Consider the following 105,934-nt stretch of genomic DNA (forward strand, 5'->3'; position numbering starts at 1 on the left):
GAAGTCGTTAAGACCGTAACTCATGAGGATGTGACTGCTGAAGAATTGGGTGGTGCAGTAACTCACTCAACAGTATCGGGTGTTTGTGATTTGGCTTTCGATAACGATGTTGACGCGATCATGATGCTGCGTCGTTTCTTTAACTACTTACCGCTCTCAAACCGTGAGAAACCACCTTTGATCAAAGGTGCGAACCGTACAGAAGAGCCTGATTTTTCACTAGATACATTAGTGCCATCCAATCCAAATCAACCTTACGATATGAAAGAGTTGATTGAAAAGATCGTTGATGATGGCGAGTTTTTTGAATTGCAACCTGATTACGCAAAAAACATCGTGATTGGCTTTGCTCGTATCGAAGGCCGTTCGATTGGTATTGTTGCCAATCAACCACTGATTCTGGCTGGTTGTTTGGATATTAAGGCATCCATCAAGGCTGCACGTTTCGTACGCTTCTGTGATGCATTCAATATTCCTGTAGTGACCTTAGTCGACGTTCCTGGATTTATGCCTGGCACTGCACAAGAATACGGCGGCATTATTAAGCATGGTGCGAAATTGCTCTATGCCTACGCAGATTGCACCGTACCTAAGGTGACCTTAATTACTCGTAAAGCCTATGGTGGCGCTTACGACGTGATGGCTTCTAAGCATTTACGAGGTGATGTGAACTTTGCATGGCCTTCAGCAGAAATTGCTGTGATGGGGCCTAAAGGTGCGGTAGAAATTATCTTCCGCGAAGAAAAGTCAGATCCACAAAAGATTGCGGCACGTGAAGCTGAATATAAGTCTAAGTTCGCCAACCCCTTTGTGGCAGGACGCCGTGGCTATATTGATGACGTTATTCTTCCGCACGAAACTCGCAAGCGTATTGCTCGTTCACTGGCAATGCTCAAAGACAAAGACTTAAAGAATCCTGCGCGTAAACACGGCAATATTCCTCTGTAAGGCGCTGATAAAAGATGACTACGAAAATGTTTAAGAAAATTCTGATTGCGAATCGCGGTGAGATTGCTTGCCGTGTAATGATGACCGCCAAGAAAATGGGCATCAAAACTGTAGCTGTTTATTCTGAGGCAGATAAAGAGGCGCGTCACGTACAACTGGCAGATGAGGCTGTTTGCATTGGACCGGCACCTTCGCGTGAATCTTACTTAGTAATGGACCGCATTATCCAAGCCTGCAAAGATACCGGCGCTGAAGCGGTGCATCCTGGCTACGGCTTCTTATCTGAGAACGAACAGTTCGCTAAACGCTGTGAGGAAGAGGGCATCGTTTTCATTGGTCCTAAGCATCAATCTATCGCAGCAATGGGAGACAAGATTGCCTCTAAGAAGCTTGCCTTAGAGGCCAAGGTCAACACCATTCCTGGTTATAACGAGGCGATTGATACCACTGAAGAAGCGGTCAAGATTGCTCAGGGTATTGGTTACCCCGTGATGATTAAGGCGTCTGCAGGCGGTGGCGGTAAAGGTTTGCGTGTTGCATTTAATGACAAAGAAGCGGCTGAAGGTTTTGCAGCTTGCAAAACTGAAGCCATGAATAGCTTTGGCGATGATCGAATCTTTATTGAGAAGTTCGTTGAAGGTCCACGTCACATTGAAATTCAGGTGTTGGGCGATTCGTATGGCAATGTGGTTTACCTAAACGAGCGTGATTGCTCGATTCAGCGCCGTCATCAAAAGGTTATTGAAGAGGCGCCATCACCATTTATCGATCCTGCAACCCGCAAAGCCATGGGCGAACAAGCGGTTGCATTAGCTAAGGCCGTGAACTACCAGTCCGCCGGTACCGTTGAGTTCGTTGTAGGAAAAGATAAGTCTTTCTACTTCCTGGAAATGAATACCCGTTTGCAGGTTGAGCATCCAGTGACCGAAAGTATTACCGGCCTTGACTTGGTCGAGCAGATGATTCGTGTTGCTGCAGGCGAGAAGTTGGAATTCAAGCAAGAAGATGTGAAGTTAGATGGATGGTCGATGGAGTGTCGAATTAATGCTGATGATCCATTCCGCAATTTCCTTCCATCAACTGGCCGCTTAGTGAAGTATCGTCCACCAGAATCTGTTAATGGAGTGCGTGTAGATACCGGTGTGTATGAGGGCGGTGAAATCCCAATGTATTACGATTCAATGATTGCTAAATTGATTGTTCACGGCAAGGATCGTACAGAAGCAATTGAAAAGATGCGCGCAGCATTAAATGATTTCGTGATTCGCGGCATTCATTCCAATATTCCATTTCAGGCGGCCTTATTGCAACACCCTCGCTTTGTAAATGGCGACTTTACAACTGGCTTTATCGCTGAAGAATATCCAGAGGGCTTTAAAAAGGATTCTGTACAGCCCGCTGATCCTAAGCGTTTGGCAGCATTAGCTGCGTTTATGCGCTATCGCTATCTTGAGCATATTAAGATGATTGATGGGCAATTAGCTGGCCATGAAATGATCATTGCAAAGAAATTCGTAGTGGTTACTGGTAAAAAAACCGGCTCCATGAATGATCCGTATGAAGTGCCTATTCGCGTTGAATTGAAAGACGGCATCTATTCTGTATACATCGATGATGCTGATGGTGTGAGCCGTTATGACATTGTGAGTGACTGGCGTCCTGGGCAGATTTGTCTGCACGCAACCATTAACGGTACACATAAGATTACTGCACAAGTAGAGCGTCGTGGCGTTAAGTATCTGTTAATTCTGGATGGCGCCCATTTCGAATGTATGGTTCTGAGCCCTTTGGGAGCAGAGTTACAACGTCGCATGCCTGTCAAGTTACCGCCAGATACTTCTAAATTAGTAATGTCTCCAATGCCAGGCCTATTAACGAAAATTGCTGTCAAGGCAGGTGAAGGGGTTACCGCAGGTCAGAAACTAGCCTCAATTGAAGCGATGAAGATGGAAAATACGCTATCCGCTATGCAAGATGGTGTGGTTGCTGAAATCTGCGCTAAAGAGGGTGATAGCTTGGCGGTGGATCAATTAATTATCCGCTTTGAGTAACCAGGTTAATGACTATGAGCACTAAGCCATTTAAGATTTTAGGTATTCAGCAAATCGCAATAGGCGGCGAAAATAAAGATCGACTCAAGAAGTTGTGGGTTGATATGCTCGGATTTGAATACAAAAGTACTTTTGTCTCTGAGCGTGAAAATGTTGATGAGGACATCTGTGCAATTGGTTCTGGTGCCCATGAGATTGAGGTTGATCTGATGCAGCCATTTGATATCGAAAAGAAACCAGCTGTACATCAGACACCCCTGAACCATATTGGTTTGTGGGTGGATGACCTCGCTAAAGCGGTTGAGTGGCTCTCAGCCAATGGCCTGCGCTTTGCTCCAGGGGGCATCCGCAAGGGTGCTGCAGGCTATGACATTACTTTTGTGCACCCCAAGGGGAATGACGAGTTCCCGATTAGCGGTGAAGGGGTGCTCATTGAGCTGGTTCAAGCGCCTCCTGAGGTGATTGCAGGATTAAGTTCATAATTTGGTTTTGTAATTAGCAAACAGGATTCAAATTGGCAAATATATTGGCCATCGACACCTCTTCAGCGTGGTGTTCGGTGGCTTTATCTTTAGGTGATAAAGCACCAGAGTTCAGGCATGAAGCTGTTTCAGCTGGTGCCAGCCAACTTCTATTGCCCTGGGTTGAGTCGCTGCTAGCTAATGCAAAACTGTCTTTAAAAGATCTTGATGCTATTGCTGTTGGTATTGGTCCCGGCGCATTCACGGGGGTTAGATTGGGTGTGGCTGCAGTTCAAGGCCTGGCAATTTCAAATAATCTTCCGGTCATATCCGTATGTAGCTTAGATGCAATAGCCGCGCAAATTACCAGCGCCGAGATTTATAAAAAGACCAAGCCTCAACACTTCATGATAGCCATTGATGCACGCATGGAAGAAATTTATTGGGCGAACTATGAGTCTCAAGCTACTCAATTACCAAAACGCGTGAGTGATATTCACCTCACAAAGCCTGAAGTGCTTAACTTTGATGGCTTGCAACTCATAGCTGGTAGCGCTTTAAATGCCTACAGCAATCGTATGCCCCTATTTGATGGTCCAAAGGATGTCGAGATCTCAATCTCTGCATTGGGTGTCTTAGAGTGCGCCAAACAATCGTTTAAAGAAGGTTTGCAGGAAGATGTTCGACTGCTTGAGCCAATGTATGTGCGAAATAAAGTGGCATCTACCACTGCAGAGCGTGAAGGGGGGATGAAATAATGTCTGATATTTCCCCGGCAGGAGGTACTGCAGAGCTCTCGTTCATGCCAATGCAAGTTGTAGACTTAGATGAAGTTCTCAAGATAGAGTCCGTCTCGCACATTCACCCTTGGACAAAAGGTAATTTTTCCGATTCTTTGGCTGCTGGACATTGGGCTTATTGCATTCGTCCGCAAGTAGACCAAATGGTGAAGGGTAGTTATTTGGATCCAGCAGTGCTTTGGGCTTACTGCATCCTTTTTCCCGCGGTAGATGAATTGCACCTTCTCAATATTACGGTCTCGCCTCATTTGCGCAAGCTTGGGCTAGGCCAAAGAATGATGGACGCGATCGAGGGTGTAGCAGCCCAACAAAAAATGCCCCGAATTATCTTAGAGGTAAGGCCAAGCAATACCGCTGCAATAACGCTCTATCAAAAATTGGGTTACGAGCAAATTGGTGTGCGTAAGAATTACTATCCAGCCAACCTGGAGACTGGATCTCGAGAAGATGCGCTCGTTATGGCCAAATCGATTAAGCTAGAGCCATGACCAATACACATTCAGCCTTCTTAAAAGAAATGGGCATCACCGAATGGACTTCCCGGGATGTTGTACAAGCGACAGCTTTAGTAACCGAGCAGACTAACGCTCAAGCCTCTCCTGAGCTTGCACAGTCAACTCCAAGAGTTTGCTATGGAATGTGGTGGTTTTTTGGTAGTGAACCACAGGGGGATGCTCAAATCTTATTTCAAAATATGATTCGTGTTTTGGGACTGGCTAAAAATGAGTGGGCTTGGAAAAATCTAGGGCATAGTCTGAGTCAGTTGAGTGCCCCTGAGATGCCTGTTATAGCAATTGCCTTCGGTGGGCCTACTGCCCAAAAAATCACTGGTGAAAGAGATCCATTGCCGCAGTTGCGTGAAACAGTTTTAGCTTTAAATACTGGCAATGAAGAAGAGATTCCAGTAATTGCTTCATTTGAACTAAATCAAGTACTTGCAAAACCAAATGATAAGGCATTGCTCTGGCAGGATATGTTGTTAGCGAGATCTGTGCTGCAAAACAGTTGATCTAATCGTATGCAAGTCTATTGCTTGTGTTCGCCGATCAGATGCATGGAGTCATACTCCGCTTGATTTCTGGCGTGGCGTTTAATCACTAGCCACATTATTAGGCTAACAATCAAACCAAATCCGATAATCACAAATTGAACTGGTATATCCAGCCAGATCAGCAGAGAATAAATTAACAACATCACCAAAACAGAGATGTTCTCGTTAAAGTTCTGTACTGCAATGGAGTGGCCTGCAGACATCAGGACGTGGCCACGATGCTGCAACAAGGCGTTCATTGGCACTACAAAGTAGCCCGCCAACCAACCTACTAGTATTAATAAAAAATAAGCAGGCAATAAGTTCAGAGATATCTGCAACTTGCCCATTGTAAGGATGCTTATATTGGGAAGCATATCTGAGTTATAGACTGCCATGATGCAGACCACTAGGCCCATAGCAATGCCATAGGGCAGTACCTTTAGGGATTTACGAAGTGGAATACGCCAAGCTGCATATACAGCGCCACCGGCAACGCCTACAGCGGAAATGGCTTGCAAAATAGCCCCCTGGGATAGGTTCATATGCAAAGCCACTTGCGCCCACTTAATGACAATAAATTGCAGAGTTGCACCAGCACCCCAAAACAAGGTTGTTACTGCTAGGGAGATTTGACCTAAGCGATCATTCCAGAGTGTCTTAAAGCAAATGGCAAAGTCTTTGACCAATTCAATGGGATTGGTTTTCTGAGAAACATAACGTGCGCCAGTATCGGGAATCTTTAGGTTAATGAGTGCGGCAACGACATAAATCATCATGATGATCAGAATTGCGGACTCAGCCGGCGTATCAATGCCAGTATCAAATGTAGGCATGTCAAGGGCTAAAAGACTTTGAGATACGGTGCTACTAATGAGAACGCCACCTAAAACGGTGCCTAAAATGATTGAGCTTACCGTTAATCCCTCGATCCAACCATTAGCAGCAACTAATTTTTCAGGTGGCAGAAGTTCGGTCAGAATCCCATATTTAGCTGGTGAGTAAGCGGCGGCACCTAGGCCAACGATGGCGTAGGCCATTAAAGGATGGCTACCGAACAACATGGTCACGCAGCCAACAAACTTAATAGTATTGGTGATGAACATGACATTGCCCTTGGGGCGGGAGTCTGCAAAGGCACCTACAAAGGCGGCCAGAAGAACGTAGGACAATACAAAGAACAATTTGAGCAGCGGCGTCATCCAGGCCGGAGCTTGAAGCTGGGCCAAGAGCGCAATAGCGGCAATTAGGAGAGCATTATCGGCAAGCGACGAAAAAAATTGCGCCGCCATAATGATGTAAAAGCTACGGTTCATTCGTACAATCTAGTCATTACTGCAATTAAAGCATGAAAGGAGGGGTGAAAATGGGTGATTCAGCTAACGGCCTGATTAATAGGCCAATTTTGGCATCTATTAATACTGCCGCCTTTCAGCATAATTTAAACCGAGTTCGGGAATTGGCACCAGAATCCAAAATTTGGTCTGTCATCAAAGCCCGCGCCTATGGCCATTGTTTTGAAGCGGCACTAAAGGGGCTGTCCTCTACGGATGGCTTTGCCTTGTTAGATATACAGGACGCTGCCTGGTTAAGGGAGCACGGCTGGCAAGGGCGCATCCTCCTTTTAGAGGGTTTATTTCATGAAAATGAGCTAAGCCGAGCGGAAGATTTAACATGCGACCTCGTGGTCCATTGTGATGCTCAAGTGGATTGGCTGGAGCGATTTAAAGGTAAAAACCACAAGCCTTTAAGTGTCTTTCTAAAGATGAATACCGGTATGAATCGCTTGGGATTTAAGCCTGCAACGTATCGAACTGTTTTCCATCGCTTGCATGCAACTGGTTATCACATGCACCACATGACCCATTTTGCCAATGCTGATCAAGTAGATCAGTTACCTTCAGTTGGCGGTCAACAAGAGTTATTTAATGAAACGATTGCTGGTTTAGAGGGTGCAACATCCCTAGCAAACTCTGCAGCTATTTTGTGGCATCGCAGTGCCTTAGGCGATTGGGTACGCCCAGGCATCATGCTCTATGGCGCATCACCAACAGGACTGCATGCTGATATTGAGCATGCCAATCTCAGGGCGGTCATGCAACTTCATAGTGAAATTATTGATATTCAAGAACTTCAAAAAGGCGATCGCATTGGTTACGGCGGTCGTTATGAGGCACCTAATGCCATGCGTATCGGCATTGTGGCTTGTGGGTATGCCGATGGGTATCCACGTCATGCTAAAGATGGCACGCCGGTTTGGGTTGGTAATGGTGATCATGGGATCATTTGCCATCTAGTTGGAAGAGTTTCCATGGACATGCTGGCAATTGATTTAAGCAAAGCACCAAATGCAGGAATTGGAAGTGTTGTGCAGCTTTGGGGTGACAAAGTTTCAGTCGATGATGTGGCACAAATGAGTGGAACCATTGGTTATGAGTTGCTTTGTGCTGTGGCGCCTAGGGTTCCCGTTGAGATCCAGTAGATAAAGAAAATGCCAAGCCAGTAAATAAAAAATCCTCCACAGCGGAGGATTTTTGTTGATATTGAAACAATCTTACTTATTCCAGAACTGCCACCATCTGCGTTCTTTTTGAACACGTTGACCGGTGATCATCATTTGACTGTCTGGGAAGTTTAATTTGAAGACGCGGGCTGAATCATTGCTGAGTTCAACCATGCCGAGCTTCTCATAAGACTTGGTGAGAATGTAGAGCGCCTCTTCAACTGCAGGTGCGCGATCGTAATCACGTATAACTAGCTGAGCGCGATTGGCTGCGGCCAGATAGGCACCACGTTGATAATAAAAGCGCGCAACAATCACATCCGCCTCAGCAAGAGAATTCACTATATAGCGCATGCGATCTAATGCATCTGGAGCGTACTTGCTGTCTGGGAAACGATCCACTACTACTTTGAACGACTCAAAAGCTTCTTTAGCAGCTTTAGGGTCTCGCTCACTGAGGTCCTGGCCAGTAAAATTGCCAAGCCATCCCAAGTCATCATTAAAGGTAATGAGTCCTTTTAAGTAATAGGCGTAATCTAGACTTTCGCTACCTTGATGTAATTTAATAAAGCGATCAATCGCAACCAGTGCTTGAGTTTGTTCTTGCGCTTTCCAGTAGCAATAAGCAGAGTTAATTTGTGCTTGTTGTGAATAGGGACCGAAAGGAAAGCGTGCCTCTAATTTTTCAAAGTACTTGCCGCACTTAGCAAAGTCAGCATCATTGAGTTTGTCAGTGGCTTCAGAATAGAGTTTTGCCTCTGACCAGATGTCTGTGTCATCTTTGCTGCCATCGCTACCTGCGCATCCACCCAAAAGCATTAATGCGAACACGAAGGCTAAAAGCAGGGCAAAAGGAGTGCCACTTATATGGAAGCTCTTTTTTTGTGAGGAAGAATTCCCAGCAAGCCTTAAACTGGCGTCTGATATTACGTCGGACATAACTGAAAGGCTCTCTAAGCGTGGCATTGCCGCAAACTCCTGAATCGAATCCCATTGATTATATCGATGATGAGGATTTCATCTCCCTAGATATCCCTTTGGAGATGGCTGGCGAGCGCTTGGACAAGGTGCTAGCAGGGTCTTTGCCTGATTATTCACGTAATCGCCTTAAAGCTTGGGTTGAGGCTGGGGCGGTTATGGTCGACGGAAAGGTTACTAAAGCCCGTTATTTGCTCCATGGCGGCGAGAGCGTTAAGGTCTTCCCACAGGAAATGCCCGAGCAGTTTGCCTTCAACCCTGAAGATATTCCCCTGGATGTGGTCTACGAGGATGAGGACATCATTGTGGTCAATAAGCCGCCTGGCCTCGTGGTGCACCCGGCAGCGGGAAATTGGTCTGGAACCCTGTTGAATGGCCTCTTATTTCATTATCCTGAGCTCAAGTCACTTCCCAGGGCGGGAATAGTGCATCGCCTGGATAAGGACACTTCAGGCCTCATGGTCGTGGCGAGAACATCTCAAGCCCAAACCTCCCTAGTACGTCAACTTCAAGAAAGAACGGTGGGACGTCGCTATTTGGCTTGGGTGTGGGGTGATGCCCCCAGTCAAGGCAAAGTCCTGGCTTCGGTTGGGCGTGATCAGCGAGATCGCCTAAAGATGTCCGCAGGCAGTCCCCAAGGAAAACCAGCAGCTACTTTATTTCGACGCTTAGCCAAGGGTTTGGTTGGAGAGGCTGCTGTCACATTGTTAGAGTGTCGCCTGGAAACAGGGCGCACGCACCAGATTCGCGTCCATCTAGAATCACTCGGTTTTCCATTGGTGGGCGACCCGGTCTACCGTAAAAAGGTTCCGGGCGCAGCTAAAAATCTTTCATTTAATCGCCAGGCTTTACATGCTTTTGCTTTAAGTCTTCAACATCCAGTGAAGCATGAATTAATGACTTGGTTCCGCTTGCCACCACAGGATTTATTGGACTTATTACCGCAAGTTGGAATGAGTGACGAAGTTCTGCCGAAAGAATCTGTCGTGTTGGCCTCTATTGAAAATGAGTCACGCTGATGAGATTGGTTGCTCCTCAATGGCCCGCCCCAAAGTCGGTGCACACACGAGTAAGCACAAGGTTGGGCGGGGTAAGTCAAGCTCCCTATGATTCCTTAAACTTGGGTGATCATGTGGGAGACCGCGTTGAAGATGTTTTGGCAAATAGAGCTATTTTTACTAAAGACATGCCGGATGAGCCTATCTGGTTAAAGCAGACTCACCAAACAACAGTAAGCACTCCGAAAAGTCGAGACTTAAACCGGGGGCTGGTAATTGAGGCTGATGCCTCCGTCACTAATGCTCTTGAAGAGGTTTTGGTCATCATGACGGCAGATTGCTTGCCAGTGTTATTTACCAACTCCAAAGGGACTGCTGTTGGTGCTGCACATGCCGGCTGGAGGGGGCTTTGCGCTGGAATTCTGGAAAATACGATTGCTGAGTTGCTCAAAATTTCTGATGGATCCACTGCGGCAGACTTCATGGCTTGGCTAGGACCAGCAATTGGACCTGAATCATTTGAGGTTGGAAAGGATGTTGTGAAGTCATTTCAAGACTCCGGCTTTCTTCTTCCAAAAAATGCATTCACAGAAATATCTCATAAACCTGGAAAGTTTCTTGCAGATATCTACCTGTTGGCACGAGCACGTTTAGAGGCTTGTGACGTAAAAATGATTTTCGGTGGCGAATACTGCACTGTTCGAGATCAGCACCAGTTTTTTTCTTACCGTCGTGATGGCAAGACTGGAAGATTTGCCTCAGCTATCTGGATTGAAAAATAGCTTGTGCACAAAAGCATGCGGGTTAGTACTAGCCCGTGCACCAAGCTAGGGTTATTGCGTATAACTCTATAGTGCTTAAGGGCGGAGAATGTCTTTAATTAATTGAAGAGACTACTATGTTTGCAGGCATGAATACCGGTGCAACACCATCTTTGGCACCGCATCATATGGCGCTCATTCCGCCAGAGCGTTTATCTGAAATCCAAAAAGAATATTTCACTGAATTAGCGCACATTGCAACCAATCCTGAAGCGATTGAGGTTAAAGATCGTCGTTTTGCAGGTAAGGCCTGGCACTCATCCTGGAGCAAAGTCATTGCTGCTACTTATTTACTTAATTCCAAGCATCTCATGGAGTTAGCAAAAGCAGTTGAGACGGACGAAAAGTCAAAGCAGAAAATATTATTTACTACTGAGCAAATGATTGATGCTTTGTCACCATCTAACTTTATTGCCACCAATCCAGAGGTATTAGAAAGCATTATTAGCTCCCAAGGACAATCAATTCAAAAAGGGATTGTAAATTTATTGGGGGATATGAAAAAAGGTAAGGTCTCTCAAACAGATGAATCTGCTTTTGAAGTGGGAAAAAATATTGCCACTACAGAGGGTCATGTGGTGTTTCGTAATGAGTTATTCGAGCTAATTCAATACACGCCATTAACAGAGCAAGTATTTGAACGCCCTTATTTAATGGTGCCACCATGCATCAATAAGTATTACATTCTCGATTTACAACCTGACAACTCCGTAGTTCGTCATATGGTGAGTCAAGGGCATACCGTGTTCTTGGTTTCCTGGAAGAACCCAGATGCTTCCATGGCTCAAGTGAGCTGGGATGATTACGTAGGTAAGGGTGTTATCAAAGCAATTGAAGTCGTAAAAGAAATTGGCGATACCAAGCAAATTAATATCTTAGGGTTCTGCGTTGGCGGGACCTTAACCAGCTCTGCATTGGCTGTGCTGGCAGCCCGAGACGAGCATCCAGCAGCAAGCTTGACACTCCTAACCACCTTATTGGATTTCACGGATACCGGAATTCTGGATGTCTTTATCGATGAAGGCATGGTGGAGATGCGCGAGAACTCTATTGGCGGTAAGGGCGGTAAGTACGGCATGATGTCAGGCCTCGATTTAGGCAATACCTTTTCATTCTTGCGTCCGAATGATTTGGTATGGAACTACGTAGTGGAGAACTACCTCAAAGGTAATTCACCCCCACCATTTGATTTGTTGTATTGGAATGGCGACTCCACTAATCTTCCTGGCGCAATGTACTGCTGGTACCTTCGACATACCTACTTGCAGAATGATTTAGTGAAGCCCGGCAAAGTAAAAATTTGCGGTGAAAAAGTAGATCTCGGAAAAATCAATTGTCCTGCGTATTTATATGCATCCCAAGAAGATCACATTGTTCCCTGGAGGTCTGCTTACGAATCGACTCATCTTCTGAAAGGTAAAAATCGTTTCGTATTAGGCGCTTCTGGACATATTGCCGGTGTGATCAATCCTCCAGCTAAAAATAAGCGTTATTACTTTGAAAATAACAAGATTGCTCCAACAGCCCAGGAGTGGCTAGAGGGGGCAAAACAAATTCCAGGAAGTTGGTGGCCTGATTACACCAAATGGCTTGCGCAATTTGGCGGTGAAATGAAACCAGCAGGTACTACTTTTGGAAATGCTAAGTACAAAAAAATGGAAGCGGCACCTGGCGTGTATGTAAAAGAAAAAGCAACGCCAGAACTCAATTAATAATTAACGAAGGTTTTAAAAAGGGGAAATTAATGTCTCAAAAAGTCGCATATGTAACTGGTGGTATGGGTGGTATTGGTACCGCTATCTGCCAACGTTTAGCTAAAGATGGCTTTAAAGTGATCGCAGGCTGTGGTCCAAATTCTCCGCGTAAAGATCGCTGGATTGGTGAGCAAAAAGCCTTGGGCTATGATTTTATTGCTTCCGAAGGTAATGTTTCCGATTGGGATAGTACGGTCGCTGCCTTTGAGAAGGTTAAGGCTGAAGTAGGTCGTGTAGACGTATTGGTAAATAATGCCGGCATTACCCGTGACAGCGTTTTCCGCAAAATGACCCCAGACGCATGGAAAGCTGTGATTGATACCAACCTGAATTCCTTGTTTAACGTTACCAAACAAGTGATTGATGGCATGGTTGAAAATAACTGGGGCCGGATTATTAATATTTCCTCTGTCAATGGTCAAAAGGGCCAGTTTGGTCAGGCGAACTATTCCACTGCAAAGGCAGGCCTGCACGGCTTTACTATGGCCCTAGCTCAAGAAGTTGCCACTAAGGGCGTTACTGTAAATACGGTGTCCCCTGGTTATATCGGCACTGATATGGTTAAAGCTATCCGCGAAGATGTCCTTGAGAAGATTGTTTCTGGCATTCCAGTCAAGCGTTTGGGCACTCCTGAAGAGATTGCCTCTATCTGCTGCTGGATAGCTTCTGAAGATGGTGGCTATGCTACTGGTGCAGACTTCTCCTTAAACGGCGGTATCCACACTGGTTAATATTGCACTGCAACAATTAATTCAGTATTTGTAGTACGTGCAGTACGCAACACAGCATATTTACCTTTTGGTCAACTTAAGGCTAAACTACGCTGATGTTGCGATGCAGTAAATAGTAAGGAAAATACATGGTTACCCGCGCTAAACGAGCTGGCGAAGATCGGCTCATTAAGAAGTATCCGAATCGTCGTCTCTACGACACCCAGACAAGTACATACGTCACGCTATCTGACATCAAAAACTTGGTTATGGCTAATGAAGTATTTAAAGTAGTTGATGCCAAAACTGAAGAAGATTTAACGCGCAATATATTGCTGCAAATTATTCTTGAGGAAGAGGCTGGTGGCGCACCAGTATTTTCATCACAAATGCTTTCGCAAATCATTCGCTTTTATGGAAACTCCATGCAGGGTTTGATGGGTAACTATCTTGAGAAGACCATGCAATCATTTGTGGACATTCACAATAAGCTTGGCGATCAAACGAAGGGTCTCGGTGCTGGCAGTACACCAGAGGCATGGTCACAAATGATGAATCTCCAAAACCCGCTGATGCAAGGCTTGATGGGTAACTACATGGAGCAAAGTAAAGATCTCTTTATCAAAATGCAAGAACAGGTGCAGGGTTCTCAAAATATTTTTGGAAACTTTCCATTTACCCCTCAGCCCAATAAAACTGAAAAAGAATAGTTGTGGCTGGGAAAATTGGATTTGTATCCTTAGGATGCCCTAAGGCACTTGTAGACTCTGAGCTTATCCTGACGCAATTGAGTGCTGAGGGATATGAGACTGCCAAGGATTATTCTGGCGCTGATCTTGTAGTTGTGAACACCTGTGGCTTTATCGACTCCGCCGTGGAAGAAAGTCTTTCTGCTATTGGCGAGGCGCTCGCTGAAAATGGCAAAGTCATTGTGACTGGTTGTCTGGGTGCGAGAAAAAATGCTGACGGTAGCGACCTCATTTCAAGCATTCACCCCAAAGTCCTCGCCGTTACAGGCCCTCATGCTACCGACGAGGTAATGCAAGCCATTCATTTGCATCTGCCTAAGCCGCATGATCCCTTCACGGATTTAGTTCCCCCGGCTGGTGTCAAGCTCACCCCTAAGCATTACGCCTATCTCAAAATTAGTGAAGGCTGTAACCATCACTGCACTTTCTGCATCATTCCCAATATGCGTGGTGATTTGGTTTCACGGCCGATTGGTGAGGTGTTGCTTGAAGCAAAAAGATTATTTGAGTCTGGCGTAAAAGAGTTGCTAGTTGTTTCTCAGGACACAAGTGCCTATGGCGTTGATATTCAATATCGCACTGGCTTTTGGGATGGCAAACCAGTCAAAACCAAAATGTTTGATTTGGTCAATTCGTTAAATCAAATTGCGCGTGAACATCAGGCCTGGGTCAGATTGCATTACGTTTATCCATATCCACATGTGGATGATGTTTTGCCTTTGATGGCGGAGTTCTCAGAGCATGGTTATGGTGTTCTTCCGTATTTAGATATTCCACTGCAGCATTCGCACCCTGACGTTCTTAAGCGTATGAAGCGTCCAGCGAGTGGCGAGAAGAATTTGGAACGCATCTTAGCGTGGCGTGAGGCCTGTCCCGATTTGGTTGTTCGAAGCACCTTCATTGCAGGCTTTCCCGGGGAAACTGAGGAGGAGTTTGAGCATCTCCTCAATTTCTTGGAAGAGGCTCAAATTGATCGGGCCGGTTGTTTTGCCTACTCTCCTGTTGATGGCGCTACTGCAAACCAATTAGATAATCCAGTTCCTGCTGAATTACGAGAAGAGCGGCGCGCTAGGTTTATGGCTAAAGCCGAAGATATTTCCATCAAACGGCTTGCTAAAAAAATAGGCAAACGCATTCAGGTCATCATTGATCGGGTAGATGAATCTGGCGGAATTGGCAGAACCATTGGCGATGCCCCAGAAATTGATGGTCTAGTGAGGGTTTTGCCCCCTAGCAAGCCTTCTAAGCGCTATCGTGCCGGTGAAATCATCAAGGCTACTGTGATTAGCTCCCAAGGGCATGACCTAATAGCCGAAACTTGACGAATGCAATAAAACTGATAGTAGGATTACTTACTTAGTACAAAGTCAGCCCAACAATTGGGCTTAGCAAAGGGGATTGATATGAGTCGTGATGTCGTTGTCTTAAGTGCAGTTCGCTCCGCAATTGGTACATTTAACGGTGCTCTGAGTAGTTTTGAGCCTTCCGAGCTCGGCGGTATCGTGATGAAAGAGGCGGTAGCACGTTCAGGTGTAGATCCGGCGCTGATTAATTACATCACCGTAGGCAATACTATTCCTACAGATAGCCGCTATGGGTATGTCGCCCGTGTTGCATCGATCCAAGCTGGCTTGCCAATGGAATCAGTAGCAATGGCATTAAATCGTTTGTGTAGCTCTGGCTTGCAAGCAATCGTTACAACCGCACAGCAAATTATGTTGGGTGATTGTGATTACGGTGTTGGTGGTGGCGTTGAAGTAATGTCCCGCGGCATGTATGGTTCCCCAGCGATGCGCAGCGGCGCACGCATGGGCGATACCAAAATGATCGACTTGATGGTTGGTATTTTGACTGACCCATTTGGTGTTGGTCATATGGGCGTTACAGCGGAAAATCTCGTTGAAAAATGGAAGTTAACACGTGATGAGCAAGATGCTCTGGCTATGGAATCCCATCGTCGTGCAGCCAATGCAATTAAAGAAGGTCGCTTTAAATCTCAGATCGTGCCAATCACTATTAAAACTCGTAAGGGTGATGAAGTGTTTGATACCGATGAGCATGTGAAGCCTGAAACTACGATGGAAACACTTGCCAAGATGAAGGCAGTGTTCAAAAAAGAGGGTGGTTCCGTAACGGCTGGTAATGCATCGGGTATTAATGATGGTGCCGCATTCTTTGTATTGGCTGATGCTGAAACAGCAAAGAAAGCTGGTCATAAGCCTATCGCTCGTTTGGTGTCTTATGCAGTAGCTGGAGTTCCAAACCACATCATGGGTGAAGGCCCAATTCCCTCAACCAAATTAGCTCTTGAGCGCGCCGGTCTGAAATTAGATCAAATGGACGTCATTGAGTCTAACGAGGCTTTTGCTGCTCAAGCGTTGGCGGTTACTAAAGGTTTGGGCTTAGATCCGGCCAAGACTAACGTCAACGGTGGTGCAATCGCTTTGGGCCACCCAATTGGCTGTTCTGGCGCAGCGATTGCTACTAAGGCAATCCATGAGTTACACCGCGTTCAAGGTAAATATGCTTTGGTAACAATGTGTATTGGTGGTGGTCAAGGTATCGCTACTATTTTTGAGCGTCTATAAACATAGAAACATAACTATTACCCCGATCTCTTGGGTACAAGCCTAAGAGATCAGTAGTAAAGCAGCATCTAAGCCGACGCGGTCAAAAGCCGCATCGGCTTTTTCTTTGACGACCGGCTTTGCTTGGTATGCAACACTGATGCCAGAGCCATTCATCATCATCAGATCGTTGGCACCATCACCCATGGTGATGGCATTCGCTTTGGTGCAGCCAAGGCGGATACAGGCTTCGTCCAGATGAGCAGCCTTAGCTACCCCATCAACAATGTCGCCAAGGACTCGACCTGTCAATTTGTTATCCACGATTTCGAGTGTATTAGCCTGCGTTTGTTTAAAGCCAAGTTCTTGACGTAATTTTTCAGTAAAGAAAGTAAACCCCCCTGAAACAAGCAGCGTGTACAAACCGCGCTGATGAGCGCCAGCTAAAAGCTCTGCTGCTCCAGGATTAGGTCGTAAGCGTTCTCGGTAAACAGATTCGAGTGCATCAGCATGTACACCTTCCAAAAGTGCAACGCGCCTAATTAGACTTTCTTTAAAGTCTTTGATTTCACCGCGCATAGTAGCTTCAGTAATTTCAGCTACTGCGGACTTCTTGCCTGTAAAGTCAGCAATCTCATCAATGCATTCAATATTAATCAACGTTGAATCCATATCCATTGCTAGTACGCAGATGTCTTGTGGCGTCAGATCTGGCTTTAGAAAGCACAGGTCGGCATTAAAGCTTGCTGCAATAGTTCGCAGATGCTCACGTTGAGTTGTATCTAGTTGGGCTCCAGATTCAAAACGCTCAGAGTAGTAGCTTCCATTACTGATTTGACCGCCATTAGAGTGCAGCGAAATGCCAAACTTTAAGGCCTGATCTTTTAATGAAAATACGAGCTTATCGGCAATCGGTTCTCTAGATAACGTCACAAGGACTTGGTGTTTGGGCATAGCTTAATAATATCGGATTGTTAGCTTACTTTTGCGGAGCTCAACACTGCGGAATCGTTGAGGCGTCGCAAGATATTGCGTATAGCGTCAAGGCGTTGTTCTAACTTCTCGAACTCACGGTCTTTCTGAGGAAGTACTTTTAACTTATCCTGACCATTTAGCTGAATGTGCTTAGAAGATTGGATGAGCTGAATGATCTTCATTGGGTCAATGGGTGGATTTGGGATGAATTGAATCTGTATAGATGCAGGCGTAGCATCAATCTTTTTAATTCCAAAACCGGTCATCTCTAAACGTAGACGGTGAGTCTCATAAAACGATTTAGCTTGATCAGGAAGGTCGCCGAAACGATCAACCAATTCTTCGCGCAATCCCATTAGCTCTGTGAAATCATTTGTACCTGCAAAACGCTTATATAAGGATAGACGCTCGTGAACGTCAGGGCAGTAGTCCTCTGGAAATAGAGCGGGAACGCCAAGATTTACATCGGTGGTTGCTTGCAATGGCGAGAGTAAATCAGGCTCCTTTCCACTACGCAGGGACTTAACAGCACGATTGAGCATCTCGGTATAAAGCTGGAAGCCAATCTCATGAATTTCACCGGATTGTTTATCACCTAGGACCTCACCAGCCCCTCGAATTTCTAGATCATGCATAGCTAAGTAGAAGCCAGAGCCAAGCTCTTCCATGGCTTGAATGGCATTAAGACGCAACTGCGCTTGCTTACTGAGTGCCTCAGGATCTGACACTAGTAAATAAGCATAAGCCTGGTGATGTGAGCGGCCTACACGGCCACGCAGTTGATGTAATTGAGCTAAACCAAACTTGTCGGCGCGGTGCATGATGATGGTATTGGCTGTGGGTACGTCAATACCGGTCTCAATAATCGTGGTGCACAGCAAAATATTGGTACGCTGGGTAACAAATTCACGCATGACCGATTCCAGCTCGCGTTCATGCATCTGTCCGTGTGCAACACTAATGCGCGCCTCTGGAATAAGTTCTTGTAAAAAGTGTTTGCGATTCTGTATCGTTTCAACTTCGTTATGCAGGAAGTAAACCTGGCCGCCACGTTTTATTTCACGAAGCACGGCCTCACGAATAACGCCATCTCCTTCGCGACGAACGAAGGTCTTAATCGCCAGACGTTTCTGTGGGGCAGTGGCAATAATAGAAAACTCACGTAAACCTTCCATAGCCATGCCCAAGGTTCTTGGGATGGGTGTAGCGGTTAGCGTCAGAATATCGACTTCGGCGCGCAATGCCTTGAGAGCATCCTTTTGGCGTACTCCAAAGCGATGTTCCTCATCCACAATCACTAGGCCAAGATTGGCAAATTGCGTCTCCTTGGAAAGTAACTTATGTGTACCAATAATGATGTCCGCATCACCTTTGGCAATGGCCTCTAGGGCTGCATTAATTTCCTTGGTTGTTTTAAAGCGTGACAATTCCACAATGCGTACCGGCCAATCGGCAAAGCGATCTTTCCAGGTGGCCACATGTTGTTCGGCTAGTAGGGTGGTTGGCGCCAAAATGGCAACTTGTTTTCCGCCCATGACTGCAACAAAGCTTGCTCGGAGCGCTACTTCGGTTTTCCCAAAACCAACATCTCCACAGACCAAGCGATCCATTGGCGTACCGCTCGTCATATCGCCAATAACGGCTGCAATAGCATTGGCTTGGTCAGGAGTTTCCTCGAAGCCAAAGCTTTCTGCAAAAGCAGCATAGTCATGAGCTGAGAATTCAAAAGCATGACCCTTGCGTATTGCTCTGGCTGCATACAGACCCAATAGCTCGGCTGCGGTATCTCTAATTTGTTGGGCAGCCTTGCGTTTGGCCTTATCCCATTGGCCCGAGCCTAATTGATGCAGTGGTGCTGAATCAGGGTCAGATCCCGCATAACGCGTAACCATTTGCAGCTGCTGAACAGGAACATACAGTGTAGCTTCACCTGAGTATTGCAAATGCAAAAACTCTTCAAAAATTGGCGCCTCTTTAGGCGGAGCTAAATTCAGAAGCACTAATCCCTGGTAACGACCAATGCCATGTTCAGCATGAACTACGGGATCGCCGATCTTTAGCTCAGACAGATCCTTAAAGAGCATGTCAGGATCAGCATTCTCATTGCTTTTACCTTTACGCCTCTGTCGTGCTGTTGTAGTAAATAACTCTGCCTCGGTAATGACCATGAGATTTTCAGTTGGCCATGAGAATCCATTAAAAAGCGGTGCAGTTACCAGTCCAAATAATGATTTACCTTTAATAAAATCAGCAATGCTGTCGAAGCTCTCTGGCTTTAGCGGGTAGAGCGATTTACCGTCCAATCCAGCAACTGAATTACTCTCATCAAAAAGTTGTCGAATTGATTCTTTTCGACCTGCACTATCACTACAAACAAGTACGCGAACCTTTTCAGATGAAACAACTTTTCTAAGAAGATTTATCGGATCAGTATCGCGGCGATGCACGGAAATATCAGGTACCGCTAGAAATTGGCTTTTCTCAACACTATCTTTTTCAAGTGTTAGTCGTGCATACGATTTTGAGATAGTGAAAAATTCATCCACATCAAGAAATAATTCTTTTGGAGGAAGAATGGGGCGATCAAGATCGTGTTTAAGAAACTCATAACGAGAAAGCGTGTCCTTCCAAAACCCTTTGATGGTTTCTTCAACACCACCAATGCTGACAAGCCATACAGGATCACCTGAGCGCGGAAAGTAATCAAAAAGGTTGGATTTCTCTTCAAAGAAGAGGGGTAAGTAGGACTCAATGCCTGCACTAGGTATGCCTAGGTTGGCATCTTTGTAAATGGAGCAGCGACTCGGATCACCCTCAAATACTTCTCTCCAACGACCTCTAAAAGCGGTTCGTGAAGCATCATCAAATGGAAATTCATGGCCAGGAAGAAGGCGGACTTCCTTGACGGGGTAAAGGCTTCGTTGCGTATCCGGATCAAACGCCCGAATCTGTTCAATTTCATCACCAAAGAGATCTAATCTGTATGGCAGATTCGATCCCATTGGAAATAAATCAAACAAACCACCCCGAATACTATATTCACCTGGACGCATTACGGCGCTCACAGGATCATAGCCAGCTTGTTGCAGTTGCAGCTTTAGTGCAGCTTCATTGAGTTTGTCACCTTGCCGAAAGAAAAAAGTATGGCCAGATAAAAAGTTCGGCGGCCCCAATCTTTGCAAAGCAGTTGTCACTGGAACCAAAACAATGTCGCAACTACCATTCAGCAATTCATACAGAGTGGCGAGTCGTTCTGAAACCAAATCTTGATGCGGTGAAAAATGGTCATAGGGAAGAATTTCCCAATCAGGCAAAAGCCTGGTTATTAGCTGCGGAGCAAAAGCGGGAATTTCTTCTAGAAGCCTCTGGGCTTCCTGGGCTTGAGCGCAAAAAATGACCATCACTGAAAACTGATCGCGGTAGCGCAGGGCGGTTTGAGCGATTAAGGCAGCATCTGCCGAGCCTACCAGGCCCGAAAAGGTAAAGCGCTGCCCAGCCCGTGGAGCGGGTATGGGGGGTGCTGGATTTAATGCATCAGACATCTGCGCTCATTATAGAATCAGGTATGCACTCCGGAAATCATTCCATTAAGAAATGCCATGCCCTTTTACCAACAGCAGGGACTGGCTCGCGCCTAGGTGGTGAGTTGCCTAAGCAGTTTCAGCAGCTAGCCGGTAAACCCATGGTCTCTTATGCGCTAGAAGCCTTTAAGGGATCTCTGCTGATCCAGTCTATTTGGATTGGTGTCAGCCCTGGCTTTATCGAGAACCCCATCTTAGGAACTATCGCCAACACTGGGGCTGATATACATGTTGTAGCAACTGGTGGACCAACTCGACAAGAAACGGTCCGAAATACTCTAACTGCAATGCTAAAGGCAGGCATTCCTGAGGATGACTGGATACTGGTTCATGATGCAGCTAGACCAGGTATCACCCCGGCATTAATTGAGAAACTCATTCACTCAGTACAGGCATCTAATAGTGGTGGCATCCTAGCTGTTCCCTTGGCTGATACCTTAAAACAGGCTGATCTAGATTCAGTGATTGCTGGAAACATCCCACACTCAGAGAGAACTATTCCACGCGAGCATCTCTGGCAAGCGCAAACGCCACAGATGTTTGGATTAAAACAATTGCATGATGCCCTTCAGGATGCTATCCGCCTTGAAGCTGACGTTACTGATGAGGCTAGCGCAATCGAGTTAACTGGAGCTAAACCTTTATTGATTGAAGGTGCCGCTCGTAACTTTAAGGTTACCCATCCAGCCGATTGGGAGTTAATGCAATTGCTGTTAAGTTCCCGCGCCAAACAATGAGAAATCCAATATGACTCAAAGCAATCCCCATATTCCGCAATTTCGCATTGGTCAGGGTTACGATGTGCATGCATTAGTAGCAGACCGAAAGTTGATTCTGGGTGGAGTCCACGTGCCTTATGAAAAGGGTTTATTGGGTCACTCCGATGCTGATGCCTTATTGCATGCATTAACTGACGCTTTATTGGGAGCTGCGGGCTTAAATGATATTGGGCAGTTATTTCCGGATACTGATCCTCAATTTAAGGATATGGATAGTCGAATCTTGCTCAGAGCGGCCTTGCAAAAGATCCAGGCAGCGGCATTTCAGATTGGCAACGTAGATGCCACGATTATTTGCCAAAAGCCGAAATTGGCGGATTTTTTGCCAGAAATGGTCCGCAATATTGCTTCAGATTTGGCTGTGACCCCTAGTCACGTCAATCTTAAGGCTAAGACAAATGAATCCCTGGGCCATTTAGGTAGAGGCGAGGGCATTGCCGTCCACGCCGTTGCTTTGCTCTACAAGGCCTAAAAGATTCTTTAAAACCCTAGGCATTGTAGAATTACGGTCTTTAGAGTGAAGTCTAGGCTTGGCAGTTTGCGGATATCGCGAGGATGGCGAAATTGGTAGACGCACCAGGTTTAGGTCCTGACGCCAGAAATGGTGTGGGGGTTCGAGTCCCCCTCCTCGCACCACAAGATTGCTACTTGGCTTGGACTTCACATTTCCAGATTTCAATTAAGAGACGAGAATGGCTGTGCAGATAGAAAATTTAGGTTCACTAGACCGCAAAATGACTTTGGAATTCGCTCGTGCCGATTTGGCAAAAGCGCGGGAAGCCCGTTTAGCTAAAGTTGGTAAGACCATGAAAATGGCCGGCTTCCGCCCAGGCAAGGTACCAAAGAATCTCGTTGAAAAACAACATGGCATGCAAGTGGACTTCGAGCTCCAGTTTGATAAAGCTGCTGAACTCTTTTATGACCAAGCCCAAAAAGAAGGTGTTGCTTTAGCTGGTCAACCACGTCTTGAGCCAAAGAGTGAAATCGATGCCGACAAGATTGTTTTTGATGCCTTCTTTGAAGTGTTGCCAGAAGTAAAAATTGGTGACTTTAGTAAGGCGGAAGTTACCAAACACACAACCGATATTGGCGAAGCAGAAATTGACCGCGCCTTAGATGTGCTGCGTAAACAACAGGTTCATTACCACCCACGCGGTGAGGCTGGTGCTCATGGCGATGGCGGCTCTAATCTTGCAGCTCAAAATGGTGACCAAGTGGTGATTGATTTTGTTGGCAAGATTGATGGAGTTGAGTTTGCCGGTGGTAAAGCAGAAAACTTTGAATACGTTCTGGGTGAAGGGCGCATGCTGCCTGAGTTTGAAGCTGCAACATTGGGACTTAAAGCAGGTGAGAGCAAATCTTTCCCATTAAGTTTCCCTGCTGATTATCACGGTAAAGACGTTGCAGGCAAAACTGCTGAGTTCACTATTACTGTGAAATCAGTAAATTGGCCGCATCTACCCGCCGTTGATGATGCATTTGCATTGTCTTTAGGTGTTACTGAAGGCGGCGTTGCGAAAATGCGTGCTGAAGTAAAAGAGAATTTAGATCGCGAAGTAAAACGTCGTATTACTTCTTTGCTCAAGAATGAAGTGATGGACAAGCTCAATAGCTTGTGCGAACTTGATGTTCCCAAGTCTTTAGTCGCCTCCGAGCAAGAGCGCTTAGTTGAAGGCGCCCGTCAAGACTTAATGCAACGCGGCGTTCCAAATGCTAAAGATGCTCCAATCCCTGCTGAGATTTTTGCGGAGCAAGCTACCAAGCGTGTTCGTCTTGGTTTGATTTTGAGTGAGCTAGTTAAGAAGCAAAATCTGGCCGCTACTGCGGATCAAATTAAAGCCGAAATTGACGAGCAAGCTGCTACATACGAAGATCCAAAAGAAGTGGTGCGTTGGTTCTACAGCAATCCAAGTCGCTTGAAGGATATCGAAAATCTCGTGCTTGAAGATAATGTGATTAAGTATTTCACATCCCAAGCCAAGGTAATTGATAAAGCGGTTACCTTCGAAGAACTCAGCAAGCTAAACTAAGTCAACTACTAAGTCATCCATTTACCCACAAGAGGTTCCGTTATGATCTACAACCATTCTCAGTCTGAAAATCTAGAACCAAAAGGCTTGGGCTTGGTTCCAATGGTGATTGAAACCTCTGGTAGAGGCGAGCGTGCTTACGATATTTACTCTAGATTATTGCGTGAACGAGTAGTTTTTTTGGTTGGGGAGGTCAACGACCAAACTGCTAATTTGGTAATCGCGCAATTGCTGTTCCTTGAGAGTGAAAATCCAGATAAAGAAATTTCTCTGTATATCAACTCTCCAGGCGGCTCAGTTTCTGCGGGATTGGCTATCTACGACACAATGCAATTCATAAAGCCTCATGTCAGCACATTGTGCATGGGAATGGCTGCAAGTATGGGCGCATTTTTATTGTGTGCCGGTGAAAAAGGTAAGCGTTATGCTTTGCCAAACTCACGTGTCATGATTCACCAGCCATTAGGTGGTGCACGTGGTCAAGCATCTGACATTGAGATTCAAGCTCGTGAGATTTTGTATTTGCGTGAGCGCTTGAACAAAATTTTGGCTGACCGCACCGGTCAATCAATCGAAACGATTGCCAAGGATACTGATCGCGACAACTTTATGTCTGCAGAGCAAGCTCGTGACTATGGCTTGATCGACAAGGTTATCGAGAAACGTCCTTAAACCTTCATAAATATATACAGAGCCCATTTTGAGCGATACCAACACTACGAATTCAGCAGACAAAGTTCTGTATTGCTCTTTTTGCGGCAAGAGTCAGCATGAAGTAAAAAAACTGATTGCTGGTCCATCTGTTTTTATTTGCGATGAGTGCATTGATCTTTGCACAGATATCATTCAAGAAGAAATTGCCAAGCTTCCTAAGGAAGAGGGCGATGATTCTTTACCAACGCCACATCAAATTCGTGAAAACTTGGACCAATACGTTATTGGTCAAGATCATGCCAAAAAAACATTAGCAGTTGCCGTATACAACCACTACAAGCGCCTACAGTATTTACCTAAGCCTAAAAAAGAGAAACTGGATAAGGACGGCAAGCCAGTAGAGGGCACAGAAAAGAAAGAATCTAAGCTCCCCGCTAAAGCAATGGTTGATGGTGTAGAGCTTGCAAAGAGCAATATTTTGTTGATTGGTCCTACTGGCTCAGGTAAAACATTATTGGCCCAGACATTGGCTCGTATGTTGGATGTTCCATTTGTGATGGCTGATGCAACTACCTTAACTGAAGCAGGTTATGTCGGTGAAGACGTTGAAAACATCATCCAAAAATTATTGCAAGCTTGCGACTACAACGTAGAAAAAGCACAGCGCGGAATTGTCTATATTGATGAGATTGATAAGATTTCACGCAAGTCAGATAACCCGTCTATTACCCGTGATGTATCGGGTGAGGGTGTGCAGCAAGCGCTGTTAAAGCTGGTTGAAGGCACGATGGCTTCTGTGCCACCTCAAGGTGGACGCAAGCATCCTAATCAAGATTTCTTGCAAGTAGATACAACGAATATTTTGTTTATTTGTGGTGGTGCATTTGATGGACTTGAAAAAGTCATTCAGCAGCGTACTGCTAAAACAGGTATTGGATTCAATGCAACTGTTCCTGGTAAAGATGACCGCGGTGTAAGTGATCTCTTGATTGAAGTTGAGCCAGAAGATCTTATTAAGTTTGGCTTGATTCCAGAGTTGATTGGACGCTTGCCCGTTGTTGCGACTTTGGCTCAATTGGATGAAGAGGCTTTAATTCAGATTCTGACTGAACCTAAAAATGCCTTAGTTAAGCAATATCAGGCGCTTTTAACTATGGAGGGCTCTGACCTCGAAGTACGTCGCGAGGCTTTATCTGCCATTGCCAAGAAGGCAATCGCCCGCAAAACTGGTGCTCGTGGCCTGAGATCCATCCTTGAAGGTTCTTTGATGGATGTCATGTATGACCTGCCATCCCTGAAGAATGTCCAAAAAGTTGTTATAGACGAAAGTAGCATTGCTGATGGCGGAAAACCACTTTTAGTCTACAAACATGATGCTGATCAGGCGGATTTAAGCAAAAAAGCATAAATTCTTAGGGTTTTTGCTATTTTTGGGGCATTTTTGCCCCGTTTTTGTCTTTTTACCCCTTGTTTTTCTCTAAAGCCTACCCATATAGGTAGTATGCTACTCATGAATAATGTCTGTATTTAGTGGCTATGTATTTAAATGCTACTGAATAAGACTTTTGAGGTTTGATTACTTTGGAGGATTTGCCCCATGCCTGGCCACTTATTACTACCCTCTGAACCCATTCAACTACCTTTACTCCCTTTAAGGGATGTAGTTGTATTTCCTCATATGGTGATTCCACTATTCGTGGGTCGCCCCAAATCGATTAAAGCCCTCGAGGCTGCCATGGAAACTGGCAAAAATGTCCTATTAGTTGCTCAAAAGACGGCTGCTAAGGATGAGCCTGTTATTGAAGACCTTTATGAAGTGGGCTGTATCGCTAACATCCTGCAGATGCTTAAGCTGCCAGATGGCACTGTCAAGGTGCTGGTTGAAGGTGTGCAGCGTGCTGAAGTGAGTCAAATCGAAGATAGCCTTGGCTACTTCAATTGTGAAGCAACTCCAACAGCGATTAATGCAATTGATGCCCATGAAACGGAAGCATTGCGTCGCGCAATCATGGCGCAGTTTGATCAATACGTAAAACTCAATAAAAAAGTGCCGCAAGAAATTCTCTCTTCACTGGGCGGCATTGATGATCCAAGTCGATTGGCTGACACCATCTGCGCGCACTTGCCTGTAAAGCTTGAGCAAAAACAACGCTTACTGGAAATGACGGATGTTGTGCAGCGTTTAGAAAGCTTGCTTGCTGATCTTGAAAGTGAGATTGATATTCTGCAAGTAGAGAAGCGCATTCGTGGACGCGTGAAACGTCAGATGGAAAAGAGTCAACGCGAATACTACTTGAATGAGCAAGTAAAGGCAATTCAGAAAGAATTGGGTGAGGGTGAGGAGGGTGCTGATCTTGAGGAGCTCGAGAAGCGCATCAAGGCTGCACGCATGCCTAAGGAAGCGCTGAAGAAGGCGGAGTCAGAGCTTAAGAAGCTTAAGTTGATGTCGCCAATGTCGGCTGAAGCTACTGTCATTCGTAACTTTATTGATACGCTTGTGAATCTTCCTTGGAAGAAAAAGACCAAGATCAATAATGACCTCACCAATGCTGAAAAAGTATTGGATGAAGATCACTACGGTTTGGATAAAGTCAAAGAACGTATTTTGGAGTACCTCGCTGTTCAGCAACGTGTTGATCGCGTGAAAGCGCCAATCCTTTGTTTGGTTGGCCCTCCCGGTGTTGGTAAGACATCGCTAGGTCAATCTATTGCGCGCGCTACGAATAGAAAATTTGTGCGTATGGCTTTAGGTGGCGTTCGTGATGAATCTGAGATTCGCGGTCATCGTCGAACTTATATCGGCTCTATGCCTGGCAAAATTTTATCTAGCCTGACTAAGGTTGGTGTGCGAAATCCATTATTCCTATTGGATGAAGTGGACAAGATGGGCATGGATTTCCGCGGAGATCCTGCAAGTGCATTGCTTGAGGTTTTAGATCCAGAACAAAACCATACTTTCCAAGATCACTATGTAGAGGTTGATTTTGACCTATCCGATGTGATGTTCGTGGCAACCTCAAATTCTTTGAATATCCCAGGCCCACTATTGGATCGTCTTGAGATCATTCGTTTGGCTGGTTACACGGAAGATGAAAAAACTAGTATTGCCGTGAATTATTTGATTCCAAAGCAAATCAAAAACAACGGCTTGAAAAAAGACGAACTCAAGATTGAAGATAGTGCTGTACGCAACATGATTCGTTACTACACCCGCGAGGCAGGTGTCCGTTCTTTAGAGCGCGAAATCAGCAAGATCTGCCGCAAAGTGGTGAAGCTGTTGCTCTTAAAGAAAGAGGCTGCGCCTGTAGTTGTTAATGCAGATAACTTAGAGAAATTCCTCTCGGTGCGTATGTATGACTTTGGTTTGGCTGGTAAAGAAAATCAAGTGGGTCAGGTTACTGGCCTCGCGTGGACTGAAGTGGGCGGTGATTTGCTCACTATTGAAGCTGCTGTTATGCCTGGCAAGGGTGTCATTACACGTACTGGTTCTATTGGCGATGTGATGAAAGAGTCTGTTGAAGCGGCCCGTACCGTGGTTCGTTCAAGAGCAAAGCGTCTTGGTATTACTGATGAGGCTTTTGAGAAGAAGGATATTCATATTCACTTCCCCGATGGCGCAACTCCAAAGGATGGTCCTTCGGCAGGCATTGCGATCACAACTGCTTTGGTTTCTGTCTTTACTGGAATTCCAATTCGGTCAGACGTTGCTATGACTGGTGAAATCACATTGCGTGGCGAGGTGTTGCCGATTGGCGGATTAAAGGAAAAGCTCCTTGCCGCACATCGAGGTGGAATTAAGCTAGCTTTGATCCCGGAAGAAAACGTTAAGGATCTCATTGATATTCCAGATAACGTAAAGAATGCGATTGAGATTATTCCAGTACGCTGGATTGATAAGGTTTTGGAATTGGCGTTAGAGCGTATGCCTCAAGCATTGCCGGATCCTACGCCTGAAGAGCTTGCTAAAAAGGCTGCTGAAGCTAGCAAAGCAAGTGAAAAGGGTGCCTCCGCAGACGTGCTTAAGCACTGAAAATAGGGTGATTTTTCGCTAAATTCTCCTCTGTCAATGAGGTCGGTTTAGCGGAAAATCCACCCAAATTCCACGCTTAGGTTACAATCTCAGCTGTAATAATTTGGGGCGCTTAGCTCAGTTGGTAGAGCGTCTGCCTTACACGCAGAATGTCGGGAGTTCGAGCCTCTCAGCGCCCACCAAACTATTACCGCAATATTCTTTCTTAGCCTGCTCAGGCATTTCAATTCCAAGAAGCTCATCCTTCCTTCCCTTGGGACACTCCTAGTACACTCCTAGTATTCACATTTTTTACTAGCGACCTTTTTCATGTTTGATACCGTCCGTAAACACCAGAAAATTCTGCAACTGCTATTAATGCTTTTGATCGTTCCTTCATTTGCATTTTTTGGCATCTCAAGCTATTCGAGCTTTTTAGATAAAGAGACGGATCTTGTCAAAATCAATGGCAAACCGATTACCGCGCAAGAGGTGGACTCTGCTGCTAAACGCCAAGCGGAGCGTGTCGGTGGTAATGCGCAAATAGCGCAAAGCCTTCAATTTAGACAGGCAATCCTGAATGAGTTATTGCAGCAACGCATCCTTGGTTTTGCTGTTAGTGATTTACATTTGCAAGTTGGCAAAGAAGCGCTAGTGAAGAGTCTGCAAAATATTTCACAAATTCGTGCTTTATATAAGCAAGATGGAAGTTTTGATGACGCACGTTTTAAACAACTTTTGGCTAGCAATGGCTTAAACGAAGAGCAGTTTTATGCAAGCCAAGCTTTTGATCTCAAAATCAGTCAGCTTGTTAACTCAGTAGCCCGTACAGAAATCGGCAGCCCAAAATTATCTGAAATCGTTTCAACCTTATATGAGACTGAGCGTCAAGTTCAGGCCCTATCATTTGATGCGAAAGATTACTTATCTAAGGTAAACCCATCACAAGAAGAGCTTCAAGCTTTTTATAACGCAAACGCCAAACTCTTTGAAAGTCCAGAATACGTTGACGTTGAGTACATAGTTCTCAAGGCAGACCCAAGGGATGATGCTAAGGTATTTAGTGAAAAAGCCGATCAATTTGCAAATATGACCTATGACCAGTCGGATAGTCTTAAGCCGGCTGCTGATAAATTAAAACTTAGCGTGCAGACTCAAAAAGGTGTTACTCGCTCTGGTGCAACCGGTGTTGCAAAAGACCATCCGTTGGCCAATCCGAAGGTAGTGCAATCTTTATTTGGCGATGAAGCCGTTAAGAACAAACGCAATATTGAAGCCGTACAAACATCCCCGGGTATTTTTGTTTCTGCTCGAGTGGTGACTTTTCACCCAGCGCAAACTCTGCCTTATAAAGATGTTGCCTCAGAGGTTAAACGTCAGGTAAGTCAACGTATGGCTGAAAAGCTAGCTGTGTCTGCCGCAGCTGATCGTTTTGCTGCTTTGGAAAAAGATCCCAAAATCGCAGTAGGATTTGCTAGCCCAATTTGGGTGTCTCGTAACAAGCCAGGAAACTTAGTGGGTGGGGCGCTTGATGATGTGATGTCGGTTAATCCAGATAAATTCCCTGCGGTTGTTTCAGTTCAAAACCCAGGAGTCGGTACGATTTTGTATCGCGTTGATCAGGTACGTCAGCCTAGCGGTGTTGATGCCAAGGTGCACAAAGCACAAGCTCAGCAAATCCAAGCCTTAGCGGCCCAGTCTGAATTTGCGGGCTTTATGGCTTACTGGCGTGATGTCGCTGGAGTTAAAGTCATCAACCCCCTTAAGCCACCATCATCTGGCTCCGGTAGTTAACTAGAGTTATTTGCTCTTAAGTAGTGTTTGATATGGGGCCATTGCGCCCCATACGTTTTTAAAGAGAATGCTTTGTGCCTTCTCATTTGGATGCATACGATCTGCTTGAAATAAGTTGATATCAGCAGCTACACCCTTTAGAAAGAATGGAAGCAGTTCAACTTGTTCTTGACGAGCAAGTTTTGGATATAGCTCTTGAAATTGCTTGGTGTAATCCTGCCCATAATTGGGTGGAATTTGCATGCCAAATAATAGAACCTTTGCCCCTAAGACTTTGCTCAACTGAATCATCTTACGTAAATTTTTTTCCGACTCTTGTATTGAAAGTCCACGAAGAGCGTCATTTGCACCAAGTTCCAAAAGAACAATTCCAGGTTTCTTTTGCTCTAAGAGCTTTGGTAATCTAGCTAAGCCACCGGAACTTGTTTCCCCGCTAATGCTGGCATTAAAGACAGTCCAAGGGCTTGATTCTTTTTGGAGTTGGTCCTCAAGCATCCTTACCCAGCCGGCACCACGTGCCAATCCATATTCTGCAGAGAGGCTATCACCCATAACCAAAATAACAGGATTGGCCTGGGCTCGTGTGCCAAATGGAATAAGCAGGCAAAATAGCGTCAATGCCATTGATATGGTTATTGATTTTTTACCTAAGCCGTTCAACCAGTGCAATTGAATCATCTATGAGTATTCCGGAAAAAGTCCTCAGTGCGATACATCTAGGTAAACAAGTTTTATCTAGCGATGGATCATTAACTATTTTGCACGACATTAGCTTTGATGTCTGTGAGGGTGAGAGCGTTGCTATTACCGGAGCATCTGGATCTGGAAAAAGCACTTTACTTGGACTTTTGGCCGGACTCGATGCACCTACCAGTGGGCACGTTGAATTGGCCTCCCAAAATCTGAATCTATTGGATGAGGATGGCCGAGCCAAATTGCGGGGCCAAAAAGTGGGTTTTGTATTTCAATCTTTTCAGCTGCTTCCCCATCTCACTGCGCTAGAAAATGTCATGCTTCCAGCGGAACTAAATGGCCTAAAAATGGCCAAAGATAATGCCCTGGCTTGCCTTGAGCAAGTAGGTCTGAGTGAACGAGCCAATCATTTCCCCAAAACCCTCTCTGGTGGGGAGCAACAAAGGGTGGCTTTAGCCAGGGCCTTCATCATGAAGCCGGCCGTACTATTTGCGGATGAACCCACTGGCAGCCTTGACGAAGCAAGTGGAAACCGGGTTATTGAGCTCCTTTTTGAGCTAAATCGGGCTAATCATTCGACCCTGGTTTTGGTAACCCATGACCAAGCCTTGGCAGATCGATGTCAGCGGCAATTACACCTACAGGGCGGGAGATTGCTGTAGGCAAAACCTTATAATCTAGGGATGTCTTTTTTCCACTTTTTGCCCGGCGCCGATGCGCTTTCCCCCTTCCGCCAACAGCGTCTTTTAGCTACTTTGGCTGCCCAAGGGGTTGATCTTGAGTCTATTGAGGCTCAATACCTTCATTTGATTTGGTCCGAAAAAGAGCTTAGCTCTCAAAACCAAGAAATATTGGCCAGTCTTTTAACTTATGGCCAAGCTTTCAGCTCCAAAATAAATCCAGGTAAATCTTGGTTTGGAAAAGATAAAACAGAAGGTCAGGACGCTATTGTTATTCCCCGACTGGGAACAGTTTCTCCATGGGCAAGTAAAGCAACTGATATTGCCCGTCAATGCGGTTTAGATGTTTTACGACTTGAGCGCGGCGTTCAATTTGCTTGGAAGAGTAAAAAGACGCTCACTACAGAACAAAAGCAATTGGTTATCGCAGCAGTCCATGATCGAATGACTGAGACAGTAGTTGATTCAATTGATGCTGCAAATGCTTTATATCAAACACTAGACGATAGGCCGTTGGCGCGCATCCCAGTGATGACGGAAGGTAGATCTGCGCTGGACAAGGCTAATCAAGAATTGGGCCTTGCCTTATCTGATGATGAAGTGGCTTATCTAGCAGAAAGCTTTACACGCCTACAGCGCAATCCATCAGACGTAGAGCTGATTATGTTTGCCCAGGCTAATAGTGAACATTGCCGCCACAAGATTTTTAATTCAAGCTGGACTATTGATGGCGACGATCAAGAACGTTCATTGTTCGCCATGATTCGCAACACCCATCAATTGCAGCCAGCAGGCACGATTGTTGCGTACTCTGATAATTCTGCGGTAATGGTTGGATGGGAGGCTGAAACTTGGGTGCCTCAGGGCAATAATCATCGCTACGAAAAAGATACGCGCTTAGTCCACACCCTAATGAAGGTGGAAACGCATAACCATCCAACTGCGATTGCTCCATTTCCTGGTGCATCTACAGGCGCTGGCGGCGAGATTCGCGATGAAGGTGCAACTGGAGTTGGCGGTCGCCCTAAAGCGGGTCTTACGGGTTTCTCTGTTTCCAATCTCAATATTCCAGGAACCGATCTTCCTTGGGAGGCTGAGATATACGGCAAGCCTGAACGCATAGCTACACCATTGCAAATCATGATTGATGGCCCGCTGGGCGGCGCCGCTTTCAATAATGAATTCGGTAGACCAATTCTGGGTGGATATTTCCGCGTCTTTGAGCAAACCCTGGATGGAGTTCGTCGTGGTTATCACAAGCCCATCATGATCGCTGGCGGTATAGGTAGTATTGATTCGATCCACACTGAGAAAAAAGCAATTCAAGCAGGTCATCTATTAATTCAGCTAGGTGGCCCTGGCATGCGCATTGGTATGGGTGGTGCAACTGGTAGCTCTGTTGCAACCGGTACAAATACTGCTGATCTTGATTTTGATTCTGTGCAACGTGGCAACCCAGAAATGGAACGTCGTGCACAAGAAGTAATTAATGCCTGTCGTGCATTGGGTGAAAACAATCCAATTGTTTCTATTCATGATGTTGGTGCAGGTGGTTTATCAAATGCATTCCCTGAGCTAGCGGATGGCGCGGGCCTAGGTGCTGCCTTTAAACTTCGCAGCGTGCCACTCGAAGAAAGTGGAATGAGTCCTGCAGAGATTTGGTGTAATGAATCTCAAGAGCGTTATGTATTGGCAATCGACAAAAAAGATTTGGATCTCTTTAAGTCATTCTGTGAGCGTGAACGTTGTCCTTATGCCGTAGTAGGCGAAGCAACTGCAGAGCGTCAACTTCGATTGACTGATTCTAAGCAAGCTGCAACTACAGACGCAGCCCTGCCAATTGATATGCCAATGGAAGTATTGCTAGGCAAGCCTCCGAAGATGCATCGCAATGTCACCAGAGTGGCTCAAGAATTTAAAGAGCTTGATGTGACTGATGCCGAACTTGCGCAATCGATTGCTTGGGTTTTGCAACAACCAACTGTGGCAAGCAAATCATTCCTGATTACGATTGGCGACAGAACTGTTGGAGGGCTCAATGCTCGGGATCAGTTTGTTGGCCCATGGCAGGTCCCTGTAGCAGACTGTGCCGTCACGATGATGGATTACAAAGGTTATCGTGGTGAAGCCATGTCCATGGGTGAGAGAACCCCATTGGCAGTGATCGATGCGCCAGCGGCTGCACGTATGGCGGTAGGTGAGGCCATTACCAATCTATTGGCTGCTGATATTTTGAGTCTTGAGGCTGTAAAGCTTTCTGCAAACTGGATGGCGGCCTGTGGCGCCCCGGGTGAAGATGCGAAGTTGTATGACTCTGTAAAAGCGGTCGGCATGGAGTTATGTCCAGCACTTGGAATATCAATTCCAGTTGGAAAAGATTCATTGTCGATGTCTACTGCATGGCAAGATGGTTCTGAGGCCAAGAAAGTGGTTGCGCCAGTTTCATTAATCATTTCTGCTTTTGCAGCTGTGGAAGACGCCCGAAAAACACTAACGCCTCTTCTTCAGCTAAAAGATAAGAATGGATCGACACAAGAGACTGAACTGATCTTGATTGACTTGGGTCGCGGCAAAAATCGCATGGCTGGCAGCATCTTGGCTCAGGTGTTAGATCAGTCTGGCAAATCAGCGCCAGATCTGAATGATCCAGAAGACTTGAAAGCTTTGGCTGCTGCCATGATTGGGCTTCGTAAAGAAGATAAGTTATTGGCTTACCACGATCGCTCCGACGGAGGCTTACTAGCCTGCGTTTCTGAAATGGCCTTTGCGTCGCATTGCGGCATCTCCATAAATGTCGACATGATTGCTATGGATGCAGGACAAGAGCCCGATTATGGTGACGCTAAAAATTGGGCGCAGCAGATTTCTGGTCGACGTCATGAGCAAACCATGCGTGCTCTTTTCAATGAAGAGCTGGGCGCAGTGATTCAGGTTCGGAAGGCAGATCGCGATGCGGTATTTGCGGTGCTTAGAAAACTCAATTTAAGTGCCTGCAGTCATATTATTGGTAAGCCCAATACCAATGGCCGTATTGAGATCTGGCGTGATGCTAAGAATATTTTTGCAGAGCCGCGCGAAGTTCTGCAAAAAATGTGGACCAATACGAGTTATCAAATCGCACGCTTACGTGACAATCCCGATTGTGCTGATAGTGAATTTGCCCTCTTAGACAATATCTCCGATCCGGGTATGAGTCCGAAGCTCACATTTGATGCTGCAGAAGATATTGCTGCTCCATACATTGCTAAAAATGTACGACCTAAGGTTGCTATTTTGCGAGAGCAGGGAGTTAACTCCCATGTAGAAATGGCTTACTCAGTCAATTGGGCTGGCTTTGATAGTTATGACGTTCATATGTCTGATCTTCTCAGTGGCAAAGCCAAATTAGATGACTTCAGAGGTTTGATTGCCTGCGGCGGTTTTAGTTATGGTGATGTCTTAGGCGCCGGAGAAGGCTGGGCTAAAACCATTCTGTTTAATCAACAACTTCGCGATCAATTTTCTGCATTTTTTAACCGCCAAGATAGTTTTGCATTGGGTGTTTGTAACGGCTGTCAAATGATGAGCAATCTCTCCGGAATTATTCCCGGTGCAGAAGCTTGGCCTAAATTTACCCGTAACCAATCGGAGCAGTATGAAGCGCGTTTAGTCATGGCTGAAGTAATGGCTTCACCCTCCATCTTTACCCAAGGTATGGAATGCAGTCAGATACCGATTGCGATCGCGCACGGTGAAGGATATGCCAACTTTAGTCAACAAGGTAATTTGGAGCAGATTCAAAAGCAGGGCTTAGCTGCATTCCGCTTTGTAGATCATCAAGGGATTCCTACAGAAACCTATCCGATGAATCCCAATGGTTCTCCGGGTGGTTTAACTGGCGTTACTACACCAGATGGTCGCTTTATGGTGATGATGCCCCATCCAGAGCGGGTGTTTAGGGCGGCGCAGATGAGTTGGTGTCCACCAGAATGGCTAGATACCCCAGACGGCGCCAGCCCTTGGTTACGCTTATTCCGCAACGCACGACGTTGGGTTAATTAACATCATGCTGGATCAAGGGATGGAGCCAGTGACGTTTTCTGAGAGTGGGGGAGTGCGTTACCTTCATTTTGGAACGGAGTTAATTCAGGGCGCTATGCGTTTGCGTGACCCCGATGAGATCTATCTCGAGTACAACCAGCAGATGATGGTGTGGCTTCTTTTTCTGGAAACTAAACCTGGAATGAAGGTGGCTCAACTTGGTCTTGGTACGGGAGCATTAACGAAATTTCAGCATCGGTACTGCCCAGCAGTCAAGACCACGGTAGTGGAATTAAATCCTGCAGTGATTGTTTCGGCGAGAAGTATGTTCTTTACCCCGGATGATGATCGCAGGCTGGAGACTTTACAAACTGACGCTAAGCTTTTTGTGCAAAATAAAAAGTATGCCGAACAGTTTGATGCGGTACAGGTGGATTTATATGATGCCATTTGCGATGGCCCTGCAGCGAGCTCGTTGGATTTCTATAAGGGATGCTTCAGTATCCTCAAAGGACCAGGGGTGATGACGGTTAATTTGTTCTCACGCCATAAAAGCTTCAATCTGAATCTGACAAATATTTGCGAAGCATTTAACAATCGAGTGCTGCTATTTCCTGAATCCCATGATTGCAATGTAGTAGCCATCGCCTTTAAAGGGCCCATGCTCGATGTGGAATGGAGAGAGGTCTCTGCGCGTGCCAAGCTCATCATGGAAAAGACTGGATTACCCACGAATACGTGGACATCTAGATTAAACCGTGAAAATGCCCATCAAGAACTAAAACTCCATATATAGTCATAATGCACCATTATGGGGATAACCCTATTAGCTCAAGAGCCTATTTATTGGTACTAAAGCTTATAATGAACCCATGAAAAATGTGGATTTTGACTCAAGAACTCAAGACCCCATGAATGGTTTGCGCAATAAGGCCATTGCTTTACCAAGGTCTATCAAGCGTATCTCAGTATTAGGTCTAGACGCATTATTCTGCGTTTTATCCGTTTACCTCACTATTTCACTGAGATTTGAAGAGTTTCAAAGCTTAAGCCCTCTGGTACTAACGACCATGGCAATCTCCGTTGGGATAGCTCTCCCCATCTTTATTACGCACGGTTTGTATCGGGCTATTTTTCGGTATTCAGGCGGTATTGCTACTTGGACGATTATTAGGGCGGTTTTTATCTATGGCGTGGTCTTTTTTTCAGCCATCCTGTCGCTCCCCAATTTAGTCTCAATATATATTCCTCGTTCTGTAGGCCTCAGTCAGCCATTATTATTATTTATTCTGATTGGCGCTTCACGTGCCTTTGCAAATTATTGGCTTGGCGATGCTTATCGACAACTCCTTTCTCGCAAGAGAACTGCTTTCACTAGAGTGCTAATTTATGGAGCCGGTTCAGCAGGACGTCAACTAGCGCAGGATATACGGTCTAAAAGTAATCTCAAAGTGGTTGGATTCATAGACTCAGATGAGCATCGACGCGGCGTTGTGGGGTCGCAAATTGACGGTATTGAGATCCACTCTCTTGAAAATTTACGCCAATTAATTATTGCATTAAGGGCGGAGGAAATTTGGTTAGCCATTCCCTCCGTCAGCAAATCACGCCGCAGAGAAATTATTAATTCCTTACTAGGTTTTAATGTCGCCATACGAACATTGCCAACGATTGATGAGTTGGCCAGTGGTCAGGTCTCAATCTCTGATGTGCGTCAATTGGATATTGATGATTTGCTAAATAGGGAGGTGGTACCACCTCACCCTTTGTTGCTCTCATCGGGTATCCATGGGAAAGCTGTATTAATTACCGGAGCATCTGGTTCTATTGGTTCTGAGCTAGCTCGTCAGGCTTTGGCTGAGCTTCCTGCCACTCTCATTTTATTGGAACGCAATGAGTATGGTTTGTACTTTCTCCATCAAGAGTTGCTGAGCAAAAAGCTTGCTCTCGGAGATGCTGGAAGTGCTATTAATATCATTCCTATTTTAGGCTCCATTACAGACCGACAGATTTTGCTGGAACTTTTTAAGACCTACTCAATTGATATTGTTTATCATGCCGCTGCGTATAAACATGTACCTCTCGTTGAGCAAAATATGAAAGAGGGCATTCGAAACAATGTTTTTGGTACTTTAGCTCTAGTACAGCTTGCAGCCAAGTACAAGGTTCCGCGATTTATTTTGGTAAGTACCGATAAAGCAGTGCGACCCACCAACATCATGGGTGCAAGTAAACGTCTTTGCGAAATGATTCTTCAAGCCTTTGCGCAAGCGCAGACACAAAAGCAAACGCAGACAAAAACCATCTTTTCGATGGTGCGCTTTGGTAATGTTTTAGGCTCTTCTGGATCAGTAGTTCCGCTTTTTAGAAAGCAAATAATGGACGGTGGTCCGCTGACGGTCACTCATCCAAAGGTAACCCGTTATTTCATGAGTGTCACCGAAGCGGCGCAGTTGGTCATTCAGGCAGGCGCCATGGCCCAAGGTGGTGATGTCTATCTGCTGGATATGGGTAAACCGGTGAAGATTGTCGATTTAGCTAAGCGCATGGTGGAACTCTCCGGCTTGCAACTGAAATCTACAGATAAGCCATACGGGGATATAGAGATAATCTTTACAGGATTGCGCCCTGGTGAAAAGCTCTACGAAGAGCTCCTCATTGGCGATAATCCTAAATCCTCATCTCATCCTAGAATCTTTAAGGCTCATGATGACTTCTTGCCTTGGCAGGACCTAGAAGAGCAATTGGGTTTATTGCATAACTTACTAGATCAAGGCGATATTGTCGCGATTCGCCAACTTTTACATACTTTGGTCTCTGGCTACATCCCTGATCAGAAGATTGTGGACTGGAGCTATGAGTACTCGGGCGAGAGTGGGGGGGGGTAAATTGAACTAAAAACCCCTTATAATCAAGCGGTAAGCTATGGTTTAGGGTTTTTAGTATTCCTCTAGCGTAGGCATCGCTCCTACCTGGCCCCTTGATCTGAATTGAGTTTTGAAACCACTATTTAAATATTAGGTGCCTTTTTGCATATGTTTTTTCCCCAATCTTTAATGCGCTTGTTTTTTATTGCTTTAACCGTTTTAGGCTTAGGAGTGTCTGCCGCTAATGCCCAATCAGTTGATGCTTCCTCTGCCGTTCCTGCTGGAACTTCAGTTACCTTGCCGCCCGGCGTTCAACTCCCACCAGGAATTCAGATTCCTCCTGGCATTACCATTAATCAAAGCGGACAGAGCTCTGGTGGATTTAGGCCGGCTAGTCCCGGCATGACTGCATCGGGCTCAAGCAATCAAGGCACTCAAAATTCGTCAAATGCGGGCTCAAACTCTGGCAACGGCAACAATCAAAACAGCAATGCTCAAAGCAATAACCAAAATAGCAATCAGAATAACAATCAAAATAGTAATACCCAAAATTCAAATGGACTTACCAACCAGGCGACCTCGAATACGCCCACCCCAAATGCGTTTCAAAATTTCTTATTTCAAATTACTGGTAAATCAGTCCCTGTTTATGGCGCAGATTTATTTAGCCGCTCCAACCCCTTTGCAGCATTAGAGTCTGTTCCTGTACCCGCTAATTATGTTTTAGCTCCCGGAGACCAAATTAGCGTCAAGATCTACAGTCCTGCACTCGATATTGATCAGGGATATACGATTAATAAAGATGGCACCATCACGTTGCCAAAGATTGGGCCGGTTCCTTTGGCCGGCACTAAAGCTGGCGAGCTTGAGGCTACATTAAAAAATTATCTCGGTCGTATTTTGACTAACTTCAATGTGTATGCCACAGTAGGCCAGCTAAAGGGCATTGAAATCTATGTAGTGGGTCAAACTAGTACGCCGGGCAAATATATTGTTAGTAGTGTCAGCACTTTAATTAATGCTTTATTTGCTACTGGTGGACCAACATCTAACGGTAGCATGCGCAATATTCAGTTAGTGCGTCAGGGCAAAGTAGTTGGTGTGGTCGACCTTTATCAATTTCTACTTCATGGTGATAGTTCGCGAGACCTCGTTCTGCAGGCTGGAGATGTTATTAAAATTCCTCCGGTTGGCCCACAAGTGGCGCTGTTGGGATCTATCCCAAACCCGGCGATTTACGAGCTAAGCCCAGGTGAAACTAGCAACTCATTAGAGTCGGTAATTCGCTACGCTGGTAATACCTCAGTTTTCACTAGTCCGTTACAAGTATCTATTGAGCGTATTGATCCTGATAAGTTAAAGCCACTCTCTGCAATGGCAATATCTCTTAATAGAGAAGGCTTACAAACCAGATTAAAAGCAGGTGACATTGTTACTTTCTTGCCAATCAAGCCCGCATTTGAGAATGCCATTTCCTTAAGATTGTTGGGAGCCCCATCAGTACGTCTGCCGATTAAACCGGGTACTACGGTTCATGATTTGCTTCCTAATAAAGAGGCATTGCTGACTAATCTCTATTTCATGAGACGTTTTACCCCTCCAGCATCTGGCGCCGGAACAAGTGATGATCTGGCTCGCATCCGGGATAGCGCACGTTTAGATCAAATTAACTGGGACTTTGCGCTTTTAGAGCGTATTGATCAAAAGGATTTAAGCCCTCAAGTCATTAGCTTTAATCTTGCTGAGGCAATTAACCCGACCTCTCAAAATCAAAACGTGAGTTTGCAGCCTGGCGACATTATTACTATTTTCAGTCAAAAAGACATTCAAGTCTCAGCAGAAAAGCAGGTGAGAGTTGTAAGGGTGCAAGGTGAAGTAAAGGCTCCTGGTATCTATCAAATTAGAGGCGATGAGACTTTGCCGGATGTTATTGCCAAGGCTGGCGGAACCACTCGAAGCGCTTATGTTTATGGAACTATTCTCAGTAGAAATTCTGTAAGAGAGCAGCAGCAAAAGAATCTGGATAAAGTAATTCAGAATATGCAAAACCAGCTGCAGTACGCATCTCTTAACGCGATGTCCGCCACAACTACATCGCAGGATATAGCAACGCAACAGGCAATGGCTGCGATGAATCAACAAAATTTATCCCAAAAAATCGCCCAACTAAAGCAGATGAACCCTAATGGTCGCATTGCTTTGGAAATGAATCCTAAAGATCCAGAGTATCCAGAAATTGCCCTTGAGGATGGGGATGAGATATCTATCCCTCGTGAGCCTTCAAGCGTAGGTATTTATGGCGCTGTCTATAACGAATCCGCCATGCTCTACAAACCCGGTAAAGTGGTCTCCGATTACTTGGGGTCTGCTGGTCCAACCCCAACTGCTGAAACTGCGTGGACATTTGTGCTGACGGCTGACGGCTCAGTAAGGGCTCCAGACCTATCGGGTTGGTTTAATACCAATAGTGTTTCTGGCTACCCCCTCATGCCAGGTGATGCCATTGTTGTACCGGAAAGAATTGTTCGACAAACGGCGTGGAGTACGTTTACTCAAGGCCTCAAGGATTGGACTACCATTTTGTTTAATATTGGATTGGGTGCAGCGGCAATCAATGTCTTGAAATAAGACTAGAAAACTTGCGATCGAACATCATATGACACCTAATCAATCAGGCCAGCAAAACAGTCCCAACGAACCGTGGGATGATGAGGATGAAATCTCCCTCTTAGATCTTGCTTTAACGATTGCCCAAAACCTCAAGCTCTTGGTTTTTGGCTCTTTGGGTGCCGGCATTCTTGCCCTAGTGATTGCGGTCATTTGGCCGAACATCTATACAGGGAAGGCATCTATCTTGCCCCCTGATCAAAGTAATGCACTTTCTGCTGGGGGTCTTTTAGCAGGAGCATTGGGTGGTCTAGGTGGTGTAGCAGGTGATTTGGCGGGTCTCAAAGATCCCGGTCAAAGATATATTGCATATCTCAAAAGCGATGAGTTTCGCAACATCATCATTAAAAAATATGATCTACAAAAATATTACGATAAAGACACCCTTTTTTATACGCGCAAAAAACTAGACCGCAATGTCGACATCAGTTCAGATAAACAATCGGGCTTAATCACGATTGAAGTTGATGGCTATGATGCTAAATTTGCAGCTGAGCTTGCAAATGGCTTTGTCACAGAGCTTAGAATATTTACAGGTAAGCTCGATTTACAAGAGGCGCAAAATCGCAGAATCTTTTTGGAAGAGCAAATTAAGGATATCTCCAGCAGAACTTTCCAGGATCCCTATAGCCAGCAACAAATTATTAGTGGTTTGATCCAGCAGTTAGAGATGGCCAAAGTAGACGAGGGCAGAGTTGGCCCAACCTTTACCCAAATTGATTTTGCATCTACCCCTGAAATCAAATCTAAGCCCAAGCGCGCGCTCATTGCGATTTTGACCACGCTAGCTACCGGTTTTTTACTCCTCATTTTTGTCTTCGTGCGCCAAGCCCTAAGAAATGCTGAGGCTGATCCCGAAGCGAAAGACAAGATGGCGCAAATCAAATCTTTGTTTAAAGCCTTCTGGGGTACCGTCAAAAATTGGCGCAAGTGGCGCTTAAGATAGTAATGCGTAGTCAAAGCAAAATGCGAGAACGGGTATTAGCAAGCAACAATCTTTTGTTATTAAATGTTTAAAGTAGTTAAGCAAAGAACCTTACGTGAATCTGGATCAAAAAACCATTGCTGTCATTGGCCTAGGCTATGTAGGATTGCCCTTGGCTGTGGAGTTTGGTAAGCAATTTTCCGTGATTGGCTTTGACGTTAATAAGAGCCGTATTGAGGAGTTGCAATCAGGCGTTGATCGCACCTTAGAGGTAGCTCCAGCTGAGCTCTCCTTGGCAAGTAAATTGAATTACTCCAGTGATGCGAAAGATTTATCAGGGGCCCAGATTTTTATTGTGACGGTGCCCACCCCAATTGATGGTGCGAATCGTCCTGACTTAACGCCGCTTATTAAAGCAAGCCATACAGTGGGTAAGGCCTTGAAAAAGGGAGACATCGTCATTTATGAATCGACCGTCTACCCAGGTTGCACTGAAGAGGTTTGTGTTCCCGTTTTAGAGCAGGCATCAAACCTCCAATTCAATGTCGATTTTTTCTGTGGTTATAGCCCAGAGCGTATTAACCCAGGCGATAAGGTCAATACCTTAACCAAGATTAAAAAAATCACCAGTGGCTCAAACCCAGCGATTGCCAAAGAAGTTGATGATTTATATGCGAGCATCATCACGGCCGGCACTTACCCTGCTACGAGCATGAAGGTCGCTGAGGCGGCTAAGGTAATTGAAAATAGCCAGCGCGATTTAAACATTGCCTTTGTGAATGAGCTCTCGGTGATTTTTGAAAGATTAGACATTGATACGATCCAGGTCCTAGAGGCTGCCGGTAGTAAATGGAATTTTTTACCGTTTCGCCCAGGCATGGTAGGGGGGCATTGCATCGGAGTTGATCCTTATTACCTTACGCACAAAGCAGAAGAGGTGGGTTATCACCCGCAGGTGATTTTAGCGGGCCGACGAATTAATGACAATATGGGGCGCTACGCCGCGCGCAATGTCATTAAACGCATGGTCAAAAATGGCATCGATATTACTAAAGCGACCGTTGGAGTAATGGGGGTCACCTTTAAAGAAAATTGTCCCGATATTCGTAATAGCAAGGTCATTGATCTAATCGAAGAGTTACGTAGCTGGAATATTAATGTAGTCGTGACCGATCCCTGGGCCGATCCTATAGAAGTAGCCCGAGAGTACGGCTTTGATTTGCAAGTAATTGATGAAAATTACCCAGTAGATTCGCTGATTGTAGCCGTCGGTCACCAGGAGTTTCGCTCTCTTGATGGCAATACTTTAAAGAAATATTGTCGCTGGGATTTGCAACCGGTGTTTGGGGATCTGAAGGCGCTCTACGACGCTAAAGATTTGACTGATGCTGGCTTTACGGTATTTAGATTATGATGGCAACAAATATGAAGAAAAATTTTGCTCTGATTGGCGCTGCAGGCTACATTGCCCCAAGGCATCTGCGCGCCATTAAAGACGCGGACTCCAACCTAAGTGTGGCCTTCGATATCAACGATTCCGTGGGAATCATGGACAGCATCTTCCCTCAAAGTGAGTTTTTTACCGAGTTTGAGCGTTTTTATGATTTTGCGCATCAATTAAAGCGCGCTCCAGAATCTGCTCTAGATTATGTTTCAATCTGTACGCCCAATTATTTACATCATTCCCATATCACTGCAGGGCTAAGATTAGGGGCTGATGTGATTTGTGAAAAGCCACTAGTTCCTTCGCCTGAATTGCTGCATGATCTTTTATTGGTCGAAAACGAAACCGGTAAAAAAGTATTTACTATTTTGCAGCTTCGGCATCATGCGGCTATTTTGGCATTACGTGACAAAGTGGCTAAAGCGCCTAAAGATACCAAGTTCGATGTGGAGCTAACCTACATAACTTCTCGCGGTAAGTGGTATGCCGAGAGTTGGAAAGGTGATGATCGAAAATCCTTTGGTGTTGCAACAAACATTGGAGTGCACTTTTATGACATGCTCCATTTTATTTTCGGTAGTTTGCAAGAAAATAAAGTGCACTATGCGGGCCTCAATAAGGCGGCGGGATATCTTGAGTATGAGCATGCCAGGGTGCGCTGGTTTTTATCCATTGATGCGAATGATTTACCGGATGAAGTCAAAGGTAAAAAAACGACTTATCGTAATATTGATATTAGTGGCGAGCAGTTAGAGTTTTCCGAAGGCTTTACGGATTTACATACCGTAAGCTATCAAGAAATTTTGGCGGGTCGGGGTTATGGTCTAGAAGATGCAAGGCATGCGGTCGAAACAGTCAACGTGATTCGCACAGCTTCGCTCTCACCGATTGGAGTTGATGTACATCCCTTTGTAAAAAGGCTAGTGAAATAATGAACTACACCGTTCATGACACTGCCATCGTCGATCAAGGTGCTCAAATCGGTGAGGGAACCCGTGTTTGGCATTGGGCTCATATCTGCGCGGGTGCAAAGATTGGAGAGCATTGTTCCTTTGGGCAAAATGTCTTTGTGGGTAATGATGTGGTTATTGGCAATAACGTCAAAGTACAGAATAATGTGAGCGTCTATGATGCTGTCACTATTGAAGATGATGTCTTTTGTGGACCTAGCATGGTGTTTACCAATGTCTACAATCCCCGCAGCGCTGTCACGCGAAAAGATGAGTATCGCCACACTCTTGTAAAAAAAGGTGCAACGATCGGAGCGAATGCCACCATCGTTTGTGGAGTAACGATTGGGCAATATGCTTTTATTGCCGCAGGCGCCGTCATTAATAAAGATGTGAAGCCTTATGCCCTCATGGTAGGGGTACCAGCAAAGCAGATCGGCTGGATGAGTGAGTATGGTGAAAGATTGAATCTTCCTTTAATCGGAAATGCCCACTGCATTTGCACTGCTACTGGTGATAAATATGAGTTGCTAGATGGGGAGTTGACATGTCATCACCACTAATCCCCTTCATTGACCTCAAGGCGCAATATGAAGCGCTAAAACCCCAGATACAAGAACGTATTAATCGCGTTTTGGAGCATGGTCAGTACATCATGGGACCAGAAGTGCGCGAGCTAGAGGAAAGGCTTGAGCAATATACCGGCGCCAAGCATTGCATCACAGTTGCTAGTGGAACCGAGGCTCTGTTAATTAGTCTACTGGCTTTAGGAATTCAGCCTGGAGATGAGGTGATTACAACTCCCTTTACCTTCGCTGCAACTGCGGAGGTAATAGTGCTTCTGGGAGCAATACCAGTTTTTGTAGATATAGAGCCAGATACTTGCAATATCAATGCATCTCTGATTGAAGAAAAAATAACGGATAAAACAAAGGCGATTATGCCTGTGAGTCTGTTCGGGCAACCCTGCGATATGGATGAAATTAATACCATTGCAGCACGACATGGAAATATCCCAGTTATTGAGGATGGCGCTCAAAGTTTTGGATCAACTTATAAGGGAAAAAAAAGTGGGAATCTCTCTACAATAGGGTGCACCAGTTTTTTCCCAAGTAAACCATTGGGTTGTTATGGGGATGGGGGGGCAATTTTTACGAGTGATGATGCCATTGCGAAAGCCTGTCGTGAAATTAGAGTTCATGGACAAAGTGAGCGCTATGTTCATGCAAGGGTAGGGGTGGGTGGACGCATGGATACCTTGCAGTGCGCAATACTTTTGGCAAAATTAGAGAGATTTGAATATGAGATTGAGCAACGAATAAAGATTGGTAAAAAATATAATGAATTGTTTCTTGGGAAACTAAAAACTGTTAAACAGCAAGAAGATAGAACTAGTGTTTTTGCTCAATATTCGGTTTTTCTAGAAAATAGAAGCCAATTTCAAAGTGATCTGTTAAAAAAGAATATACCAACAGCCATTCACTATCCAACCCCCATACATTTACAGCCGGCTTATCGGGATTTATGCTGTCCTCAATGTTGTCCTGAAGCAGTTAATGTCTCAAAAAAGATTATTAGCATTCCAATGCATCCTGAGTTAAAAATCGACCAACAAAAATTAGTAGTTAATTTTTTATGCATTTAAATACCAAAAATTTTTTTTTAAAGTGTGTATTTATTCTTGCAAGGAATATTTTTTTTAATTTTGTCAAAGCGATTTACTTTATGTTGGGATGGTTGAAGGCATCCTTTCAGGGGGTAGAGCTTGGTTTTGGCGCAAGAATTAGCCCTTTTTCCGATGTTGGTAAATCTGCTTATTTAGGAGATGTAACTATATGTAAGGGGGTTTTTTTGGGCAAGGGAACATATATTAATTCTGGAATAATTTCTTCGGGAAAAATAGGAGACTATTGTTCTATAGCTTACGGAGTTCTAATTGGCCCCCCTGAACATAATCCTGACTCTTGGACAATGAGCCCTAATTATGCTGTTGCAAATGGATTTTCTTCGAAAATTACGGATCTTAATAAATCAGCCCCAATAATTGGAAATGATGTTTGGATTGGTGCTCATGCAATTATTCTAAGGGGTGTCAAAATTGGTAATGGTGCAGTAATAGCGGCTGGCGCAGTTGTTACCAGGGATATTCCTGAAAACCAGATATGGGGAGGCGTACCAGCCCGATTTATAAGAAATAGAAATATAAATAATAGACCTGACCTAAAGACCTAAACTGCATGAGATTTAGAAATCAAATAGCTCTTACCATGTTAATACAGGGGGTAGGCGCCTTGGCGATGCTAGCCGCTACTTTAATGATCGGGTTAAGTCTTGGACCAGCTCAGCAAGGTAAATTTTCACTTGTAAGGGCAGAGTTACAGTTTATCGGCGCTCTCTGTTTGTTTGGTTTACCGCAGGCTATCTTTTATTTTAGCGAATCCAATAGATTAGAGCGCAAAAAAGTTTACCTATTAGTTGGGGGCGTGGCAATAATTACTCTCATAGTTGCATTTTTTTATTCGTTGCTGACGTATGGTGAAGAGATTTCATATGCGATGATCTTTGCTCTTGCGGTATCAATTTCCAATATATATGGAGTGCTTCGTGGGGCGGTATTGGCACACTCTAGTACAAGGTATTTTAATCTAGTAAGTGCTGCACCACAAATCATTGTATTATTTTTTATAATTACCATTATTCCATATATCAATGAATTCCAGGATTGGCAGATAGCATTTATTTTTTTATCTTCGGCTGCCATCAGCGCTGTGTTTACGTTCATTGTGGTTAATAGGAGAGTAAATTTTCCGGTTTTTGGGATGTCGGTAGAAGTTAATGAAATAGTAAAATACGGTGCAGGCGCCTGGTTGACCGCAGTTCTTCTTGGGACCTCTAGTTTTTTTTGGCTAAAATACATAGAAAACTCATTAGGAATTACCGCTGTAGGTATTTTTACAATGGGTTTGATAGCAATAAATTTTATTCTCACACCACTTAATCTTGGTTTGCCGCTACTATTTAAGCGCTGGACCAATAATATTTCCAACAAAGACAGCCTTAAATCAACTCTGATATCAGGGGTTGCTGTTTTTATTGCGGTGGCGACGATTCTCCTTTTAACTAATTTCATGCCTAAATTGCCATTTTTGGTTGCTTATTCATCGCTCGAGCAGTTTAAATGGATTTTTGGCATGACTGCAGTTGCCGAAGTAATGCTCCGTTTAAGTGGTGTTGCGGGAAATGCTATGGGATTACCTGTGATACACACGCTTGCAGAGGCTACAAGAGCTTTATCTTTGGCGGTGTTTTTTTTGTGGGTTGATCAAATCACCTTGTTGCTAATTATCAAAGGATGGATGTTTGGCGCAATTATGGCGGTCGCTGCATCGATATTTTGTATGCTTTTTATTCGATCCAAGAAAAGCCTCATCTGAAATTTAATCATGATCGATATTTTGCTCTTGACTCAAAAAAATTGTGCCCAATGAAGCAAATGCGACTATCCATTTTTTTATATTTGCCGCTTGCTATCTCCATTCTTAGTCTTCATGAGTCTGGAATAATATCCATGTTTGGATATATAGCCCTATATTTTCTGGTAATTTTTGCTATCTTATTACAGTTTTACTCATTTAAAAATACTAAATTTTTATACCGATGCTACGGAATTAGTTATTTAATGATTTTCTTATATGCCTTATCCAATATTATTAGTGATCCAAATTTAGATAATTCATTGGGACTTGTGCAGCGATTACTACAATTAATTTCGGTAGTTAGTATTTTACATATTGGATATGTTTTTGGAAGTGGGCTAGATGGAGACTATGAAATAGTTGTCTACAGAAAAATATTTTTACTCACCATATTTTTTGTATCTGCTATATTTTTTTTAATTTCAATTTTTGGCTCAGATTTTAAAAACAAGAATCCTTATGGAGCATGGTTGGCAATAGCCGGTTTAATTTCTTTGGGTAACTTCAATAAAAAAAAATCCATTGGAGTATTTGCTATTATCCTTTTATTAATGCTGGTAAATTCTGGTTCTAGAACTGCGTTAATTTCATTCTCTGGCGGACTATTTGTCTACTATATTTGGCCATATTTATGCGCTAGAAGGAATTTATATTGGGCAGTACTTCTGAGTTCTTTTATCCTAAGCTATCTTATAATCAACTTTACGTTCACTAGTTTAGGCCAAATTTGGAATTTAAATCTAATATCCCAAGATTTATCGGGTAAAAATTTTAATTCTGGTAGGGATATTATCTGGCCCGTAGCATGGGAGTTAATTGTTGAAAAACCCTGGCTTGGGCGAGGTGGTGGAATTCAATTATCTCACTTAAGTGATTTTGATCTGTCCACTCATAACTTCTATCTCCAGATATTGTTGCAAGTAGGGTTTGTGGGGTTGACGTTTGTTGTTTTATTTTTTCTGTCGCTTTGGCAGAAATTTTGGGAAGCTCGATATAGCTCATACATTAGATCGGCTGCGAGTATTTTTTTTGCCATGCTCTTATCTCAAAATTTCGAAGTTTTTATTTTGCAAGGTAATATCGCGGTCAGTTGGCCGATGTGGATGTTTGTCGGGTTAGCTTTTGGGTCGTCAGCTAATAGTAAATACTTTATAGCTACTCGATAATTCAGTTTAGCGCCTTATTTTCAAACATTTAATTTGCATATATGTTATGTCTTATTATTTAGTGATAATTTTTATGGGCTTTTAATAGAATGAAAATTGTCTTACTTGCATCTGCTAACTCTATACATACCCAGCGTTGGGCAATTTCGCTTTTAGAGTTGGGCCACACGGTAACTCTGATTACTCAGCACGATTCATTCGACTGGAATTTTCCTCCTAACTTAAGGGTGATTAAACTTCGTTTTAGAGGGAGTTTGGGCTACTTCCTAAACTCATTTGCGCTTAGATATCATCTTGAGGTATTGCAACCCGATATATTAAATGCCCACTATGCTAGTGGATATGGCACGATGGCCTCCCTTGTTCGCTATTGCCCAACTTTAGTTTCTGTTTGGGGGGGGGATGTATTTGATTTTCCCTATCAATCAAAATTTAAAGGGGAATTAATTCGCTGGAACTTACGCCGTGCAAACGCGGTCGCATCTACAAGTAAGGTGATGGCCAATCAAGTTTCAAATCTTACTCCTGAGCTAACTTCAGCACATATAACCCCTTTTGGAGTCGACTGCACTAAATTCTCACCGCTTGATAATAGGAATAACCAGTTTATTACTGTTGGCATTGTAAAGACGCTAGAAAAAAAATATGGTCTTGATATTTTGATTAGAGCCTTCTCGCTGCTTTTGGGTGATGCTATGGTGGCTAAACTAGATCGCATCCAACGCCTAAGGTTAGTTATTGCTGGAAGCGGTAGCGAAAGAAAGGCGCTTGAGGCTCTGGTTATGGAGCTTGATCTGGTCAATCGAGTTGAATTTTTGGGGCATATTAAACATCAGTCTGTTCCAGAGATTCTCCAAACATTTGACGTCTTTGTTGCGCCAAGTCGGCTTGATAGCGAGAGTTTTGGCGTGGCCGTTATAGAGGCAAGTGCCAGCGGTTTACCGGTAATTGTTAGTAATGCTGGTGGTTTACCTGAAGTAGTAATTAATGGAGTTACTGGCCTAGTAGTACCAAGAAATAATCCAAAAGGACTAAGTGATGCTCTGCATTTATTGGTTTTAGACCCTACTCTGCGACTGAATATGGGCGAAAGGGGGCGAAAGCATGTCTTGAATTGCTATGAATGGAATCATTGCGTTGACAATATGGTCTCCGTCTATCATAAGGTTATAGGTAGCGCTAAGAGTAAATAAATTATGACACCAATCTACATTAATTTTTTATATAGCCACTTAGTTTCTCTCAGTGCCTTTGATCAATTAAGCATTTAGAAGGTTTAATACCATCATGTTTTTTACTGATTAAAGTTAAAATTTGATAAATTTTTATGAAAAAAATTGTAACTATATTGGGTGCTCGCCCACAATTTATTAAGGCAAGCGTCGTATCTTACGAGATAGCAGGGATCCCATCTCTTTGTGAGGTGGTTGTTCATACTGGCCAGCATTTTGATGAAAATATGTCGGATATATTTTTTTCCGAGCTTGGAATGAAGCCGCCAGATTATTTTCTTGATATACACGGTGGGACCCATGGAGTAATGACGGGTCGAATGCTTATTGAAATCGAACGGATACTTCTAATAGAAAAGCCAGATCTAGTTCTTGTTTATGGAGATACAAACTCAACTCTGGCTGGAGCGTTAACTGCAGCAAAACTTCACATACCTGTAGCTCATATTGAAGCTGGGCTAAGAAGTTTCAACATGAAAATGCCTGAGGAGATTAATCGCATTCTAACTGATCGTATTTCTAAATGGCTATTTTGTCCTAATTTTGTATCATCTGAGCATCTTCGCCGAGAGGGCTTTGACGAAGCCAAAATTATTCCAGTTGGTGATGTTATGTTTGACGTAGCACTTCACTTTGGCTCGCGCGTTTCTGAGCAGGGGGGGGCACTAAATAAGTTTGGCTTACTGCCTAAAAAATATATTTTGACAACTATACATAGGGCTGAAAATACTGATAACCATAAAAGATTATTGGTCATAGTTGATGCCCTATCTGAGATCTCTAAGTCAATTCCTGTTGTTTGGCCCATTCACCCCCGTACTAGGGCAATCCTAGATCAATTGGGTCTTATGGATCGAGTTGGAAAGAGTTTGATGCTAATCAATCCTGTCGGTTATTTGGATATGGTTCAGCTTGAAAAGTATGCTGCATTGGTTGCAACAGATTCTGGAGGGGTTCAAAAAGAGGCTTTCTTTTATCGGGTTCCATGTGTGACTTTGAGAGATGAAACGGAGTGGGTAGAGTTGGTTGAATCTGGCTGGAATTTACTTGCCCCACCATTGAACTGTAAAGAGATTGTAGATGCAATTCTTTTTTGTTTAGTTAGCCGAGGCAAAGAAATATCGCCTTATGGAAATGGAAAGGCTGCAAAGCTAATCGTGGATAAGCTAAATGGTGATCTATATAAATGAAGCACGTTTGGATTCTTAATCATTATGCGCAGCAACCATCATCAGCTGGCGGAACTCGACATTTTCACCTTGCCGAGCATTTAAAAGAGTATGGCTGGAGTGCAAGCATCATTGCTGCAAGCGTTGAGCATCAAACCGGGCTTCAAAGGTTGCGAAATGATGAAAATCATCGCATTGAGTTCTATAAGGGCGTACCTTTTTTATGGTTGAAAACACCAACTTATAGTGGAAATAAATTGTGGCGAACTTTAAATATCGCTACATATTTTCTTCAAGCCCTTAGGCCTAATATAACTAAACAGTTGACTTCCCCTGATGTCATTATTGGGTCAAGCGTACATCCCTTGGCAGCTTTAGCTGGAATGATTTTGGCTCGAAGGCACAGAGTACCATTCATTTTTGAGGTGCGCGATTTATGGCCGCAGACCCTAATTGATATGGGGCGACTCAAAGAATCATCCGCCTTAACTTGGGTTTTGCGCAAAATGGAGTTGCTACTTTATAAGCGAGCAGCGCGTGTGGTGGTTCTTTTGCCGCGCGCCTGGGAGTATATTGCCCCACTTGGCATTTCCAAGCGGAAGATAATTTGGGTGCCCAATGGGGTTGACCTTGCAATGTTTCCTCAGCCTGCCGATCCTTTATCTTCGGATGCCTTCTCCCTCATGTATTTTGGGTCACATGGTCAGGCTAATGGGCTGGATAACATCCTAAGGGCTATGAAGCTTGTACAAGAGTCGCCAGATGGTCATAGCATTTCCTTGCGTATGATTGGCGATGGCCCGCTTAAGCTCGCATTGATGGCCCTTTCCAATGAATTAAGCTTAAAGAATGTAATTTTTGAACCTCCAATATCCAAAAATCAGATACCGTCACTGGCTGCTGAGGCCCATGCCTTTATTTTTAACTTGATTGATGCGCCTGTATTTAAATACGGCATCAGTTCAAATAAGTTATTCGATTATATGGTTACCGAGCGCCCAATTATTTTTAGTTGTAACTCTACAAATAATCCTATTAGTGAAGCCCATGCAGGGCTCACAGTTTCGGCAGATAATCCAAAAGCTTTAGCACGGGCCATTCTAAAAATAGCTACTACCCCACTTGAGGAGCGTAAAAATATGGGTCGTTCCGGGCGCAACTATGTTGAGAAGAATCATGGATTCGCCCAGCTTTCTGAGAAATTGGCAGCAGTCTTAAATGAGGTTTTGGCTGAAAAGCATCGCAAATGATCTTGGACAACTTTACATGCAATTAATTGTGTCGTATTTCAATAATTGAACATTGCCATGAAGCGCCTATTTGATCTTCTCGTCACGACATTGAGCTTGTCATTGCTATTCTTGCCCTTGTTGATCCTAGGCTGCCTGATTGCGTATAAGCTGGGTAGACCGGTATTGTTCCGTCAATTGCGACCTGGTTTGCATGGGCGAATATTTATGCTGGTTAAATTCCGTACTATGACTGAAGCATACGGTCCTGATAAGCTGTTATTAGCCGATAGCAATCGCCTAACATCCTTTGGTCATTTTTTGCGTTCCACCAGCTTGGATGAGTTACCTGAACTTTGGAATGTACTTAAGGGTGAGATGAGTCTAGTTGGCCCACGCCCTCTATTGGTTGAATATCTTCCTCTATACAGCCCTCATCAGGCTCGCCGTCATGAGCTTCGTCCTGGAATTACTGGTTGGGCTCAAGTAAATGGGCGCAATACTTTGAGCTGGGAAGAAAAGTTTAATCTGGATGTTTGGTATATTGACAATCAATCGCTATGGTTAGATATTAAAATTCTCATTATGACAATAAAAAAAGTGATTCTTCGGGATGGCATCAGCGGTGCTGGTGAGGCTACCATGAGTAAATTTACTGGCAGTAAATCATGAAGAAGTTAGCCCTCTTAGGTGCTAGTGGTCATGGGAAGGTAGTGGCTGATATGGCTGAAGATCTGGGTTGGAAAGAAATCTATTTCTTTGATGATGCTTGGCCGAAAATTCGTGAAAACTCTCATTGGCAGGTTGCAGGTGATACTAGTGCATTACTTTCTAGAATTCACGAATTTGACGGAATTATCGTAACTATTGGAGATTGCTTTATTCGATGGTCAAAGCAACTGCAGCTCCAAAATTTAGACGCTACTCTTGTATCTCTGGTGCATCCCCAAGCAGTTGTCAGTAAGCATGCTGAGTTGGGCGTTGGCTCTGTAGTGATGGCCGGGGCTGTTATTAATGCTGAAGCTGCGGTAGGCGACGCTTGCATTATTAATACTGGATCTACAGTAGATCATGATTGCGTGCTGGGTAATGGCGTGCATGTTAGCCCAGGAGCCCATCTTTCTGGTGATGTTACGGTAGGAGGATGCTCGTGGATTGGCGTTGGTGCTTCTATTCGTCAAGGCATCACTATCGGCTCATCCGTGGTTATTGGGGTGGGTGCAGTGGTGGTTAAGGATCTCAGTAATAATTCAATTGCTTATGGGAATCCAGCTATTGCTCGCCCATTCAATCCTTCTCGCTCTTAGGAATACCCCTCGGTAATGTTAAATACCCCGTTCTCACCATGGCCAAGTTTTACTGAAGAAGAGGCCTTGGCTATTCAGAAGGTTCTTCTCTCAAATAAGGTGAACTACTGGACCGGAGATGAGTGCCGTCAGTTTGAAACTGAGTTTGCCGTATGGTCTGATACAAAATATGCCATTGCTTTGGCCAACGGAACTTTGGCACTCGAGTTGGCGCTTAAGGCCTTGGATATTGGTCCGGGCGATGAGGTTATTGTTTCTCCTAGGACATTTATTGCCTCTATTTCCTGCGTGGTTGCAGTGGGAGCAACCCCAGTCTTTGCTGATGTTGATCCCGAGAGTGGGAATATTACTGCTCAAACTATTGCTCGCGCCTTAACTAATAAGACTAAGGCTGTGATTTGTGTCCATCTGGCTGGCTGGCCTTGTGACATGGATCCCATTATGAATTTAGCAAAAACTCATAACCTAAAAGTCATTGAGGATTGTGCGCAAGCACATGGAGCTAGATATAAAGGTAGATCAGTTGGCTCTATTGGTGATATTGGTGCATGGTCATTTTGCCAAGACAAGATTATGACTACCGGTGGTGAAGGTGGCATGGTCACTACCAACGATGAGGCTGTATGGGCAAAGATGTGGTCCTATAAAGATCATGGAAAAAGTTACCAAGCCGTGTATCAAAAAAAACATCCACCTGGATTTCGGTGGCTGCATGAAAGTTTTGGTAGCAACTATCGGATGATTGAAATTCAGGGCGCCATCGGTAGAATTCAATTGAAGAAAATGGCTGAATGGACGAGATTGCGCAATGCTAATGCCAGATCTCTTCAATCTGTTGCACAAGAATTTTCGGGTAAGGATGGCCTTGTAAGGGTGCCAAAGTTTAAGTGTGGATCTTGTTCTGCCCCTATCTCTGAGCAATGTTCTCAAGGGTGTATGCATGCTCAATATAAAGTGTATTTTTATATTCAGCCTGAGAATTTAGCTGAAGGCTGGTGCAGGGATCGCATCATTGAAGAAATAAATCAACGTGGAATTCCTTGTTATCAAGGATCATGCTCGGAAGTATATTTAGAGAAGGCTTTTGATGGAACAGGACTTAGACCCGAAGAAAGCTTGCCTAATGCCAAGCAATTAGGCGATACCAGCATTATGTTTCTCGTGCATCCTACGCTGACTAATGAAGAAATTCAATTAACGCAAAAGGCTATGAGAGAAGTGTTTCTTCTGGCATCTAAAGCTCATGTTTAAAAAATAATGATGTTTATTAAGACTCTTTCATCATTAACTCTGATAAAAAAATAGTGCGCCAAGATTCTTTAAATGTTTTTGGCATTGGTAAACGCAATGCTCTCTTGGAGTTGCTTAAAGCTGAATGTAATGACGCGAATATTAGCTTGAATGGTTATGATGCTTCCCCCTATTGTCCGGCTGCCAATGCTGTTCAACCCAATTTTTTTGTTGTACCCCCAGCCAAATCATCAGAGTATCTAATGTCCGTAGAGAATCTTTTACAAGAGCACCAATCGATTGGACATTTTTCAATCATTGATCCAGAGATACCAGTGCTTGGCCAATTAGAGCGGAAGGGCGTCTTGAGCTCTCAACTTTTAAATTCCACCTATTCGACCGCAATCATTTGTGAAGATAAATTTTTGTTATTTAAGACTTTGAATGATTTCGGTATAGGTGTTATATCTACAAGCACTTCCCCGGAATTTAACTATCCTTATATTTTTAAGGATAGATTTGGCTCTGGTGCCAGTGGTTTTTCGGTAATTCATAGCGAGGATGTTGTACGCGTGGCTAAGGGGGGGGATCTGATATATCAGCCTTATTGCACCGGGGAGCATTATTGTGTTGATGCGTACTTTTCGATATGGACAGGCAAGCTGATTGATCTTTGCGCAAAAGAAGTGCTTTATAAAAGCAATGGGGAGTCCTATACATTGAGATCCCAATCTCCAGGGGAATTTATTAATCTCTTGAATCAGGTTGCTGCTGTTTTACCCTTACGCAGTATTGTGAATTTTGATGTTTATAGGCACGAAGATGGGTTGGTTGTAATGGATATTAATTGCAGGATCGGTGGAAATTACCCGGCATCACATCTGTTTGGCTGTAACTTATTAAAACCGATGATTACAGAGCTCATTTCCAAATCTCCTGTATTACCAAGCCATACAAGCTATCTAGAAAATAAAACAATTTCTAAGTACCTAGCATTCACATCGCTTTAGGCAGACTATGGCTTTATTAGGGTCTTTAGATCTAGCAATGCTTACTGCGTATGATCACCGAAATGACCACCCATTCCTGTTCAAAAAACCAGAAGTTGCGGTTCAAAATGACCATGAATTGCCGGGTTGAAATCAAGGGCTTAAGCAGACATTTGGGTTAAGTTGGAGAAAGGTGGAAATCATCTAGAAGCGGCCTTGTGTAAGCGCTGAAACATTCCTTCAGAAATTATTAGTGCTTTAGGGCAAAAATGCATATAGAATGTTTCATCCCTTGCCATTAATTGAGATGATCATGGATCAACATTTGAAGCATTCCAGCGAAAGTCAATCTTTCCACCCACCCGAAAATCAAACAGCGGACACTAGAAGGGAGGCCTTGCGAAAAATTGCTAAGTACTCTGCTTATACTGCACCAGCTCTCCTTGCGGCCTTGAGTGGAAAAGTAAGCGCTGCCAGTTAATGTTGCACTGCCTTAACATTTCCTTTCAATCTTTTACTAAAGTATATCACATGAATAAAAAAATATCAGAAGAGCTATCGCCAATTCAAGTTAATCGCCAAGATGAAGATGACAAGCAATCAAATTCCGCAATGGGCCGTAGGAAAGCTTTGGCTAAAATTGGGAAATTTTCAGCCTATGCAGCACCAGCAACTATTGCGATCTTAAACAGCAAAGCTGCACACGCCAGCTAATTTTTGGCTCGTTGTTATAGTGGAGAGACTCTATGATTCAGCATCGCTTAGAGCATGGCTAATTGAAGATCACTTAATTACTGCCCAATTTCCAAAGCCTGAACTTCAAGTTTGGAATCCAACAGCCTCAGCCCTGTGGCTTTTATTGCTTGATGGGGGGTATAAGCTTGAAGATCTTGCAAGCCAAATAAGTAAATTGTTTGCAATTTCCTCACCTGCTATAGAAATACAAGTAAATGCCTGTCTTAGTGATTGGGTTCAACGAAATTGGGCTCAGTTAGATAATGAGGGGAGATATTCTATCTCCTCAAAAATTTCAGATTCCACCTCCCTGATTTGTTACGTAGACACCCCGGAAGATTCCGTAGTCATATTTGATAAAAATTACTTTCTAAATGATCATTCCTTTCGCCTTAGAGTTAGGGCGTTCGACAACTCTCGACATCATCCTTTTTTAACTCGCCTAACAGCGATTACGCAGGGATTTTTTGAGTCCTCTATTGATCATAAATCCCAATTAGATATAGTAATTGATTCTGAATGTATTTTTGTTGGTGAGAATTCTCAGGGATATAAAAAATATCAAGACTCGGCGGAAGCACTCAATAACTGTATCCAGTATTTTTTAAAAATTTCCGCAGGTGAAACTGCCCACTTCATTACATTTCATGCAGCTGCGCTTGGACGAGAAAATGGGCTGTTGTTTTCGGGGATTTCAGGTGCTGGCAAGAGCACTTTGTGTGCTCTACTTGCTCAAAAAGGTTGGCGCTATTATGGTGACGACCTAGTTGGCCTTTCAGTCAATTTTTAGGACGAAGGTCATTTGGTGCCTCTACCCTCCGGGGTTAGTATTAAGGCTGAAAACTGGGAATTAATATCGAATCACTACCCAATTCTTCAAAATCTTAAAACAGTCACTTACGGAGGGAAGGTTGCTCGTTATCTACCTTTACCCCACTCGTATCATGAGAGTAATAAAGCAATTCTTATTAAAGGAATTATTTTCCCAAGATATGAAAAAAATGCAAAAACTACCTGCTACCCGATCACAGCAGTTAATGCCTTAATTAAGTTAGTTGAGTCTGGAGTTTCACTGCATACTCAAATGAGTCTAGATGAGACAGAATGTTTCTTGCAATTTTTATGTAATACCCAGAGGTACTATATGGAGTATTCAGACATTGATGAGGTAAACGCGTGGCTCTCTACGTTAGTAGTAAATTAAAGCATTACCGATGGCTATGCAAGGTCATTAGCCCCGCCTATTTACAGGGGAAATCTAATCTTTCAATCCCGGTAGGTGATAAAGATTGGCGTGAAATTATTTACTTGGCAAGTTTCCATGGAGTGCTGCCCAGCCTCTTTATTGCACTGAGAAATAATCAACTTCTTGACAGTCTGCCTAAAGATTTATCAGAGGCCTTAGAGGGCTTTTATGAATTAAATTGTTTGTTTAATGTCCAGCTTAGAGATCAGATTATCAGCACTACTCGCCTTCTGAATGGATGTGGGATAGAACCTATTTGGCTAAAAGGAGCTATTCATCTATTGGCACCGAACTGGAGACAATCTTCCAGAACGATGGCAGATCTAGATCTTTGGATCCCTGAGCCAAAAGAGCAGTTACTAGCAATAGAAATTTTGACCAATGACGGTTACTTCATTCAGCCTGAGTCAGTAGGTAAAGATTACCGACTCTCTCAGCATTATGCCCCCATCATTAAATCTGGACAGCCTGCTAGATTAGAGATTCATCGCCATATTGTTACACCATTCTGCTGTGCCTTATTGAATGATGAAGATGCGCTAAAGAAGGTAGTAAGGGGAGATAAAGAGGGTTGTAGTTTTGGCATTCTTTCAACCGAAGATCAAATCATGCAGTCATATTTACAGTGTACAGAGCAAGGTGCTGACTGCTTTAACCCTCGAAACACTGTTGGATTAATGAAGATGGTAGACTTCCTTGAAAGGTTCTCATCCCCAGATCATTTAGAAAAATGGTTTTCTGAAAACCCCCAATTAAATGGCGAACCGTGGAGGCTTAAGGCGCGACAATTCCACAGTCATTTAAACTGCTATTTCTCTATTGATTACAATGGAAAAAAGAATAGCTCCTATATGAGACAAGTTGTATTTGCTCTTAATTTTCCCAGGTTGGATGGTATTTACTACATCATAAAACATGGTTCATTTCTTCTATGGCGCCGAAAATTAGGGGCACTTAATAATTGGCCAGGAAAGCTTTATCGGAAACTTGTTTTTTTGAAGAGCCTCTAGATTGTAATAAAATCAGAAGTTGGAAGCATATAGCGGCTTAAGTAAGAAGGTATTATTACTTGCTTTCAACAACGCTGATGCTTTTGAGCTGAAATAAGCTTTTAGATAAGCTACTCCATAATCATAAACTTAAGTCTTCTTTGTCGTCGTAAATGGTGGGGATACGACAGACATGACTGTGCTCCCATCGAAAAATGTAGATGGCACTTCCTCAACTATCGGGATCATTCTTGTCTATAATCATCATTTTTAAATACACCTTTTGGCTTACCTTTGCCATTCTGACGTATTTATTTTTAGTGCCTCAGCAATACCTTATTCCTGAAGTATTTGATTGGTGGGATAAGTTGCAACACTCCTTGGCTTTTGGGGTGCTAACAATCTTAGGGTTACTGGCCTACGCTAGAACTGGCTCAGAAGTCTTTCGAGTGATCATTGTGCTGTCGATCTATGGTGCACTGATTGAGGTACTACAAACTTTATCCGGCTGGCGCTACGGAGAGTTTCGGGACTGGGTAGCTGATGTGCTCGGAGTTGTCATCGCATGGGGTGTCTTTGCATTGATTCAAAATAACCAATACCTATCTCGGATTTTCAAAACTACCTAGTTTTACAAAATGGACTCATTCTCAATTGCGGGGTAAGTTTCGACAGATGTTGCTAGCTTATTAGGGTATAGCAGGTTGCTAATACCGTTTAGCGTCAATTAGCATGTATTCGTGTGCCCTAAATAAGGGTTCTATCGAGTTTGACTGCTCGGTGAGCTCGCCATTTGCTGATTTGGCTTAACTGATAGCGCTTGTAGCGGATTAATTGGGATGCCTTGATAGCGAATCTCATAATGCAGATGGGCACTTGTTGATCTGCCGGTATTGCCCACATTCGCAATGGTTTGACCACGCTTAACTGCTTCACCCTCGCGAACTGCAAAACTACTTACATGCGCATAGCGGGTGGTAAAGCCTGAAGCATGTTCAATATCAACGTACTGACCGTTATTACGATCAACATCAATCTTTGCTACGGTGCCATCTCCTGTTGCCATGATGGGTGTGCCATAGGCTGCCGAAAAATCAATACCTGCATGGTGAGTTAGAGTTCTGGTAAACGGGTCAATTCTGGTGCCGTAGTTACTGCTCATACCCGTATTCTTGCTAATGGGGGAGCCTGTCGGAAGTTGATGCAGTACTCGCAATTCACCCAGCCATTGCTTCTCTGCAATCTCGAGGCGCTCATTCATTGCGGTAGCCGCTTTTAGCAATTCTTTTGCATCAGGAGTTTTATTTTCTAAAGGTGCAAAAGCCATGCTATCGACTGGGATGATTTTTGTTTCTATAGGAGCGCTTCGATTGGAAGCTAGTTGGGCGGGCAGGGGGTTGGCCATAGAAGCAAATTGATTTTTAAGATTTTGCATTGCATCAATTTTTTGATGCATTTCTAGGAGTTGATTGCGCAGTGCGTTGGTATCGTTATCTGCCCATAAGGCGCTGGGTGAATAACCCGCCCACTGTGCGGTTGCTAATAAAGCAATAGTAAATACGCCGATGCCTGTAAACCCAATCAGCACCTGCATAGCACTTAAATGCGTATTGTGAAGACGAGTATGTAGCGTGTTCCAGCGTTGAACAATATGATCTTGAAGGGGCTTAATCTCTAACTTCATTAATGATCTATTTTAAGGCATTCCCTATTAATCTGGACCAGCGGATAGCGCTCTTGGATCCCTAGTGCGAGTCATGTCATAAAGGCGATATTTTCTAAATAACATGGCTCCGCCATCACGGATAAGGGGGGTAAAGAGTATATTGGCGCTGGAATCGCTATGTCTTGCAAAAAATGCATCAAATGGTACGGAGATATAAACTCCTTTGTCAAAGCTTCCTTCACCAAATTGAGAATAGTTCACATTGGTGCGTGTGGCATAGGCGCCAACTTTTACGCCATTTTGGAAGACTCTAGAAACATCTAGTGTTCCGCCCACATCACCAGCCAAATATTTACCATAGCTCATTTTTACTAGGATATCCTGCACGCCAGTATCCCAATATGCAGTTGCATGACCCGTTGTAACGGAATAGTTTTGCATTGAGGTCCAGACGTTAAATTGCCGTTGACGGACGCGATTGACATCAATACCAGCGGCAATTCTGCTGTCAGTAGGTCGCCACAAGTATTCACCGCCAGCACCAGCAAACATCATCTCCAAATAACCCGCGTAAGCACTAACAAAATGGTTATCGGCAAGCTTGCCGGTATTGGTAATTTGCAAGTTCGGCATCGTGGCAATAGATTGGGTCATGTATTGACGAATATCCGTGCGAACAGGCTGCAATCCTGTTGGCGGTGGATCGTAGTTGTACTTACCAAAGTTATCCACAATGCGAGTATTAATCGTCCCGCTTAACCAGGTATTTTCCCGGAACTTATACATTGCATCGCCTTTAACACCAAGAGAGAACAAGAAAGGGGAGTCCGGGCTTCCTACAACTTGCGCATAAGAAATGCCTAGATTAGTTTGCAAGGGGCTATGCTTTAACTCGTCAATCATTAGAGGCTCTGTACTGCCTATATTGGCTTGATTTGTGCCATCAGAACTTGGAGATCCAAGACTTAAAGAATTGGAACCTCTAAAGAATGGATTGCCACCATCAGCAGGAAGGGTGCCGGTATTTTCGGTAGTGATTGAGGGAGTTCTTTGTGAAGGTGGAAGAAGTTGTGTTTGGCTCAGCATCCATTGTTTGCGATCAATCTTAAACTCGGAAACAAGCATGCCCCAGTTATAGAACTGAACTTGGAAGGTATCGATATTGCTAGGCGCATCTCGGTGCAGTACGGCTACGCCTCGATTGATACGGCTGCGAAGAAACACACCGCTAGCATCTAATAAATGAATGGTCCACACATTATTGGTGCCTTGAAGCCCCTTTACCTGCCACTGAGTTTGCTGCTCAAAATCTACTAAGGTACTGTTATAAGCAGAGGTAATATTTTGTTTACCGAGCGTAGGATAGGGGTTGGTCTTTGTAGGCGAAGAGTTGCCAGCCTCTAGAAGATCGGTTTTCGGTTTTTGTTCATCAACTACGGCATTTGCTACGGCATTAGTCTTCTTTGTCTGGGCAATTACTGGCGCATTGTAATTTGAGCTTGTTGAAGCAGAAATGCTATTAACATTTGTTTTCGTATTTGAATTGGGTTTGGTGCTATCAATTAAGATTGCTGGATTGCTCAGAGTGTTAGGGTTGTAGCTGCCAACATTCTTCAGATCTACGGCTACTGGTTTTGCTTCAGCTAACTTTGGAGTATTTAGTAAATCCAAGCGCTCATGTAGGCTGATTGTGAACATGACTTGACTATTGCCCATCACGCCCAGAGTAAAATCCGCATTTTTTGTTTGGTAAGTGGCGCCGTAGTTAAAGACGGATTTATTGGGAAGCGTTTCTCCATAAGGAAGTTTCTGGTAATTATTGCCATCTACTTCCAGTTTGAGCACAAGGTTATCCCAAGGTGTGTGATATTGAACGCCACCAAACAATGCTGAGGTACCATGAAAAAACTGTCCGGTTGGAGTGCCGCCTTGATTGCTTGTTCCTGTACTTCTAGTAGCGAAATTTTGACCAAATGCCGTTACAAAGGGATTGGTAACATTATTTCGCGTGCCTAGCTGACCCCAGCCCATACCCGCACTAACGTCAAAGTTGTTTACCCGTTTATTAGCTACAACATATTCACCACTAAACAGTCCAGTACCAAGGGCATCACGCACGCCAACTGCAAGGCCGGGTAAATAATAATTTTCATTGAGCAGTTTTAGTTTTAGGCCAACGCTTTTGTCTTTATTGGTTTGCGAACCACCAGATGCACCATAGACAACATTATTCATATTGGTATAACGCATGATGAACTCCAGCTCATCAATTGGCGAAAAGAACAGGTTGATGTTTGTGTAGGGATTAAACCAACCTAAAGTTATCGCGCCGGTACCAGCGGGCGCTGTTCTAGCCGAAGGGGTTTGCATCAAACCAGTCTCACCCCAGATATTTGCGGAGATCGGAAGATCCCGTGAGACGCTATAAAGCACTTTAGGGTCATCGGATGGCAATGATCCTCTAGAGCTAGCCATGTTATCCAGACTGTCGCGTAATCCAGAAGCGCCTTGGACGGATAGCATGGTTACGAGAGCTTTTGAGAATTCCTCGCCTTTGGAGCCACTCCAATCTGACCACCTTGGTGGAGCCCAAATCCAAGAGCCTGGGGCAGGTAAAACTTGTTTGGAGCTATTCCATGCTGCCATAGAAGTTTTGTGTACAGAACCATCGGGTTCGACTATCCAGCCCCAATCGGGATCGCGTTCATTGGTATCGCCGCGTAATTTACACCCTTGGACATAAAAACGGGCCTCTATATTTGGGCGATAACGAATATTGCACAGAGAGCCATTGCTTCTAATGATAGTAATTGTTGTGGGGGTAGGTGGTACTGTAACTTGATCGCCCGCTTGAAGAATGGGATCTAGTTTTGGATTTACCTCTAAATACCGTGCATTCACATTGGGTAAAACAACTCTGCCAGTCACCTGCATGCTGTTGATGAACTTTATAAAAGCATTCTTGGATTTTTTCCCTTGAGCATTATCCGGAAAGTCTATTTTTTCAAGCGCATTTAATAAACTTTGCTTATCAATTTCTTGATTGGTAATTTCCTGTGGTGTTTGCCACGTTGTTCCAATTGGGTAGGGTGTTTCAGAAGTGTAGTTCTGGGACGATGTATTTTGTAATTTTTGTTCATTGAGTAACCATTGGCTCAAACGCTCTCCACCTGTAACGCTAGGTGCTTGTACTTGTGCTTGTGTCTGAATCTGCACGCTGGAATTAATTTGGGCAATAGCGGGAGCCACTAGAGATAGCAGAAGCAAGCTAAATAAATGGACTCTGATAACCATCTGTTTCATTTGGTGGGTTGGTTATCTTTAGATGGCGCTGGATAGGGCCATGTGAGCCATGAAACAAAAAAATCAGGAGTTAAATACTGCTTACCAAATACCGTTTCATTGGTTTTGATATTAATTGCATATATTGCACGTAGTGGTTTGATGCTGGGATTGAAATTATTGGGCGGAACTAATACAGTTTCCTGTATCCAGCGGATATTTTCATTGGCGATTGGGTCTTTTAGCTGTTTGGGAATATCGATTGGAATTTCAGTTAAGGCTTCCATGACTACAGTCTCACGTATGTTGACGTGATAACCTGGCATGACAGACCGTATGCGCATGTAACGCAGTTTGGCCGATTTTTGTTTCGCTTTATCACCCGCATCTATATTGAGTGCAAGCGCTGCTCGAAGCGGGGGCGCATCAAATAGCGACACTTCGGTCCAATTGACTTCTAGGCCTTCAGTATTTCCTAAGCGCCCATCTTTGATTTCAACTACTTCTTTAAAAGCCGAAAACCAAACATCATGTTTGGACTGTTTTTTTTGATCAACATACCCAAGGGCTAGTAAGGCTGGCTGACCATTAGCCTCTACTTTAAGATAGCGGTAATTTTGATTAAGCTTTGCTTCATCTATTACAGTATTTGGGCTAGTAATCCCCAATATAAAAGTATCGTATATGAGGTTTTGCTTATCGCCAGCGCATCCAATAGCCGACAATGTAAGTAGGATACAGGCAACTAAGCGCGAGATTAAAAACAAGATAGAAATGCCTGAGTTTGGATGGTTCGTACTAGACATTATTTATTACGACGTACAGACTTTAAAATACGGAATAAGGATTCAAAAAAATAAAAACCCCACTCAAAAGAGTGGGGTTTTTTGATTCAAAAAAATTATTTTTTAGTAGTGCCAGAGGTTCCGGAGGCGCCACTACCGCTACTACCACCTCCCGAAGCGGCAATCGCAATTCCAGCGCCAACTACCACCACCCCACCGACGATTGCTGCAGTACTGAGTCCACCAACAGCTGCAGCAGTTGCTCCGGCAGCGCCTGCTGCAGCAGAACCTGTGGCAGCAGCGGCAGGAGTTACTGTCGCGGTAACACCGCTTCCAGATAAAGCAGCTGCAGTTGGAGCAGCTTCAGCCTGAGCAAAAGCATTTTGAGCGGCCAATGGAGAAAAGGCGATAGCAAGACTTGTGGAAGAGGCTAAAAAGAGTTTAGAAATTTGCATCATTTTTCTCCAAAAAATATAGTGAAAGTACATTTACTTAATACGTTTCATTTTACTTAAAAATGAATGGGTTAGTGGGTATTCATACTAAAAATAGGATCTATTTCAGTGCATTGATAGGTTTTTAGTGGTTTTTCGGTGATAAAGCCCTTATTTGGCAAAGTTCTTACCATTTTTGGGCAAGAAAAAAGCGACCTTTCGATCGCCTTTTCATTTTCGACACCTCCTAGAAGATGCTGAAATTTACCTCGTAGAACGCTTAAATCGTGACAGTGTCCGCAACATCACTAAATGACTTGAGCTTGTCAAAACTCATGTATCTATAAACATCACCAGCCTTAGCATCGAGTGCCTTTACTTGCTCTAAATACTCAGCAGGAGTAGGTAGGCGACCTAAAAGGGCTGCTACAGAAGCCAATTCTGCTGATGCTAAATAGACGCGAGTATCAATACCCAAACGATTGGGGAAGTTTCTTGTGGAGGTGGATACAGCTGTAGAGCCCTTGCGGATCTGAGCCTGGTTACCCATGCAAAGTGAGCAGCCTGGGCTTTCCATACGCGCACCAGCAGCACCTAACATGCCGTAGTAGCCTTCCTCCATCAAAACCATTGCATCCATCTTTGTCGGAGGAGCAACCCATAAACGGGTTGGCATATCTTTTTTGCCTTGCAATACCTGACCAGCTGCACGGAAGTGGCCGATATTGGTCATGCATGAACCAATAAACACTTCATCAATCTTGTCACCAGCAACTTCAGATAAAACTTTCACATCATCTGGATCGTTAGGGCATGCAAGAATTGGTTCTTTGATTTCATCGATATTGATTTCGATAATTTCAGCATAGTCAGCATTTTCATCGGCCTTGAGAAGCTGAGGATTAGCAATCCAAGCTTCCATCGCTTTAATACGGCGACCAAGAGTGCGCTTATCTTCATAGCCATTAGCAATCATCCACTTCATCAAAGTGATGTTGGATTGCATGTACTCAATGATCGGCTCTTTGTTCAGGTGAACGGTACAACCGCCAGCAGAGCGCTCAGCAGAAGCGTCTGACAATTCAAATGCTTGTTCCACTTTGAGATCAGGCAAACCTTCGATTTCTAAAATGCGGCCAGAGAAGATATTCTTCTTGCCTTGCTTTTCAACTGTGAGCAAACCTTTTTTGATTGCATACAAAGGAATGGCATTTACCAAATCACGCAATGTAATGCCGGGCTGCATCTTGCCTTTAAAGCGTACCAATACAGACTCAGGCATATCCAGTGGCATAACGCCAGTAGCTGCCGCGAAAGCAACCAAGCCAGAACCAGCCGGGAAGGAAATGCCGATTGGGAAGCGGGTGTGACTATCGCCACCAGTACCGCAGGTATCTGGGAGGAGCAAACGGTTCAACCAGCTGTGGATCACGCCATCACCTGGACGCAAGGCAACACCACCACGATTCGTCATGAATGGTGGCAACTCATGTTGGGTACGAATATCAACAGGCTTAGGATAGGCAGAAGTGTGGCAGAAGGACTGCATCACAAGATCAGATGAGAAACCAAGGCAAGCTAAGTCTTTCAATTCATCACGAGTCATCGGACCTGTGGTGTCTTGTGAGCCTACAGTAGTCATGTGTGGCTCGCAGTAGGTGCCAGGGCGCACGCCTTGGCCTTCTGGTAGACCACATGCGCGACCAACCATTTTCTGTGCCAGGCTAAAGCCCTTTTTGCTATCCACAGGATTTACAGGTAAACGGAATTCTGTAGATGCTGGCAAACCAAGAGCTGCGCGAGCTTTAGCAGTTAAACCACGACCGATGATTAAAGGAATACGACCACCAGCACGAACTTCATCCAAAATCACAGGCGACTTCAATGAGAAGCTAGTAATTTCAGCACCATTTTTAAATACCTTGCCTTCGTATGGGCGAAGCTCAATCTCGTCACCCATATTCATTTGAGAAACATCTAATTCGATTGGCAATGCGCCTGAATCTTCCATCGTGTTGAAGAAGATTGGCGCAATATTTGTGCCTAAGCACACGCCACCAAAACGCTTATTAGGTACGAAAGGAATATCTTGACCTGTCCACCAGAGAACGGAGTTCGTAGCGGATTTACGTGAAGAGCCTGTACCAACTACGTCACCAACGTAAGCAATTTGATTGCCTTTTTTCTGTAGGGCGGCGATTTGCTTCATTGGGCCACGAACGCCAGTCTCATCGGGCTCAATGCCTGGACGTGGGTTCTTGAGCATGATCGTCGCATGCAATGGAATATCTGGGCGACTCCATGCATCTGGAGCAGGGGAGAGGTCATCAGTATTGGTTTCGCCTGTTACCTTGAAGACTGTAAGCTTCATGCTTTCTGGAACAGCAGGACGGCTAGTAAACCACTCGGCATTTGCCCAGCTTTGCATTACCGCTTTGGCATTCGCATTGCCTTTTTCAGCAAGTTCTTGAACGTCGTTGAAGTAATCAAACATCAAGAGTGTTTTCTTGAGCGCTTCAGCTGCTGCTGCACCGCACTCGGCGTCAGCCAATAACTCAACCAATGGCTTGATGTTGTAACCACCGAGCATTGTTCCCAATAGTTCTGTAGCACGAACGCGAGAGATTAATGGTGATTTATCCGTGCCTTTGGCGATGGCATCTAAAAACTCAGCTTTTACTTTAGCGGCTTCATCAACACCTGCAGGTACGCGGTTTGTAATTAACTCTACGAGCTCAGCTTCTTTGCCGGCTGGTGGGTTTTTTAACAATTTAACCAATTCAGCAGTTTGATCCTTGGTCAATGGGAGGGCGGGGATGCCAAGGGCTGCGCGTTCGGCAACTTGAGCGTTATAGGCTTTTAACATTGTGTTTCCTATGAGGTAAAAGTGGTCAATAGAAAGGCCAAAAGGGAATTTTCTCCCGATTCCCTAAATTATAGATGTTTATTTAAGTCTTATATAAGACTTTAAAGCTCAAATTTGACCCAAAAATTGGCAATTTATTAAAATATTAGGGTTTTTACGAAGATTTTTAAGGAATAGGGATCAATAGCTTGGCAAATTAAAGGACTTGCTCATCCTTCATTGCCCATACTAGCGCAACTACCCAACCTATAAGGGACCAACCCAGAAAGAGATTGAGGGCAAAAATAGCCCCTGAATTAGCCCTTTTCTTATTAAAAGCGATTGCGAAAGGTAGGAAATAAAAGAGGGAGAGTAGGGTAATGAGTACGGTGAATAAAAGGCGCATATAGGGTCAAAAGGTATGTTCAGTGGATATCCTTGTCATATTACTGAATTTGAAATTTCTAGCTCTAAGCCCTCTATCGTTATAATTACTTTTTCCAACAGAGCTTAAGCGATGACCAAATACGTTTTTGTCACTGGTGGTGTGGTTTCTTCTTTAGGGAAAGGAATCGCAGCTGCCTCGCTTGCCGCGATTCTCGAATCCCGCGGCCTGAAAGTCACCCTCCTAAAATTAGACCCTTATATCAACGTTGACCCGGGCACTATGAGTCCGCTTCAACACGGCGAAGTTTTCGTAACAGAAGATGGCGCTGAGACAGACTTGGATTTAGGTCACTATGAGCGCTTCGTTTCTGCGAAGATGCGCAAAAGTAATAACTTCACTACTGGCCAGATTTATGAATCTGTTATCAGCAAAGAACGCCGTGGTGAGTATCTTGGAAAAACCGTTCAGGTAATTCCGCACATTACGAATGAAATTCAAGCTTTCGTAGAGCGTGGCGCTAAAGCGAGTCACGATGGTAAAGCCGATGTCGCAATATGTGAAATTGGTGGCACGGTCGGCGACATCGAATCTCTCCCATTCTTAGAAGCCGCAAGACAGATGAGTTTGCGCTTGCCGGCACATGACTGCGCCTTTGTTCATTTGACTCTCGTGCCTTATATCAATAGCGCTGGCGAGTTAAAAACCAAACCAACTCAGCATTCAGTACAAAAGCTTCGCGAGATTGGCATCATGCCTACTGTATTGCTTTGCCGTGCTGATCGCCCAATTCCAGAAGACGAACGCGCCAAAATTTCTCTTTTTTCAAACGTTCGCGAAGAAGCGGTAATTTCTGTTTGGGATGTAGATACGATCTACAAAATTCCTGAAATGCTCCATGCTCAAGGCATGGATGATTTAATTTGCCGTCAATTAGATCTCAAAGCTAAGTCAGCCGATCTTTCTGTATGGGCCAATTTGGTTTACGAGCTAGCCAATCCAAAGCATGAAGTGACTATTGGTATGGTTGGTAAATATGTTGAATTAACTGAGTCCTACAAGTCACTGATTGAAGCCTTGCGTCACGCTGGCATTCATACACATACTCGTGTCAATATTAATTACATCGACTCTGAAGTGATCGAAAAAGATGGTGTTGATTGCTTGCATAAATTAGATGCGATTTTGGTTCCGGGTGGATTTGGTAAGCGCGGAACAGAAGGCAAGATTGCCGCTATTCGCTATGCCCGTGAAAACAATGTGCCGTATCTGGGTATTTGTTTGGGTATGCAATTGGCTGTTATTGAATTTGCGCGTCATGTTGCAAATCTCACGAAAGCAAATAGTACTGAATTTGATCCGCAGGGCGAACAGCCTGTTGTTGCATTAATTACTGAGTGGCTGGATAGAGAAGGTAACTTAGAGAAGCGCTCAAACGACTCTGATTTGGGTGGAACAATGCGTCTTGGCTCACAGCGTTGCCCAGTAAAGGCAGGTACCTTAGCCCATCGCATTTATGGATCTGAAGTAAACGAGCGTCATCGTCATCGCTATGAGGTAAACAATACATATGTGCCTCAGTTGGAGAAGTCTGGCTTGATTATTTCCGCCCGCACTCCAAATGAAGAGTTGCCAGAGATGATGGAATTGCCCGCATCGATGCACCCTTGGTTCTTTGGCGTGCAATTCCACCCTGAATTCACATCAACACCCCGTGATGGCCACCCTCTGTTCTCCGCATTTATTAGCGCTGCACTTGAGCATCAAAACGTCGCTGAAAAGCAAGCTGCATAAAGGAAGAATATGAGAGCATTTAAGCTATGTGGTTTCGATGTTGGTTTAGATCAGCGCTTCTTTTTGATTGCGGGTCCTTGCGTTATTGAATCTGAGCAATCTGCAATTGATATTGCGGGCCAGCTAAAAGAAATTACTGCTGCATTAAACATTCCGTTTATCTATAAGTCTTCATTCGATAAGGCGAACCGCTCCTCTGGAACCTCTTTTCGTGGTCTAGGAATGGAGAAGGGCCTAGAGATTTTGGCTAAAGTCAAAAAGCAAGTGAATGTTCCTGTGTTGACTGATGTTCATGACATCAGCGAAATTTCCGCTGTTGCTAGCGTTGTTGATGTACTGCAGACGCCAGCATTTTTATGTAGGCAAACCGATTTCATTCGTGCTTGCGCTCAAAGCGGCAAACCGGTGAACTTTAAAAAAGGCCAATTTCTGTCGCCGCATGAAATGCTGAACGTCATTGAAAAAGCACGTGTAGCAGCCGCAGAAATGAATCTTCCTGACCAATTTATGGTGTGTGAGCGCGGCGCTTCTTTTGGCTACAACAATCTTGTGTCCGATATGAGAAGCTTGGCAATTTTGCGTGAATCTAAAGCACCAGTGGTTTTTGATGCCACCCATTCAGTTCAGCTACCGGGCGGTCAGGGTAACTCTAGTGGTGGTCAGCGTGAATTTGTGTCCGTTTTAGCACGAGCTGCCGTGGCTGTTGGTATCAGCGGTCTTTTTATGGAAACCCATCCGGACCCGGCAAAAGCTTTATCTGATGGCCCTAATGCCGTGCCGCTGGATCGCATGAAAGAGTTGCTCGAGTCATTGGCGGCTATTGATAGCGTTGTTAAATCAACGGGATCATTTTTAGAAGATAGTTTTAAGTAACTTTAAGTAAATTAGTTTCACCCATTTCAAATTGTTTTAAGGAGAAGGTGCATGAGCGCCATTGTTGACATCATCGGTAGAGAAGTTCTGGATTCCCGCGGCAACCCAACGGTTGAGTGCGACGTTTTGCTTGAGTCAGGCGTTATGGGTCGTGCAGCAGTGCCATCTGGTGCCTCTACAGGATCTCGCGAAGCAATTGAATTACGAGATGGTGACAAAACGCGTTACCTTGGAAAAGGTGTTCTTAGAGCAGTTCAAAACATCAATATTGAAATTGCTGAATCAATTCTTGGGTTGGATGCAAGCGAGCAGGCTTTCTTGGATCGCACTCTGATTGAGTTAGATGGCACGCATAACAAAGCACGCTTAGGCGCAAATGCAACTTTGGCAGTATCCATGGCCGTTGCTAGAGCAGCAGCTGAAGAGGCAGGCTTGCCTTTGTATCGTTACTTTGGTGGTTCTGGCGGTATGCAGTTGCCTGTTCCAATGATGAATATTGTTAATGGTGGCGCACACGCCAATAACAGTTTGGATATTCAAGAATTCATGGTGATGCCTGTTGGTGCTGAAAACTTCCGTGACGCACTTCGTTGTGGTGCAGAGATCTTCCATGAGCTAAAAAAGATCTTGGGCGCTCAAGGTATGCCGACTACTGTTGGTGATGAGGGTGGTTTTGCACCAAACTTCAAGAGTAATCACGAATGCTTGCAGACCATCATGAAAGCAATTGAGGGTGCAGGCTATACGGCAGGCGAAGATGTTCTATTGGCCCTAGATTGCGCAGCTAGTGAGTTCTACAAAGATGGCAAATATCACTTGTCAGGCGAAGGTCTCCAATTAAGCTCAAGCGAGTTCTCTGATTACCTTGGTAACTTGACAGACCAGTTCCCAATCGTATCGATTGAAGATGGCATGCATGAAGGTGACTGGGATGGCTGGGCTGACATCACCAAAAAGCTTGGTAAGAAAATTCAATTGGTTGGCGATGATTTGTTTGTTACTAACACCCGCATCCTCCAAGAAGGAATAGACAAAGGCATTGCCAACTCTATTCTGATTAAGATTAATCAAATTGGCACATTGACAGAAACGTTTGCTGCTATTGAAATGGCTAAGCGCGCAAACTACACTGCAGTGATTTCCCATCGCTCTGGCGAGACTGAAGACAGCACCATTGCAGATATTGCTGTTGGTACCAACGCAGGTCAAATTAAAACTGGTTCTTTATCTCGCTCTGATCGGATTGCTAAATACAATCAGTTATTGCGTATTGAAGAAGATCTGGGCGATGTGGCAACTTACCCAGGTAAATCTGTTTTCTATAACCTCAAACGCTAATTCAGAGTACTTAATAGCTTATGCGGATCGTCATCTACTCTATGCTGGTATTGCTGATAGCAATCCAGTACCCACTTTGGCTGGGTAAGGGTGGATGGCTAAAGGTTTACGAGATGGAGCGACAGGTAGAGCTTCAAGACGCTAAAAATAGTCTCTTGGCTCTTCGTAATACAAAGCTATCCGGAGATGTTAAAGATTTAAAAGATGGTACTCGAGCAATTGAAGAGCGTGCCCGCGTTGAGCATGGCTTAATTAAAGAGGGTGAGTTTTTTGTGCAAATCTTGCCGGCGGATAAGACATCAACTTCCCAAGCCACAAAACAGTAACTTTTTAATGACCGCTGGATGGGGGTCTTGTGGCATCACTCAATAAATCTGTTTTAAATACCTGCAGGCAATCAACCGCATCAAAGCGGTATGGTTTTGCACAGAAATCACAGATGGTCTCCACGGCTCCCTGCTCCGCAAGAATGCTTTGAACCTCTTCTTCACCAAGCATTCTCAAAATATCCGCAACCTTAGCGCGAGAGCATCTACAGGCAAAACGAATGGGGCGAGCAGGGAAGCTGCGAACTCCATTCTCGGCGGACTCTTCCAAAAATAAACGCCTCAAAATAGTCTCTGGTGGAAGTGTTAATAATTCTTCATTAGTGATTGTTTCCCCAAGCGTTTGAATGCGCGACCAGCCTTCAGCAGCAACCTGTGGATCCAAATGGGCATGACCTCCTGAATTTGGTAGGCGCTGTAGCAATAAACCGCCGACATGGGTATCGCTGGAAGCAAGCCAAATGCGCGTGTCCAATTGTTCGGAGTTTTGCATATACAGGGCTATAGCCTCTGCAGCGCTGGTGACCGGCTTAATGACTGCGCCTTGATGATCTTGAAGCGCTACGATGCCTTGATAGGGCGCCTGTCCTGGTTCGCGGTCTGCTGGATCCAGGGTGATTACTAGTCTTCCGCTCCCACTCACATCCAGTAGATCGGCTAATGTTGCGTCGGGCATTATTTCAGAGGGGTCAACTGAGAGCTTTACTGTAGCCCTCATGGATAAATCAGACTTACATTCCACAACCAGCAGCTGAATAGGGCCATTGCTTTGCGCTTGAATTATGAGGGTCCCATCAAATTTAAGGCTAGCACTTAGAAGGGTGGCTGCACCAACAAAGTCACCCAGAATCCGACGGACGGCAGGGGGGTCATTACGACGCTCTAGCACGGCCTGCCAGGCGCTTCCAATCGAGACTATTTCCCCGCGAACTGGGGCGCCATCACACATAAAGACTAGTAATTCATTCATAGAGCAAAGTATCCACTTTTTTTCGGTTTTAGTCTCAGTAAGCGCGACCTGAGATAATGCGGTTTATGCATATCCGTACACGTTTCGCCCCAAGTCCCACGGGCTTTATTCATCTGGGAAATCTTCGCAGCGCTCTTTATCCGTGGGCTTTTGCGCGCCACAATAAGGGTGACTTCATTCTTCGTATTGAAGATACTGACCTTGAGCGCTCATCACAGGAAGCAGTTGACGTCATTATCGAAGGAATGGCGTGGCTTGGCCTCGATTTGGATGAAGGTCCAATCTATCAGATGCAGCGTATTGATCGATACCGTGAAGTAGTAAAACAAATGTTGGATTCTGGATTGGCCTATCCCTGCTACATGAGCGAAGAAGAGCTCAATAAACTCCGTGATCAGCAAATGGCAAGTAAAGAAAAGCCTCGCTATAACGGACTTTGGAGACCTGAGCCTGGCAAAACATTGCCGCCCGTTCCCGAAGGTGTAAGCCCAGTAATCCGCTTTAAGAATCCAATTGGCGGGTCAGTCATTTGGAATGACGCTGTCAAAGGTCAAATAGAAATTAGCAATGATGAGTTGGATGATTTGGTTATTGCTAGGCCAGACGGAACACCTACCTACAACTTTTGCGTGGTGATTGATGACATGGATATGAACATCACCCACGTCATTAGAGGTGATGACCACGTCAATAACACCCCAAGACAAATTAACATCATGAGGGCCCTTGGTGGATCCCCGCCTGTTTATGCCCATCTGCCAACCGTGCTTAATGACGCCGGTGAAAAAATGAGTAAGCGTAATGGCGCAATGAGTGTGAGAGATTATCAAAGAGCAGGTTACCTTCCTGATGCAATCCTGAATTACCTTGCAAGACTTGGCTGGTCTCATGGGGATGCCGAGGTATTTACAAAGGAACAGTTTGTAAATTGGTTTGATTTAGAAAGTTTAGGGCGCTCACCAGCGCAACATAATCCAGAAAAATTACTTTGGCTAAATCATCAATATATTCAGAATTCCGATCCAGTAAAACTAGCAGCTGCTACTAAGCCATTTGCACATGAGATAGGTATGGATACCGAAGCTGGCCCAGACTTTGTTCAGGTGGTTAGCCTATTAAAAGATCGAGCCAATACCCTGATTGAGATTGCCGAAGGTGCAAAGCTTTTTTATTTGCCGGCACCCAATTTAACTGCTGATCAAATTAAGGAAAATATTGCCGAAGCCGTTATGCCTGCCTTAAAAGATTTGGTTGAAGCTATTTCAACCGCTGAACCGACTAAAGAAGCTTATGCAGCTGTTTTTAAGCAAATATTGGCAAAGTACCAAATCAAAATGCCGGCACTAGCAATGCCCGTTAGATACGCATTATTTGCCACCACACAGACCCCAGCGATTGATTCTGTATTGGTTGTGTTGGGCAAGGAGGAGGCTGTCAAAAGGCTTTCTAAGGTGGTCCGATAGAGAATTTGCGCACCTGCACAAAAATAGGATAAAATCTTGGATTGTTTTGAGTGTCTTGTAGTTTTATCGCGGGATTTCGGGGGTATAGCTCAGCTGGGAGAGCGCTTGCATGGCATGCAAGAGGTCAGCGGTTCGATCCCGCTTATCTCCACCAAGCATTTAAAATAGTTTTATGTAGTAGTCCAGGTCCCCATCGTCTAGAGGCCTAGGACATCACCCTTTCACGGTGAGTACGGGGGTTCGAATCCCCCTGGGGACGCCAGATTCTTCTGGTAGAAGTAAAGTTGTATGATGTTGTGTTACGCGATGTATTTGGAGCGGTAGTTCAGTTGGTTAGAATATCGGCCTGTCACGCCGAGGGTCGCGGGTTCGAGTCCCGTCCGTTCCGCCAAGACAAATTAAAAGCCCCCTTAATCAGGGGGCTTTTTCTATTCGTAGCCAGCTCTTAATTTAAGAACTTTGCGATTTTCACTGGTTGCTGGATCGAAGTGATGTCGCTCGACGGCGCTAGTCTGGGCTACAAAGTTCAACACTTCGTTCAGAACAATTTCGCGCTCATTATCGATTGTAACAATATGGTAACTATTTCCCAGCCATATAACTCTACGTACCTCTGACTTACAGTGCTCAAGGATTTCTTCTGCCGACCATACAGAGCATGCATCGTCCTCTACGGACTGTATTATGAGTAATCTACATGTAAGACTTTGTAGGTTATTTTTGGCGCTAACCATGAGTCCCTTAGCCTCATGAAGATGGCGAGCCGAAATGGAGGCTGCACCGACCTCGGAGACTTTGGAGGTTTTGAATTTTTCGCTAATACGACGACGCAAATCAATATTCTTGACGCCAAAAGGCTCACGCTCCGAGTATTCCCAATTGCGCACGCCTAAAAAGTAAAAAAAATCGAGAATAGGTCTATAGAACGGCACAGACCAACCATCATATTTAAGTACTGGCGACATTAGCACTAGAGAAGAGATATCCGTTCTTTGCGTAGCCACTAGAGTTGCCAATGTAGCGCCCATGCTAATTCCTACCAAATTGACTGTTGAGTAGATTTCCTTCTGCGCGTCGATAATTTGATGCAGTTCCTGAACCCAGCTACTAAATTTGCTTGCGGGACTTCCAAACAGGAAGCCTGGAATCTCTGGAATCAAGACATCATGACTGGCGGCCTCAAGAAAGCGAGGTAGTTGTCCAAGTTCTAAGCCGCTGCCATTAAGGCCGGGAATAAGAATGGTGAGATCCTGCTTGGAGTGAGAAATAACTGGCTCTAACATCGAAATATGGGCTTATTCAAAGAGATGGGTTAGGATACACCGAAATAGGTAAATAAAGATGAGACATAACTTAAACGCAAAACGTTGGAACTCCAATAAGAGTCACGGTTATTCGGTGGCTACATTTGGTGTGTTACTAGCATTCTCCGTCCGCTATATTCTTCATCCTTTATTGGGCGCATCTCTACCATTATTTTTCTTTCAGCTCAACACTATTCTCGTTGCGTATTTCTTCGGCTTATTCCCAGCGCTTTTAACGCTTGCCCTAAGTGCGCCATTAATGATATTTTACTTTTTAGAGCCCTTTGGGGCGCTGTCAGTGGTTGATCAAAGAGATGTAACTCTAATGCTGGCATACCTCTCATACACCTTGCTAACAGGTTTTCTAGTAGAGCTTTTACGTCGTGAAAAATACAACGCCAATATGGCTTTTTTAGTCAGCGAAACAAGGCTGAAATTAATGGTTGAAGGCGATCAGAAAATGAGAAGCATTATGAGGAAGACTCTTTCCAAAAGATAATACTGAGTAATTCATTTAAACAGGTTTTATGACTTTGGTTTGAGCGAAAACCCGACCCTGCAATTCTTAAGGGCCGGGGATAGGGATTACTTCTTAGGTGTGCTAATTGATGCAGCCATTGCATCAAAGTAAATCACTTTAACTTGCTCACCCACGTTGACATCTGCCAACAGAGCAGGGTTCTTGACGGTAACGGTTGTGATCTTGCCGCTTGGGCCCTTAACGGAAACCAGTTTTTTCTCGCGATTTACTTCCACAATATCAGCGATGATGGTTGTTTTATTGGTGATCGTCTCAGATGGTTTTTCATTGGTCTTAGATTTGGTTGCCGTGTTGGTTTCAACTTTTGAGCGAACGCCATCACTTTTAGTCTTCATCAACTCAATAGCTACGGCGAGTTCGTAATTTACATTAACTCGATCACCTTTCTTAATCTGAGCAAAATTGGTGATGTCAGGACCAGCGACAAACTTAGATTCACCATCTTTATTTTTAAAGGTAATAGTGCGAGTCTTCTTGTCAATTTTGACCACTTCACCTTCATATAGCTGATAACGATTTTCTGTTACGGCAGCATCGATCACTGTTGGTTTGGCTGCAGGGGCAGATTGAGCATAAGAAGTGGAAGATCCAACAAAAAGGGTTGCAATAACCAAAGCAATCGGAGCATATTTAATATTCATTATTTTTCCTCATTTATAAAAGGTACTAAATTCAATCTTAGCCTATTTTTAGAGCTATATCGGCCCATAAAGTTAGATATTCGTTGACAAGGCTTAAATAGTCATCTTTTGTTAATATCTCCCATCACATTGCTTTGCCTGATTTTTTAAACAAGGAATATAAATGCCACAGTTTGCCGCGAATCTCACCATGCTTTTTAATGAAGTGCCATTTATGGAGCGTTTTGAAAAAGCGGCGAAGTCTGGATTTCAGGCCGTTGAATTTCTCTTTCCTTATTCTTTCTCTGCTGAAGATATCAAGCAAAATCTGGAGCAAAATAAACTCAAATTAGTTCTCCATAATTTACCTGCAGGTGATTGGGAAGCTGGAGAGCGTGGCATTGCCTGTTTGCCAGATCGTGTTGCAGAATTTCAGGAGGGCGTTGCTAAAGCTATTAAGTATGCAAAAGCGCTTGATGTTAAGCAGTTAAATTGTTTAGCTGGAAAAATTCCCGACGGTGCTGACATAGAGTTATTGCATAAAACATTTATTTCAAACTTACGTTATGCAGCCGATGCTTTAAAAGAAGTCAATATTAAACTTCTCATTGAACCAATCAATACATTCGATATTCCAGGCTTTTATTTATCTAGAACGCAGCAGACCTTAAATATCCTGAATGAAGTGGGCTCAGATAATTTATTTATTCAGTATGACATCTACCATGCCCAGCGCATGGAGGGTGAGCTCTGCAAAACTATAGAAACCAATCTTTCAAAAATTGTACACATTCAATTGGCGGATAACCCCGGTAGAAATGAGCCAGGTACTGGAGAAATTAATTATCCGCATCTATTTGAGTTCATCGATAGCATTGGGTATCAAGGCTGGATTGGTTGCGAATACAAACCAGCATCCAATACTGAAGCAGGATTAGGCTGGATTAAAAATCTAAATAAATAACAATACGGAGACATCATGAGTAAGCAATTAAAGCTAGGATTTGTTGGTTTAGGAATAATGGGTGCGCCCATGGCAGGCCATTTAGTTAATGCAGGGCACGAAGTGTTTATCAACACTCGCAGCAAAGTTCCGGAAGGACTAGCGTCTTCATCTGCAGTGCAATGCTCTTCACCTCAAGAAGTTGCTAGCAAAGCCGACATTATTTTTACTATGGTCCCAGACACTCCTGATGTTGAGAAGGTGCTATTTGGTGACAAAGGAATAGCATCTGGCCTTACCAAAGGGAAGATTGTTGTTGATATGAGTTCCATATCTCCAATTTCCACCAAAGAGTTTGCTAAGAAAATAAATACATTAGGCTGTGATTACTTAGACGCTCCAGTTTCTGGCGGTGAGCTCGGTGCAAAAAATGCGACTCTTTCAATCATGGTTGGCGGAGATGAGGGTGTCTTTGAGAAGGTGAAGCCTGTATTTGAGTTAATGGGCAAAAATATTAATCTCGTAGGTGGAAATGGAGATGGTCAAACTGCTAAGGTGGCCAATCAAATTATTGTTGCTCTGAATATTGAGGCTGTAGCAGAAGCGCTCTTGTTTGCTTCTAAGGCTGGTGCAGATCCTGCGAAGGTGCGTCAGGCTTTAATGGGTGGTTTTGCTAGCTCCAAGATCCTAGAGGTGCATGGAGAAAGAATGGTTAAGCGCACTTTTGATCCTGGTTTCAGAATTGAATTGCATCAAAAAGATTTGAACCTTGCCCTCAATAGCGCCAGAGCTCTGGGTGTTTCATTACCCAATACGGCTACGGCACAGGAATTATTTAATTCATGTGCAGCTCATGGCGGTAAAGCCTGGGATCACTCAGCAATGGTGCGCGCTTTAGAGAAACTTGCAAACTTTGAAATTGGACAAAAAGCATAAGCCAATCCTATGTCTTCAACTTTAGTAGTTTATTTGCATGGTTTTCGCTCCTCCCCAAGATCGAGTAAAGCGGTCTTGACGGGGGATGCAGTAAAAGCCTTATCCACATTAGAGAATCAAATTGAGTGGTATTGCCCTCAGTTGTTAGCTTCACCAAAGGCCAGCATGGATATGGTGATACGGCATATTGAAGCATCAACACATGATCGCTTAGTAGTTATCGGCTCTTCTTTGGGTGGCTACTACACCAACTACTTGGCCGAAAAGTTTGGCTGCAAAGCCGTAGCTCTTAACCCAGCAGTTAGAGCGCCAAAAGAGTTGGCGCCGCATGTTGGAATGCTGACCTCATACGATACTAACGAACCCTACGATTTCCGCCCAGAATACATTGATGAACTAAAGGCGCTACAGGTTGAATCTATTAGCAACCCGTCGCGTTACTTTCTGATCGCCGCAAAAGGTGACGAGCTCCTGGATTGGCAGGAAATGGTTGATTTCTACAGGGGTTCAGAGCAGCTGGTGCTTGATGGGGGTGACCATGGCATTTCAGATTATCCCGACCACTTGCTCAAAGTCTTAAATTTCATTGCTTCATGATGGATTGATTGCTGCTCGCTTCTTCTGTAAGATGATCTAAACAGCTGCTGCTCATTTGCGCTGTCTAGAAAGGAGAGTTTGTGCTGAGCATCTTGAAATTAGACGCAGGTGGAATTCCCCAGGGCTGGGTTAATGCAGAAGAAGCCACGAAACAATATGCCGATAGTAGCGTTTTGTGGACTTTAGGCGACCCCATTTTTCAAATGCGCGGTGGCATTTCGAGATCTACTGGCAAGCAATCCATTATCGAGTTGCACTCCATCATTGCCGTAAAGGGAAGTGCCAAGATCAATCTTTTTGATGTGTTTCCCGTAATTACAAAACATAAACTGTTTAAGCGTGATCGTGGGCTATGCGCCTATTGTGGCGATGCTGTACACGAAAACCAAGCGGAAGCCGAGCACATTATTCCCAATAGTCGCGGTGGTAAATACAGTTGGATGAATTTAGTAATTTCCTGCAGGCCTTGCAATCAACGCAAAGGCAATCGCACTCCAGAGCAGGCCGGCATGGCTTTGTTATATACACCGTATTTACCTAGTCTTTATGAAGATATGATCCTGAAGGGACGCAATATCTTGGCGGACCAAATGGACTTCCTTGCGGCTAATCTTCCTAAAAATAGCCGACTCTTAGAGAGTCTGCTCTGAGCCCAAGAATAGGGCGGTGTAATTTTTTTCATCTTCCCAAGATACATTCTTTCAGAATCATTCTTGCAGCTTTGCTGCTATCGGTATTAGGACATCTCATTCTTTTTTTTGGGCTACCTTTCATCTCTTTTTCTGAACCCGCACCAATCGCAGATGACTTAATCATTAGGACCGAACTAAAAGTAGAACCTCCCAAGAAAATCCATATTACAAAAGCGGTAAAGAAAACCCCAAAGGCAAGTACTGCAACTAATACGATTGAAGGACTAAGTTCAACCACTCAGCAGGGTGGTGATTCCAATCAAGCAGGCGTAGCTTTTAAATTACCCGAGTCAGGCATCATTTATTACGACTCTTACGTGGATGGTCAAAAGTATCAAACCGGTGAGATCGAATGGAGGGTTGATGGCAATACCTATCGACTCTATATCAACATCCCGTATGCATTTGTTGGCCCGTTTGTTTTTGAATCTCGTGGCTCAGTTGATTCCTATGGAATAGCCCCGATTCTCTATTGGTCACAACGGGGTACAAAACCCCCACGTTATTCGCGCTTTGATCGAAATGACAGTGGGCGAGGGCAGATGTTCTTCTCTGAGAAACCCGAGTTCACCCCGGAAATATTGCCCGGAACCCAAGATCGCTTCAGTTTAATGTTCCAGCTCGCCTCATTATTAAATGGAGATGGCAAATTGGATGAGGCGGGGTCTATTCGACAAATACCGGTGGTTGACTACAACACTCTAGAAATGTGGAGCTTTAAAAGTTATGGCGAGACGACATCAGAAGATATACCCAGTCTTGGCAAGTCCATAAATCGTCATTACGCCTTAATGCAACGAGAAAATGACCCTTATAAGCGCCAGGTAGACATCTGGCTTGCAAAAGACCTTGAGTGGCTACCAGGGCGCATTCGCTCTCAAGAGTCAAGTGGAAGGGTGCTTGAGCTGGTTTTCAAGCAAAAGAACCCTATTGCAACTGTAGTTACGCCTTAATTCTAAAAACCAGATCCCGATCTCGGGTTTTGATTATTGTGTCCTAGCAGTACACCCATCATTGTGTACAGGGCGGCACCTGACATTGATACTGCAAAAATCCCTGAAAAAGAGATGATGATGGGCAGAATACGCCACTGCTCTGATAATTTGTAATCACCATATCCAACAGTGGTGTACATTTCACCGGCAAAGTAAAAGGTTTGTGGGTTAGTTGGGAATACCTTTAGGGCTACGCAAATGTAGGCCCAGACTACGATTTCAGCTAAATGAATAGCAATAACTAAGAGTATGGCTACAAAATACGACAGAAAGCTTGCTCCAACAATGCGCCGTCTAGTCATGACTTGATCGATAGCATGAAATGCACCGGCAATACCCAGAACGGCAACTGCATGAACAGCCAGCATCAGGCACGCGCTTACGACAATAACCCAGATCTGACTATTGCCCATATCTGTATTGATCTCGTTGAATAGGGTTGTAAAGCTAGGAAGATCAGTGTTTTGAAAAAGGCTAAGCATGGTCTTTTTTTTAGTAGATTGGATTACAGATATATCTTATTTGACATAATAATGATTATACGCAGATAGGCATATCAGGATTTAGGCTGACCAAGAACCTTAGGCGCCACATAAGGCTGCTTATAAAGCTTCTGCCAGCGTGAACTTAAGCCTTCTGCAATCCATGGCTTCTCGTAAATGAGTGCAATATCAATTGCTGTAAATCCTTGTGAGTTACGTACCTGTAGATCGGCCCCTTTATCTAGCAATAACTTAACCAATGCTTCATTTCCAGACTGAACCGCCATCATTAGAGGCGTTGTATTGCCAGGACTAGGAGCATCAACAATAGCTCCGTTGGCGAGCAAATACTGGGCAACGTCAAGGTGACCCCTTGAACATGCGTAATGCAATGGAGTCCACCCTATGTGATTAATTTGAGCTTTTTGTACCTGTATGAGGCTCTTTACAAGGACTAAATTGCCCTCAATGGATGCAATCATGAGTGGTGTTTCGCCGAATTTATTGGAAATATCCACATCAGTAGCCTTATTAGTCACTAGAAACGTGATGACATCCACAGACTTGTCCTTAATTGCTAGATTCAGCATTAATTCACCTTTGGCATCGATTGAATTCGGGCTAACACCTTTAGAAACCAGAGATCTAACGGTAGAAACATCGTTAAATTTAGCTGCTTTAGCGAAATCAGCAATATCAGCATCTGATTGGGCTAAAGCGAAGTTGTTTAGGCTAAATAAAACACCAAGCAGGCAGATAATTATCTTAATCTTATTTCTCATGAAAATTTCCTATCTATATGAAAACATTCATAAAAATTACTTGAAGTATGATTAGCCAGGTCTTCAATGGATACACCTTTGAGATTGGCAATATATTCACCGACTTTAGATACCCACGCAGGCTCATTTGTCTTGCCGCGATATGGGATGGGTGCCAAATAAGGTGAATCTGTCTCAATGAGCATTCTATCCAGGGGCACCTGTTTACAGGTTTCTTGGAGTTCTTTAGCGCTTTTGAAGGTCACAATACCCGAAAAAGAGATAAAAAACCCCATATCCATGGCCGCCTTTGCAACATCGTAGGATTCAGTAAAGCAATGCATCACCCCGCCAATTTGTTGAGCGCCCTCCTCTTTGAGGATTTTGATGGTGTCCTCAGAGGCGGCCCTTGTATGGATGATGAGAGGCTTCTTAGATGCGATGGAAGCTCTGATATGGGTTCTAAACCGCGCTCGTTGCCATTCCATGGACTCATAGCTACGATCTCCCATGCGGTAGTAATCAAGTCCTGTTTCGCCAATTGCCACGATTTTCGGGTGCTTTAAGGCCATCTCAACCAGAAAATCAAAGGTAGGTTCAGGGGTGTCTTCGTAATCAGGATGAACGCCAACAGACGCGAAGAGGTTGGGATGATCTTGCGCCAATTTGAGTACGTTAGGAAAGTCCGGCAAATCAACCGAGACACACAAAGCGTGACTCACTTTGGCCAACTGCATATTGCTCAATACTTCCGGCAAACGGGATTGAAATTCCAGGAAATCGAGGTGGCAATGGGAGTCTATGAACATGACTCGTTATTTTAGACTGCTTGGGTTGATTCTATGGGCCAAAAATCTGTTGGTATTGGGAAAGCAAAGCTTCTAACTGGATGCGGTTGGCTAGAGGGTGATTTTCATGGCGACGAGCCTGTAGTAGAGACTTCCATAGCTGGAGCATTCTTTGAACGTTCACTGCTTTTGAAAGACTCTGAAGTGTAGATATGTGCTTTGGGTAATACCGTGGCGCACCACCCTGGGCAACCGACTGCAAATCTGAGATCCATCGTTGCATGCTTGCCAAAAGAAAGCCATATTGAGCCTTGTATGTCTTCTCGGCTGTATCTAGCCAATTAATTCCCACGCCTTGAGCCATCGATTGCAATAGGTAGCGTGACGCCTGAATTGATATCGTGAGCTCATCCTTCTCATCTTTATTGTGTCTTGCGATCAAAGAGCTCAACACTGAGAATGGCGCTCCGCCCTGCTCATCGTAAATGGTTTCGACATCCCCATCGTTCACTTTTAGGCCGTCAATATTATTCAGCTGGGTTTTTAGCCAAGCCAATCCCTGCTCGCGATCAGGGCGCGGTGCAGTCAGAAGTCGGCAGCGCGATCTAATCGTAGGTAAGACGCGATCAACACGATCGGCCAACAATATAAAAATGGTGTTTGCTGGAGGCTCTTCTAGAGACTTTAATAAAGTGTTAGCGGAGTCTGTGCGCAACATTTCTAATGGATAAATCAATATCACTCGATTGCCACCACGATGTGAGCCAATTGAAAGATTTTCTATGGCATGACGGGTTTCTTCAATGGAGATATTTTTCTTCTCCTTTTTTTCGCTTGAATCGCCGTCATCATCGCGTGCCGCTTTACCTCTTTTGGGTGTTTCGTCACTCTCATAATCAGCGTGAGGTAGGAGCTTTCGATGTGTTTCAGGAACTAAAGCTATAAAGTCCGGATGGTTGCCCGTATCAAACCAGTGGCAGGCCTCGCATTGATTGCAGGGCTTTATAGCTGCATTTGAATTCTCGCAAAGAAGTGCCTTTGCAAGCTCAACAGAAAACGCAAACTTACCGATACCAGACTGGCCGTGCAACAAAATCGCATTGGGGAAGTTGGCGAAATCCAAGCTTTCCCATAAAGGCTTAAGCCAAGGCGCCATCAGATTATCTTGCTTCACTTAAATCGCAATCTGAATAAGCTTCAGACCATCCCAAATGGCTTCAGGGGTTTTCGTTGCATCGACTAGATGAAAGCGTGATGAATCATCCTTGGCTCTTCTCAAGTATTCCTGACGAACTCTTTCGAAAAAATCTAGATCCATCTTTTCAAATTTATCTGGGGCACGAACCTTGGAGCGACGGGCCTCTGCAACCTCTCCAGGTAAGTCAAACAGGATTGTTAAGTTGGGTTGCAAAAGTGAACCATCGGGGCGACCCTGAACCCAGCGCTCTAATTCATTTAACTTTGCCAAGCTCAGGCCGCGACCACCACCTTGGTAGGCGAAGCTAGCATCTGTAAAGCGATCTGAAATAACAATCTTTCCTGCCGACAGCGCTGGCTCAATGACCTGTGCGATATGTTCACGACGTGCAGCAAACATTAATAAGGCCTCAGTCTCCAAATTCATTGGTGCATCTAAAAGTAGATTGCGCAATTGTTCACCCAAACTAGTTCCACCAGGTTCACGAGTCATCACCACCTCTTTATTTGGGTAGCGCTCTTGCATCAAACTTCTAAAGGCGTCAACGTGCGTACTCTTTCCCGCGCCGTCAATACCTTCGAAACTAATGAAATATCCGTTTTGTGCTGATGTCATAGTTAAATGAATTTAGTTGGCGCCCTTTCCAGGCGCAATTTTGCGTTGGTACCGATCTACTGCTGACTCATGCTCTTTTAAGCTTTGAGAAAAGTGACTGCTACCATCGCCTTTTGCCACGAAAAATAAGGCCTCACTTTTAGCAGGATGCGCAGAAGCCAAAATAGACTCTTTACTGGGCATTGCGATGGGGCTAGGAGGTAAACCTTTATGCATATAGGTATTGTAGGCAGTGTCTTTGCGTAAATCCGCTTTCCGCAAATTTCCATCAAATTTAGGGCCTATTCCGTAGATAACCGTAGGATCGGTTTGAAGAGGCATTCCTTTATTGAGTCTATTTATAAATACCGCAGAAATCATATCCCGATCGCTTGAGCGGCCAGTTTCCTTTTCGATGATGGAAGACAGGATTAAGAGTTCATAGGGTGTTTTTAAGGGAAGCCCAGGCTCTTTTTGATCCCAAGCCTGGTTTAGTTGCTTTTGCATTGCTTGTGCGGCTCTACGATAAATATTTAAATCCGGTTCATCAGGGTCAAATATATAGGTATCAGGAAGAAAAAGTCCTTCGTCGCTGGGATAGCTAAGATTCAGAGATTGCAACAAGTCCTTATTGCTCATTCCCTTGGTTTGGTGAATTAGAGCTGGGTGCATATCGATGATGCTCCGCAGTTGCCAAATAGTCATGCCCGGAATAATCGCAATACTTTCCCTCACCCGGTCACCGCGTGCTATTTGCAGCAACACTTTTCCGAGGCTCCCTCCTACTGGAAGCATATAGGTGCCAGGCTTTAGTTTTGATCCCACGAAAATACTTCTAGCGCCAACCTGGATAGTGAATTTATCGCTCGATAAGCCTTGTTCACCCAACTGATCGGCAATGCTAGAAAGGCTTGAATTCGGATTAATCTTCACTTTATAAACAGGTGCGCTATCGACATTGGGAGTGTTGGGCACCACTGGCATTAAAAAAATACCGCCATAAATTAGACCTAGGAAGATTAACAGAAGGGCAAACCAATACTTTAAACCTCGATCTTTTGACTTTTTCTTAATAAATAGAGATCTGCTCTGAATTTTTCTGCTCATCAGGCTATGATAAAAGGGTCATGATAAATACCCCCAAAATTGAGCAAAACTGGCTAAATAACCCCACTTCCCTACCCTGCAATTTGCCGCAGTGGGGATTAATCCTGGTTGAGGGCTCAGATGCTGCAAGCTTTTTACAAAATCAATTAACAAATTCAGTATTGGGGCTTAACCGCACCCTACCCAGTCAAATAGCCCAAAATTTTTCAGGTGTCCGCCTAGTAGGTTATTGCAGCCCTAAAGGGAGATTGCTTGCAAGCGCATGGCTCGGACTGTTTCCATCTGACGAGAACGCCGAAGATCGCTTTGCTTTATTTATTTCGAAAGATATTGCCGCAAGTACAGCAAAACGCTTATCCATGTTTGTATTGCGCTCAAAGGTAAAAGTTACCGATGTAACCGAGAATTGGATTATTTCTGGACTGCATGGTTCCGAGGAGCAGATTGTCCAATTTAAGATTGATCCTAGCGCTATGAGTTTACGCATGCCCGATGTTTTGGCAAATAATCAATCGGTTGCCCGTCTTTTATTTGCAATGCCCGTTGATAAGCAATCAAGTGCACGCGACTCTAATGAAATGCTTCAAACATGGAATGAGCTTGAGGTCTTAAGTGCCATTCCTAGAATTGTTCAAGCAACTCAGGAGCAATTTGTACCCCAAATGATTAATTTTGAATCTGTTGCCGGCGTTGATTTTAAAAAAGGGTGTTATCCAGGCCAAGAAATCGTTGCTCGCAGTCAATATCGCGGTGCCATCAAGCGTCGACTACAAATTGCCCGTATAGATATCAGTAGCTCAGATGAAAACCTACCCATGCCGGGCGTTGAACTTTTCCACTCCTATGACCCCTCCCAGCCAGCAGGAATGGTAGTTTTATCTGCACATTCCCCAGGGTATGGTGACCGCATTGACCTTCAGGTCGAGTGCAAGTTAGAGGCGCTTGAAAATGGGGAAATTCATCTTGGTAGCCCTGAGGGACCTGTGTTAAAAATAGATTTATTGCCCTACCCTTTGCTCGAAATTTAATACCCCTTATGTGCCTTATTCTCTTCGCTTGGAATTCTCACCCAGAATATTCACTGGTGGTAGCGGCGAACCGTGATGAGTTTTACGAACGCAATACCGATGGCGTTTCTTGGTGGTCTGAACATCCTCATGTTTTGGCAGGCAGAGATCGGGCTGATGTATTGGGTAATCCCGGCACCTGGCTTGGATTTACCAAAACCGGAAAATTTGCAGCCTTAACAAATGTTCGAGCGCCTAGCGAAAAAAATCCTGATTCTAGAACGCGTGGTGAACTGTCTTTGATGTACCTCACCGGTAATGAGCGCCCCTCGGAATTTATCCAAGGAAATGCAAAGCGTTTTCAGCAATACAACGGCTTTAATCTTTTGATGGCGGATTTAAGTGATCCAGCCAATGCCGAAATGCATTGGGTCAGCAATCGTATGATGATTGGGCAAAGTATTCGTCCGCGGAAAGTTTTTCCACAACAAACGTTAGAGCCAGGAGTTTATGGTTTGTCTAATGCCATGCTTGATACTCCGTGGCCAAAAGTAAATCACCGTGTAGCTGCATTTGCTCAGGCATTGGCTATGGATCAAGGGCAACTTAAAAATGCAGATCCGTATTTAAAGCTATTAGCAGACACGCACCACGCTAGTGATAACGAACTTCCTAACACGGGGGTTAGTCGTGAATGGGAGAAGGCACTATCTCCCGCGTTTATTAAAACCCCCGCCTATGGAACGCGTTCAAGTACAGTTTTGAGGGTACGGAAAGACGGTCAGTTTGAGATGGTGGAGCGTCGCTTTGACGCTTCAGGAACTGTAGGTCATGACGTTGTTACGGGCGTCCTTAGCTCTGCATCAGATTCAAATTTATCTGTTTAGCATTACTCAAAGCGACCATCATCGTTTATAACTCGATCACCATCTGCATTACGAGCTACTAAGCGCTTCAGGTACTTGAAAGTACCGGTAGACATGCAGCAAATTTCACCTTGATCGTTATAAAGCTTGGCTTCACAAAAAGCCATTGTTGCTGTTCTGCGAACCGTATCAGCCTTGACTCTCAGCACACCGGTTGCAGCTTGCATGAAATTATTCTTCATTTCAATGGTCACCACACTGCGATCACCTGGATCGCCGGAACGTGCTGCAACAGCCATAGCCACATCCATCAGTGTTAACAAAACACCCCCATGTGCCACTTCCCAGGTGTTGTTATGCTCGGGTTTGAGGGCCAGCAAAATCTCTCCCTTGCCCATTTCAGCGCTTAAACAACGAACACCCAAAAGCTTTAAAAAAGGCACATTCAATTCCTCGCCTAAATTAGCTAACTGGGTCTGTGGATTCATTTGGACTTGTTTGTTCATAGATTAATTTTAGAGCCATGCACGTGATTTAGTAAATCCACCTAGAATACCTCTATGGCCTTTACTTTACGCGGCGATGATGCCTGCCAAGCAACCCTCCCCACCCCGATACCCAATCCCTACTGGGTCGCATTTTCACCCTCATCTGCCAAATTGGTGGGTATTGACTTGGACGAAAATAAACTGCCCCTAGATAAAACATGGCTAGAGGTATTGTCTGGGAACGGTTTAAATACAAGCAACCATCAATTTCCAAATCCTATAGCAATAGCCTATAGCGGACATCAATTTGGGGTGTGGGCTGGTCAACTCGGTGATGGACGCGCAATATTGTTAGGCGATATTGCTGGACAAGAATTACAGCTCAAAGGAGCTGGCATAACGCGATTCTCCCGCATGGGTGATGGTCGTGCTGTATTACGCTCATCTATTAGGGAATTCTTATGCAGCGAGTCAATGCATGCTCTGGGCATTCCAACTACGAGAGCGCTTTCAATTGTTGGCTCAGATATGCCCGTCAGAAGAGAAACTTTAGAGACTGCAGCGGTTTGTGCTCGCTTAGCACCAAGCTTTATTCGGGTTGGCCACTTTGAGCATTACGCTTCACTGCAAAACCATGCAAGGTTAAAAGAGCTCGCAGATTACCTCATAGAAATACATTACCCAGAATCCCTACAGACTGATGAGCCTTACTTGGATTTATTTAAAAGAATTTGCGCACGCAACGCTAATTTAGTCGCTCAATGGCAGGCTGTGGGCTTTTGTCATGGGGTTCTCAATAGTGACAATATTAGCGTGCTTGGATTGACTATTGACTATGGCCCTTTTGGATTTTTAGACCAGTTTCAGATCGACCATATTTGCAACCATAGCGATCAAGGTGGTCGTTATGCCTACCATCGTCAACCACAAATCATGCATTGGAATATGGCATGCTTGGCCAGCGCCATGATTCCACTACTTGAGCTCCGCCACGGTGAAAAAGAAGCCCAAGATCTACTGCGTTCAGCCCTTGAAGAGTTCCCAAATACTTATGCGAGAGCTTGGCAATCGTTGTTTCGTAATAAATTGGGATTTAGTGCGGAGCAAGATGGGGACGTCGCCCTGATTGAACGGTTATTGCAGGCAATGCATGATTCGAAGGTGGATTTCACGAACTTCTTTCGCAACCTTGGAAAGCTCAAGTCAAAACTGCCTATTTCGCAGATTTCCTTAAGAGATGATTTTATTGACCGTGATGCAATTGATCTTTGGTTCGTTGATTATTTAGCTCGCTTACAGAGTGAATCCAGCAATGATTCAGAGCGACACCTAGCAATGAATCGAGTAAACCCAAAATACATCCTGCGAAATCATCTTGCCCAGTTCGCCATTGAACAGGCGCAGAAAAAAGACTTTTCTGAGGTATCAAAGCTTCTTAAGATTTTAAGCAACCCGTTTGATGATCAGCCAGAATTTGCTTCTTACTCGCTAGCTCCGCCACCAGATATGGATATGGTCGAAGTAAGCTGCTCCTCATAGGTGTTTAATAAGAAAATCATATTATTGGAGTCAAAATGACAAAAACAGATAAAGAATATAAGCAATCATTAAGTGATATAGAGTACCGCGTCACTCGAGAAGCGGCAACCGAGCGGCCTTTTACTGGCAAATACTGGGATCACTGGGACAAAGGTCGCTATCAGTGCGTTTGCTGCGGTACGCCACTCTTTTTATCAGAGACCAAGTTCGACGCTGGTTGTGGTTGGCCAAGCTATAACGCACCAGAAGTTGCATCCTCTATTAAGGAAATTCGAGATACTACTCATGGCATGATTCGTACCGAAGTCCGTTGCGCAAATTGCGATGCGCATTTAGGCCATGTATTTGAGGATGGCCCTATGCCAACCGGTTTGCGCTACTGTATTAACTCTGCATCCTTGAGTTTTGAGCCAGGCACTAACGCTATACCTGCAAAAACAGATGAATAAATTAAATAGCTGGATAATCACTTTATGAAATTTTTATTCGACCTATTCCCTATCATTCTCTTCTTTGTCGCATTTAAGCTGGGTGATATATACACAGCGACTATCGTAGCTATGGTTGCCACTATCGGACAGATTCTTTGGGTCTATTACCGCCATCGCAAGATCGATGCCATGCAATGGATAAGTCTTGTCATGATTGTTGTGTTTGGCAGCCTCACAATCTTCTTGCATGACAAAACATTTATTCAATTAAAGCCGACAGCGCTTTACTGGCTCTTTTCAGGCGCCCTATTTATCAGTGCTCAGTTTTTTCAAAAGAATTGGATACAAGTATTAATGGGAAAGCAGGTAACGCTCAAAGCAGCATCAGCGCATTCAGTTTGGCGTAGCCTCAATGTGGCTTGGGCTATATTCTTTTTCTTCATGGGCGCACTCAATCTGTATGTTGCTTTTGAGTACTCAGAAGAAACTTGGGTTAACTTTAAATTATTCGGCAGTACTGGCCTCTTATTAATTTTTGTCATTCTTCAAGGAGTTTGGCTCTCCAAGCACATGGAGCACCCAAGCGAATGAGCATCAATCAACAACGGATTGCCGCTTTCGATGAAGATCTACGGAAAGCTTTTCAGGTGCAAGCCTTAAAGATTGAAGATGAAAGTCATCTTCATGCTGGCCATGCAGGCGCAGCTAGTGGCGGCGGCCACTTTCGACTTGAAATCATCGCCTCAGAGTTTAAAGGTTTGAACCTAGTGGCTCGTCATAGGGCTGTTTATGCTGCCTTGAATCGCCATATTCCCAAGGAAATTCATGCCCTAACCATTACCGCCCTAGCCCCAGACGAAGTTGCTGTCTAGGGCTACTTTAGAATGGCTCTATTCCCTTTTAATTAATTATCAAAACCATGATCAATAAACGTCAAATACTCTCAATCGGCCTTCTTGGAGCCACTCTTTTATCTGCAAATGCTATCGCACAGAATGCCGTCATCGTGAATGGCAAGGCAATTCCTAAAGTGCAATTAGATAAGCTAGTTCAACGTTCAGGACAGCCCGATAATCCTCAGGTACGCGATCAAGCTCGTGAGATGTTGGTCACCCGTGAATTGGTATTGCAGGAGGCTGACAAGCGCGGCGTCATTCAGAATGAAATGGTACGCGAGCAATTAGAGCAAGCGCGCATGGGAGTTTTAGTTAGCGCTGTATTTGAGGATTATGTTGAAAAAGAAGGTGTTGCAGAAGCGGATCTGAAAGCTGCATATGAATCCGCAAAGGCGCAATACAGCGGCAAGGAATATCACGTAGAACATATCTTGGTAGAAAAAGAAGCGGATGCCAAGGCAATTACTGCGCAGCTTAAGGCAGGCGCTAATTTCGAAGAAATCGCTAAGGCAAAGTCGCTCGACCCTGGCTCTGCTAAAAATGGCGGCGATCTAGGTTGGGTTAGCGATAAAGCATTAGTACCAGAGTTTTCTAAGGCAATGGTCCAACTCAAAAATGGGCAAATTACTGACAAGCCTGTGAAGTCACAGTTTGGTTGGCACATCATTAAGGTGATTGACTCTCGCGATATTCAAGCCCCAAGTTTTGAAGAAATGAAGGCTCAGTTGAAGCAGATGATCATCTCTGATAAGAATTGGCAAAAGGCGAAGTTCTCAGAAATGATGCAAAAACTACGCGCTAAAGCAAAGATTCAATAAAAAGCTAAGTAGTTTTATCTGGCGGGATAACGTCGCGGTCTGAGTTTTTGGATTGCCATACCCGCCAGTCCGCATGCAAACGCGGACATTACAAATACATCTCTTGGTTGAGATGCTTCCCATATCCAGCCAGCACATAACCCTCCGAGCGTTCCACCAAGGCCGTATGAGATGGTGGCCATCAAAGCTTGGCCTCTAGCCTGTACCGGGCCTGTGAACCAACGTTGCAAAAGTTTTGTAGCGGCACTATGGTGTGCAGCAAATGTGCCAGCATGCATTAATTGCGCCACTATCAAAACAGAAGTGATTGGTAGGAAAGCTATTAAGGCAAATCTGACAACCCCAATTCCAAAGGCAGCCTGCAATATCACCTCGGCATCTAACCTGCTCAATACCTTATTTTGAAAGTAAAAGAAAATGACTTCGGCAAAAACTCCTAGAGCCCAAAACAGGCCAATCTGAAATTTGTTGTACCCAAGGTTTGAGAGATAAAGAGAGTAAAAAACATATAAAGCAGCGTGGGCAAAGATCATAAAAAATCCAGACACTAAAAACCACCGAACATCTGGATTAAAAAGCACAACCAATAACTCCCCTTTAACCATTTTGCGACGCTCCATTTTGGGCTCGTGTAAACAAAAGGTAATAAGAGCTAAGGCTAGTAAAACAACGGTGCCCACAATGGGATAAAGCCCAATGCTCTTGCGCTGGAATAGCTCTCCCGCGGCAAGAACCATGGCAATAAAGCCGATAGACCCCCACAGACGCAAGCGTCCGTAACGCTTATCGAAGGAATTATCTTTGTATAAGGCATGAATAGTGGCTGACTCACCAAGCGGCATCAAACCACTCAAAATGGTGTGCAACACAAACATCCAAATAAAAAATCCGATGTAGCTATGCAAGAAATAAATGCATAAGAAAACTACCGCTGCAAGACATGCACAGAATCGAATAATGCTAATCCGATTAGAAAGGTAGTCCGATAACCAACCCCAAGAAAAAGGGCCAACAATGCGGGTGATCTGCAACATAGACATCAATGCAGCAATCTCTATAACACTAAAGCCCCGTTCTAAAAAGAACAGGCTAGCGTATGGAGAAACTAACCCAACATAAGCGAAATATAAAAAGAAAAAGGACCCGAAGGCCCAGCGTAGCGAAGGCGTCATCGATTAAGCCAATTAATTGCGAAATGAGCCTGGTTGAGAGGCTGGAATAGACGCAGCATCTGGTACATCAGCGCATTGAGCGCGATGGCGTAGAGCATGATCCATTAATACTAGCGCTAACATTGCTTCAGCAATCGGTGTTGCACGAATACCAACGCAAGGGTCATGCCTGCCTTTGGTTTGAACTGTAATCGGCTTCCCATCTAAATCGACAGACTGCTTCGGGCTCATGATGCTCGAAGTTGGTTTGATTGCGATAGAAACACGCAGATCTTGACCGCTACTAATGCCGCCCAAAGTACCGCCAGAATTATTGCTTGCAAAGCCATCGGGATGAAGCTCATCTCCATGCTCGCTACCGCGCTGAACTACCGACTTAAAGCCAGCGCCAATCTCAACACCTTTAACGGCGTTGATACCCATCATGGCATGCGCAATATCGGCATCCAACTTATCGAATAAAGGCTCACCCAAGCCAACAGGAACATTACGAGCCCTTACCTCGATACGTGCCCCACAAGAATCCCCTGCTTTACGTAACTCATCCATATAGCCTTCAAGCTGAGAGATGATTTCAGAATTAGCGGCAAAGAATGGATTCCGGTCAATCTGAGCGGCATCTTTAAATGGAATTTCAAGTTCGCCCAATTGACTCATATAGCCATAAAACTCAGTGCCATATTTCTCATGAAGCCATTTTTTGGCGATCGCAGCGGCAGCAACAACTGGCGCCGTTAAGCGAGCGGATGAGCGACCGCCACCACGGGGGTCACGAATGCCATATTTATTTTGATACGCATAATCAGCATGACCAGGTCTAAAGGTCTGCAAGATATCACCATAATCCTGGCTGCGTTGGTCTGTATTACGGATTAATAGCGCAATAGGGGTGCCTGTTGTTTTGCCCTCAAACACACCTGAAAGGATCTCAACTTTGTCCTCTTCTTTGCGCTGCGTAACGTGACGAGATGTACCTGGTTTGCGACGATCTAAGTCCAACTGAATGTCAGCTTCTGAAAGATTCATACCTGGCGGGCAACCATCAACCACCGCCCCGATTGCGGGACCGTGGGATTCACCAAAAGTGGTAACAGTAAAAAGTAGGCCTAAAGTATTTCCTGACATATCGACATTATGTCATTTGTCGGAAAATGATGGCTAGAACAACTTAGGAAGCTGCTTTTTCAGTATCTTCCGGCCAATCACGAATATAGGCCTTGAGCATCGTATTTTCGAAGTCCTGGGCTTCCACCACCGATTTTGCTACGTCGTAGAAAGAAATAACGCCCATCAACATCTTTTGATCGATTACTGGCAAATAGCGCGCATGGTCTACCAGCATCATGCGCCGAACCTCATCAATCTCGGTTTCCATATTGCAGGTCAAAGGTGTTTGATTCATCACAGTATTTACTTGAAGACCTTCAAGCTTGCCTTGATGTTTAGCTAAAGCGGCAATAACTTCACGGAAGGTCAGAATGCCAACCAGTTTGTCATACTCCATGACCACCAATGAACCAATGTCGTGCTCACTCATTACTAGCACTGCAGTTTGCAGCGCCGTATCAGGGGCTACTGTAAAAAGGGTGCTTCCCTTGACGCGTAATATGTCACGAACTTTCATTTGGTCTCCGAAAACAATGTATTTATAGATCCAATATAGACTCAAGAACTCCGCGAATCAAGAGCTTAGGCGCAACTTTTAGTAACGAATAACCCTAATGACACCGCTTCGAATATCCGGCAAATTAGCCACCAATACCGCGCCAGTTAAGGTAATCCACCAGGTCATATAGATCCACGTTAAACCGAGAGGCAAGATCGCAAAAGCGCCATATACCGTTTTATAGAAGGCTGTATTGCCCAAGAAAATGGCAAATCCAAACTTCATTAGCTCAAAGGCAAGCGCTGCAACAAAAGCTCCCGTAAAGGCGTCTTGCCACAAAATCTTGGCGTAAGGAAGAATTTTGTAGACCACTGCATAGACCAGAATGGCCAAAAAGATTGGGGCAATCGCGGCCACCAGTTGAAAGCCAAAAGATACCGCGCTGATCCAGCCTTCTGAAGCACTAAATAAAACGCCACTCAAGTAAATGCCAACGCCAAGCATGATTGGACCTAGGATAGTTGCCGCACTATAGATCACAATTTTTTTATACAAAGGGCGTCTTGCAGTGACCTTGAATATTTGGTTAAAGGCACCCTCAATCACCGCTAAAGTCATGATTGTCGTGATGATCAGTCCGGCCAAGCCCACATAGGTTAAGCCTTTTGCTTGGGATGAGAATTGCTCTAAATAAATAAATGCCTGCTGATTAATGCCGCCTGGCATATAGGTGTCCAAAAGCCAGGATCTAAAGGTATTTTTTACTTGAATTACGCGTGGGAGGTGGCCGATCAGTATGGTGGCGATCGTGACCATCGGCACCATGGATAAAGTTGTTGTAAATGCTAGGCTGGCTGCAATTTGCTTCAAATTTTGACCGCGATTACGCTCCCAGATCTCTTTAGCCAGAGAGAGCCATAATTGGGGGTTACGAATAAGGCGCATCGCCGTATCATAAGAGATCAATATGAGCCAACACGATATTTTAGTTTTGTACTACTCCCGTTATGGTGCAACCAAGGATCTGGCGCGCCTGATTGCCGAGGGTATCGAGAGCGTACCAGGGGCAAATGCCCGCTTGAGAACCGTGCCCCCCATTTCTGCGGTTTGTGAAGCTACTGAGGCAGCCGTTCCCCAGGATGGAGCGCCTTACGCTGAATATTCAGACCTAAAGGAGTGCATTGGTCTTGCTTTAGGGTCTCCGACTCGTTTTGGCAATATGGCAGCGCCGATGAAATACTTTTGGGACGGTAGTTCTTCAGAGTGGTTGAATGGCGCCTTAATTGGTAAGCCGGCCTGCGTCTTTACGAGTACCGGCAGCATGCATGGCGGTCAAGAAAGCACCCTCTTAACAATGATGATTCCACTGTTGCATCACGGCATGATGCTGATGGGCATTCCTTACAGCGAGCCTGACCTCATGTCTTCAAATACAGGCGGCAGTCCCTATGGAGTAACTCATCTCGCCCATGCCGATGGACGTGCGCCTATCAGCCCTGAAGAGCAGCGCCTAGCAAAGGCACAGGGTAAGCGTTTAGCTGAAGCTGCCTTAATGCTTTTTCAAAACAAAAGGTAATGCATTCAGCAGTCATCATGATAAAAAAGAGTCTCGACAAAAATCCATACCAACTTATAGCAACAGCTGCTTTTATTGATTTATTTATCTTGTGTGTCTGTTGGGAGTGGTTCGTCTCCCCTCTCCGACCTGGTGGATCCTGGTTAATCCTGAAAGGCATCCCTTTGCTATTCGCTATTCCTGGGATATGGAAAGGAAGGGTTTACACAATGCAGTGGGCCTCAATGTTGATATTGCTATATACAACCGAAGGCTTAGTTCGCATTCTCGAAACAGGTGCTAACTTTTGGCTTGCGCTCCTCGAAACTATTTTGTCGACCATTGGCTTTGTCTGTTTACTCATGTATCTAAAGCCCATCAAAAAAGAAGCTAAGGCTCTAAAAAAGGCGGCTGCGGAGTAAGAATGCAAAACTTCATCAATCAGTTATCCACAGTCCTTGAGACAAAATATATTCTGACTCAAGCTGGGGATAAAGCGCCCTACTTAACTGATTGGCGTAAACGCTTTACGGGAAAAGCGCTTGCAGTTCTTTTACCTGGTAATGCTACTGAAGTAGCAAATATCGTCAAGCTCTGCGCCGCAAGCCAGGTTGCTCTAGTCCCTCAAGGAGGAAATACCGGCTTTTGTGGCGGCGCTACACCCGATAACAGCGGTAAGCAAGTCATCCTCAATCTCAAGCGCATGAATCAGATTCGTGAAATCGATATTGCAAATCAAACGATCACACTCGAGGCGGGATGTATTTTGCAATCCGTGCAAGAAAAAGCTGCTGAGCAGGGATTTTTATTTCCCTTAAGTCTGGGTGCTGAGGGTAGTTGCATGATCGGCGGTAACTTAGCAACCAATGCCGGTGGAACTAATGTGTTGCGCTACGGTAATGCACGTGATTTATGTCTAGGTCTTGAAGTTGTTACTGCTAAAGGTGAGATTTGGAATGGCGCTAAAGGTTTGCGCAAGGACAATACGGGTTACGATTTGCGTGACTTGTTTATTGGATCTGAAGGTACTTTGGGAATCATTACTGCTGCAGTCATGAAGCTATACCCACTACCGATCTCTCAATGGACCACCCTTGTCGCATGTGAAACCATCGCCTCTTCAATTGCACTTTTAAATCTCTTTCAGAAACGGGCAACTTCACTTCTGACCGGATTTGAAATGATGACGCAGGAGTCATTGGATTTAAATGAGAAACACTTTCCACAGATGGTAAATCCCCTGCAAGGTAATCAACCATTTACCGTGCTTATTGAATTGTCAGATCATGAGAGCGAGGATCATGTCAGGCAACTTCTGGAAACCATTTTGGAGGAAGCATTTGAATCAGGACTCATCAGCGACGCCGTTGTTGCCAGCAACTTAAGTCAAGCCAATGCTTTTTGGCATATGCGGGAACATATTACGCTAGCGCAAGCCGAAGAAGGCGCAAACCTCAAACATGACATCACCATCCCCCTCTCATCGCTTGATCGCTTTATCAAAGAAACCGATGCCTTGATGAGGACAAAGTTTCCGGGTGTAAGAATCATCAATTTTGGCCATTTAGGGGATGGAAACCTGCACTACAACATTGCCCCACCCTTGGGCACAGACCCCAAGACCTTCAATGAAATCAATGAAAAGCCCATTCATGAGCTCGTATATGCCCAGGTCGAGCGCTGTAATGGCTCCATTTCTGCAGAACACGGGGTAGGACAGCTCAAATTGGAGGGCTTAAGGGCTCATAAGGGTGAAGTTGCCCACGAGCTCATGAAGACCCTCAAAAGAGCTTTAGACCCCCAAAATATCCTTAATCCCCATAAAGTTGTCTCCATTTAAGAAAAACAGCTGTTTTTTTGATAAATATTTTGTAATTCGTGTCATCTCGACCGCTTTTTCATGCGTTGTATAGGCATGGAGGTGACAAATATGTCAACAAGACTCAAACGTTGGGCCCGCGCAATTCAAGAGATCGACTTGTCCACAAGGACGCCTGAAGTAGCTATTGGCTACCTGGACACTAAATACCGAGATATTGCTTGGCGTTATATCCGGATCCTTGGCTTCGAACGTACTATTAGCTTCATGGCAAGCAATAACTTTCACCCTGAGTGATTGTTAAAAAACCCTAAATATTTGATTTATTTAGGGTTTTTTTGTTTTAAAGCTGACTTGTTGAGTTTTTAGCCAAAAAAGTTCCTTACCTCCGCCAGCAATACGTCAGGAATCTCTTCTGGTATGTAGTGACCGCTGGGAACAGCTTTTCCAGAAACATCCCTTGCCACAGCCCCCCAGTCCTCTAAGGGTTTAAAGCACTGGTTTACTAAGCCATGTTCACCCCACAACACCTTCAGTGGCATCTTCAACATCTTGCCTGCAGCACGATCGGAGCGATCGTGGATGAGGTCAGTCGTAGCAGCGGCTCGGTAATCTTCACACATAGCATGCATGCCTTCTGGATTGCAGGCCCCAGCCAAATATTCCGACCATCGATCTGGGGAAAATATTCCCGTACCCGCATGGCGACCCATATGATTTTTTAACCAAAACTCAGGATTAGCGCCGATTAAGGTTTCTGGAACTGGCTCTGGCTGTATCAGGAAGAACCAATGCCAATATCCCTTAGCAAATTCCATGGTGGTGTTCTCATACATGGTTAATGTTGGAGATACGTCTAGGACCATTAAGCGCAAAACACTTTCAGGAAAATCCATTGCCAGGCGATGAGAAACCCTTCCACCTCTGTCATGTCCAAGCAAGAAGAATTGATTAAAACCTAAACTTTTCATCAATGCATGTTGATCTGCGGCCATTGATCTTTTTGAATATGTTGAGTGATCAATTTTGCCGTGGGGCTTTGATGACGCACCATATCCCCTCAAGTCAGCAGCAACTACCGTAAAGTTTCTGGCTAACTCAGGAGCTACTTGGCTCCAGATGGCCTTCGTTTGGGGAAACCCATGGAGTAGCAACAATGGAGGACCGTTACCACCAATGAGATATGAGATATCAATTGAACCATCTTCAGAGTCAGTGGAAAATATTTTAGTTTCAAAACCTGGAAAAGATACAGACATCATTAACCCAATAAAAAAGAGCCTCACAGGAGGCTCTTATATTTTAAATATCAACGATTAGCCATAGCCTGAATTTCAGCCACAGTTACATAACCTCTGTTGCTTGAGTCGATGTAACTAAAGTGGTCATAGATACGAGGCATGCAACCATTAGCTTCTTCTCTAGTTAACTTGCCATCATGATTGACATCGCATTTAGCAAATCGCTCAGCAATTTCTTTATCGCGAGATGCATCATCAGCCAAGGCTAATAATGGGATTGCTACCAGAGATGACAAGGCAATGGCGATTATTTTTTTAATGAGGGATTTCATGATGAAGACTTATTGACCAGTTGGCACTGGGTTGGCGGATGTTTCCATTGCTGAGCGGACCACTTTCTTCGCCATTGCAACAAATGAATCTGCAGATCCGGCGTTAGTCCTAAAGGATTCCCCTTGAATGGTAATCAAGCCTTCTCCTAATAATTGTTTTGATTGACTATCAGTTATTTTGCTCTCAACCAACAGCGCTGGTGTTTTGGAATTTACGCCACCAGCATAAGCAGCTGCATTCATTGCCAAACCAATTGGGGTGAAATTCCAGGGTTGCAAACTATCGGCTGAACTTTCCGCGCCAGTGATGCCAACAGAGATGCGCGCAACACCAGGTCCTGGTTTATTAACTATCTTGATGGTGCCGCGAGAATTAACAGCCTCAACCATAGAGGCCTGTAGTGCGGCTTTTGCCTTATTAATATCATCCATGTTGACTGACTTGGTGGCATTTTGATTCAGGTAAATCGGGTCCAAGATTACTGCGGTGTATGAACCAGGGTTCACGCCTGAAATACGGTATCTCCAAATACGAGTATCTTTATCGCTGCTAGCCATTGGAACTAAAAGATTGTAATCAGGCAAGAAGCCCGATCTAGGCATGGATTCTGTTGCTAATTTAGGTGCATTGCTACATGCAGCCAAAGTCATTGCCGTAGCAAATGTTGCTAACAGCACTTTCATTTTATTCATGGCGATTCCGAGTGATGGGTTAAGTTACCTTGTAAGACTTTTATTAATAAAGATGATCATACCTTTATCAATTTAGTCCGGGGCTGGACAGGGCATGGTTCCGCCCGTCTTTTTATGAATCTGGGGCTTACATTCAACTTGAGATCGAGTCGTCTGGGTTGACCCTACTGGCACAGATGTTGAAATATTATTTAATGGTGCCTGCATTGAAGTTGCTGCCGTTGGAGATGAAGTGATTGGAGCACTTACTACCGGAGCCGACTTTGCTGGCGCTAAACCAACCTCTCTATAAAAAGACTTATCCGAGCCAGGGCAAGGCATTAAAGCACCTGTTTTAGAGTTAACAACTTCTTTACATTGAGGATTGGCCTCAAGGCGTGCCTCTAACTTAGCGGTAGAGCACGAACAAAGAATTAAGACCGAGCCAATTAGACATGTACTAATCTTGATCAAATGAATATTCATCGAAGCATTCTATGACAATGCAGCCTAAAGGTGACCATAAATGATTGGAGCTTTGAAAGCTATGGTGCGAACGGTGGATATCTGGCCTGCCCAGCACGATTCGAACGTGCGACCTACGCCTTAGAAGCTTAAAAAATGATGTAAATCAATAGCTTAGACAATGGTTTAAGCCTGGCAAGATCAGGTGTAGAGAACGCACCGAGAACCTTGGTGTTGGGTGGAGCTGACCATGTGGTGTGTGGCATCCGCAGATGTAGAGTCGGTCGAACCGACACTAAATGGTGTCGTGTTACACGACACTTGAATCTACTAAGGCCTCAATAAATATAGTTAAGGAGTTTGAATAATCTTTAAAGTATTAATCTTGAGGTCTTTTTTCCAACAAATACGATGACAAGTCATTGTTGCCTGCAAGATGTAAAAGAAAGCGATATGCGATGTAGGGCAATATGATCAGCCAATATAAACATAGGAGCGCCATAATATGGGCGATGTCCCCATCACCAAAATTGCGCATAGATTCAATAAATCCTTGATGCTTAAAAAAGCCCTCTGTTCCAGCAGCAGAATAACGCAGCAGAAGAGCAACGATGGATGCGAGAGTTGTACGAACTAAAACTGCTAAATAAATAGTGAATTTCACCTTAGGGTTGAATATCACTCCAACAGGAACAATCATTTCTACGGTGAGCATGATTTTTGACATCACCAAGGCCTGAATCACGGCAAACCCATAGGACTCAATTCCTTTTTCTGGCATATGAACTGCAGCTTGATTATAAAAAGTAATCGCACAAAACCAGAGTGATAGGTAGGTAGCTACTATTGGCAGCTCCTTTAACATCTCCTTCATGTGTCCTAAAAAACTAAATTTCATATCAGGTCCGTTCAAAACATGGAATTACATAGCTAAATCTACTGCAAATAATTTTCCAAATAATACCTTATTATTATAATAATTTTGATCCTTCGAGTCTGCGAAGCCCTACCTTAAACATCATGCAGATGCATCAATACAAAGCACTACTGACCATCCTGATGTTGTCTAACTTCAAGCTTGCGCTCGCTCAAGATGCAAATACATTTTTCGACACACTCACCCCAGGAAAAGAAAGACTCATTTCTAGTGAACGGCAATTACAAGCTCAAGATAATGTCGCCTCTGTACCAATCTATTTCAACTTTGACCAAAAAGTAGGTCTAGGACATCAAGGCTCAACTAAATATACCCAAATAGAGCCCTGGCTTCCTTATCGCATTAACTCTGACTACAGCTATGTAGTGCATCCCCAGATCACCTATCAATCCTTCAATAATTTCGATGGTTACTCCAGCTCGGGATTTAAACCAGTCATTATTGAAAGTTTTTTTACCGAATCCAATGAGACTAGACTAAAAAACTCATTTGGTTTTGGTCCAATGGTACAGATCGGCACCAATATGCCCGCCATGTATGGCAGCTCACAAAATGCTGTGGGATACAGCATGGGTGCCATTCATCGAAGCGAGGATTGGATGGTGGGTGCTTATGCATACCAATCGTTTGGCCTTGGAGCAATGCCTCTCAATGGTCCTAGTGCCAATAATGTTGGATTTCAACCTTTTATCACCTACATCACCAAAAGATATGGGAACATTACTCTTGATTGTGAATCGATCACGAATATTGATACCGGTGCTCACGCCTATCCAATCAATTTAATGGGCAGCAAATTGATTGAAGTGGGTGACCTCCCTCTGCTTTTTACAATCGGTGCTCGTTATTACACCGTCAATACCAACCAAGGTGGCGCGCAAGGTTGGGGTGGGCGCATCGGGCTTACATATGCTTTTTCACATTAATACCTTTTAAAGATACCTCATGACATCAAATCAAACCTTCTACTTCAACGGCAATATTTTGACCATGGCTGGCGATCAACCTGAGTATGTTGAAGCGGTATTGGTGACAGATGGAAAAATTGCTTTCACCGGCAGTAAACAAGAGGCAAATGCTTTGGCGAATCCAGATGTCAAAAGGCATGACCTACAAGGACATACCCTAACCCCAGGATTTATTGACACTTGGGGGCACTTTGGTTTGTTTGCCCAGCAAACATTAAGCTTGAATGTTGGTTACTTCGCCGACAATCCTCCACGCAGTAGAGCTGAGTTAATTGCACAACTGAAAAAAGACGGCAAGCTTCTTAATGGATGGTTGATCGCAGCCGAGTACATGGATGGCTTAATGAAAGACGGACCATTAACCATTGCTGATTTAGATGCTGCTTTTCCAGATACGCCGGTACTTGTTCAAAACATTTCCACACTAGCGGGCTTATTTAATACAGCGGGCCTAAAAAAACTAGGTATTACTGCAGATACTAAAGTTGAGTCTGGCACGATCGTAGTTGATCCCAATACCCACCAAATGACGGGCATCATTATTGGGCTACCCTATCTGAACGCAGTTGCTGCGGCTTATGGCCAATTTTCTCAGGATCTCACTTTTAAGACTTATCAAAGCGCAGAGAAAATTTATGCCTCTTATGGCACTACGACTGCCCAGCACTATCAAGCCAGTCCTGAAGACATTCAATTGATGCGTCTCGCATCTGATAGCGGTGTTATTTCAATTGATTTAATTGCCCTCCCAATGAGCGATACGGTAGACACCCTACTAAAAGGGAATCCCAACTATTCCTTTGGTGTCTACAGCAACGTTGATCGAGGCTTTAAGGTTGCAGGCATATTGATGTCAACAGATGGAGGGCCGCAGCTCAAGCTTGCTTACCTCTCTAAACCCTACAGCGATACCACTGGCTTTCCGGATGGCTGGCGGGGTATGGCTTACTACACTCAAGATCAGGTTGATCACTACACTAAGCTGGCCTACGAAAAAAATATCCCATTCTTTTGCTACAGCAATGGTGATGCAGGCATTGATATGGCCTTAGCCGCCATTAAAAAAGCAATTGCGGAAACTGGGATTACGGAAGATCGCCGCTCGACAATCTCCCATTCATTTTTTGCAAGGGAAGATCAGCTTGATGATTACAAAGCAAATCATATTATTGCCATTACTTTATCCAATCACATATGGTTATATGGAGATATCTATTTAGAGATCGTTGGTGAGGAACGCTCCGATCATTTTTGCCCCATGATGACAGCGCATAACAAAGGGATAGTAGTGGGAATCCATAATGACGTTCCCTCTTCTGGTCCGGACTGCTTATTTACTATTTGGAGTGCAGTCAATCGTAAAACAATGTCTGGAAAAACATTGGGTACTCAGGAAAAGATGGATCCTTACCTAGCATTGCAGGCGTTCACATGTAATGCTGCTTATGTATATCGCGAGGAGAATACGAAGGGTAAGATCCTGCCTGGCATGTTGGCAGATTTAGTGGAGTTGGATCAAAATCCTTTAACGATTGATCCAGATGCAATCAAAGACATCAAGGTAGTCAACACCATCAAAAATGGCAAAGTGATTTACTCCAGGAGTGTCGAGTAGACTTAAGAATGCATCGGATTCATCGGATTCATCGACGAGAGTATTCACTTGAGCTTATAGCAATCATCAAACCAATTAAACATAATCGACTGCCCTGAAACACTATTAATTAGGAAGTTTTGGCCTGCCCAGCACGATTCGAACGTGCGACCTACGCCTTAGAAGCTTTAAAAATGAGCTAAAACAATAGCAGAAACAATGACTTAAGCCTTGCTAGATCAGGTGTGGCATACGCACCGAGAGTCGTGGCGCGGAGTGGAACTGACTATGTAGTGTGTGGCATCCGCAGATGCGGAGTCGGTTAAACCGACGCTAAATGAAGTGACCTCAAGTTAAATAAAGACAAACCATTTTTGCTATACCTCTCTTCCCCATGAGCATCGAAATTTAATTAGCAATTAATTCGTCAAAACCACCGTATTTTGGCGTGATTTATGACAATCAATATGGTCATGGGGTAATCCCCCCACCCCTTAACCTGACTTAAAAGTAGAATTTCTAAGTTGTTTGATTTAAAGGAAATTCTATGAAAACCTCCCGTTTTACCGATAGCCAAATCATGGGCATCCTCAAGCAAGCCGA

99 protein-coding genes and 5 tRNA genes (1 of these 104 running past the window's edge) are annotated in these 105,934 nt (G+C 44.3%); 74 read left to right on the plus strand and 30 right to left on the minus strand.

Features of this window, described 5'->3' with window-relative positions; all coding sequences use genetic code 11:
- The 6 genes in view from VC188_RS03355 to VC188_RS03380 are tightly spaced (at most 32 nt apart) and all read left to right on the plus strand, a layout consistent with a single transcriptional unit that may run on beyond the window.
- Window positions 1-948: the 3' portion of an acyl-CoA carboxylase subunit beta gene (locus VC188_RS03355; protein ID WP_323483022.1), read on the plus strand. 585 nt of this gene lie to the left of the window's left edge; the window shows 948 of its 1,533 coding nt (coding positions 586-1,533); its start codon lies beyond the left edge, outside the window; it ends in the stop codon at window positions 946-948.
- A gap of 14 nt (window positions 949-962) precedes the next feature.
- The gene (accC, locus tag VC188_RS03360) at window positions 963-2,999 is read left to right on the plus strand and encodes an acetyl-CoA carboxylase biotin carboxylase subunit (protein WP_323483023.1); all 2,037 of its coding nucleotides are present in this window, start codon (window positions 963-965) and stop codon (window positions 2,997-2,999) included.
- 14 nt (window positions 3,000-3,013) lie between these two features.
- Window positions 3,014-3,481, plus strand: coding sequence for a VOC family protein (locus VC188_RS03365; RefSeq protein ID WP_323483024.1), 468 nt, complete (start codon window positions 3,014-3,016; stop codon window positions 3,479-3,481).
- A gap of 32 nt (window positions 3,482-3,513) precedes the next feature.
- Complete coding sequence (gene tsaB, locus VC188_RS03370; protein WP_323483025.1) at window positions 3,514-4,218, plus strand: tRNA (adenosine(37)-N6)-threonylcarbamoyltransferase complex dimerization subunit type 1 TsaB; 705 nt, start codon at window positions 3,514-3,516, stop codon at window positions 4,216-4,218.
- A complete protein-coding gene (gene rimI, locus VC188_RS03375; RefSeq protein WP_323483026.1) occupies window positions 4,218-4,748 on the plus strand; it encodes a ribosomal protein S18-alanine N-acetyltransferase in 531 nt (176 codons plus the stop codon). Before tsaB ends, rimI begins: the two co-directional genes overlap by 1 nt.
- On the plus strand, window positions 4,745-5,269 hold the full coding sequence (locus VC188_RS03380; protein ID WP_323483027.1) for a hypothetical protein: 525 nt from the start codon (window positions 4,745-4,747) through the stop codon (window positions 5,267-5,269). Before rimI ends, VC188_RS03380 begins: the two co-directional genes overlap by 4 nt.
- A gap of 17 nt (window positions 5,270-5,286) precedes the next feature.
- Here the strand turns inward: VC188_RS03380 and lplT are convergent, their stop codons facing one another.
- Window positions 5,287-6,606 carry a lysophospholipid transporter LplT gene (lplT, locus tag VC188_RS03385; protein WP_323483028.1) on the minus strand — a complete coding sequence of 440 codons (1,320 nt, stop codon included), beginning with the start codon at window positions 6,604-6,606 and terminating at the stop codon, window positions 5,287-5,289.
- A 50-nt stretch (window positions 6,607-6,656) separates the two neighbouring features.
- Between lplT and alr the strand changes: the two genes are divergently transcribed.
- Window positions 6,657-7,772 carry an alanine racemase gene (alr, locus tag VC188_RS03390; RefSeq protein ID WP_416350484.1) on the plus strand — a complete coding sequence of 372 codons (1,116 nt, stop codon included), beginning with the start codon at window positions 6,657-6,659 and terminating at the stop codon, window positions 7,770-7,772.
- A 72-nt stretch (window positions 7,773-7,844) separates the two neighbouring features.
- Here the strand turns inward: alr and VC188_RS03395 are convergent, their stop codons facing one another.
- Window positions 7,845-8,732, minus strand: a complete 888-nt coding sequence (locus tag VC188_RS03395; RefSeq protein WP_072582393.1) for an outer membrane protein assembly factor BamD — start codon at window positions 8,730-8,732, stop codon at window positions 7,845-7,847.
- 20 nt (window positions 8,733-8,752) lie between these two features.
- On the opposite strand from VC188_RS03395, the gene VC188_RS03400 reads away from it, so the two are divergent.
- From VC188_RS03400 to VC188_RS03430, 7 genes are all read left to right on the plus strand, one after another.
- Entirely contained in the window at window positions 8,753-9,790 is a 1,038-nt protein-coding gene (locus VC188_RS03400; protein WP_323483029.1) for an RluA family pseudouridine synthase, read from the plus strand.
- The gene (pgeF, locus tag VC188_RS03405) at window positions 9,790-10,551 is read left to right on the plus strand and encodes a peptidoglycan editing factor PgeF (protein ID WP_323483030.1); all 762 of its coding nucleotides are present in this window, start codon (window positions 9,790-9,792) and stop codon (window positions 10,549-10,551) included. The genes VC188_RS03400 and pgeF overlap by 1 nt, the downstream gene beginning before the upstream one ends.
- A 116-nt stretch (window positions 10,552-10,667) precedes the next feature.
- Window positions 10,668-12,302 (plus strand): class I poly(R)-hydroxyalkanoic acid synthase, encoded by a 1,635-nt coding sequence (gene phaC / locus VC188_RS03410; protein ID WP_323483031.1) that lies wholly within the window; start codon window positions 10,668-10,670, stop codon window positions 12,300-12,302.
- A 32-nt stretch (window positions 12,303-12,334) separates the two neighbouring features.
- Window positions 12,335-13,075: a 3-ketoacyl-ACP reductase gene (locus VC188_RS03415; protein ID WP_072582397.1), complete on the plus strand. Its 741-nt coding sequence runs from the start codon at window positions 12,335-12,337 to the stop codon at window positions 13,073-13,075.
- Window positions 13,076-13,203: 128 nt separating this feature from the next.
- Window positions 13,204-13,764, plus strand: a complete 561-nt coding sequence (phaR, locus tag VC188_RS03420) for a polyhydroxyalkanoate synthesis repressor PhaR (RefSeq protein WP_215322134.1) — start codon at window positions 13,204-13,206, stop codon at window positions 13,762-13,764.
- Window positions 13,765-13,766: 2 nt separating this feature from the next.
- Window positions 13,767-15,125, plus strand: coding sequence for a 30S ribosomal protein S12 methylthiotransferase RimO (gene rimO, locus VC188_RS03425; protein ID WP_323483032.1), 1,359 nt, complete (start codon window positions 13,767-13,769; stop codon window positions 15,123-15,125).
- 81 nt (window positions 15,126-15,206) lie between these two features.
- Window positions 15,207-16,391: an acetyl-CoA C-acyltransferase family protein gene (locus VC188_RS03430; RefSeq protein WP_323483033.1), complete on the plus strand. Its 1,185-nt coding sequence runs from the start codon at window positions 15,207-15,209 to the stop codon at window positions 16,389-16,391.
- 42 nt (window positions 16,392-16,433) lie between these two features.
- Here VC188_RS03430 and serB read toward each other — a convergent pair whose 3' ends face one another.
- Together serB and mfd are read right to left on the minus strand one after the other, a co-directional pair.
- Window positions 16,434-17,324 (minus strand): phosphoserine phosphatase SerB, encoded by an 891-nt coding sequence (gene serB / locus VC188_RS03435; protein ID WP_215322140.1) that lies wholly within the window; start codon window positions 17,322-17,324, stop codon window positions 16,434-16,436.
- A 20-nt stretch (window positions 17,325-17,344) separates the two neighbouring features.
- The gene (gene mfd, locus VC188_RS03440) at window positions 17,345-20,887 is read right to left on the minus strand and encodes a transcription-repair coupling factor (RefSeq protein WP_323483034.1); all 3,543 of its coding nucleotides are present in this window, start codon (window positions 20,885-20,887) and stop codon (window positions 17,345-17,347) included.
- 23 nt (window positions 20,888-20,910) lie between these two features.
- On the opposite strand from mfd, the gene ispD reads away from it, so the two are divergent.
- From ispD to VC188_RS03485, 9 genes are all read left to right on the plus strand, one after another.
- Window positions 20,911-21,663: a 2-C-methyl-D-erythritol 4-phosphate cytidylyltransferase gene (gene ispD / locus VC188_RS03445; protein WP_323483035.1), complete on the plus strand. Its 753-nt coding sequence runs from the start codon at window positions 20,911-20,913 to the stop codon at window positions 21,661-21,663.
- A gap of 10 nt (window positions 21,664-21,673) precedes the next feature.
- A complete protein-coding gene (gene ispF / locus VC188_RS03450) occupies window positions 21,674-22,177 on the plus strand; it encodes a 2-C-methyl-D-erythritol 2,4-cyclodiphosphate synthase (protein ID WP_323483036.1) in 504 nt (167 codons plus the stop codon).
- Window positions 22,178-22,254: 77 nt separating this feature from the next.
- Window positions 22,255-22,341: transfer RNA gene (locus VC188_RS03455), tRNA-Leu, on the plus strand.
- A gap of 56 nt (window positions 22,342-22,397) precedes the next feature.
- Window positions 22,398-23,735, plus strand: coding sequence for a trigger factor (gene tig, locus VC188_RS03460; protein WP_323483037.1), 1,338 nt, complete (start codon window positions 22,398-22,400; stop codon window positions 23,733-23,735).
- Window positions 23,736-23,777: 42 nt separating this feature from the next.
- Window positions 23,778-24,407, plus strand: coding sequence for an ATP-dependent Clp endopeptidase proteolytic subunit ClpP (gene clpP, locus VC188_RS03465; protein ID WP_072582405.1), 630 nt, complete (start codon window positions 23,778-23,780; stop codon window positions 24,405-24,407).
- A 28-nt stretch (window positions 24,408-24,435) separates the two neighbouring features.
- On the plus strand, window positions 24,436-25,797 hold the full coding sequence (gene clpX / locus VC188_RS03470) for an ATP-dependent Clp protease ATP-binding subunit ClpX (protein WP_216191581.1): 1,362 nt from the start codon (window positions 24,436-24,438) through the stop codon (window positions 25,795-25,797).
- A 189-nt stretch (window positions 25,798-25,986) separates the two neighbouring features.
- Complete coding sequence (lon, locus tag VC188_RS03475) at window positions 25,987-28,419, plus strand: endopeptidase La (protein ID WP_323483038.1); 2,433 nt, start codon at window positions 25,987-25,989, stop codon at window positions 28,417-28,419.
- A 106-nt stretch (window positions 28,420-28,525) separates the two neighbouring features.
- Window positions 28,526-28,601 (plus strand) — tRNA-Val (locus VC188_RS03480).
- 127 nt (window positions 28,602-28,728) lie between these two features.
- The gene (locus VC188_RS03485; RefSeq protein ID WP_323483039.1) at window positions 28,729-30,192 is read left to right on the plus strand and encodes a peptidylprolyl isomerase; all 1,464 of its coding nucleotides are present in this window, start codon (window positions 28,729-28,731) and stop codon (window positions 30,190-30,192) included.
- Between the two features lie 6 nt (window positions 30,193-30,198).
- Here the strand turns inward: VC188_RS03485 and VC188_RS03490 are convergent, their stop codons facing one another.
- The gene (locus VC188_RS03490) at window positions 30,199-30,816 is read right to left on the minus strand and encodes an arylesterase (RefSeq protein ID WP_323483040.1); all 618 of its coding nucleotides are present in this window, start codon (window positions 30,814-30,816) and stop codon (window positions 30,199-30,201) included.
- A gap of 56 nt (window positions 30,817-30,872) precedes the next feature.
- Between VC188_RS03490 and VC188_RS03495 the strand changes: the two genes are divergently transcribed.
- From VC188_RS03495 to VC188_RS03610, 24 genes are all read left to right on the plus strand, one after another.
- The gene (locus VC188_RS03495) at window positions 30,873-31,547 is read left to right on the plus strand and encodes an ABC transporter ATP-binding protein (RefSeq protein WP_323483041.1); all 675 of its coding nucleotides are present in this window, start codon (window positions 30,873-30,875) and stop codon (window positions 31,545-31,547) included.
- Between the two features lie 21 nt (window positions 31,548-31,568).
- Window positions 31,569-35,606 (plus strand): phosphoribosylformylglycinamidine synthase, encoded by a 4,038-nt coding sequence (gene purL, locus VC188_RS03500; RefSeq protein ID WP_323483042.1) that lies wholly within the window; start codon window positions 31,569-31,571, stop codon window positions 35,604-35,606.
- 4 nt (window positions 35,607-35,610) lie between these two features.
- Complete coding sequence (locus VC188_RS03505; protein WP_323483043.1) at window positions 35,611-36,381, plus strand: spermidine synthase; 771 nt, start codon at window positions 35,611-35,613, stop codon at window positions 36,379-36,381.
- 76 nt (window positions 36,382-36,457) lie between these two features.
- Complete coding sequence (locus VC188_RS03510; RefSeq protein WP_323483044.1) at window positions 36,458-38,473, plus strand: nucleoside-diphosphate sugar epimerase/dehydratase; 2,016 nt, start codon at window positions 36,458-36,460, stop codon at window positions 38,471-38,473.
- Window positions 38,474-38,620: 147 nt separating this feature from the next.
- A complete protein-coding gene (locus VC188_RS03515; RefSeq protein WP_323483045.1) occupies window positions 38,621-41,080 on the plus strand; it encodes a polysaccharide biosynthesis/export family protein in 2,460 nt (819 codons plus the stop codon).
- Between the two features lie 28 nt (window positions 41,081-41,108).
- The gene (locus VC188_RS03520; RefSeq protein WP_323483046.1) at window positions 41,109-42,065 is read left to right on the plus strand and encodes a Wzz/FepE/Etk N-terminal domain-containing protein; all 957 of its coding nucleotides are present in this window, start codon (window positions 41,109-41,111) and stop codon (window positions 42,063-42,065) included.
- 94 nt (window positions 42,066-42,159) lie between these two features.
- Window positions 42,160-43,458 carry a nucleotide sugar dehydrogenase gene (locus VC188_RS03525; RefSeq protein ID WP_323483047.1) on the plus strand — a complete coding sequence of 433 codons (1,299 nt, stop codon included), beginning with the start codon at window positions 42,160-42,162 and terminating at the stop codon, window positions 43,456-43,458.
- 11 nt (window positions 43,459-43,469) lie between these two features.
- Window positions 43,470-44,420 carry a Gfo/Idh/MocA family oxidoreductase gene (locus VC188_RS03530; RefSeq protein ID WP_323483048.1) on the plus strand — a complete coding sequence of 317 codons (951 nt, stop codon included), beginning with the start codon at window positions 43,470-43,472 and terminating at the stop codon, window positions 44,418-44,420.
- Window positions 44,420-45,001, plus strand: coding sequence for an acyltransferase (locus tag VC188_RS03535; RefSeq protein WP_323483049.1), 582 nt, complete (start codon window positions 44,420-44,422; stop codon window positions 44,999-45,001). The genes VC188_RS03530 and VC188_RS03535 overlap by 1 nt, the downstream gene beginning before the upstream one ends.
- Window positions 44,986-46,083, plus strand: coding sequence for a DegT/DnrJ/EryC1/StrS family aminotransferase (locus VC188_RS03540; RefSeq protein ID WP_416350485.1), 1,098 nt, complete (start codon window positions 44,986-44,988; stop codon window positions 46,081-46,083). Before VC188_RS03535 ends, VC188_RS03540 begins: the two co-directional genes overlap by 16 nt.
- Window positions 46,084-46,175: 92 nt before the next feature.
- Window positions 46,176-46,670, plus strand: a complete 495-nt coding sequence (locus tag VC188_RS03545) for a CatB-related O-acetyltransferase (RefSeq protein ID WP_323483050.1) — start codon at window positions 46,176-46,178, stop codon at window positions 46,668-46,670.
- Between the two features lie 5 nt (window positions 46,671-46,675).
- Window positions 46,676-47,872, plus strand: a complete 1,197-nt coding sequence (locus VC188_RS03550; RefSeq protein WP_323483051.1) for a hypothetical protein — start codon at window positions 46,676-46,678, stop codon at window positions 47,870-47,872.
- 50 nt (window positions 47,873-47,922) lie between these two features.
- Window positions 47,923-49,080: an O-antigen ligase family protein gene (locus VC188_RS03555; RefSeq protein WP_323483052.1), complete on the plus strand. Its 1,158-nt coding sequence runs from the start codon at window positions 47,923-47,925 to the stop codon at window positions 49,078-49,080.
- Between the two features lie 89 nt (window positions 49,081-49,169).
- Window positions 49,170-50,273, plus strand: a complete 1,104-nt coding sequence (locus tag VC188_RS03560) for a glycosyltransferase (protein WP_323483053.1) — start codon at window positions 49,170-49,172, stop codon at window positions 50,271-50,273.
- A 134-nt stretch (window positions 50,274-50,407) separates the two neighbouring features.
- Complete coding sequence (gene wecB / locus VC188_RS03565; RefSeq protein WP_323483054.1) at window positions 50,408-51,502, plus strand: non-hydrolyzing UDP-N-acetylglucosamine 2-epimerase; 1,095 nt, start codon at window positions 50,408-50,410, stop codon at window positions 51,500-51,502.
- A complete protein-coding gene (locus tag VC188_RS03570) occupies window positions 51,499-52,731 on the plus strand; it encodes a glycosyltransferase family 4 protein (protein ID WP_323483055.1) in 1,233 nt (410 codons plus the stop codon). The genes wecB and VC188_RS03570 overlap by 4 nt, the downstream gene beginning before the upstream one ends.
- A gap of 57 nt (window positions 52,732-52,788) precedes the next feature.
- Window positions 52,789-53,382: a sugar transferase gene (locus tag VC188_RS03575; RefSeq protein WP_323483056.1), complete on the plus strand. Its 594-nt coding sequence runs from the start codon at window positions 52,789-52,791 to the stop codon at window positions 53,380-53,382.
- The gene (locus VC188_RS03580; RefSeq protein ID WP_323483057.1) at window positions 53,379-54,017 is read left to right on the plus strand and encodes an acetyltransferase; all 639 of its coding nucleotides are present in this window, start codon (window positions 53,379-53,381) and stop codon (window positions 54,015-54,017) included. The genes VC188_RS03575 and VC188_RS03580 overlap by 4 nt, the downstream gene beginning before the upstream one ends.
- A gap of 15 nt (window positions 54,018-54,032) precedes the next feature.
- Window positions 54,033-55,268, plus strand: a complete 1,236-nt coding sequence (locus VC188_RS03585) for a DegT/DnrJ/EryC1/StrS aminotransferase family protein (RefSeq protein WP_323483058.1) — start codon at window positions 54,033-54,035, stop codon at window positions 55,266-55,268.
- Window positions 55,269-55,321: 53 nt separating this feature from the next.
- The gene (locus VC188_RS03590) at window positions 55,322-56,257 is read left to right on the plus strand and encodes an ATP-grasp domain-containing protein (protein ID WP_323483059.1); all 936 of its coding nucleotides are present in this window, start codon (window positions 55,322-55,324) and stop codon (window positions 56,255-56,257) included.
- Between the two features lie 510 nt (window positions 56,258-56,767).
- A complete protein-coding gene (locus VC188_RS03595; RefSeq protein ID WP_323483060.1) occupies window positions 56,768-56,950 on the plus strand; it encodes a hypothetical protein in 183 nt (60 codons plus the stop codon).
- 19 nt (window positions 56,951-56,969) lie between these two features.
- Window positions 56,970-57,761, plus strand: a complete 792-nt coding sequence (locus tag VC188_RS03600; RefSeq protein ID WP_323483061.1) for a PqqD family peptide modification chaperone — start codon at window positions 56,970-56,972, stop codon at window positions 57,759-57,761.
- Between the two features lie 386 nt (window positions 57,762-58,147).
- The gene (locus VC188_RS03605) at window positions 58,148-59,227 is read left to right on the plus strand and encodes a nucleotidyltransferase family protein (protein WP_323483062.1); all 1,080 of its coding nucleotides are present in this window, start codon (window positions 58,148-58,150) and stop codon (window positions 59,225-59,227) included.
- Window positions 59,228-59,457: 230 nt separating this feature from the next.
- A complete protein-coding gene (locus tag VC188_RS03610; RefSeq protein ID WP_323483063.1) occupies window positions 59,458-59,835 on the plus strand; it encodes a VanZ family protein in 378 nt (125 codons plus the stop codon).
- Between the two features lie 131 nt (window positions 59,836-59,966).
- On the opposite strand, the gene VC188_RS03615 is transcribed toward VC188_RS03610, so the two are convergent.
- The 6 genes from VC188_RS03615 to VC188_RS03640 form a co-directional block, all read right to left on the minus strand.
- Window positions 59,967-60,890 (minus strand): M23 family metallopeptidase, encoded by a 924-nt coding sequence (locus tag VC188_RS03615; RefSeq protein ID WP_323483064.1) that lies wholly within the window; start codon window positions 60,888-60,890, stop codon window positions 59,967-59,969.
- Between the two features lie 27 nt (window positions 60,891-60,917).
- Window positions 60,918-64,175: a YjbH domain-containing protein gene (locus VC188_RS03620; protein WP_323483065.1), complete on the minus strand. Its 3,258-nt coding sequence runs from the start codon at window positions 64,173-64,175 to the stop codon at window positions 60,918-60,920.
- Complete coding sequence (locus VC188_RS03625) at window positions 64,172-64,960, minus strand: YjbF family lipoprotein (protein ID WP_323483066.1); 789 nt, start codon at window positions 64,958-64,960, stop codon at window positions 64,172-64,174. Before VC188_RS03625 ends, VC188_RS03620 begins: the two co-directional genes overlap by 4 nt.
- A gap of 95 nt (window positions 64,961-65,055) precedes the next feature.
- Entirely contained in the window at window positions 65,056-65,397 is a 342-nt protein-coding gene (locus tag VC188_RS03630) for a hypothetical protein (RefSeq protein ID WP_323483067.1), read from the minus strand.
- A 256-nt stretch (window positions 65,398-65,653) separates the two neighbouring features.
- Window positions 65,654-68,239, minus strand: coding sequence for a bifunctional aconitate hydratase 2/2-methylisocitrate dehydratase (locus VC188_RS03635; RefSeq protein ID WP_323483068.1), 2,586 nt, complete (start codon window positions 68,237-68,239; stop codon window positions 65,654-65,656).
- 196 nt (window positions 68,240-68,435) lie between these two features.
- A complete protein-coding gene (locus VC188_RS03640) occupies window positions 68,436-68,624 on the minus strand; it encodes a superinfection immunity protein (RefSeq protein WP_216190299.1) in 189 nt (62 codons plus the stop codon).
- Window positions 68,625-68,735: 111 nt separating this feature from the next.
- Between VC188_RS03640 and VC188_RS03645 the strand changes: the two genes are divergently transcribed.
- Genes VC188_RS03645 through ftsB form a run of 4 tightly spaced genes read left to right on the plus strand, consistent with a single transcriptional unit; the run spans window position 68,736 to window position 72,934 of the window.
- Window positions 68,736-70,397 (plus strand): CTP synthase, encoded by a 1,662-nt coding sequence (locus tag VC188_RS03645; RefSeq protein WP_323483069.1) that lies wholly within the window; start codon window positions 68,736-68,738, stop codon window positions 70,395-70,397.
- Window positions 70,398-70,406: 9 nt separating this feature from the next.
- Window positions 70,407-71,270 (plus strand): 3-deoxy-8-phosphooctulonate synthase, encoded by an 864-nt coding sequence (gene kdsA / locus VC188_RS03650; RefSeq protein WP_323483070.1) that lies wholly within the window; start codon window positions 70,407-70,409, stop codon window positions 71,268-71,270.
- A 51-nt stretch (window positions 71,271-71,321) separates the two neighbouring features.
- Window positions 71,322-72,608 (plus strand): phosphopyruvate hydratase, encoded by a 1,287-nt coding sequence (gene eno, locus VC188_RS03655; protein ID WP_323483071.1) that lies wholly within the window; start codon window positions 71,322-71,324, stop codon window positions 72,606-72,608.
- Between the two features lie 20 nt (window positions 72,609-72,628).
- Window positions 72,629-72,934, plus strand: a complete 306-nt coding sequence (ftsB, locus tag VC188_RS03660; protein WP_215322174.1) for a cell division protein FtsB — start codon at window positions 72,629-72,631, stop codon at window positions 72,932-72,934.
- Between the two features lie 4 nt (window positions 72,935-72,938).
- On the opposite strand, the gene VC188_RS03665 is transcribed toward ftsB, so the two are convergent.
- A complete protein-coding gene (locus VC188_RS03665) occupies window positions 72,939-73,904 on the minus strand; it encodes an Hsp33 family molecular chaperone HslO (RefSeq protein ID WP_323483072.1) in 966 nt (321 codons plus the stop codon).
- A gap of 56 nt (window positions 73,905-73,960) precedes the next feature.
- Between VC188_RS03665 and gltX the strand changes: the two genes are divergently transcribed.
- The 4 genes from gltX to VC188_RS03685 all read left to right on the plus strand — a co-directional run bounded on the left by gltX (window position 73,961) and on the right by VC188_RS03685 (window position 75,758).
- Window positions 73,961-75,367, plus strand: a complete 1,407-nt coding sequence (gene gltX / locus VC188_RS03670) for a glutamate--tRNA ligase (protein ID WP_323483073.1) — start codon at window positions 73,961-73,963, stop codon at window positions 75,365-75,367.
- A 78-nt stretch (window positions 75,368-75,445) separates the two neighbouring features.
- Window positions 75,446-75,521, plus strand: a tRNA-Ala gene (locus VC188_RS03675).
- A 32-nt stretch (window positions 75,522-75,553) separates the two neighbouring features.
- A tRNA-Glu gene (locus VC188_RS03680) sits at window positions 75,554-75,629 on the plus strand.
- A 52-nt stretch (window positions 75,630-75,681) separates the two neighbouring features.
- Window positions 75,682-75,758, plus strand: a tRNA-Asp gene (locus VC188_RS03685).
- Window positions 75,759-75,795: 37 nt separating this feature from the next.
- Here the strand turns inward: VC188_RS03685 and VC188_RS03690 are convergent.
- Window positions 75,796-76,650: an alpha/beta hydrolase gene (locus VC188_RS03690; protein ID WP_323483074.1), complete on the minus strand. Its 855-nt coding sequence runs from the start codon at window positions 76,648-76,650 to the stop codon at window positions 75,796-75,798.
- Window positions 76,651-76,708: 58 nt separating this feature from the next.
- On the opposite strand from VC188_RS03690, the gene VC188_RS03695 reads away from it, so the two are divergent.
- Window positions 76,709-77,170 (plus strand): DUF4118 domain-containing protein, encoded by a 462-nt coding sequence (locus VC188_RS03695; protein ID WP_323483075.1) that lies wholly within the window; start codon window positions 76,709-76,711, stop codon window positions 77,168-77,170.
- An 86-nt stretch (window positions 77,171-77,256) separates the two neighbouring features.
- On the opposite strand, the gene VC188_RS03700 is transcribed toward VC188_RS03695, so the two are convergent.
- Window positions 77,257-77,853 (minus strand): hypothetical protein, encoded by a 597-nt coding sequence (locus VC188_RS03700; RefSeq protein WP_323483076.1) that lies wholly within the window; start codon window positions 77,851-77,853, stop codon window positions 77,257-77,259.
- 163 nt (window positions 77,854-78,016) lie between these two features.
- Here VC188_RS03700 and hyi point away from each other — a divergent pair, with 163 nt between their 5' ends.
- The 5 genes from hyi (at window position 78,017) to VC188_RS03725 (ending at window position 81,953) form a co-directional block, all read left to right on the plus strand.
- Window positions 78,017-78,796 carry a hydroxypyruvate isomerase gene (gene hyi / locus VC188_RS03705; RefSeq protein ID WP_323483077.1) on the plus strand — a complete coding sequence of 260 codons (780 nt, stop codon included), beginning with the start codon at window positions 78,017-78,019 and terminating at the stop codon, window positions 78,794-78,796.
- 15 nt (window positions 78,797-78,811) lie between these two features.
- Window positions 78,812-79,711, plus strand: a complete 900-nt coding sequence (gene glxR, locus VC188_RS03710; protein ID WP_416350486.1) for a 2-hydroxy-3-oxopropionate reductase — start codon at window positions 78,812-78,814, stop codon at window positions 79,709-79,711.
- Between the two features lie 9 nt (window positions 79,712-79,720).
- Window positions 79,721-80,308 (plus strand): YqiA/YcfP family alpha/beta fold hydrolase, encoded by a 588-nt coding sequence (locus tag VC188_RS03715; protein WP_323483078.1) that lies wholly within the window; start codon window positions 79,721-79,723, stop codon window positions 80,306-80,308.
- Window positions 80,309-80,388: 80 nt separating this feature from the next.
- Window positions 80,389-80,958, plus strand: a complete 570-nt coding sequence (locus VC188_RS03720) for an HNH endonuclease (protein WP_416350487.1) — start codon at window positions 80,389-80,391, stop codon at window positions 80,956-80,958.
- Window positions 80,959-81,029: 71 nt separating this feature from the next.
- A complete protein-coding gene (locus tag VC188_RS03725; protein WP_323483079.1) occupies window positions 81,030-81,953 on the plus strand; it encodes a DUF3108 domain-containing protein in 924 nt (307 codons plus the stop codon).
- A 2-nt stretch (window positions 81,954-81,955) separates the two neighbouring features.
- Here the strand turns inward: VC188_RS03725 and VC188_RS03730 are convergent, their stop codons facing one another.
- From VC188_RS03730 to mltG, 6 genes are all read right to left on the minus strand, one after another.
- Window positions 81,956-82,477 carry an ion channel gene (locus tag VC188_RS03730; protein ID WP_323483080.1) on the minus strand — a complete coding sequence of 174 codons (522 nt, stop codon included), beginning with the start codon at window positions 82,475-82,477 and terminating at the stop codon, window positions 81,956-81,958.
- A 74-nt stretch (window positions 82,478-82,551) separates the two neighbouring features.
- The gene (locus VC188_RS03735) at window positions 82,552-83,259 is read right to left on the minus strand and encodes an ankyrin repeat domain-containing protein (RefSeq protein WP_323483081.1); all 708 of its coding nucleotides are present in this window, start codon (window positions 83,257-83,259) and stop codon (window positions 82,552-82,554) included.
- Window positions 83,256-84,047 carry a TatD family hydrolase gene (locus VC188_RS03740; protein ID WP_323483082.1) on the minus strand — a complete coding sequence of 264 codons (792 nt, stop codon included), beginning with the start codon at window positions 84,045-84,047 and terminating at the stop codon, window positions 83,256-83,258. Before VC188_RS03740 ends, VC188_RS03735 begins: the two co-directional genes overlap by 4 nt.
- 31 nt (window positions 84,048-84,078) lie before the next feature.
- A complete protein-coding gene (locus VC188_RS03745; RefSeq protein WP_323483083.1) occupies window positions 84,079-85,200 on the minus strand; it encodes a DNA polymerase III subunit delta' in 1,122 nt (373 codons plus the stop codon).
- The gene (gene tmk / locus VC188_RS03750) at window positions 85,201-85,839 is read right to left on the minus strand and encodes a dTMP kinase (RefSeq protein WP_323483084.1); all 639 of its coding nucleotides are present in this window, start codon (window positions 85,837-85,839) and stop codon (window positions 85,201-85,203) included.
- A 12-nt stretch (window positions 85,840-85,851) separates the two neighbouring features.
- The gene (mltG, locus tag VC188_RS03755) at window positions 85,852-86,925 is read right to left on the minus strand and encodes an endolytic transglycosylase MltG (RefSeq protein ID WP_323483085.1); all 1,074 of its coding nucleotides are present in this window, start codon (window positions 86,923-86,925) and stop codon (window positions 85,852-85,854) included.
- 20 nt (window positions 86,926-86,945) lie between these two features.
- On the opposite strand from mltG, the gene VC188_RS03760 reads away from it, so the two are divergent.
- Together VC188_RS03760 and VC188_RS03765 are read left to right on the plus strand one after the other, a co-directional pair.
- Window positions 86,946-87,953 (plus strand): folate-binding protein, encoded by a 1,008-nt coding sequence (locus VC188_RS03760; RefSeq protein WP_323483086.1) that lies wholly within the window; start codon window positions 86,946-86,948, stop codon window positions 87,951-87,953.
- An 8-nt stretch (window positions 87,954-87,961) separates the two neighbouring features.
- Window positions 87,962-88,819: an NRDE family protein gene (locus tag VC188_RS03765; protein ID WP_215322198.1), complete on the plus strand. Its 858-nt coding sequence runs from the start codon at window positions 87,962-87,964 to the stop codon at window positions 88,817-88,819.
- Between the two features lie 2 nt (window positions 88,820-88,821).
- Here VC188_RS03765 and VC188_RS03770 read toward each other — a convergent pair whose 3' ends face one another.
- Complete coding sequence (locus VC188_RS03770) at window positions 88,822-89,304, minus strand: PaaI family thioesterase (RefSeq protein WP_216241738.1); 483 nt, start codon at window positions 89,302-89,304, stop codon at window positions 88,822-88,824.
- Window positions 89,305-89,358: 54 nt separating this feature from the next.
- On the opposite strand from VC188_RS03770, the gene VC188_RS03775 reads away from it, so the two are divergent.
- Genes VC188_RS03775 through VC188_RS03795 form a run of 5 tightly spaced genes read left to right on the plus strand, consistent with a single transcriptional unit; the run spans window position 89,359 to window position 92,970 of the window.
- Window positions 89,359-90,825, plus strand: coding sequence for a protein adenylyltransferase SelO (locus VC188_RS03775; protein ID WP_323483087.1), 1,467 nt, complete (start codon window positions 89,359-89,361; stop codon window positions 90,823-90,825).
- A gap of 35 nt (window positions 90,826-90,860) precedes the next feature.
- Window positions 90,861-91,274, plus strand: a complete 414-nt coding sequence (gene msrB / locus VC188_RS03780; protein ID WP_215322204.1) for a peptide-methionine (R)-S-oxide reductase MsrB — start codon at window positions 90,861-90,863, stop codon at window positions 91,272-91,274.
- A gap of 24 nt (window positions 91,275-91,298) precedes the next feature.
- Entirely contained in the window at window positions 91,299-91,847 is a 549-nt protein-coding gene (locus tag VC188_RS03785) for a septation protein A (RefSeq protein WP_215322206.1), read from the plus strand.
- A complete protein-coding gene (locus tag VC188_RS03790; RefSeq protein WP_215322208.1) occupies window positions 91,844-92,128 on the plus strand; it encodes a BolA family protein in 285 nt (94 codons plus the stop codon). The genes VC188_RS03785 and VC188_RS03790 overlap by 4 nt, the downstream gene beginning before the upstream one ends.
- A gap of 47 nt (window positions 92,129-92,175) precedes the next feature.
- The gene (locus VC188_RS03795; protein ID WP_323483088.1) at window positions 92,176-92,970 is read left to right on the plus strand and encodes a peptidylprolyl isomerase; all 795 of its coding nucleotides are present in this window, start codon (window positions 92,176-92,178) and stop codon (window positions 92,968-92,970) included.
- A 14-nt stretch (window positions 92,971-92,984) separates the two neighbouring features.
- On the opposite strand, the gene VC188_RS03800 is transcribed toward VC188_RS03795, so the two are convergent.
- From VC188_RS03800 to VC188_RS03815, 4 genes are all read right to left on the minus strand, one after another.
- Window positions 92,985-94,142, minus strand: a complete 1,158-nt coding sequence (locus VC188_RS03800; protein ID WP_323483089.1) for an MFS transporter — start codon at window positions 94,140-94,142, stop codon at window positions 92,985-92,987.
- A 12-nt stretch (window positions 94,143-94,154) separates the two neighbouring features.
- Window positions 94,155-95,267, minus strand: a complete 1,113-nt coding sequence (gene aroC / locus VC188_RS03805; RefSeq protein ID WP_323483090.1) for a chorismate synthase — start codon at window positions 95,265-95,267, stop codon at window positions 94,155-94,157.
- A gap of 43 nt (window positions 95,268-95,310) precedes the next feature.
- Window positions 95,311-95,766 (minus strand): CBS domain-containing protein, encoded by a 456-nt coding sequence (locus VC188_RS03810; protein ID WP_323483091.1) that lies wholly within the window; start codon window positions 95,764-95,766, stop codon window positions 95,311-95,313.
- 78 nt (window positions 95,767-95,844) lie between these two features.
- Entirely contained in the window at window positions 95,845-96,693 is an 849-nt protein-coding gene (locus VC188_RS03815; protein ID WP_215322215.1) for a YhjD/YihY/BrkB family envelope integrity protein, read from the minus strand.
- 22 nt (window positions 96,694-96,715) lie between these two features.
- Here VC188_RS03815 and wrbA point away from each other — a divergent pair, with 22 nt between their 5' ends.
- The 4 genes from wrbA (at window position 96,716) to VC188_RS03835 (ending at window position 99,419) form a co-directional block, all read left to right on the plus strand.
- Entirely contained in the window at window positions 96,716-97,324 is a 609-nt protein-coding gene (gene wrbA, locus VC188_RS03820) for an NAD(P)H:quinone oxidoreductase (RefSeq protein WP_215322216.1), read from the plus strand.
- A 17-nt stretch (window positions 97,325-97,341) separates the two neighbouring features.
- Window positions 97,342-97,725: a DUF2069 domain-containing protein gene (locus VC188_RS03825; RefSeq protein ID WP_216191744.1), complete on the plus strand. Its 384-nt coding sequence runs from the start codon at window positions 97,342-97,344 to the stop codon at window positions 97,723-97,725.
- 2 nt (window positions 97,726-97,727) lie between these two features.
- A complete protein-coding gene (locus VC188_RS03830) occupies window positions 97,728-99,143 on the plus strand; it encodes an FAD-binding oxidoreductase (RefSeq protein WP_323483092.1) in 1,416 nt (471 codons plus the stop codon).
- A gap of 90 nt (window positions 99,144-99,233) precedes the next feature.
- Entirely contained in the window at window positions 99,234-99,419 is a 186-nt protein-coding gene (locus VC188_RS03835; protein ID WP_323483093.1) for a hypothetical protein, read from the plus strand.
- Between the two features lie 68 nt (window positions 99,420-99,487).
- On the opposite strand, the gene VC188_RS03840 is transcribed toward VC188_RS03835, so the two are convergent.
- The 5 genes from VC188_RS03840 to VC188_RS03860 all read right to left on the minus strand — a co-directional run bounded on the left by VC188_RS03840 (window position 99,488) and on the right by VC188_RS03860 (window position 102,730).
- Window positions 99,488-100,381: an alpha/beta hydrolase gene (locus tag VC188_RS03840; RefSeq protein ID WP_323483104.1), complete on the minus strand. Its 894-nt coding sequence runs from the start codon at window positions 100,379-100,381 to the stop codon at window positions 99,488-99,490.
- Window positions 100,382-100,431: 50 nt separating this feature from the next.
- The gene (locus VC188_RS03845) at window positions 100,432-100,695 is read right to left on the minus strand and encodes an EF-hand domain-containing protein (RefSeq protein ID WP_255538501.1); all 264 of its coding nucleotides are present in this window, start codon (window positions 100,693-100,695) and stop codon (window positions 100,432-100,434) included.
- Between the two features lie 9 nt (window positions 100,696-100,704).
- Window positions 100,705-101,388, minus strand: coding sequence for a DUF3313 domain-containing protein (locus VC188_RS03850; protein ID WP_323483094.1), 684 nt, complete (start codon window positions 101,386-101,388; stop codon window positions 100,705-100,707).
- 72 nt (window positions 101,389-101,460) lie between these two features.
- On the minus strand, window positions 101,461-101,853 hold the full coding sequence (locus VC188_RS03855; RefSeq protein ID WP_216191642.1) for a hypothetical protein: 393 nt from the start codon (window positions 101,851-101,853) through the stop codon (window positions 101,461-101,463).
- Window positions 101,854-102,211: 358 nt separating this feature from the next.
- Entirely contained in the window at window positions 102,212-102,730 is a 519-nt protein-coding gene (locus VC188_RS03860; protein WP_215294564.1) for a hypothetical protein, read from the minus strand.
- Window positions 102,731-102,852: 122 nt separating this feature from the next.
- Between VC188_RS03860 and VC188_RS03865 the strand changes: the two genes are divergently transcribed.
- Window positions 102,853-103,695, plus strand: a complete 843-nt coding sequence (locus tag VC188_RS03865) for a hypothetical protein (protein ID WP_323483095.1) — start codon at window positions 102,853-102,855, stop codon at window positions 103,693-103,695.
- 19 nt (window positions 103,696-103,714) lie between these two features.
- The gene (locus tag VC188_RS03870) at window positions 103,715-105,352 is read left to right on the plus strand and encodes an amidohydrolase (protein ID WP_323483096.1); all 1,638 of its coding nucleotides are present in this window, start codon (window positions 103,715-103,717) and stop codon (window positions 105,350-105,352) included.
- The last annotated feature ends 582 nt before the right edge of the window (window positions 105,353-105,934 follow it).

The organism is Polynucleobacter sp. MG-28-Ekke-A2 (assembly GCF_035012985.1).
GTDB lineage: Bacteria > Pseudomonadota > Gammaproteobacteria > Burkholderiales > Burkholderiaceae > Polynucleobacter.

Coding starts and splice junctions, on each gene's coding strand:
- accC (WP_323483023.1), top strand. CDS start 963: ATGACTACGAAAATGTTTAAGAAAATTCTGATTGCGAATCGCGGTGAG.
- VC188_RS03365 (WP_323483024.1), top strand. CDS start 3,014: ATGAGCACTAAGCCATTTAAGATTTTAGGTATTCAGCAAATCGCAATA.
- rimI (WP_323483026.1), top strand. CDS start 4,218: ATGTCTGATATTTCCCCGGCAGGAGGTACTGCAGAGCTCTCGTTCATG.
- VC188_RS03380 (WP_323483027.1), top strand. CDS start 4,745: ATGACCAATACACATTCAGCCTTCTTAAAAGAAATGGGCATCACCGAA.
- lplT (WP_323483028.1), bottom strand. CDS start 6,606: ATGAACCGTAGCTTTTACATCATTATGGCGGCGCAATTTTTTTCGTCG.
- alr (WP_416350484.1), top strand. CDS start 6,657: ATGGGTGATTCAGCTAACGGCCTGATTAATAGGCCAATTTTGGCATCT.
- VC188_RS03395 (WP_072582393.1), bottom strand. CDS start 8,732: ATGTCCGACGTAATATCAGACGCCAGTTTAAGGCTTGCTGGGAATTCT.
- pgeF (WP_323483030.1), top strand. CDS start 9,790: ATGAGATTGGTTGCTCCTCAATGGCCCGCCCCAAAGTCGGTGCACACA.
- phaC (WP_323483031.1), top strand. CDS start 10,668: ATGTTTGCAGGCATGAATACCGGTGCAACACCATCTTTGGCACCGCAT.
- VC188_RS03415 (WP_072582397.1), top strand. CDS start 12,335: ATGTCTCAAAAAGTCGCATATGTAACTGGTGGTATGGGTGGTATTGGT.
- phaR (WP_215322134.1), top strand. CDS start 13,204: ATGGTTACCCGCGCTAAACGAGCTGGCGAAGATCGGCTCATTAAGAAG.
- VC188_RS03430 (WP_323483033.1), top strand. CDS start 15,207: ATGAGTCGTGATGTCGTTGTCTTAAGTGCAGTTCGCTCCGCAATTGGT.
- serB (WP_215322140.1), bottom strand. CDS start 17,324: ATGCCCAAACACCAAGTCCTTGTGACGTTATCTAGAGAACCGATTGCC.
- mfd (WP_323483034.1), bottom strand. CDS start 20,887: ATGTCTGATGCATTAAATCCAGCACCCCCCATACCCGCTCCACGGGCT.
- ispD (WP_323483035.1), top strand. CDS start 20,911: ATGCACTCCGGAAATCATTCCATTAAGAAATGCCATGCCCTTTTACCA.
- ispF (WP_323483036.1), top strand. CDS start 21,674: ATGACTCAAAGCAATCCCCATATTCCGCAATTTCGCATTGGTCAGGGT.
- tig (WP_323483037.1), top strand. CDS start 22,398: ATGGCTGTGCAGATAGAAAATTTAGGTTCACTAGACCGCAAAATGACT.
- clpP (WP_072582405.1), top strand. CDS start 23,778: ATGATCTACAACCATTCTCAGTCTGAAAATCTAGAACCAAAAGGCTTG.
- lon (WP_323483038.1), top strand. CDS start 25,987: ATGCCTGGCCACTTATTACTACCCTCTGAACCCATTCAACTACCTTTA.
- VC188_RS03485 (WP_323483039.1), top strand. CDS start 28,729: ATGTTTGATACCGTCCGTAAACACCAGAAAATTCTGCAACTGCTATTA.
- VC188_RS03490 (WP_323483040.1), bottom strand. CDS start 30,816: ATGGCATTGACGCTATTTTGCCTGCTTATTCCATTTGGCACACGAGCC.
- VC188_RS03495 (WP_323483041.1), top strand. CDS start 30,873: ATGAGTATTCCGGAAAAAGTCCTCAGTGCGATACATCTAGGTAAACAA.
- purL (WP_323483042.1), top strand. CDS start 31,569: ATGTCTTTTTTCCACTTTTTGCCCGGCGCCGATGCGCTTTCCCCCTTC.
- VC188_RS03505 (WP_323483043.1), top strand. CDS start 35,611: ATGCTGGATCAAGGGATGGAGCCAGTGACGTTTTCTGAGAGTGGGGGA.
- VC188_RS03510 (WP_323483044.1), top strand. CDS start 36,458: ATGAAAAATGTGGATTTTGACTCAAGAACTCAAGACCCCATGAATGGT.
- VC188_RS03515 (WP_323483045.1), top strand. CDS start 38,621: ATGTTTTTTCCCCAATCTTTAATGCGCTTGTTTTTTATTGCTTTAACC.
- VC188_RS03520 (WP_323483046.1), top strand. CDS start 41,109: ATGACACCTAATCAATCAGGCCAGCAAAACAGTCCCAACGAACCGTGG.
- VC188_RS03530 (WP_323483048.1), top strand. CDS start 43,470: ATGAAGAAAAATTTTGCTCTGATTGGCGCTGCAGGCTACATTGCCCCA.
- VC188_RS03535 (WP_323483049.1), top strand. CDS start 44,420: ATGAACTACACCGTTCATGACACTGCCATCGTCGATCAAGGTGCTCAA.
- VC188_RS03540 (WP_416350485.1), top strand. CDS start 44,986: ATGTCATCACCACTAATCCCCTTCATTGACCTCAAGGCGCAATATGAA.
- VC188_RS03550 (WP_323483051.1), top strand. CDS start 46,676: ATGAGATTTAGAAATCAAATAGCTCTTACCATGTTAATACAGGGGGTA.
- VC188_RS03555 (WP_323483052.1), top strand. CDS start 47,923: ATGAAGCAAATGCGACTATCCATTTTTTTATATTTGCCGCTTGCTATC.
- VC188_RS03560 (WP_323483053.1), top strand. CDS start 49,170: ATGAAAATTGTCTTACTTGCATCTGCTAACTCTATACATACCCAGCGT.
- wecB (WP_323483054.1), top strand. CDS start 50,408: ATGAAAAAAATTGTAACTATATTGGGTGCTCGCCCACAATTTATTAAG.
- VC188_RS03570 (WP_323483055.1), top strand. CDS start 51,499: ATGAAGCACGTTTGGATTCTTAATCATTATGCGCAGCAACCATCATCA.
- VC188_RS03575 (WP_323483056.1), top strand. CDS start 52,789: ATGAAGCGCCTATTTGATCTTCTCGTCACGACATTGAGCTTGTCATTG.
- VC188_RS03580 (WP_323483057.1), top strand. CDS start 53,379: ATGAAGAAGTTAGCCCTCTTAGGTGCTAGTGGTCATGGGAAGGTAGTG.
- VC188_RS03585 (WP_323483058.1), top strand. CDS start 54,033: ATGTTAAATACCCCGTTCTCACCATGGCCAAGTTTTACTGAAGAAGAG.
- VC188_RS03595 (WP_323483060.1), top strand. CDS start 56,768: ATGAATAAAAAAATATCAGAAGAGCTATCGCCAATTCAAGTTAATCGC.
- VC188_RS03615 (WP_323483064.1), bottom strand. CDS start 60,890: ATGAAGTTAGAGATTAAGCCCCTTCAAGATCATATTGTTCAACGCTGG.
- VC188_RS03620 (WP_323483065.1), bottom strand. CDS start 64,175: ATGAAACAGATGGTTATCAGAGTCCATTTATTTAGCTTGCTTCTGCTA.
- VC188_RS03625 (WP_323483066.1), bottom strand. CDS start 64,960: ATGTCTAGTACGAACCATCCAAACTCAGGCATTTCTATCTTGTTTTTA.
- VC188_RS03630 (WP_323483067.1), bottom strand. CDS start 65,397: ATGATGCAAATTTCTAAACTCTTTTTAGCCTCTTCCACAAGTCTTGCT.
- VC188_RS03635 (WP_323483068.1), bottom strand. CDS start 68,239: ATGTTAAAAGCCTATAACGCTCAAGTTGCCGAACGCGCAGCCCTTGGC.
- VC188_RS03640 (WP_216190299.1), bottom strand. CDS start 68,624: ATGCGCCTTTTATTCACCGTACTCATTACCCTACTCTCCCTCTTTTAT.
- VC188_RS03645 (WP_323483069.1), top strand. CDS start 68,736: ATGACCAAATACGTTTTTGTCACTGGTGGTGTGGTTTCTTCTTTAGGG.
- kdsA (WP_323483070.1), top strand. CDS start 70,407: ATGAGAGCATTTAAGCTATGTGGTTTCGATGTTGGTTTAGATCAGCGC.
- eno (WP_323483071.1), top strand. CDS start 71,322: ATGAGCGCCATTGTTGACATCATCGGTAGAGAAGTTCTGGATTCCCGC.
- ftsB (WP_215322174.1), top strand. CDS start 72,629: ATGCGGATCGTCATCTACTCTATGCTGGTATTGCTGATAGCAATCCAG.
- VC188_RS03665 (WP_323483072.1), bottom strand. CDS start 73,904: ATGAATGAATTACTAGTCTTTATGTGTGATGGCGCCCCAGTTCGCGGG.
- gltX (WP_323483073.1), top strand. CDS start 73,961: ATGCGGTTTATGCATATCCGTACACGTTTCGCCCCAAGTCCCACGGGC.
- VC188_RS03690 (WP_323483074.1), bottom strand. CDS start 76,650: ATGTTAGAGCCAGTTATTTCTCACTCCAAGCAGGATCTCACCATTCTT.
- VC188_RS03695 (WP_323483075.1), top strand. CDS start 76,709: ATGAGACATAACTTAAACGCAAAACGTTGGAACTCCAATAAGAGTCAC.
- VC188_RS03700 (WP_323483076.1), bottom strand. CDS start 77,853: ATGAATATTAAATATGCTCCGATTGCTTTGGTTATTGCAACCCTTTTT.
- hyi (WP_323483077.1), top strand. CDS start 78,017: ATGCCACAGTTTGCCGCGAATCTCACCATGCTTTTTAATGAAGTGCCA.
- glxR (WP_416350486.1), top strand. CDS start 78,812: ATGAGTAAGCAATTAAAGCTAGGATTTGTTGGTTTAGGAATAATGGGT.
- VC188_RS03715 (WP_323483078.1), top strand. CDS start 79,721: ATGTCTTCAACTTTAGTAGTTTATTTGCATGGTTTTCGCTCCTCCCCA.
- VC188_RS03730 (WP_323483080.1), bottom strand. CDS start 82,477: ATGCTTAGCCTTTTTCAAAACACTGATCTTCCTAGCTTTACAACCCTA.
- VC188_RS03735 (WP_323483081.1), bottom strand. CDS start 83,259: ATGAGAAATAAGATTAAGATAATTATCTGCCTGCTTGGTGTTTTATTT.
- VC188_RS03740 (WP_323483082.1), bottom strand. CDS start 84,047: ATGTTCATAGACTCCCATTGCCACCTCGATTTCCTGGAATTTCAATCC.
- tmk (WP_323483084.1), bottom strand. CDS start 85,839: ATGACATCAGCACAAAACGGATATTTCATTAGTTTCGAAGGTATTGAC.
- mltG (WP_323483085.1), bottom strand. CDS start 86,925: ATGAGCAGAAAAATTCAGAGCAGATCTCTATTTATTAAGAAAAAGTCA.
- VC188_RS03760 (WP_323483086.1), top strand. CDS start 86,946: ATGATAAATACCCCCAAAATTGAGCAAAACTGGCTAAATAACCCCACT.
- VC188_RS03765 (WP_215322198.1), top strand. CDS start 87,962: ATGTGCCTTATTCTCTTCGCTTGGAATTCTCACCCAGAATATTCACTG.
- VC188_RS03770 (WP_216241738.1), bottom strand. CDS start 89,304: ATGAACAAACAAGTCCAAATGAATCCACAGACCCAGTTAGCTAATTTA.
- VC188_RS03775 (WP_323483087.1), top strand. CDS start 89,359: ATGGCCTTTACTTTACGCGGCGATGATGCCTGCCAAGCAACCCTCCCC.
- msrB (WP_215322204.1), top strand. CDS start 90,861: ATGACAAAAACAGATAAAGAATATAAGCAATCATTAAGTGATATAGAG.
- VC188_RS03785 (WP_215322206.1), top strand. CDS start 91,299: ATGAAATTTTTATTCGACCTATTCCCTATCATTCTCTTCTTTGTCGCA.
- VC188_RS03790 (WP_215322208.1), top strand. CDS start 91,844: ATGAGCATCAATCAACAACGGATTGCCGCTTTCGATGAAGATCTACGG.
- VC188_RS03795 (WP_323483088.1), top strand. CDS start 92,176: ATGATCAATAAACGTCAAATACTCTCAATCGGCCTTCTTGGAGCCACT.
- VC188_RS03800 (WP_323483089.1), bottom strand. CDS start 94,142: ATGACGCCTTCGCTACGCTGGGCCTTCGGGTCCTTTTTCTTTTTATAT.
- aroC (WP_323483090.1), bottom strand. CDS start 95,267: ATGTCAGGAAATACTTTAGGCCTACTTTTTACTGTTACCACTTTTGGT.
- VC188_RS03810 (WP_323483091.1), bottom strand. CDS start 95,766: ATGAAAGTTCGTGACATATTACGCGTCAAGGGAAGCACCCTTTTTACA.
- VC188_RS03815 (WP_215322215.1), bottom strand. CDS start 96,693: ATGCGCCTTATTCGTAACCCCCAATTATGGCTCTCTCTGGCTAAAGAG.
- wrbA (WP_215322216.1), top strand. CDS start 96,716: ATGAGCCAACACGATATTTTAGTTTTGTACTACTCCCGTTATGGTGCA.
- VC188_RS03825 (WP_216191744.1), top strand. CDS start 97,342: ATGATAAAAAAGAGTCTCGACAAAAATCCATACCAACTTATAGCAACA.
- VC188_RS03830 (WP_323483092.1), top strand. CDS start 97,728: ATGCAAAACTTCATCAATCAGTTATCCACAGTCCTTGAGACAAAATAT.
- VC188_RS03835 (WP_323483093.1), top strand. CDS start 99,234: ATGTCAACAAGACTCAAACGTTGGGCCCGCGCAATTCAAGAGATCGAC.
- VC188_RS03840 (WP_323483104.1), bottom strand. CDS start 100,381: ATGTCTGTATCTTTTCCAGGTTTTGAAACTAAAATATTTTCCACTGAC.
- VC188_RS03845 (WP_255538501.1), bottom strand. CDS start 100,695: ATGAAATCCCTCATTAAAAAAATAATCGCCATTGCCTTGTCATCTCTG.
- VC188_RS03850 (WP_323483094.1), bottom strand. CDS start 101,388: ATGAATAAAATGAAAGTGCTGTTAGCAACATTTGCTACGGCAATGACT.
- VC188_RS03855 (WP_216191642.1), bottom strand. CDS start 101,853: ATGAATATTCATTTGATCAAGATTAGTACATGTCTAATTGGCTCGGTC.
- VC188_RS03860 (WP_215294564.1), bottom strand. CDS start 102,730: ATGAAATTTAGTTTTTTAGGACACATGAAGGAGATGTTAAAGGAGCTG.
- VC188_RS03865 (WP_323483095.1), top strand. CDS start 102,853: ATGCAGATGCATCAATACAAAGCACTACTGACCATCCTGATGTTGTCT.
- VC188_RS03870 (WP_323483096.1), top strand. CDS start 103,715: ATGACATCAAATCAAACCTTCTACTTCAACGGCAATATTTTGACCATG.